Annotated in this window: 80 protein-coding genes and 2 riboswitches; of the genes, 48 read left to right on the forward strand and 32 right to left on the reverse strand. The window is 71.5% G+C overall.

The features are described from left to right. Positions 1-27 precede the first annotated feature (27 nt). Entirely contained in the window at positions 28-480 is a 453-nt protein-coding gene (locus tag AB0F81_RS10415; protein WP_360194145.1) for a DUF3592 domain-containing protein, read from the reverse strand. Between the two features lie 81 nt (positions 481-561). Between AB0F81_RS10415 and AB0F81_RS10420 the strand changes: the two genes are divergently transcribed. Both AB0F81_RS10420 and AB0F81_RS10425 read left to right on the forward strand, forming a co-directional pair. Then, entirely contained in the window at positions 562-1,206 is a 645-nt protein-coding gene (locus tag AB0F81_RS10420; protein ID WP_360194147.1) for a helix-turn-helix domain-containing protein, read from the forward strand. Next, complete coding sequence (locus AB0F81_RS10425) at positions 1,203-2,336, forward strand: serine hydrolase (protein WP_360194150.1); 1,134 nt, start codon at positions 1,203-1,205, stop codon at positions 2,334-2,336. The genes AB0F81_RS10420 and AB0F81_RS10425 overlap by 4 nt, the downstream gene beginning before the upstream one ends. A gap of 4 nt (positions 2,337-2,340) precedes the next feature. Here AB0F81_RS10425 and AB0F81_RS10430 read toward each other — a convergent pair whose 3' ends face one another. After that, the gene (locus AB0F81_RS10430; protein WP_360194153.1) at positions 2,341-3,210 is read right to left on the reverse strand and encodes an AraC family transcriptional regulator; all 870 of its coding nucleotides are present in this window, start codon (positions 3,208-3,210) and stop codon (positions 2,341-2,343) included. 98 nt (positions 3,211-3,308) lie between these two features. Between AB0F81_RS10430 and AB0F81_RS10435 the strand changes: the two genes are divergently transcribed. From AB0F81_RS10435 to AB0F81_RS10445, 3 genes are all read left to right on the forward strand, one after another. Next, entirely contained in the window at positions 3,309-4,085 is a 777-nt protein-coding gene (locus AB0F81_RS10435; protein ID WP_360194156.1) for a (2Fe-2S)-binding protein, read from the forward strand. Between the two features lie 49 nt (positions 4,086-4,134). After that, a riboswitch (cobalamin riboswitch) is annotated at positions 4,135-4,349 on the forward strand. Positions 4,350-4,472: 123 nt separating this feature from the next. Continuing rightward, positions 4,473-6,827: a ribonucleoside-diphosphate reductase subunit alpha gene (locus AB0F81_RS10440; protein WP_360194159.1), complete on the forward strand. Its 2,355-nt coding sequence runs from the start codon at positions 4,473-4,475 to the stop codon at positions 6,825-6,827. Further along, complete coding sequence (locus tag AB0F81_RS10445; RefSeq protein WP_360194162.1) at positions 6,827-7,822, forward strand: ribonucleotide-diphosphate reductase subunit beta; 996 nt, start codon at positions 6,827-6,829, stop codon at positions 7,820-7,822. Before AB0F81_RS10440 ends, AB0F81_RS10445 begins: the two co-directional genes overlap by 1 nt. Positions 7,823-7,862: 40 nt before the next feature. On the opposite strand, the gene AB0F81_RS10450 is transcribed toward AB0F81_RS10445, so the two are convergent. After that, positions 7,863-8,588, reverse strand: a complete 726-nt coding sequence (locus AB0F81_RS10450; protein ID WP_360194165.1) for a CbtA family protein — start codon at positions 8,586-8,588, stop codon at positions 7,863-7,865. Between the two features lie 58 nt (positions 8,589-8,646). Further along, positions 8,647-8,718, reverse strand: a riboswitch (cobalamin riboswitch). Between the two features lie 171 nt (positions 8,719-8,889). On the opposite strand from AB0F81_RS10450, the gene AB0F81_RS10455 reads away from it, so the two are divergent. Together AB0F81_RS10455 and AB0F81_RS10460 are read left to right on the forward strand one after the other, a co-directional pair. Continuing rightward, the gene (locus AB0F81_RS10455; protein ID WP_360194168.1) at positions 8,890-9,600 is read left to right on the forward strand and encodes an energy-coupling factor ABC transporter permease; all 711 of its coding nucleotides are present in this window, start codon (positions 8,890-8,892) and stop codon (positions 9,598-9,600) included. Then, positions 9,597-9,941 carry a PDGLE domain-containing protein gene (locus AB0F81_RS10460; RefSeq protein WP_360194171.1) on the forward strand — a complete coding sequence of 115 codons (345 nt, stop codon included), beginning with the start codon at positions 9,597-9,599 and terminating at the stop codon, positions 9,939-9,941. The genes AB0F81_RS10455 and AB0F81_RS10460 overlap by 4 nt, the downstream gene beginning before the upstream one ends. A 135-nt stretch (positions 9,942-10,076) precedes the next feature. Here AB0F81_RS10460 and AB0F81_RS10465 read toward each other — a convergent pair whose 3' ends face one another. Then, positions 10,077-10,517: a transcriptional repressor gene (locus tag AB0F81_RS10465; RefSeq protein ID WP_360194174.1), complete on the reverse strand. Its 441-nt coding sequence runs from the start codon at positions 10,515-10,517 to the stop codon at positions 10,077-10,079. 199 nt (positions 10,518-10,716) lie between these two features. Here AB0F81_RS10465 and AB0F81_RS10470 point away from each other — a divergent pair, with 199 nt between their 5' ends. After that, positions 10,717-11,064, forward strand: a complete 348-nt coding sequence (locus AB0F81_RS10470; protein ID WP_360194177.1) for a hypothetical protein — start codon at positions 10,717-10,719, stop codon at positions 11,062-11,064. Here AB0F81_RS10470 and AB0F81_RS10475 read toward each other — a convergent pair. The 6 genes from AB0F81_RS10475 to AB0F81_RS10500 form a co-directional block, all read right to left on the reverse strand. Next, positions 11,051-11,611, reverse strand: a complete 561-nt coding sequence (locus AB0F81_RS10475; protein WP_360194180.1) for a sigma-70 family RNA polymerase sigma factor — start codon at positions 11,609-11,611, stop codon at positions 11,051-11,053. The two genes, AB0F81_RS10470 and AB0F81_RS10475, sit on opposite strands and share 14 nt — an antisense overlap. A gap of 100 nt (positions 11,612-11,711) precedes the next feature. After that, the gene (locus tag AB0F81_RS10480; RefSeq protein ID WP_360194183.1) at positions 11,712-12,407 is read right to left on the reverse strand and encodes a methyltransferase domain-containing protein; all 696 of its coding nucleotides are present in this window, start codon (positions 12,405-12,407) and stop codon (positions 11,712-11,714) included. Beyond that, a complete protein-coding gene (locus AB0F81_RS10485; RefSeq protein WP_360194185.1) occupies positions 12,404-13,177 on the reverse strand; it encodes an ABC transporter ATP-binding protein in 774 nt (257 codons plus the stop codon). The genes AB0F81_RS10480 and AB0F81_RS10485 overlap by 4 nt, the downstream gene beginning before the upstream one ends. Further along, positions 13,174-14,127, reverse strand: coding sequence for an ABC transporter substrate-binding protein (locus AB0F81_RS10490; RefSeq protein ID WP_360194188.1), 954 nt, complete (start codon positions 14,125-14,127; stop codon positions 13,174-13,176). The genes AB0F81_RS10485 and AB0F81_RS10490 overlap by 4 nt, the downstream gene beginning before the upstream one ends. Continuing rightward, positions 14,127-15,221 carry an iron ABC transporter permease gene (locus tag AB0F81_RS10495; RefSeq protein WP_360194191.1) on the reverse strand — a complete coding sequence of 365 codons (1,095 nt, stop codon included), beginning with the start codon at positions 15,219-15,221 and terminating at the stop codon, positions 14,127-14,129. Before AB0F81_RS10495 ends, AB0F81_RS10490 begins: the two co-directional genes overlap by 1 nt. A gap of 148 nt (positions 15,222-15,369) precedes the next feature. Continuing rightward, a complete protein-coding gene (locus tag AB0F81_RS10500) occupies positions 15,370-16,287 on the reverse strand; it encodes a manganese catalase family protein (protein WP_360194194.1) in 918 nt (305 codons plus the stop codon). A gap of 111 nt (positions 16,288-16,398) precedes the next feature. Between AB0F81_RS10500 and AB0F81_RS10505 the strand changes: the two genes are divergently transcribed. Beyond that, on the forward strand, positions 16,399-17,640 hold the full coding sequence (locus AB0F81_RS10505) for an Nramp family divalent metal transporter (RefSeq protein ID WP_360194197.1): 1,242 nt from the start codon (positions 16,399-16,401) through the stop codon (positions 17,638-17,640). Between the two features lie 38 nt (positions 17,641-17,678). Here the strand turns inward: AB0F81_RS10505 and AB0F81_RS10510 are convergent, their stop codons facing one another. Next, a complete protein-coding gene (locus AB0F81_RS10510) occupies positions 17,679-18,323 on the reverse strand; it encodes a response regulator transcription factor (protein ID WP_360194200.1) in 645 nt (214 codons plus the stop codon). A 30-nt stretch (positions 18,324-18,353) separates the two neighbouring features. Between AB0F81_RS10510 and AB0F81_RS10515 the strand changes: the two genes are divergently transcribed. Both AB0F81_RS10515 and AB0F81_RS10520 read left to right on the forward strand, forming a co-directional pair. Next, on the forward strand, positions 18,354-19,004 hold the full coding sequence (locus AB0F81_RS10515; protein WP_360194203.1) for a HAMP domain-containing sensor histidine kinase: 651 nt from the start codon (positions 18,354-18,356) through the stop codon (positions 19,002-19,004). Between the two features lie 57 nt (positions 19,005-19,061). Further along, the gene (locus AB0F81_RS10520) at positions 19,062-19,226 is read left to right on the forward strand and encodes a hypothetical protein (protein ID WP_360194206.1); all 165 of its coding nucleotides are present in this window, start codon (positions 19,062-19,064) and stop codon (positions 19,224-19,226) included. Between the two features lie 9 nt (positions 19,227-19,235). Here the strand turns inward: AB0F81_RS10520 and AB0F81_RS10525 are convergent, their stop codons facing one another. After that, positions 19,236-19,607 (reverse strand): STAS domain-containing protein, encoded by a 372-nt coding sequence (locus AB0F81_RS10525; protein WP_360194208.1) that lies wholly within the window; start codon positions 19,605-19,607, stop codon positions 19,236-19,238. Between the two features lie 143 nt (positions 19,608-19,750). Between AB0F81_RS10525 and AB0F81_RS10530 the strand changes: the two genes are divergently transcribed. From AB0F81_RS10530 to AB0F81_RS10545, 4 genes are all read left to right on the forward strand, one after another. Next, positions 19,751-20,293 (forward strand): hypothetical protein, encoded by a 543-nt coding sequence (locus AB0F81_RS10530; RefSeq protein WP_360194211.1) that lies wholly within the window; start codon positions 19,751-19,753, stop codon positions 20,291-20,293. 47 nt (positions 20,294-20,340) lie between these two features. Beyond that, a complete protein-coding gene (locus AB0F81_RS10535) occupies positions 20,341-21,066 on the forward strand; it encodes an L-type lectin-domain containing protein (protein ID WP_360194213.1) in 726 nt (241 codons plus the stop codon). Between the two features lie 127 nt (positions 21,067-21,193). Beyond that, complete coding sequence (locus tag AB0F81_RS10540) at positions 21,194-22,225, forward strand: chemotaxis protein CheB (RefSeq protein WP_360194216.1); 1,032 nt, start codon at positions 21,194-21,196, stop codon at positions 22,223-22,225. Positions 22,226-22,295: 70 nt separating this feature from the next. Further along, positions 22,296-23,450: a sigma-70 family RNA polymerase sigma factor gene (locus tag AB0F81_RS10545; RefSeq protein ID WP_360194219.1), complete on the forward strand. Its 1,155-nt coding sequence runs from the start codon at positions 22,296-22,298 to the stop codon at positions 23,448-23,450. 49 nt (positions 23,451-23,499) lie between these two features. Here AB0F81_RS10545 and AB0F81_RS10550 read toward each other — a convergent pair whose 3' ends face one another. Beyond that, positions 23,500-24,513: an aldo/keto reductase gene (locus AB0F81_RS10550; protein ID WP_360194222.1), complete on the reverse strand. Its 1,014-nt coding sequence runs from the start codon at positions 24,511-24,513 to the stop codon at positions 23,500-23,502. A 73-nt stretch (positions 24,514-24,586) separates the two neighbouring features. After that, positions 24,587-24,763 carry a hypothetical protein gene (locus AB0F81_RS10555; protein ID WP_360194225.1) on the reverse strand — a complete coding sequence of 59 codons (177 nt, stop codon included), beginning with the start codon at positions 24,761-24,763 and terminating at the stop codon, positions 24,587-24,589. Positions 24,764-25,016: 253 nt separating this feature from the next. Between AB0F81_RS10555 and fxsT (AB0F81_RS10560) the strand changes: the two genes are divergently transcribed. From fxsT (AB0F81_RS10560) to AB0F81_RS10575, 4 genes are all read left to right on the forward strand, one after another. Beyond that, the gene (gene fxsT, locus AB0F81_RS10560) at positions 25,017-27,941 is read left to right on the forward strand and encodes an FxSxx-COOH system tetratricopeptide repeat protein (RefSeq protein WP_360194228.1); all 2,925 of its coding nucleotides are present in this window, start codon (positions 25,017-25,019) and stop codon (positions 27,939-27,941) included. 198 nt (positions 27,942-28,139) lie between these two features. Next, a complete protein-coding gene (gene fxsA, locus AB0F81_RS10565; RefSeq protein ID WP_360194231.1) occupies positions 28,140-28,337 on the forward strand; it encodes an FxSxx-COOH cyclophane-containing RiPP peptide in 198 nt (65 codons plus the stop codon). Continuing rightward, positions 28,334-29,563 (forward strand): FxsB family cyclophane-forming radical SAM/SPASM peptide maturase, encoded by a 1,230-nt coding sequence (locus AB0F81_RS10570; RefSeq protein WP_360194233.1) that lies wholly within the window; start codon positions 28,334-28,336, stop codon positions 29,561-29,563. Before fxsA ends, AB0F81_RS10570 begins: the two co-directional genes overlap by 4 nt. An 11-nt stretch (positions 29,564-29,574) precedes the next feature. Beyond that, positions 29,575-30,879 carry an HEXXH motif domain-containing protein gene (locus AB0F81_RS10575; protein WP_360194236.1) on the forward strand — a complete coding sequence of 435 codons (1,305 nt, stop codon included), beginning with the start codon at positions 29,575-29,577 and terminating at the stop codon, positions 30,877-30,879. Here the strand turns inward: AB0F81_RS10575 and fxsT (AB0F81_RS10580) are convergent. Then, positions 30,876-34,034, reverse strand: a complete 3,159-nt coding sequence (fxsT, locus tag AB0F81_RS10580; RefSeq protein ID WP_360194239.1) for an FxSxx-COOH system tetratricopeptide repeat protein — start codon at positions 34,032-34,034, stop codon at positions 30,876-30,878. The genes AB0F81_RS10575 and fxsT (AB0F81_RS10580) overlap by 4 nt on opposite strands. 248 nt (positions 34,035-34,282) lie before the next feature. Here fxsT (AB0F81_RS10580) and poxB point away from each other — a divergent pair, with 248 nt between their 5' ends. Beyond that, positions 34,283-36,016 (forward strand): ubiquinone-dependent pyruvate dehydrogenase, encoded by a 1,734-nt coding sequence (gene poxB / locus AB0F81_RS10585; protein WP_360194242.1) that lies wholly within the window; start codon positions 34,283-34,285, stop codon positions 36,014-36,016. Between the two features lie 16 nt (positions 36,017-36,032). Here the strand turns inward: poxB and AB0F81_RS10590 are convergent, their stop codons facing one another. Both AB0F81_RS10590 and AB0F81_RS10595 read right to left on the reverse strand, forming a co-directional pair. Continuing rightward, the gene (locus AB0F81_RS10590; protein WP_360194244.1) at positions 36,033-36,494 is read right to left on the reverse strand and encodes a MarR family transcriptional regulator; all 462 of its coding nucleotides are present in this window, start codon (positions 36,492-36,494) and stop codon (positions 36,033-36,035) included. A 73-nt stretch (positions 36,495-36,567) separates the two neighbouring features. Beyond that, the gene (locus AB0F81_RS10595; RefSeq protein WP_360194247.1) at positions 36,568-37,119 is read right to left on the reverse strand and encodes a hypothetical protein; all 552 of its coding nucleotides are present in this window, start codon (positions 37,117-37,119) and stop codon (positions 36,568-36,570) included. 157 nt (positions 37,120-37,276) lie between these two features. On the opposite strand from AB0F81_RS10595, the gene AB0F81_RS10600 reads away from it, so the two are divergent. Next, positions 37,277-48,892 carry a ricin-type beta-trefoil lectin domain protein gene (locus AB0F81_RS10600; protein ID WP_360194250.1) on the forward strand — a complete coding sequence of 3,872 codons (11,616 nt, stop codon included), beginning with the start codon at positions 37,277-37,279 and terminating at the stop codon, positions 48,890-48,892. A gap of 15 nt (positions 48,893-48,907) precedes the next feature. Then, a complete protein-coding gene (locus AB0F81_RS10605; protein WP_360194253.1) occupies positions 48,908-49,468 on the forward strand; it encodes an SMI1/KNR4 family protein in 561 nt (186 codons plus the stop codon). A gap of 160 nt (positions 49,469-49,628) precedes the next feature. Here the strand turns inward: AB0F81_RS10605 and AB0F81_RS10610 are convergent, their stop codons facing one another. Continuing rightward, positions 49,629-50,633 (reverse strand): VanZ family protein, encoded by a 1,005-nt coding sequence (locus AB0F81_RS10610; RefSeq protein WP_360194256.1) that lies wholly within the window; start codon positions 50,631-50,633, stop codon positions 49,629-49,631. A gap of 109 nt (positions 50,634-50,742) precedes the next feature. On the opposite strand from AB0F81_RS10610, the gene AB0F81_RS10615 reads away from it, so the two are divergent. The 4 genes from AB0F81_RS10615 (at position 50,743) to AB0F81_RS10630 (ending at position 54,020) form a co-directional block, all read left to right on the forward strand. Beyond that, positions 50,743-51,735 carry a DUF389 domain-containing protein gene (locus tag AB0F81_RS10615; protein WP_360194259.1) on the forward strand — a complete coding sequence of 331 codons (993 nt, stop codon included), beginning with the start codon at positions 50,743-50,745 and terminating at the stop codon, positions 51,733-51,735. A 47-nt stretch (positions 51,736-51,782) separates the two neighbouring features. Beyond that, complete coding sequence (locus AB0F81_RS10620; protein ID WP_360194263.1) at positions 51,783-52,244, forward strand: hypothetical protein; 462 nt, start codon at positions 51,783-51,785, stop codon at positions 52,242-52,244. A 187-nt stretch (positions 52,245-52,431) separates the two neighbouring features. Next, on the forward strand, positions 52,432-53,739 hold the full coding sequence (locus AB0F81_RS10625; RefSeq protein ID WP_360194266.1) for a radical SAM protein: 1,308 nt from the start codon (positions 52,432-52,434) through the stop codon (positions 53,737-53,739). Positions 53,740-53,780: 41 nt separating this feature from the next. Beyond that, positions 53,781-54,020, forward strand: coding sequence for a hypothetical protein (locus AB0F81_RS10630; protein WP_360194269.1), 240 nt, complete (start codon positions 53,781-53,783; stop codon positions 54,018-54,020). A gap of 2 nt (positions 54,021-54,022) precedes the next feature. Here AB0F81_RS10630 and ileS read toward each other — a convergent pair whose 3' ends face one another. Next, positions 54,023-57,142: an isoleucine--tRNA ligase gene (gene ileS, locus AB0F81_RS10635; RefSeq protein WP_360194272.1), complete on the reverse strand. Its 3,120-nt coding sequence runs from the start codon at positions 57,140-57,142 to the stop codon at positions 54,023-54,025. An 87-nt stretch (positions 57,143-57,229) separates the two neighbouring features. Beyond that, on the reverse strand, positions 57,230-57,415 hold the full coding sequence (locus AB0F81_RS10640) for a hypothetical protein (RefSeq protein WP_360194274.1): 186 nt from the start codon (positions 57,413-57,415) through the stop codon (positions 57,230-57,232). Positions 57,416-57,636: 221 nt separating this feature from the next. Here AB0F81_RS10640 and AB0F81_RS10645 point away from each other — a divergent pair, with 221 nt between their 5' ends. Together AB0F81_RS10645 and AB0F81_RS10650 are read left to right on the forward strand one after the other, a co-directional pair. Next, positions 57,637-58,353 carry a hypothetical protein gene (locus AB0F81_RS10645; protein WP_360194277.1) on the forward strand — a complete coding sequence of 239 codons (717 nt, stop codon included), beginning with the start codon at positions 57,637-57,639 and terminating at the stop codon, positions 58,351-58,353. Beyond that, positions 58,346-59,371 carry an ATP-binding protein gene (locus AB0F81_RS10650; RefSeq protein ID WP_360194280.1) on the forward strand — a complete coding sequence of 342 codons (1,026 nt, stop codon included), beginning with the start codon at positions 58,346-58,348 and terminating at the stop codon, positions 59,369-59,371. Before AB0F81_RS10645 ends, AB0F81_RS10650 begins: the two co-directional genes overlap by 8 nt. On the opposite strand, the gene AB0F81_RS10655 is transcribed toward AB0F81_RS10650, so the two are convergent. Then, positions 59,364-59,900, reverse strand: coding sequence for a TOPRIM nucleotidyl transferase/hydrolase domain-containing protein (locus AB0F81_RS10655; protein WP_360194283.1), 537 nt, complete (start codon positions 59,898-59,900; stop codon positions 59,364-59,366). The two genes, AB0F81_RS10650 and AB0F81_RS10655, sit on opposite strands and share 8 nt — an antisense overlap. Before the next feature lie 67 nt (positions 59,901-59,967). Between AB0F81_RS10655 and AB0F81_RS10660 the strand changes: the two genes are divergently transcribed. Continuing rightward, entirely contained in the window at positions 59,968-60,519 is a 552-nt protein-coding gene (locus AB0F81_RS10660; RefSeq protein WP_360194286.1) for a thymidine kinase, read from the forward strand. Positions 60,520-60,527: 8 nt separating this feature from the next. On the opposite strand, the gene AB0F81_RS10665 is transcribed toward AB0F81_RS10660, so the two are convergent. The 4 genes from AB0F81_RS10665 to AB0F81_RS10680 are packed head-to-tail and all read right to left on the reverse strand — an operon-like array spanning position 60,528 to position 65,995. Beyond that, on the reverse strand, positions 60,528-62,408 hold the full coding sequence (locus AB0F81_RS10665; protein ID WP_360194289.1) for a hypothetical protein: 1,881 nt from the start codon (positions 62,406-62,408) through the stop codon (positions 60,528-60,530). A 40-nt stretch (positions 62,409-62,448) separates the two neighbouring features. Then, on the reverse strand, positions 62,449-64,521 hold the full coding sequence (locus AB0F81_RS10670) for a xanthine dehydrogenase family protein molybdopterin-binding subunit (RefSeq protein ID WP_360194292.1): 2,073 nt from the start codon (positions 64,519-64,521) through the stop codon (positions 62,449-62,451). Beyond that, a complete protein-coding gene (locus AB0F81_RS10675) occupies positions 64,518-65,501 on the reverse strand; it encodes a xanthine dehydrogenase family protein subunit M (RefSeq protein WP_360194294.1) in 984 nt (327 codons plus the stop codon). The genes AB0F81_RS10670 and AB0F81_RS10675 overlap by 4 nt, the downstream gene beginning before the upstream one ends. Further along, positions 65,498-65,995 carry a 2Fe-2S iron-sulfur cluster-binding protein gene (locus AB0F81_RS10680; protein WP_360194297.1) on the reverse strand — a complete coding sequence of 166 codons (498 nt, stop codon included), beginning with the start codon at positions 65,993-65,995 and terminating at the stop codon, positions 65,498-65,500. Before AB0F81_RS10680 ends, AB0F81_RS10675 begins: the two co-directional genes overlap by 4 nt. A gap of 88 nt (positions 65,996-66,083) precedes the next feature. On the opposite strand from AB0F81_RS10680, the gene AB0F81_RS10685 reads away from it, so the two are divergent. Together AB0F81_RS10685 and AB0F81_RS10690 are read left to right on the forward strand one after the other, a co-directional pair. Further along, the gene (locus AB0F81_RS10685; RefSeq protein WP_360194300.1) at positions 66,084-67,832 is read left to right on the forward strand and encodes an ABC transporter ATP-binding protein; all 1,749 of its coding nucleotides are present in this window, start codon (positions 66,084-66,086) and stop codon (positions 67,830-67,832) included. Then, positions 67,829-69,601: an ABC transporter ATP-binding protein gene (locus tag AB0F81_RS10690; protein WP_360194303.1), complete on the forward strand. Its 1,773-nt coding sequence runs from the start codon at positions 67,829-67,831 to the stop codon at positions 69,599-69,601. The genes AB0F81_RS10685 and AB0F81_RS10690 overlap by 4 nt, the downstream gene beginning before the upstream one ends. Here AB0F81_RS10690 and tsaA read toward each other — a convergent pair. After that, positions 69,598-69,999, reverse strand: a complete 402-nt coding sequence (gene tsaA / locus AB0F81_RS10695) for a tRNA (N6-threonylcarbamoyladenosine(37)-N6)-methyltransferase TrmO (RefSeq protein WP_360194306.1) — start codon at positions 69,997-69,999, stop codon at positions 69,598-69,600. The genes AB0F81_RS10690 and tsaA overlap by 4 nt on opposite strands. Positions 70,000-70,298: 299 nt before the next feature. Between tsaA and AB0F81_RS10700 the strand changes: the two genes are divergently transcribed. After that, on the forward strand, positions 70,299-71,498 hold the full coding sequence (locus tag AB0F81_RS10700) for an MFS transporter (protein ID WP_360194309.1): 1,200 nt from the start codon (positions 70,299-70,301) through the stop codon (positions 71,496-71,498). On the opposite strand, the gene AB0F81_RS10705 is transcribed toward AB0F81_RS10700, so the two are convergent. Beyond that, positions 71,467-72,135 carry a DNA alkylation repair protein gene (locus tag AB0F81_RS10705; protein ID WP_360194312.1) on the reverse strand — a complete coding sequence of 223 codons (669 nt, stop codon included), beginning with the start codon at positions 72,133-72,135 and terminating at the stop codon, positions 71,467-71,469. The genes AB0F81_RS10700 and AB0F81_RS10705 overlap by 32 nt on opposite strands. A 9-nt stretch (positions 72,136-72,144) precedes the next feature. Continuing rightward, positions 72,145-72,747 carry a dihydrofolate reductase family protein gene (locus AB0F81_RS10710; RefSeq protein WP_360194316.1) on the reverse strand — a complete coding sequence of 201 codons (603 nt, stop codon included), beginning with the start codon at positions 72,745-72,747 and terminating at the stop codon, positions 72,145-72,147. Between the two features lie 151 nt (positions 72,748-72,898). Here AB0F81_RS10710 and AB0F81_RS10715 point away from each other — a divergent pair, with 151 nt between their 5' ends. Beyond that, entirely contained in the window at positions 72,899-73,399 is a 501-nt protein-coding gene (locus AB0F81_RS10715) for a DUF4142 domain-containing protein (protein ID WP_360194320.1), read from the forward strand. On the opposite strand, the gene AB0F81_RS10720 is transcribed toward AB0F81_RS10715, so the two are convergent. Next, entirely contained in the window at positions 73,396-74,241 is an 846-nt protein-coding gene (locus tag AB0F81_RS10720) for a PaaX family transcriptional regulator C-terminal domain-containing protein (RefSeq protein WP_360194323.1), read from the reverse strand. The two genes, AB0F81_RS10715 and AB0F81_RS10720, sit on opposite strands and share 4 nt — an antisense overlap. 85 nt (positions 74,242-74,326) lie before the next feature. On the opposite strand from AB0F81_RS10720, the gene AB0F81_RS10725 reads away from it, so the two are divergent. The 12 genes from AB0F81_RS10725 to AB0F81_RS10780 all read left to right on the forward strand — a co-directional run bounded on the left by AB0F81_RS10725 (position 74,327) and on the right by AB0F81_RS10780 (position 85,357). Then, entirely contained in the window at positions 74,327-75,499 is a 1,173-nt protein-coding gene (locus AB0F81_RS10725) for an ABC transporter substrate-binding protein (RefSeq protein WP_360194326.1), read from the forward strand. Next, positions 75,496-76,461 (forward strand): ATP-binding cassette domain-containing protein, encoded by a 966-nt coding sequence (locus AB0F81_RS10730; protein WP_360194328.1) that lies wholly within the window; start codon positions 75,496-75,498, stop codon positions 76,459-76,461. The genes AB0F81_RS10725 and AB0F81_RS10730 overlap by 4 nt, the downstream gene beginning before the upstream one ends. Next, positions 76,458-77,150: an ABC transporter ATP-binding protein gene (locus tag AB0F81_RS10735; protein WP_360194331.1), complete on the forward strand. Its 693-nt coding sequence runs from the start codon at positions 76,458-76,460 to the stop codon at positions 77,148-77,150. The genes AB0F81_RS10730 and AB0F81_RS10735 overlap by 4 nt, the downstream gene beginning before the upstream one ends. A 97-nt stretch (positions 77,151-77,247) precedes the next feature. Further along, on the forward strand, positions 77,248-78,108 hold the full coding sequence (locus tag AB0F81_RS10740) for a branched-chain amino acid ABC transporter permease (RefSeq protein WP_360194333.1): 861 nt from the start codon (positions 77,248-77,250) through the stop codon (positions 78,106-78,108). Further along, on the forward strand, positions 78,105-79,127 hold the full coding sequence (locus AB0F81_RS10745; protein WP_360194336.1) for a branched-chain amino acid ABC transporter permease: 1,023 nt from the start codon (positions 78,105-78,107) through the stop codon (positions 79,125-79,127). Before AB0F81_RS10740 ends, AB0F81_RS10745 begins: the two co-directional genes overlap by 4 nt. A gap of 14 nt (positions 79,128-79,141) precedes the next feature. Next, positions 79,142-80,215 (forward strand): maleylacetate reductase, encoded by a 1,074-nt coding sequence (locus AB0F81_RS10750; RefSeq protein WP_360194339.1) that lies wholly within the window; start codon positions 79,142-79,144, stop codon positions 80,213-80,215. Then, positions 80,212-81,099 carry a dioxygenase gene (locus AB0F81_RS10755; RefSeq protein WP_360194342.1) on the forward strand — a complete coding sequence of 296 codons (888 nt, stop codon included), beginning with the start codon at positions 80,212-80,214 and terminating at the stop codon, positions 81,097-81,099. The genes AB0F81_RS10750 and AB0F81_RS10755 overlap by 4 nt, the downstream gene beginning before the upstream one ends. A gap of 51 nt (positions 81,100-81,150) precedes the next feature. Next, a complete protein-coding gene (locus AB0F81_RS10760) occupies positions 81,151-82,191 on the forward strand; it encodes a hypothetical protein (RefSeq protein WP_360194345.1) in 1,041 nt (346 codons plus the stop codon). Further along, complete coding sequence (locus tag AB0F81_RS10765) at positions 82,188-83,081, forward strand: hypothetical protein (RefSeq protein WP_360194348.1); 894 nt, start codon at positions 82,188-82,190, stop codon at positions 83,079-83,081. Before AB0F81_RS10760 ends, AB0F81_RS10765 begins: the two co-directional genes overlap by 4 nt. Before the next feature lie 61 nt (positions 83,082-83,142). Then, the gene (locus tag AB0F81_RS10770) at positions 83,143-84,348 is read left to right on the forward strand and encodes a hypothetical protein (protein ID WP_360194351.1); all 1,206 of its coding nucleotides are present in this window, start codon (positions 83,143-83,145) and stop codon (positions 84,346-84,348) included. A gap of 66 nt (positions 84,349-84,414) precedes the next feature. Next, positions 84,415-84,807, forward strand: coding sequence for a nuclear transport factor 2 family protein (locus AB0F81_RS10775; protein WP_360194354.1), 393 nt, complete (start codon positions 84,415-84,417; stop codon positions 84,805-84,807). After that, positions 84,800-85,357 carry an AAA family ATPase gene (locus AB0F81_RS10780; protein ID WP_360194357.1) on the forward strand — a complete coding sequence of 186 codons (558 nt, stop codon included), beginning with the start codon at positions 84,800-84,802 and terminating at the stop codon, positions 85,355-85,357. Before AB0F81_RS10775 ends, AB0F81_RS10780 begins: the two co-directional genes overlap by 8 nt. Positions 85,358-85,762: 405 nt before the next feature. Here AB0F81_RS10780 and AB0F81_RS10785 read toward each other — a convergent pair whose 3' ends face one another. Next, on the reverse strand, positions 85,763-86,425 hold the full coding sequence (locus AB0F81_RS10785; RefSeq protein ID WP_360194360.1) for a Type 1 glutamine amidotransferase-like domain-containing protein: 663 nt from the start codon (positions 86,423-86,425) through the stop codon (positions 85,763-85,765). 83 nt (positions 86,426-86,508) lie between these two features. Between AB0F81_RS10785 and AB0F81_RS10790 the strand changes: the two genes are divergently transcribed. Beyond that, the gene (locus AB0F81_RS10790) at positions 86,509-86,970 is read left to right on the forward strand and encodes a DUF427 domain-containing protein (protein ID WP_360194363.1); all 462 of its coding nucleotides are present in this window, start codon (positions 86,509-86,511) and stop codon (positions 86,968-86,970) included. Between the two features lie 2 nt (positions 86,971-86,972). Here AB0F81_RS10790 and AB0F81_RS10795 read toward each other — a convergent pair whose 3' ends face one another. Continuing rightward, positions 86,973-87,179 carry a hypothetical protein gene (locus AB0F81_RS10795; protein WP_360194366.1) on the reverse strand — a complete coding sequence of 69 codons (207 nt, stop codon included), beginning with the start codon at positions 87,177-87,179 and terminating at the stop codon, positions 86,973-86,975. Positions 87,180-87,268: 89 nt separating this feature from the next. Here AB0F81_RS10795 and AB0F81_RS10800 point away from each other — a divergent pair, with 89 nt between their 5' ends. Both AB0F81_RS10800 and AB0F81_RS10805 read left to right on the forward strand, forming a co-directional pair. Beyond that, positions 87,269-87,838, forward strand: coding sequence for a helix-turn-helix domain-containing protein (locus AB0F81_RS10800; protein WP_360194369.1), 570 nt, complete (start codon positions 87,269-87,271; stop codon positions 87,836-87,838). Then, complete coding sequence (locus tag AB0F81_RS10805; protein WP_360194372.1) at positions 87,835-89,076, forward strand: MFS transporter; 1,242 nt, start codon at positions 87,835-87,837, stop codon at positions 89,074-89,076. The genes AB0F81_RS10800 and AB0F81_RS10805 overlap by 4 nt, the downstream gene beginning before the upstream one ends. Positions 89,077-89,085: 9 nt before the next feature. On the opposite strand, the gene AB0F81_RS10810 is transcribed toward AB0F81_RS10805, so the two are convergent. Then, a partial coding sequence (locus tag AB0F81_RS10810; protein WP_360194374.1) for a hypothetical protein occupies positions 89,086-89,359 on the reverse strand: 274 nt, incomplete at its 5' end.

The following is an 89,359-nucleotide window of genomic DNA, read 5'->3' on the forward strand; positions in this document are numbered from 1 at the left end:
GCCGCGCGCCACGCGCGCGGCCGCGGATCAGATCGATGCGTGCCGGCGCCGGCGATGCTCCACGGCCAGGCGCCAGGACGCGATCGGTACGGCGACCAGCGCGAAGACCGTCATCCCGAGGGAGAAGTACGTGAGCCGGTTCGTCGCCGGCACGCGGGTGTCGCGCACGTCGCCGGCCGGGTCCCGCGGGTCGTAGACGATCGGGATCTCGTCGCCCACCTTCGTCCCGTCCGCCTCAGCGCCCTGCTTGACCAGCGATTCCACCCGCTGCCCGTCATCGGTGGCGTACTCCACGTGGACCCGGCCCTTGCTGCCGACCTCGGTGACCCGGGCGGAGGTCTCCACCCCGCGCTCGCGCAGCGCGACGTCGTTGTTCCACGTCTGGAACGTGATCAGGGCGAGGACGCCGATCACGATCACGCCGAGCCCGGCGAACAGCCAGGTCGGCGGCAGGAAGCGGGTCGGGGTTCGCAGGGCCATGCGTCCACAGTGCCCCGTCGGGGATGCTTGTACTCCTCCATCATCTGTGGTGTCATCACTGATGACACCGAGGGGGATGCCGTGGCGGGGAAGCGATTGTCGCCGGAGCTGATCGTCGACGCGGCTGTGCGGATCGCGGCGCGCGCCGAGCCCGACGGCCTGACCGGCCGGGCCCTCGGCGCCGAGCTCGGCGCCGACCGCTCAGCCGTCTGGCGGCACTTCCCCGACCGTGACGCGCTGCTGCTGGCGGTCGGCGACCGGTTGCTGGAGCTCGCCACCGACCGGGTGCGGCCCGGGCTCGGCCCGCGCGAGCGCCTGCAGGCACTGGCCCGCAGCGTCGTCGAGGTCTACGTGGCCCATCCCTATGTCGGGGCGGCGGTCGCCTGCCGCACGACGCGGGGGCCGGGCGAGTTCGCGGTGGTCGAGATGATGCTCGCCGCGCTGCACGAGGTCGGGCTGCGCGGCGAGTCCGTCGCCCGCCACCAGCGCATGCTCGCCGACGCGATCCTGTCCTACGCGGGCATGCGAGCCGGCTGGGCGGTGCTGCCCGAGCGGGTGCGCCGCGGCGACGAGCAGGCGTGGGCGGGCGCCTACGCCACCCTGCCGGCCGACCGCTACCCGGCGATCGCCGAGCATCTGCCGCACCTGGCCGGCCAGGGCGACGACCAGGTCCTCGGCGCTCTGCTGCACGCCCTGTGGCTGTCGGTCGCGGCGGCGGTCCAGTGAAGCGGCGGGCGCTGATCGCGGTGCCGGCGCTCCTGGCTGTCCTGGCCGGCACCGCCTACGCCGGCACCGCGATCATGGACGTGCCGCCGCCGCACACCCTCTACCGGGTGCAGACCACCGAGCCGTCCCGGTGGGGTGACCTCTTCCCGGCCCGTGCCGTCGCCGCTCCCGCGCGGGCCACGCCGCTGGCCGCCGCCGCGGCGCCCCGGGTGCCCGCCACGGTCCCGTGGAAGGGCGCGCGGATCCCGTTCACCGAGTTCCTCGACACCACCCACACCAACGCCTTCCTGGTCCTGCGCGACGGCGCGATCGAGTACGAGTGGTACCGCGCCGGCATCACCCCCGGCACCCGGCTCTCCTCGTGGTCGATGGCCAAGTCGGTGGTGTCGCTGCTGGTCGGCCAGGCCGTCGCCCGCGGTGAGCTGGCCGAGGATGACCGGCTCGTCGACCTGCTGCCCGAGCTGCGCACCGGCGGCGACTACGACCGGATCACCGTGCGCGACCTGCTCGACATGGCCTCCGGTGTGGACGTCCCGGAGAACTACCGGGCGTACTGGCCGTTCACCGGCACCGCCCGGATGTACCTAACTCACGACCTGCCCGGCTTCGTCGCCGGCCACCGCGAGGTCACCTACCCGCCCGGCAGCCGGGCGAGCTACCGCAGCGTCGACACCCAGATCCTCGGGCTCGTGCTCACCAGGGTGACCGGCCGGCCCTTGGCGGACCTGCTCGCCGAGCGGATCTGGCAGCCGATGGGCGCCGAGCAGTCCGCCACCTGGAACCTCGACCGGCCCGGCGGCACCGAGAAGGCCTACTGCTGCCTGAACGCCACGGCCCGCGACTACGCCCGCCTCGGCCAGGTGGTGCTGGACGGCGGCCGCGAGATCGTCCCCGCCGAGTGGATCAAGCGGATCGCCACGCCGGCGCCGCACGACCTCAGCGGCTGGGGTTACTCCGCCCAGTGGTGGCACCCGTTCGACTCCGGTGGTGACTATTCCGCGCTGGGCATCCACGGTCAGTACCTCTATGTCAGCCCGGCCCGCCGTACGGTCGTGGTGAAGCTCAGCGACCACGGCACCGAGCAGGACGAGCAGGAGACCTTCGAGGTCCTGCGCGCCCTGCCCGGTTAGGGGGTCAGGCCGGCTCGATCGGCAGCCACAGCTCGCAGGTGGCGGTGCTGAAGTCCTCGGCGCGGTCGAGCACGGCCACCATCGACGGGCCCGGCCGCAGCCGCCAGCGGTTCGACGGGAACCACTCGGTGGCGGTCGCCGCCCAGGTCTGCTGCAGCGCGTCCGGGTACGCCCCGGAGCTGCGGAAGACCGCCCAGGTGCCGGCCGGCACCTCGATGGCGTCGAGGTCGTCGGCCGGTGCGGTGCCGTCGGTGACCGCGACCCCGTGCAGATAGGTCAGCTCGCTGCCCTCCGTACGGTCCTCGTCCAGGTCGTCGGTGACCTGCAGGAGGCCGGCCGGCTCGGTGTTGCTCAGGGCTTTCAGCCGCAGGTGCTCCTCCATCGGCAGCGCGGCGATGTGCTGCTGGATGTGCGGGTTGACGCCGTGGTGGATCAGCGGAACCCGGGTGGCGTGCCCGACGAGGCGGAACGCGGGGTGCTCGACGATGCGGGTGTCCATGGGGGTGCTCCCTTCGACGGTCAGGCGGAACCTGAGTTGTGGTTGGCTGCGAAGGGGGCCACCGTCCCGGCGTACCTCACCGGGCCCGGCGCCGTGCACGGCCCGGAACGCGCGCCCGAACGCCTCTGTCGAGCCGTACCCGTGCCGGACCGCGATGCTCAGCAGATCCCCGGTGCCGCTGATGACGTCGGCGGCCGCGACCGTCATCCGGCGCCGCCGCACGTACTCCGACAGCGGCATGCCGGCCAGCGACGAGAACATCCGCCGCAGGTGGTACGCGGTCGTGCCGAGGTCGCGAGCCACGGCGCCGAGGTCGAACTCCTCGGTGAGGTGCTGCTCCACGTGGTCGACGAGCCGGTTCAGATCCGAGATCATGAGGCCTCCTTCCGCCACCAACTCTGGCCGCCGCCACCCGCGCGGCGCCCGACCGTTCCGGTTCGATCCGATCATCCGCCGCGAGCGATAGTTACCGGATGAGCAGATCTGATTCCGCCCTGCGCGCCGCCGCGCGGATCGGCCCCTACTTCGTGTGGGAGCCCTGGGACGGCACGCCCGGCTGGCGGCCGCTGGCGGATCTGCTGGATCCCGGTGTGGTCACCGATCGGGTCGATGTCGCCCGGCGGAGCCTGGCCCGGATGGGCGGTCTGGAACCCGACGACATCGCCGAGCGGGTGGTCGCCTCCATCGTGTTCCTCGGCCTCGCCTCGCGGCTGCTCTCGCCGCCGCTCGCCGCCGCTGTGGCCGGTGACGCCCTGCCGGGCGCGCGGGCCGACCGGATGTTCTGGCGGCCGGTCGACGGCGGCCCGATGCCGATCGCCTACCGCGATCTAACCGCCGAGACCTGCGCCGGCCAGGATCCCGCGACCGTCGCGGCCGTCCTGACCGGCACCGTCGTGCGAGGACTTGCCGAGCCGATCCTTGAAGTGTTCCGGGACCGCTTCACCCTGTCGCCGCAGGTGTTGTGGGGCAATGTGGCCTCCGCCCTGGGCGGCGCCACCGGCATGATCACCGACGCTGAGCCGGCCCTCGCCGCGCGCACCGCGGCCGTCGTCGGCGCGATGCTGGAGCTGCCTCCGCTGCGCGGCACCGCCACCCTGAACCGGCCCGACCCGGCCCGCGACCGCTGGTTCCTGGTCCGCCGCAACTGCTGCCTCTACTACCGCATCCCGGGCGGCGGCACCTGCGGCGACTGCGTCCTGACCCCCGAGGAGACCCGGCGGCGGCACTGGCGATCGATCTTGGCACGGTGACGCAGCCGACACACCATGTGGGGCTGTGACTTTCGGCAGCCGCCCATATATGGTGTCTCCCGCAGCTGGTTCGGGCAGGCAGTCGAAGCCTGTCCGAGGCAACAGGGAACCCGGTGGGAAACCGGGACTGCCCCGCAGCGGTGAGTGGGAACGACCGCCGTCATGAAGCACTGGGTCCGCGAGGGCCTGGGAAGCGACGGCCAGTAGGCGACCGTACGGTCATGCCCGCGAGTCCGAAGACCTGCCAGCGCGCCGCCCGCCGCCTGGCGTGCGGCGGTCGAAGGTCGCGTGGGACGACCGACGCCAGAACGCCGGCTGCTGCTTGCGGTCCGGTGGCGTCCTCCCGCGTGCCCGACGGCCTTGTCGAGAGGGCGCGAGGAGAGGGCCATGACGGCCACATCGGAGAAGACCGTGGTGCCGGAGCAACGCCGGCACGCGATGCAGGTGCGCAAACGCAACGGCGACCTGGAGACCGTCGACGTCAACAAGATCGTCAAGGCGGTGGAGCGCTGGGTCGCCGACCTCGGCGAGGTCGAGCCGCTGCGTGTCGCCACCAAGACCATCAGTGGTCTCTACGACGGCGCCACCACCGCCGAGCTGGACAAACTGTCCATTCAGACGGCCGCCGAGCTGATCGGCGAGGAGCCGCAGTATTCCAAGCTCGCCGCCCGGCTGCTCGCCGCGTTCGTGGACAAGGAGGTCCGCGGACAGCAGGTGGCGAGTTTCAGCCAGTCCATCCGGTACGCGCACACGCTCGGCCTGATCGGCGACGAGACGGCCGCGTTCGTGGCGAGCAACGCCCGCAAGCTGGACGACGCCGTCGACCCGGCCGGTGACCTGCGTTTCGAGTACTTCGGCCTGCGGACCGTCGCCGACCGCTACCTGCTGCGCCACCCGCAGACCCGGCAGGTCGTGGAGACCCCGCAGTACTGGCTGCTGCGCGTCGCCTGCGGCCTGTCGCAGACCGCCACCGAGGCGATCGGCTTCTACCGGCTGATGTCGTCGCTGGCCTACCTGCCCAGCTCACCGACGCTGTTCAACTCGGGCACCCGGCACACCCAGATGTCGTCGTGCTTCCTGGTCGACTCGCCGAAGGACGAGCTGGACTCGATCTACGAGCGGTACCACCAGGTCGCGAAGCTGTCGAAGTTCTCCGGCGGGATCGGCATCTCCTGGTCGCGGATCCGCGGCCGGGGCGCCCTGATCCGCGGCACCAACGGGAAGTCCAACGGCATCGTCCCGTTCCTCAAGACGCTCGACGCCGGTGTCGCCGCGGTCAACCAGGGCGGCCGGCGCAAGGGTGCGGCCTGCGTCTACCTGGAGCCGTGGCACCCGGACGTCGAGGAGTTCCTGGAGCTGCGCGACAACACCGGTGAGGAGTCGCGCCGCACCCACAACCTCAACCTGGCGAACTGGATCCCGGACGAGTTCATGCGCCGGGTCGAGGCCGACGGCGACTGGTCGCTGATCGACCCGTCGGACGCCCCAACGCTGCCGGACCTGTTCGGCGACGAGTTCACCGAGGCCTACCGGGCAGCGGAGAAGAAGGCGGTCAAGACCGTCAAGGCCCGCGACCTGTACGGCCGGATGATGCGCACCCTGGCACAGACCGGCAACGGCTGGATGACCTTCAAGGACCGCTCCAACAGCCTGTCGAACCAGACCGGCGCCCCCGGCAACGTCATCCACCTGTCGAACCTGTGCACCGAGATCCTCGAGGTCAACAACGACGACGAGACGGCCGTCTGCAACCTCGGCTCGATCAACCTGGGCGCGCACACCAGCGCCGAGGGAGTCGACTGGGAGAGGCTGCGCGAGACGGTTCGCACCGCGGTCGTCTACCTGGACCGGGTCATCGACATCAACTACTACCCGTCGCCGCAGGCCGCGGCGTCGAACCCGCGCTGGCGCCCGGTCGGCCTGGGCCTGATGGGCCTGCAGGACGCGTTCTTCACGCTGCGGCTGCCGTTCGACTCGGCCGAGGCCCGGGAGCTGTCCACCCGGGTCCAGGAGGAGATCTTCCTGACCGCGCTGGAGTCCTCGGCCGAGCTGGCCTCCCGCTTCGGCGCTCATCCCGCCTATCCGGAGACCCGCGCGGCCCGGGGCGACCTGCACCCCGACCTGTGGGGCGCCGCGGTGTCGCAGACCGAGCGCTGGGACGCGCTGCGCGCGTCGATCGCCGAGCACGGCCTGCGCAACTCGCTGCTCATCGCGATCGCGCCCACGGCGACGATCGCCTCGATCGCCGGCTGCTACGAATGCATCGAGCCGCAGGTCAGCAACCTCTTCAAGCGCGAGACCATGTCCGGCGAGTTCCTGCAGATCAACACCTATCTGGTACGGGAGCTGAAGGCCCGCGGCCTGTGGACCGCCGCGATCCGTGAGCAGATCAAGCGCGCCGAGGGCTCGGTGCAGGCGATCGCCGAGATGCCCGCCGACGTGCGCGAGCTCTTCCGCACCGCGTGGGAACTGCCGCAGAAGGCGCTGATCGACCTGGCCGCCGCCCGTGCCCCGTTCATCGACCAGTCGCAGTCGCTGAACCTGTTCCTGGCCGCGCCGACCATCAACAAGCTCTCGTCGATGTATCTCTACGCCTGGAAAGCCGGCCTGAAGACGAGTTACTACCTGCGGTCGCGTCCCGCGACCCGGATTCAGCAGGCCACCGTGTCGGTGATCCCCGCGCTGACCCCCGCCGAAGTCTGCTCCCTGGAAAACCCCGAGTCGTGTGAGGCCTGCCAGTAATGCTCTTGGACCCCGGAATGGACCTGACCCTGCGGCCGATGAAGTACCCGCACTTCTTCGACCGTTTCAAGGACGCGATCAAGAACACCTGGACCGTCGAGGAGGTCGATCTGCACTCCGACCTCGCCGACCTGGCCCAGCTGTCGCCGGCGGAGAAACACCTGGTGAGCCGCCTAGTGGCGTTCTTCGCCACCGGCGACACCATCGTGGCGAACAACCTGGTGCTCAACCTCTACCAGCACGTCAACTCCCCGGAGGGCCGGCTCTACCTGTCCCGGCAGCTGTTCGAGGAGGCCGTGCACGTCCAGTTCTATCTGAACCTGCTGGACACCTACGTGCCCGACGAGCAGGAGCGCTTCGAGGCGTTCGCGGCCGTCGAGAACATCCCGTCGATCGCCCGCAAGGCCGAGTTCTGCTTCAAGTGGATCGACTCGGTCTTCGAGCTGCGCGAGCTCAGGACGAAGGAGGACCGGCGGGCGTTCCTGCTCAACGTGATCTGCTTCGCCGCCTGCATCGAGGGCCTGTTCTTCTACGGCGCCTTCGCCTACGTCTACTTCCTGCGCTCGCGTGGCGTCCTGCAGGGGCTGGCGTCCGGCACCAACTGGGTGTTCCGCGACGAGAGCATGCACATGGCGTTCGCCTTCGACGTGGTCGACCAGGTCCGCGCCGAGGAGCCGGACCTGTTCGACAGCGCGATGGAGCAGCAGGTCCGCGACATGCTGGCCGAGGCCGTCGAGTGCGAGGTGCAGTTCGCCGCCGACCTGCTCGAACAGGGCGTCAGCGGGATGTCGCTCGGTGACATGCGGGAGTACCTGCAGCACGTCGCCGACCGGCGGCTGCAGGCGCTCGGCATCGAGCCGGTCTACGGCAGCAAGAACCCGTTCGCGTTCATGGAGCTGCAGGACGTGCAGGAGCTGTCGAACTTCTTCGAGCGGCGGGTGTCGGCCTACCAGGTCGGCGTGAGCGGCTCGGTCAGCTTCGACGACGACTTCTGACCGTGCGGCCCCGGGAGCGCCCGCTCCCGGGGCCCCGCCGTCATCCGACCAGCGCCGGCTTGCGCTCGCGGGTGCTCACCAGCGCGGCGAAGGCCAGCCCGAGCGCCGACCACAGCACCACCTGCGTGCCGAGCGACGTGATCCGGAAGTCCCAGAGCAGGGTCGCCGGGAACGTCTCCGGCACCTCCGTGATCGTCGGCAACAGCAGGTAGGCGACCGTCACCACGACCAGGAAGCCGATCACCGCGGCCACCGCACGCCGCCACTCCACCCGCTGGGTACGCGCGGCCAGCACCGCGGTCCAGACCGCGACCAGGCCGAGCACCAGCACCGCCAGGTAACTCCAGGTGCGCTGGTTGATCGTGGCCGGGTCACCGACGGCCGGCGGGTTCGGCGGGTACTTCAGGAACGGCACCAGCACCGCGCCCACCAGGGCGGCGCCGGCCAGTTGCAGCGCCGCGCGGCTGTCGCTGCCGGTGTGCAGCCGGCGGCGCAGCAGCGTGTAGGCGATCGCGATCAGGCCGCCCATCGCGATGCCGTAGAACGAGGTGGCCAGCACCAGGCCGGCCTTCTGACCGTCCCGGCTGACCAGGGCCTCCTCGCCGTGGTGACCGGCGTCGCCGGAGGCGTGCGCGGCGGCCTCCTCGATCGCGATGGCCGCGTCGATGTGCGGCTCACCGAAGACGAAGGCGAAGCCGCCGGCCACCAGGCCGGCGATCAGCCCGGCCAGCAGGCCGCGCAGCAACAGGGGAAGGAAACCGGGCATGAGTGATCGAACCTCCTACGGGATGACGCGTCCCGTTCGTGGGGCCTGCGGCGGGCGAGTCTCCTGACTCCCGGCCTGCGAACAGGGCCGGTCACAGTGGCGCGACCGTTCCGGACTCTCACCGGCTTCCCTCGCGTCGCCGCAGATGGCGTCCTCAACCTAGTGGCGCGCCGATCAGCGGCACAACTCGATGCGAGGTGCGCTGCAGCGCACAGTTGCAAGAGCTTGGCAACAACCTGATTGCTTCAATATGCTGCCGCTGAGTGAGCCCTGGTGGCTCGGCATGCCTGGGAGGGCGCCAATGAACGCAGTGGCGATGCACATCGCCAACGGGATCATCGACGGTCCCGTCTCGGTGATGTTCATGGTGATAGCCCTGGCGGGGCTGGCGGTCTGCGTCTGGCGTGCCAAGGCCGACCTGGACGACCGGCTGGCGCCGATGGCGGGCCTGGTCGCGGCGTTCATCTTCGCCGTGCAGATGCTCAACTTCCAGGTGCTGCCCGGTGTTTCCGGTCACCTGCTCGGCGGCACCCTCGCGGTCATCCTGGTCGGCCCCTGGGTCGGCGCGCTCTGTGTCGCGACCGTGCTGATCGTGCAGTGCCTGCTGTTCGCCGACGGCGGCCTCACCGCGATCGGGCTGAACATCTTCAACATGGCGATCCTCGGCACCGCGGTCGCCTACCTGCTGGTCGCCGCCCTGCTGCGGTTCCTGCCGAAGACGCCCGGCGGGCTGGGCGCCACCGCCTTCATCGCCTCGATCATCGGCGTGGTGGTCGCCTCGATGGGCTTCGTGGTGCAGTACGCACTGGGTGGCACCGCCGAGCTGTCCCTGGCCGGGATCGCCGGCACGATGGCCGGCGTGCACGTGCTGATCGGCATCGGTGAGGGCCTGATCGCCGCCACCACCGTGGTGACCGTCGCGCGGGTGCGCCCCGACCTGGTCTACGCGCTGCGCCGTTACCGCACCCTGAAGGTCCCCACCACGACGACGAAGGCGGGAGCCCCGGCATGACCAAGAAATTCGGCTGGTTCCTCGCCGGCGGTCTCCTCGTCGCCCTGCTGCTGGCCGGCGTGGTCAGCAACTTCGCCTCCGGCAGCCCGGACGGCCTCGACCACGCCGCCCGTGAGGGCTGCACCTTCAACGCCGACGACGAGATCACCGGCGGCACCTGCATGGCCCAGCAGGAGACCGAGCACCAGCTCGCGGACAGCCCGCTCGCCGACTACGCGATCCGCGGCATCGACAACGAGTTCCTCGCCACCGGCCTGTCCGGCGTCCTCGGCGTGCTCATCACCTTCGCCGTCGGCGGGGGACTGTTCTGGCTGGTGCGCCGGCGCGGCGAAAAGGTCTGACGGACGGCCTTGTTGCAAAGGGCTGGCAGTTACTAGATGATGGCGTATGGAGCGGGTGTTGCTTGGCCGTGACCCGTCGTTCCGAAGCAGAAGGGCGTTCCGGCACGCGATGATCCAGCATCGCCGGAACGCCCTTTAGCTCGTCGCCCCGCAGCCGCCGCACAGCCCGGTCAGCGTGATGCCGCCGTCCTCGAAACTGAACCCGGTCGCCGTCGCGGCGGCCGCCAGCGCCGGCGAGATCACCGAGGCGGGGATCTCCGCCTCCTGCCCGCAGCGTGCGCAGACCGCGTGGTGGTGCGGCCGGTCGGCCATCCCGTAACGGGCCTCGCCCTGCCGGCCCAGCACGTGCACGACGTGCTCGTCGGCGAGGGTGAGCAGGACGCGGTGCACCGTCGAGCGGTCGATCTGCGGGAACCGCTCGATCACCCGGTCGTGCACCTGCTGCGCCGACAGGTGACCCTCGGTGCCGATCAGCGCCTCCACGACGGCGCCCTTGGCGATCGTCCAGCGCCGCCCACCCGCCCGAACCTGATCCCGGACCGCCTCCAGCCTGGTGCGCTGCTGTGTCCGCGTCACAACCCGCCCTCTCGCCTCGTCCGGCCGACTCCGGCACTCACGGTAGCGGGCCGTGGACGATTCCGATGCCCGGCCGGTGGCGGTCGCTGTCTCTTTCGCCGGATTTTCCCGGCCGGCGGGAACCGATCGCGCGGAGATCACGACTGGGACGGGTGGCGCCGGAACCGGCGCCGCCATCTCGCAGCGACAAGGAACGACGGTGTCCCTTCCTGACCTGACCACCTACGCCCCGCACCGGTCGACGCCGGACGCGGACTTCGAGGGCACCGCGGTGCCCGGCCTGCGCGCCGACTTCTACCGCCGGCCCGACGGCGATCGGATCGCCTCGGTCGGCCGGTACTCCTACGACGGCCGGGAGGTGCTGATGGCCTGGGGATACGTCGACGAGCAGCACTGCCGCCGGCACGCCGTGCACGACCCCGCCGGCGGCTGGCAGGCGGTCGTCGAGGGCTGCCCGGACGTCCGGTTCGTGCGGTCCGGCGGCGAGGTGGTGGGCCTGGAGCTGCGCACCCCGGCGGGCGGCTGGCTGCGCCTCAGACGGCCGTGACGCCGGTCCCGTCCGGCCGGCTCAGGGCCAGCACCAGGTCCTCACGCGCCCGGGCGACCCGGGAGCGGATCGTGCCGACCGGGCAGTCGCACACCTCGGCCGCCTCGGCGTAGGACAGCCCGAGCACCTGGGTCGCCACGAACGCCTCCCGCCGCTCGCCGGTCAGGCCGGCGAGCAGGCCGTTCAGCGCGTGCTGCTCCTCGAAGCGGGGCCGGCCGTGCGGGTCGGCGGCGTCGGCCCTGCCCACCCAGTCGGCCACCGCCGCGACCCGCGGCCGCCGGGTGACGCGCCGGACATGGTCGGCGGCGGTGCGCCGGGCGATGGCGAACAGCCAGGTCCGCACCGAGGACCGGCCGGCGAACTCGGGCAGCGCGCGGAACGCCCGCAGGAACGTCTCCTGCGCCAGGTCCTCCACGTCGGCCTCGCCGGCGAGCGACCGCAGGAACCGGGTGACCTCGAACTGGGTCGCCCGGATCAGGTCGGCGGCCGCGTCCCGGTCGCCGCGTCCCGCGGCGAAGGCCAGGGCGGTCAGATCGGCGTCGGCCATGCGGTGGTCCTTCCGGTCACGCTGGGGTACGGCTGACGAAGGCGCCCGATTCACGTCCGGGTGGTCGCTCCCCGGTGCGGAAAAGTTCCCGCCCGGGGCCTCAGGCCTTTCCGGTGATCAGGAACTGCATCTGCACCTCGTGGTTCGCGGCGACGCCGTACCGCTGGTCCAGGTCGTAGATCGTGGTGAGCGGGGTGGCCGTGACGTCGGTGAGCCCGGCGTTGGCGAGCAGCAGCACGGTCTCGTCGATCGACTTGGCGGCGGCCAGCGGCAGGGCTTCGCGCACCTCGGCGTCGTAGAAGCCGGCAAAATTCTCCGAGGCGTTCTCCAGGCCGTTCGGGAACCAGGTGCTGTCGACCATGGCGACGACGCCACCGGGGCGCAGCAGCCGGATCCAGTTCGCCACCGCGGTCCGCGGCTCGCGCAGCGTCCACATCACGTACCGGCCGGTGATCGCGTCGAAGCTACGGTCCGGGAAATCGGGGTCGACGGCGTCACCGGGCCGGAACTCCGGGCCGTCGGCGAGGGTGGCGGCGTGCGCGCGGGCGCGTTCCAGCATGCCGTCGGACAGGTCGATGCCGGTGACCCGGTGGCCGAGCCGGGCGAGGGTCATCGCGACCTGCCCGCTGCCGGTGCCGACGTCGAGCACGTCGAGCGGACCGGCGGGCAGCGCCTCGGCCCACACCCCGGCCCAGGCCTGCTCGTCGGCGGCCAGCCGCTCGGGCCGCTGCTGGTAGTCGTCGTAGGCGGGCGCGCGGCCGGTCCAGTAGGCGTTGATGCGGTCCTGTGCGCTCACGGGATGATCTCCTCGTCGGTGGGGTGGAACAGCAGGTGCAGCTCGCCGTCGACGTCGAGCCGGCGGATCCCGATGCCGTAGACCGGCTCGAGGACCTTCGGCTCCAGCACGTCGGCGACCGGCCCGGCGGCGACGACCCCGCCGTCGCCGAGCAGGACCAGGTCGTCGCAGTAGCGGGCGGCCAGGTTGAGATCGTGCAGGACGACCACCGAGCAGGTGCCGAGCCCGCGGACCAGGCGCAGGATCTCGTGCTGGTATCGGATGTCCAGGTGGTTGGTGGGCTCGTCGAGCAGCAGGTGGGTGGCCTGCTGGGCGAGCGCGCGGGCGATCAGCACCCGCTGCCGCTCGCCGCCGGAGAGCCCGGCGAACGAGCGGGCGGCCAGGTGCGTGGCGCCGACCCGCCGCAGGCACTGCGCGGCGACCTCGTGGTCGGCCGGGCCGGTGCGCTGGAAGGTGGACAGGTGCGGCCCGCGGCCGAGCAGCACCATCTCGGCCACGGTCAGCGCGGTCTCGCCGCCGGTCTCCTGCACGACGACGGCCATCCGCCGGGCCGCCTCCCGGGGCGACAGCGTGCCGAGCGGGTCGCCGTCGACGGTGACCGTCCCGGTCGGGCTGCGCAGCGCACCGTAGAGCAGCCGCAGCAGCGTCGTCTTGCCGCTGCCGTTGGGCCCGATCAGGCCGAGCACCCGGCCCGGGCGGGCGGTGACGTCGACACCGTCGATGACCGGGTTGGCGCCGTACCGCCAGGAGACCCGGGCGGCCGCTATCACGCGCCCGCCGGGAAGCGGGCGACGATCCGCTCCAGGCCGTCGATCGACAGCGGCGACGGCGGCTCGGTGAAGTTGAACAGCTGCGGCATGACGTTGCCGCTGCTGACGGCCTTCAGCTTGGCGGCGCCCGGCAGCCCGGTGATCGCGGCCTGGACGGCCTTCGGGTCGCCGTCGCTGTGGAGCAGGATCAGCACGTCGGGGTTGCGCCCGAGCAACTCCTCCAGGGTGACCTCGAAGACGCGCTCCTTGCTGTCGCCGAAGACGTTGGTGAACCCGGCCGCCTCCAGTTGCGGGTGCGCCATGCTGGCCGCGCCGTACGCGTACGTCACACCCCCGCCGACCGTGGGGTAGAGCACCGCGGCCGTACGCTTCTCGGTGGGTTTCCTGATGCCCGCCATGCGGGCCTTGAGCGCCTCGACCGCCTTGCCGGCCTCGGCGGTGCGCCCGAAGACCTTGCCGTAGGTCTCCATCTGGGCGTAGATGTCGTCGAACGTCGGCACCGCGGTCGCGTTCGGGCACATCGCCGGCTCCTCCAGCAGCGGGATGTCCACGGCGGAGAGGGTTTCCCGGGAGAGGTTGTCGACCTCGCCGAGCACCAGGTCCGGCTGCTGGCTGATCACCACCTCCTTGGAGATCTGCAGGTGGCCGCTGGTGTCGGTCTTGTCGGTCAGCAGCGGGATCCGGTCCAGCTGGGCGAGCGTCGCGGCGTCGTAGTACTCCTTCGGGTACTGCCCGGCCCGGGCGGTGACCCGGTCCAGCACGCCGAGCGACTGCAGGTAGGGCACGGCGGCGCTCTTGAGCAGCACGACCCGCTCCGGCGCCTTCGCGAAGGTGACCTCGGCGCCGCAGTTGACGACGGTGACCGCGGCGGTCTCCTCCGCGGTGGCCGCGCCGCAGCCGGCGGCGAGGACGACCGTGGCGCAGGCGGCGAGCAGGCGGGATGCCTTCATCAGATTCCCTTCGTGACGTGCAGGCGGCGGATCAGGACCAGCAGGAACGGGGTGCCGATCAGGGCGGTGACGATGCCGATCGGGATCTCCTGCGGTGCCAGCAGGACGCGCGCGATCAGGTCGGCCAGGACCAGCAGGATCGCGCCGAGCAGCGCGGCGACCGGCACCACCCGCACGTGCGGGGAGCCGACGGCGCGGCGGGCCAGGTGCGGCACCACCAGGCCGACGAAGCCGATGCTGCCGGAGGCGGAGACCAGCACGCCGATGCAGAGCGAGACCACCACGAGCAGCCACAGCCGGAACCGGTCGGGGGAGACGCCGAGGGTGTGCGCGGTCTCGTCGCCGACGGCGAGGGCGTCCAGCCTGCGCCCGGTGACGGTGAGGTAGGCGACGGTGCCGCCGATGACGATCGCGGCGACCGCGAGCAGCGCGTCCCAGCGGGCCAGGCCGAGCGAGCCGAGCAGCCAGAACATCACCGAGCGGGCGCCCTCGGCGGAGTTCGACGCGAAGATCAGGAAGCTGGTGGCCGCGGACAGCGCGTAACCGACGGCGACGCCGGCGAGCAGCAGCCGGGTCGAGGTGACCCGGCCACCGCTGCGGGCGATCAGGAAGACCAGCAGGGAGGCCGCCAGCGCCCCGAGGAACGCGCTGGTGGAAAGGGCGTACTGTCCGAATCCCGCCCCCGCACCGAACAGGATCGCCGCGGCGGCGCCACTGGAGGCGCCGGAGTTGATGCCCAGCAGGTACGGGTCGGCGAGCAGGTTGCGGACCATCGCCTGCAGGGCGACGCCGCAGACCGCGAGCCCGGCGCCGACCAGCATGCCGAGCAGCACCCGGGGCAGCCGGACCTGCCAGACGATCGCCTCCTGCGGCGGCGTCCAGGCCACCTCACCGATGCCGAGCAGCTGGTGGGCGATGATCCGGGCCACGGTGGCCGGGCTGATCGCGATCGCACCGGTGCCGACGGCGACCAGGCCGGTGCCGAGCAGCCCGGCGATCAGCGCCAGCAGCCAGAGGGTGGTGCGGCGTCGCTGCGCGCCGATCCCGAGCACGTCCTGCTGCGGGTCGGCCGACAGCGCGGTGACCACCAACATCCTCCATGACCGTGGCAATTGCAAAAGATGTGCAAGAACCTAACATCATGATCATTGCGCGGTGAAGGATGTGCCGCCGACTGTGTTCCTCGTCTATCCCGGACGCGGATGAGCCGGGCCGCGCCGGGCCCGGCTCATCCGCGTGCCTCTAGTCCAGGGCACCCTTGATCTTGTTGACGACGTTGGCGACGCCCTGCGTGTGCGCGCCGGCGCCGGTGCCCGGCTTGCCCTTGCCCATCGAGCCGTCGTAGGTGACGAACAGCCGGGGGTCCGGCGCCGGGCCCAGCGGCCGGTCGTCGGTGAGCGGCTGCGCGTCCGGGACGTAGACGATGTCGTCCCTGCCGTTGAGCGCCGGACCGCGCGCCCACCGCCCCTCGCCGGCGGTGCTCTCCGGGTCGAAGCTGTAGAAGGTGTGGTTCGCCTCCGGGTGCTCGTGCTCGGCGTTGGAGTCCTCGATGCCGTTCTCGGTGAAGCCGTCCTCGATGAGCTGCTCGATGCCGAGCAGCCACTGCTGCTGGTGGTAGGTGTCACGGGCCAGGTTGAACTGCAGCATGTCCTTGATCCCACGATCGTCGGTCATGTTGTAGATCCGGCTGGTCTGGAGCCGGCTCTGCGCCTCGGCGGCCACGTTGGAACGGAAGTCGGCGAGCAGGTTGCCACTGGCCACGATGTAGCCGGCGTTCCACGGCACACCCTGACTGTTCGTCGGCATCGGGCCGCCGCCGGTGACGATCGCGTGCTGCGGGTTCTGCCCGCCGAGCACCGCGGCGAGCAGCGGGTTGGCCGCGGCGGCCTTCTCGGTGGCCTCCGCGGGAGCGCCTTCCAGCAGCCGGGCCAGCATGGTCGTGAGCATCTCGACGTGACCGATCTCCTCGGTCGCGATGTCCATGATCATGTCCTTGTGCTTGCCGGGCACCCGGCACGACCAGCCCTGCCACAGGTACTGCATCATCACGGTCATCTCGCCGAACTGACCGCCCACCAGCTCCTGCAGTTTCGCGGCGAAGAACGCGTCCGGCTTCTCCGGCTTGGCCTGGAACTGCAGGTAGTCGACGTGCTTGAACATCAGGTGCTCCTCTCGAAGTGGTCCTGCACGCTGATTCGGCTACCCGAGCAGGTGGCCCGCCGAGGTCGTCCGCGGCCCGAGCGGGCCGCAGGTCCGGGGCACACCGGCGGCATGGTGGTTCTCGACCTCGCTGTGCCGCTGAAGAACCGGGTGATCCGGGTGGCCCCGTGGTTCGGTCCGGCTTTCGTGGCCGCGATCGCCTACGCCGACCCGGGGAACTTCGCCACCAACTTCACCGCCGGCGCGACCTACGGGTACCTGCTGGTCTGGGTGATCGTGGCGGCCAACCTGATGGCCATGCTGATCCAGTCGTTGTCGGCGAAACTGGGCCTGGTCACCGGGGGCGACCTGCCCGAGCTGTGCCGCGAGCACCTGCCCCGGCCGGTGGCCCGCGGGCTGTGGGTGCAGGCCGAACTGGTGGCGATGGCCACCGACCTCGCCGAGATCGTCGGCGGCGCCCTCGCGCTGTACCTGCTGTTCGGCATGCCGCTGCCGCTGGGCGGCCTGATCACCTGTGTCGTGGCGTTCGGGCTGCTGGAGCTGCACCGGCGCGGGATCCGCCGGTTCGAGGCGGTGATCGGCGCCCTGCTCGGCGTGATCCTGCTCGGCTTCCTCTACAACGCGCTGCGCGCCGGCGGTGACGGCGCCGCGTTCGCCGGCGGCCTGCTGCCGTCGTTCGCCGGCACGGACAGCCTGCTGCTGGCCACCGGCATCCTCGGCGCCACCGTGATGCCGCACGTGATCTATCTGCACTCGTCGCTGAGCAAGTCGCGGGCGGTGGCCGCCGCCGACCCTGCCCGGCGCAGCGAGGCGCTGCGCTGCCAGCGTGCCGACACGATGATCGCGCTCGGCGCGGCCGGGCTGGTCAACCTGGCCATGCTGGTGATCGCGGCGCAGCTCTTCTTCGGCTCCTCGATCGGCGGGACCGACACGCTGGAGGGCATCCACGCGGGACTCGGGACGGTGCTGGACGGGCATGCCGCGCTGGCGTTCGCCGTCGCCCTGCTCGCCTCGGGTCTCGCGTCGTCGGGCGTGGGCACCTACGCCGGTCAGGTGGTGATGCAGGGATTCATCGGCCGCAGCATCCCGTTGCTCGCCCGCAGGCTGATCACGATGGCCCCGGCGATGGCCGTGCTGCTGATCGGCGTCGACCCCACCAGCGCGCTGGTCTGGTCGCAGGTGGTCCTCTCGTTCGGTGTGCCGTTCGCCCTGGTCCCGCTGATCTGGCTGACCCGGCGGCGCGACGTGCTGGGTGACCAGGTCAACCGCCCGATCACCACGGTGACCGCATCCGCCGCGGCCGCGCTGATCATCGTCCTGAACGCGTTCCTGCTGGTGCGAATGCTTGGTTGAGCGTCGCCGATCGGGGAAACCGGCCGCATGCCGACCGACTACAGCAGACCGGCCACGCCCGCCAGCGCGGCGGCCTCGGCGCGGCTGGAGACGTGCAGTTTGCGCAGCAGCGTCGCGGTCTGCCGCTTGACGGTGCGTTCCGAGACATGGGTCCGCGCCGCGATCTCCAGCGTCGACGATCCGGCGGCGATCAGCTGCAGCAGCCGGCGCTCCGGCGCGGACAGTGACTCGGCCGCCGGGTGCGCCACCCGGTGGCGGTCGCGGCTCAGCAGCTCGGCGAGCAGGCGGTCGGGCAGCACCACCCAGCCACCGATCGCGGCGAGCAGTGGCTGGAGAAGGTCAGCGGCGTCGCTGGTCTTCGGCAGGAATCCGGCGGCTCCGGCGCGCAGCGCCTCCAGCGCCACCGCCGGGTCGTCGTCGCCGGACATCGCCAGCACGCGCGCCCGCGGCGCGGCTCTGCGGACCGCGCCGATCGCCCGCAGGCCGCCCGGCGGCGGCATGTGCAGATCGACCAGAGCGAGATCGGGTACGGCGTGGCGCACCACACTCGCCGCGTACGCCGCGTCGCCGGTCGCCGCCACGACAGTGGCCCGGCCGTCGCTCACCTCCGGCAGCAACAGTTCCAGTCCCCTCACGAAGAGGTCGTGATCATCGATGATCGCCACTCGAATTCCCGTGTGCATGGCGGCCGGTTCCCACGCCGGGAGCGAGTTATGCGACTGAGCCGGCACCGCACGCCCGTCGATCCCGGTCTGCTGCTGGTCCGCAGTGTCTGCCACGAACTGCGGCCGCCGATGGCCACGCTGGCCGGCCTGCTGCGGGCACTGGAGAACGCGCCGGCCGAGCCACGCCGCACCGAACTGGCCCGTCTGGCGGCGGCACACGTGGCGTACGCCGAAGCGGTCCTCGGTGAGGTCGCGCAGACCGTGGCGGGCCGTGCCGACCGCAGCGTCGCGCCGGTGCCGCTCGGCCGGCTGCTGCCGGCGGTGGTGAGCACGGTGCCAGCCGGGACGCTGGCGGTCTCGGCCGGCCGTGCCGCTCTGCGCTGGCCGGTGCATCCGCAGCACACCCAGCAGATTCTGATCAACCTGGTGGGCAACGCGGCGCGGCACGCGCCCGGTCCGGTCCGGCTGGCCGCCGGGGTGAGGGCGCGGCGCGTCCGGATCGCGGTCATCGACCACGGTGGTCCTACGCCGGCGCTGCGCGCGGCCCTGCAGCGGCGGACCCCACCCCCGGACGATCACGGTCTTGGCCTGTGGGTGGTGCGGGAGTTGCTCGACGCCCTCGGCGGCACCGTGCGCGCGCGGCCGCTGGCGCCCACCGGCCTCGCGATGGAGGTCGCCCTGCCGCGCTATCGCCGGTGACCCGTGCGGGTCGCCGATCGGCCCCGCCGGGCCGTCGGGGCGGGGAATGGGAGCGGCATGAAGCCGGAGCTCACCCTACGGACACTCGTCGTCGCCCCCTGGCTCGTGGCACTGCTCTACGCCGGGCCGGGCGTTGACACCGGCCTGCTGGCGCTAGCGATCCTGCTGGTCTGGGCCGCGCCGCTGGTCCGCGACCGGCGGCCCGGCCCCCGGTCCCGCTGAGCAGCCGGGTCAGCGTGGCACGGCCTGCGCTTGACACGATGCCGGGTGGGCCGGGAACCCCAGTGCGGGGGAGAGGTCGCCGGCCACGCCGGCGGCGGTCAGCGCGTCCGCGACGCTGCCCCGCGCGTTGACGACGTGGTAGGAGCAGTGGTGCCGCAGCGCCGCCAGGTGACCGTCCAGCAGGCTCCGGATGCCGGCCGCCGCCAGGAACGTGACGCCGTCCAAGTCGATGATCAGGGCGGTGATGCCGCTCTGCACGGCTGCGTTCACGATGATCAGACTGAGCGCTTCGTCGCTGTCGTTGTCGATCTCGCCGTGCACGGCTATCCGGACCGCGCCGTCGCCCTCGTCGTACTTGTGCACCGTGAACGGGCCCTTCATCGTCTGTCCTCTCCTGAGCCCGCCGCCGGTCCGGTCCCTCACGATTGTGCGGTACCCGCGGGTCGGACGTGATAGCAGTCTTCCGAAGGACTGAGGCATTCTTCGGTATTCCGCGTCCATTCCTCACAGATATGGCCGATCAGATGTCCCGGAACGTGTGGCGAGGTCAGCGGGATGCCCGGGTGGTGACCCGTGCGGATCTGGGCGCCTGGCTGCTGAAGGGCAATGCCGACCTGACCGGTCTGCTCGGCCGCTTCGCTGACGAGCCGCACGTGCGGCGATGGTGTGTGCAGCGCAGTTACCGGCTGGAGCTGATGGAGGCGGGCCAGCCGGTGCTGTTCTGGGCCAGCGGCAGCCGCCGCCGCGACCTCGCCTACGGGATCTGGGGATGCGGGCGGCTGCTGGGGCCGCCCCGTCCGGAGGCCGACGGCCCCGGCTGGTGGGTGCCGCTGGACCTGACGATCGCGCCGCCGTCCGCCTGGATCGGCCGGGACGTGCTGCGCGTCCACCGCGAGCTGGCCGATCTCGAGGTGTTGCGGCAGCCGCAGGCGGCGAACCCCTCGTTCGTGACCGTGCGCCAGTGGGAGGCGATCCGCCGCGATTTCGCCCTGGCCGCCGGCGCCGGTGAGGGGCCGCCGGGGACAACTAACCCGGACCAGGTCACTCCGCGGCACGAATTGCCCTAGCTTAGGCCTCGTCATCTTCGGGCGAGTCTATTGAAATGGGGCATATCGTGCTTGTCTCCCGGACGTCCGTACACCTCCGAGCCGGCCTGGTGGCGGCTCTCGCCGCAACGCTGGCGTCGCCGGCCGCGGCTCTCGGCGCGCCGGTCACCGACGGGCCCGGCGCCTACGCCCTCAACGGGACGGCCCGGGTCACCGGCGCCGATCCGTCGGTCATCCAGTTGACCGGTGGCGGGTTCAAGCAGGCCGGTTCGGTGTGGGCCGGCGGGACGGTCGATCCGGCCGGTACGTTCGAGGTCGAGTTCACCGCCCACCTGCGCGGCGCCGAGCGGGGCGCCGACGGCATCGCGCTCGTGGTGCAGGGTCAGGGCCCGCGGGCGCTCGGCGGCTGGGGCGGCGGCCTCGGCTACCGCGGTGTCCGGCAGAGCGTCGCGGTCGAGTTCGACACCCACCGCAACGCCTCGGATCCGGACGGGAATCATCTCGCCGTGACTCTCGGCGGAAACCCGGACCGCCAGCAGGCCGTGACCGACCCGGGGATCGCCCTGTCCGGCCAGCCGTTCCGCGTGCGGGTCCGGTACGAGGCCGGGCGCGAGCTGCGGGTCTACCTCGGCGCCGACCTCTCGGCCCCCGCGCAGCGGCTGGTTCTCAGCCAGCCCGTCGATCTCGCGGGCGCGGTCGGCGGACCGGTGGCCTGGGTCGGCTTCACCGGTTCGACCGGGCTGGTCACCTCCGAGCAGCACGTCTACGACTGGACGATCGGCGTCACCGGCTGAGTCCTACCCCGTGCGGATGCCGGCCGCGACGTTTCGTCCCCGCCGAGGTGGGGAAGACGGCGGCGATACGTCCGGCCGCCGATCGCGCTGCGTGGTGCCGGGCGCCGACGTGAGGGGTGGAACACCGATGGCGCGACGCGACCTGATCGTGGTCGGTGGCTCGGCCGGCGCTCATGCGGCGCTGCGCAGCATCCTGGCCCGCCTGCCGGTGGATCTGCCGGCCGCGGTGCTGGTGGTGACCCACCTGGCGCCCGGCCCGCGCAGCGCGCTGGCCGACATGCTGGCCACGAGCTCGGCGCTGCCCGTGGTCACGGCCGTCGACGGCGAACGGGTGCGGCCGGGCCGGGTCTACGTGGCGATCCCGGACCGTCACCTGCTGATCGGCGCCGGCGATGTCATGCGGTTCAGCGCCGGCCCACGGGAGAACCGGGTACGCCCCGCGGTGGACACGCTGTTCCGCGCGGCGGCACGATGGGCTGGTCCACGGGTCATCGGGGTGGTCCTGTCCGGAAGCCTGGACGACGGTGCCGCGGGGCTGGCCGCGGTGGTCGAGCAGGGCGGCGCGGCGCTGATCCAGGACCCGCGGGAGGCGCGTTTCCCGGGCATGCCCGCGGCGGCGCTGGCAGCGGTGCCGTCAGCCGCGGTGGCGCCGGCCACGGACCTGGCGCGGCTCATCACGCAGTGCGCCGGACAGCCGGCAGCGGAAGCCGGCGAAGCGGACGAAGCGCTGATCTGGGAGACGGACATGATCGCCGACGGGCGCACCGACGCCGGCCAACCGCAGGAGCCGATCGCCCTGGGCTGCCCCGAGTGCCGCGGCGGCATGTACGAGGTGCGCACCGGCCGGGCCGTCCACTACGTGTGCCACGTCGGTCATTCCTGGTCGCCGGAGTCGTTCGTCGCGGCCAGCGACGACGGCATCGAGGAGGCGCTGTGGACGGCCGTCAGCGCGATGCAGGAGAAGATCACCGTGCTGCGCGGGCTGGCCGCGCACGCCGAACGGACCGGTGATCATGACCGGCACCGGATCTACCGGTCGGAGGCGGAACGCGTCCACCGGGACTCGGAGCTGGTGCGCCGCCGGGTGCTCGGCGCCGGCCGCCATGGGCAGGAGACCGGACGGGCGCCGGCCGACCGGTCGGTCCTCGATCCCGATTGACGAACACTGTTTGAACCGTCCCGGCCAGGGCACGATCCGCGTGCATCGGATCGAGCAGGGTGGAGGCGGCATGCCGGTCGAGCCACAGACGGCGGTGAGCCGGGCGGACACGGCGCGGGAGGACTTCGACGAGGTCGCCGAGCGCTACGCCCGCGAGCGAGGAGCCGGAGACGCCGTACGGGACCGCCGGCTGCGCGACGAGATGATCTGTGCCGTGCTGCCGATGGCGGAACGGCTGGCCGCGAAGTACCGGGGCCGCTCGGAACCGCTGGCCGACCTCGAGCAGGTGGCCCGGCTGGGCCTGGTGAAAGCCGTCGACCGGTACGACCCGCTACGAGGCTCGTTCACGGCGTACGCGGTGCAGACGATCGTCGGCGAGCTGAAGCGTCACCTGCGCGATCACGCCTGGGCGGTGCACGTGCCGCGCCGGATGCAGGAGATGGCGCTGGCGGTCACGCACCACGAGGCCGAACTGACGCGGGAACTGGGCCGCGAACCGACCGAGGCCGAGGTGGCGGCGAAGGCCGGGCTCGCCGCGGACGAGCTGAAGCGCGCGCGGCTGTCCACGGCCGGGTACCGTTCGCTCTCCTTGAACACGCCGATCGGTGACGGATCAGCCCAGGTCGGTGACCTCTTCGGGGATCTCGACGGCGCCCTGGAGAAGGTGGCCGACCAGCTCACGGTCGCCGAGATGATGGCCCGTCTGCCGGAGCGGGAGCGGCACATCGTGGTGTCGACGTTCTACGGCGGGCGTACGCAGTCCGACATCGCGGCGCAGCTGGGCGTCTCGCAGATGCACGTGTCGCGGATGCTGTCCCGGGTGCTGAGCTGGATGCGCGCTGGCCTGCTCACCGACCGCATCCCGCGGTGGCCGGCCGCGGACGATCCGGCGCTGACGCCGTTCGAGGTCGAGTTCCGGCTGGTGTCCGGCGTTCTGGAGATCGCTGTCGGGGGCGAGGTGGACCGCGACAACGCCGATCGGTTGCGGACGGCACTGCTGGACCTGGTCTGCCGGCAGCCGTCCGGTCAGCGGGTGGTGCTCCGGCTCGACCGGGTGCCGCTGCTGGACGCGGCCGGCGTACGGGTGCTGCTGAACGTCTACGAGGCGGCGCAGGCCCGTGGCGTGACGGTGACCGCGGCCGGGTTGTCCCCGATGGTTCGCAAGATCGCCACCGTGGCCGGGCTGACGTCGATGCTGGCCGCGGCGGAGGGCGCGCCGGAGTGAGCCGGACCGTGGGAGCACGGCCGGCGTCGCTCCGATCGTCACGCGCCGGTCAGCGGTCGATCATCCGCTGCATGTTCTCGGGGTAACGGTCGCCCTCCACCGTGATCTTCGCGGCCGCCTCGTTGATCTCGGCGAGGTCGTCGGCGGTCAGCTCCAGATCGGCGGCCGCGACGTTCTCGGCGAGGCGCTGGACGTTGCGGGTGCCGGGGATCGGGACGATCCAGGGCTTCTGCGCCAGCAGCCAGGCGAGGGCCACCTGGGCCGGCGTGGCGCCCTTGCCGGCGGCCACCGTGGCGAGCAGGTCCACCAGGGCCCGGTTGGCCCGCAGCGCCTCGGCGCTGAACCGGGGGAGACCGCCGCGGATGTCGCCGTCGGCGAACGTCGCGCTCTGGTCGATCTTGCCGGTGAGAAAACCCCGGCCGAGAGGGCTGAACGGCACGAAACCGATGCCGAGCTCCTCCAGGACGGGCAGGATCTCCGTCTCCGGCTCGCGCCACCACAGCGAGTACTCACTCTGCAGGGCGGTGACCGGCTGCACGGCGTGGGCCCGGCGGATGGTCCGCGCACCGGCCTCGGACAGGCCGAAGTGCTTGACCTTGCCGGCCTCGATGAGCTCCTTGACCGTGCCGGCGACGTCCTCGATCGGTACGTCCGGGTCGACCCGGTGCTGGTAGAACAGGTCGATAGTCTCGACGCCGAGCCGGCGCAGGGAGGCGTCGGCGACCTGGCGGATGTGCTCGGGGCGGCTGTCCAGGCCGGTCTGCCGGGCGCCGGAGCCGAAGGCGAACCCGAACTTGGTGGCGATGGCGACCTGGCCGCGGAACGGGGCGAGGGCCTCGCCGACGACCTCTTCGTTGACGAACGGGCCGTAGACCTCGGCGGTGTCGAAGAAGGTGACACCCGCCTCGACAGCGGCGCGGATGACCGCGATGCCGTCGGCACGGTCGCTGGCCGGCCCGTAACCGTGGCTGATGCCCATGCAGCCCAGCCCGACGGCGGAAACCTCGAGGGCGCTGCCCAGGGTGCGGTGGTGCACTGTCGACTCCCGTCTGCTCTCGATCATGTGCGACCTCGACGCTACGTCGCCCGATTCCGCGACGGGAGGTTCTGTCAGTACCTGGGAATGGTTTCCCGGCTCATTCCGCATTGGTCTGCGGCGGCGCCAGAAGTCTGAGAAGCCGCCGCGCCTCAGCGCGGCGGCCGGGTTTTCGGGAGAACAGATTGACGGCGGCCGCGCCCATGAAGACCAGGGACTTGGTGGCGGGCCAGAGGAACAGAACGGCAGGAATCAGAGCGGGTTCGAGGTTTGGCATCGCGGGGTCTCCTCAATGAGTTCGGCGCTACTCCTTGAGCGTGAACCCGGAACCGGTGGAGGCGCTCGTGCGCTGACTCAACACCGACGCAGCTTTACAATTTTCCCGATGAAGCGCTTTCCACCGGGCGGCTCCGGAGAGGACGGACGGGTGCGCGCGGTGCCCGCCGGCGGTTGTTCGACCATCGTGGACCGTGGGATCCTGTGTGTCTGACATAACTTGACGAGTCCTTGCGCGGTTCGGAGCGTGCTGCGTGGCCATCGCACTCCCGGGTCGGGATCGCCTTCCCCCGGGGCCGAAACGCGACTTCGTCACGGCGATCCACGCCCTCTACGACCTCGCCGGCCAGCCCGCCGCACGGCAGATCAGCCGGGCGATCTTCAAGACCTCCGCTGCGGAGACCGTCTCGCACGAGACAGTGAGTGCCGTCCTGCGCGGCGACGTCATCCCGACCTGGGGCAAGGTGCAGTCGATCGTCACCGTGCTCGTCCGGATGTCGATCCGCAGACAGGATCTCGACGTCGTGCTGGACGACATCCAGGGGCTCTGGATCCGGGCCAAGCAGGCCGTTCCGCGTGAGCCGGCCGTTCAGCAGGCGCCCGTGGGACCCCCGTCGCACCCGCCGTCACCGCACCCACCGCCGCCGGTGCCGCCGTCGCCGCAGCCGGAGGTGGTCGCCGGCGAGCCGGCCGTCGCGGCCGAGGATCCGGTCATCGGCAGCCTGCCGGAGCGCAATCCCCATTTCACCGGCCGTGAGCTGCTGCTGGACAGCATGCATCACCACCACCTGAGCAATCCGCACGCGCCCCTGGTGCTGTACGGGCTGGGCGGCGTCGGCAAGACGCAGCTGGCCCGGGAGTACGTGCACCGGTTCGCCGGTCAGTACTCGGTGCTGTGGTGGGTGCCGTCCGACCGGCCCGAACAGGCGCGGGCGTCGCTGGTCAGCCTGGCGGAGCGGCTCGGCCTGCCGTTGCGGGACAACGCGGAGCAGACGATCACCGGGCTGTTGAGCCGGCTGGAGTCGCAACAGGTCAGCTATCTGATCGTCTTCGACGGGGCCGAGGGCGACGACATCCGCGATTTCCTGCCGTCGGTGGGCGGCAACGTCATCGTGACCACCCGCGATCCGGCCTGGGCGCACGGCAGCGGCAACCTGGACCTGGAGGTGCCGGACTTCGACCGGGCCGAGGCCATCCAGTTCCTGCGCAAACGGGATCGTCAGATGACCGGTCAGCAGGCCGATGAGGTGACCCAGCGGCTGGGGCGGCTGCCGCTGGCCCTGGAGGGCTTCGCCGCGCTGCGGCTGGCCACCGAGCAGTCCTGGGAGGAGTTGCTGGCGCGGCTGGACGACCCGGCGCCGCCGTCGGTCGCGACCGCCGAGGCGGAACCGGCCCACTATCCGCACACGGTGGCGGCCGCCCTCCAACTCGCCCTGGACCGGCTGGGCGTCGCCAACCCGGTGGCGGTGCTGGTCTTCGAACTGTTCGCGTGGTTCGGCTCCGAGCCGGTCTCCATCCCCCTGCTGCGGTCCGGGTCGAGAGGCATCGAGGATCCGCGGCTGCGCCGGGCGCTGGGCAATCCGATCGCGTTGCGGCGCGCCGTTCAGGACATCAACAAGTTCGGTCTCGGCCGGCTGCACACCGAGGACCAGCGGATCGAGGTGCAGCCGCTGATGCGCCTGGCGCTGCGGGACGCCCTTTCCCGTACGGATCGCGAGCGCGCCCGCCGGAACGTGCACGGCATCCTGACCACGGTCGACCCGGGCTGGCCGGACAAGCTCGTCCTGTGGGACATGCACCGGGCGATGGCGCCGCACGTGCTGCCGGCCGGCCTCATCCACTCGCGCAACGTCGCGACACTGCAGACGGTCCACCACCAGATCCGCTACCGCTACCTGATCGGCGACTACGAGGACGCCCGGCGGCTCGGCGAGGCGGCGGTGCGGACGTGGCGAGCGCCGGACTTCCTCGGTCCCGATCACGGCTTCGTGCTGATGGTCACCCGGGAGTGGGCGAACGCGCTGCGGGCGCTGGGCCAGTACCCCCGGGCCCGGGAGCTGACAGCCGATGCGATGGAGCGGCTTCGCGCCAATCCCCGCTACGGCGAGAACCATCAGTACTTCCTCGACATGGCCCGCAGCCACGCGGCCGACCTGCGGATCGCCGGTGAGTTCCAGGCGGCGCTCACCCTGGACCAGACCAGCTGCGCGGGCCACGAGCGCCAGTTCGGCAGGGACGACGACCGTACGATCGCCAGCCGGCACAACCTGGCGGTGACTCTGCGCCTGCTCGGCGACTTCGCCGCGGCCGAAGGGGTGGACCGGCAGGAGGTGGCTCACCATCTCGCCTCCCGGGGCGAGGCGGATCGCCTCACCCTGCTGGCGGTCAACGCGCTCGCCGAGGATCTCTACGGGCTCGGCCGGTATCGCGAGGTCATCGAGCTGCAGGCACAGGCCCTGGAGACCGCCCAGGGTGTGCTGCGCCCGGGTGACCACGGCATCCTGCACGCCCGCCGGACGATCGCGATCGCGCACCGCCGGCTGGGTGCGGTGGACGCCGCCGTGGAGCTGCTGCGCGAAACCTACGACGAGCTCGTCGCGTCCTTCGGCGCGGATCATGAGTACACGCTGGCGACGGTGATGAGCTATGCGAACGCGCTGCGCGACCGCCGGCGGCCGGGCGAGGCCTACGCGTACGCCATGGACGCGGTGAACGCCTATGAGCAGGCGTTCGGTCAGTCGAATCCGCTGACCCTGGCGGCCCAGGTGAATCTGGCGGTCATCCTGCGCTCGCGCGGGGATCGGTTCCAGGCGCGGCGTGCCGACGAGGCGGCCTATCGGGGCCTGGCCGCCGGGGTCGGCGAGCGTCATCCGTTCACGGTCGTCGCCATGATCAATCTGGCGACCGACATGGCGCTGGCGGAGGAGTGGGAGGCGGCGCGGTCATTGTCCGAGAAGGCGTGGAGCCTCTCGAAAGACGTACGCGGACCGTTTCATTCGGACACGCTGGCGGCCGCGGCGAACTTGACGATCGATCGGGGCGATCGGGGTAACGGTGAGCCATCCCTCGATCACATTCTCGCGGAGATGCGGCGTACGCTGGGACGAGAGCATTCCACCGTGGCCGATGTTGCCGCTGGGATTCGGGTCGAGTGCGATATCGAGCCGCCGTCAACGTGACGCGCCGAGGCTGGAAAAACTTGACAAACCCGATCTGACATCTCTTGACAAGACGCGATCGCTATTTGCCGTTAGCCTCCCCACGGGGTAGTGCATGCTGTGTGACCTACACCATTTGCATATTTGGGTTAAGTCGGACAAATTGACGTCGCGTCTACGGTCGTCCCGCCGGCGGGAGCGCGGCGGGAAGGATACTTCGTGGACACCGCATCCCTCCCCGACCAGGGCGCTGATCCTTTGTCGATCCCACTGATCGACGTTTCCGAGCTGCCCCTCGCCGCGATCAACGCGGCCGCCTCCGACGTCCTGGCCCGCTCCCTGCGTCAAGTGATCGCCAGCATCGACGACCCCAACGGCGTGATCTCAGCATTCCAGTCGGTCGTCGCGGACGGATGACTTCTGACACGGTGCGCGCCGCTCAACGGGCGGCGGCACCCTGGCCGTACGCCACGCTTGACGTCGCGGCGCTGCGCGCCGCCGGCTGGCAGCCCACCGCGCTGCGTGAGGTGGTCCTGAAGGTCCATCAGCGCTGCAACCTCGCCTGCGACTACTGCTACGTGTACGAGCTGGCGGACCAGAGCTGGAAGACCCGGCCCGCCGCCATGCCGGATCAGGTGTGGCGGCTCGCGCTCGACCGCCTCGCCGAGCACGCCCGCCGCCACGAGCTGCGCAGCGTGCGGGTCGTCCTGCACGGCGGCGAACCGCTGCTGTTCGGCCGGGAGCGGCTCGCCGAGCTGGCCGCCGCCGTGCACACCACGCTGCCGGACACCTGCCGGGCCGACATCGTGATGCAGACCAACGGCGTACGGCTCGACCTGCCCACGATCGACATGCTGCACCGGCACCGCATCCGGGTCGGTGTCAGCGTCGACGGGGTGCAGGCCGACCACGACCGGCACCGGCGCACCCGCAGCGGCCGCGGCAGTTTCGCCGCCGTGGCCGCCGCGCTGGAGCTGCTGGGCCGGCCGGAGAACCGGCGGGTCTACGGCGGCATCCTGTGCACCGTCGCCCCCGGCACCGACCCGATCGCCTGTTACGAGCAGCTGCTCAAGTTCGAGCCGCCGGCCATCGACTTCCTGCTGCCGCACGCGAACTGGGACCAGCCGCCGGCCCGGCCCGGGGGCAACGAGACGGCCTACGCCGACTGGCTCATCGCGGTGTTCGACCACTGGTACACCGCCGACCCCGCGCCGGACGTGCAGATCCGCCTCTTCGAGGACGTCATGCGGCTGGTGTTCGGCGCCGGCAGCAGCAGCGAGCAGGTCGGGCTCAGCCCGTCCGGGATGCTCGTGGTCGAGTCGGACGGCAGCTACGAGCAGGTCGACGCCCTCAAGTCGGCGTACGAGGGCGCCTGCGCCACCGGCCTGGACGTGTGGCACGACGACTTCGACGCCGTCCTGGCCGACCCCGGCATGATCGCCCGGCAGATCGGGGTGCGCGCCCTGTCGCCGACCTGCCTGCGGTGCCCGCTGCACCAGGTCTGCGGCGCCGGCCACTACGCCCACCGATACCGCCGCGGCGAGGGCTTCCACAACCCCTCGGTCTACTGCGCCGACCTGGCGAAACTCATCAACCACGTGCACACCCGCCTGGCGGCCGACGTCCGCCGGCTGGTGTCCTGACCGGGAGCGACATGACCAGCTACCACAGCCTCCCGCCGGCGCTGTTCACCGCGCTGGCGACCGGCGGCGGCGGGCCCGAGGCCATCGAGGCGCTCCGGGCCGCCCAGGTCAGCAAGCACCTGCTGCTCATCGGGCACCTGCTGGACAGCTGGCCGGCCGGCCTGCCCGGGCGCGAGGAGACCACCCGCGCCCTGGAGCGGGCGCGCCAGGCCGCGCCGGAGCGGTTCCGCGACGTGATCGGCGCGCCGCTGGTCGGTTCCTGGTCCGGCATCGCCACCCGGGCGGTCGAGCACGGTGGGGCGGCGCCGGCCGAGTTCCTGCACCTGGGCGCCCTCGCCGTGGTGGCCTGCGCGGCGGCCGGCCTGGACGCGGCCGCCGACGTGCCGGTGCACGACGGGAAGATCGTCCTGCCGGGCCTGGGCGCGATCGAGGCGCCGGAGGCCACCGCGGCGCGGGCCTTCGCCGAAGCGGGACACATTCGGGTACGCATGCGCACGCCGCACGGCGAGCGGGCGACCGTGGTGCCCGGCGACGGTGCGGGCTGGCAGCCGGTGCGAATCCTGCGCGGCGACGCGGCCGGGCTGAGCATCGACCTCGGGCTCGACGACGTGCACCCGTACCGGCACGGGCACCACGCCCCGCCCGCCAACCGGCTGCCCGACGGCGAGGTGGCGCTCTGGCAGGACGAGTTCGCCGAGGCCTGGGCACTGCTCGCGGACCTGGCCCCGGAGCGGGCGGCCGAACTCGGTGCCGGGCTGCGGACGCTCGTTCCCCTCGTACAGGAAAATGCCCGGACCGCTCGCAGCGCGACCATCAGGCACGCCTTCGGCGTGTTCGGCCTGACCCGGCCGCCGTCGGCGGCGGAGTTCGCGGTGACGCTCGTCCACGAGTTCCAGCACTCCAAGCTGAGCGCGCTGCTCGATCTCACCGCGCTGACCGACCCGCGCGACGAGGGCCGCTACTTCGCGCCGTGGCGCCTCGACCCGCGGCCGCTGGCCGGGCTGATGCAGGGCGTCTACGCCTTCGTGGGCGTCACCGACACCTGGCGCGCGCTGCGTGCCGCACCGGGCCTGGAAACCCTCGCCGAGCGCAAGTTCGTGGAGTCCCGCCTGCAGGTCGACCGCGGCCTGACCTCGATCGAGGAGTCCGGCGCGCTGACCGCCGACGGCGTACGGCTGGTCGCCGAGCTGCGCCGCACCACCGACGCGCTGCTCGCCGAACCGGCCGCGCCCGGCGTCGTGCGCGCCGCCGAGGACGAGCTGCGGCACATCCACCAGGGCTGGCTGGACCGCAACCGGGCGGGCGCGGCGGTCTAGGTGGGGGGCGGCTCGATGTCGCCCTCCAGCCGGTGGCCCTGCTCGGCCAGCACCACCTCGGGGTGGCCGCTGCCGAGCGCCCGGCGCAGGCTGGCCAGCGAGTTCTGCAGCAGCGACTCGGCCGCCTCGGCCGAGCCCGTCGCGCGCAGGTCGTGCGACAGGTTGACCGCCCGCATCAGCACGTAGGGATGCTCGGCGCCGTCGCGGGCCGCGGTGGCGCCCCGGTCGGCCTCGCGGCTGAGCTCCAGCATCGCCCGGGACAGCTGCAGCGCCCGCTCGTGCTCGCCGGCCCGGGCGTGGTCGGTGGCGAGCGAGACCCCGGCGCAGATCGTGTACGGATGGTCCGCGCCGAGCACCTGCCCCAGCTGCTCGAAGCTGTCGGTGTCGAGCCGGCGTGCCTCGCTGAGCTGGCCCAGCGCCCGGCGGGTGATCGCCTCGTTGACGTGGGCGACCAGGGTCAGCGGGTGGGCGTCGCCGAAGTTGTTCCGGTAGCGGCCGAGCGCGTCGATGATGTGGCGCAGCGCCTCCTCCGCCTCGCCGACCTCCCGCAGCACGTTCGCGTAGCTCATCGTCGCCGCCACCGCGAACTCGTGGTCCGGGGTGAACCGTTTCTCGGTGCGGTCGCGGATCTCGCGCATCACCTCGGCCGCCTCGGCCAGCCGGCCGGCCTTGCGCAGGGTGATCGCGTACGTCCGGCCGGCCAGCAGCACCTGGCTGTGGCCGGGACCCTGCAGCTCCTGCAGCACCGAGCGCCAGTTCTCCATCCGGTCCAGCGCCGCGGTGTAGGCGCCCAGGCCGTACTCACTGCGGGCCAGGTTCATGTAGGCGTACAGCGCGCGGGGGTCGGTGGCGCCGACGTCCGCCCAGTGCGCGGCGATCTGCTGGTCCAGGGCCTGGGCTTCGAGGAAACGCCCGATCATCCGGTAGTCGACCGCCAGATTGGCCTCGGCGCGCAACGTATAGGTCTCGCCCGCGCCGAAAACCTGCCGGTGCAGTTCGACGTTCTCCATGTCGAACTCGAATGCTTCCTGATAGCGCCCGGCGATGCGCAGATCCAGGCCGACCTGATTGCCGGTGATCAATGTGAACTCGTGCCGGGGACCGAGCAGCGGATTGGTGCGGAACCGCGGATAGGTCTCGTCCATCAGTTTCTTGGCGGCGCGGCTGTCGCCGAGGGTACGGGTGGCGTTGGCGAGCTGGGCCTGCGCCATCAGCGTCTGCTCGCCGTCCGGGCCGAGGTGGTCGTCGCCGGTGACCGCGGCCCAGTGCTGTGCGGCCAGCTCGGCCAGGTAACGGCTGTTCTCGTAGTCGCCGCTGAGGTACAGGTAGCGGGAGTGGTCCAGCACGGCCTGCCGGGACGCGTACGTCCGGGAGTCGATCAGCCGGGCCGGCTCGATGTGCGGGCCCATGTCGCGCTGGCGTTCCCACTCGCCGTGCTCGTCCGGGTCGCCGGGGTTGGCGGCGGCGAGCAGATGCTGCACGTTGAGCAGCGTCTCCGCGCTCTGCTCCGGGCTCAGCGTGTCCCGCAGCACCCGCTGGACGAGCCGGTGCACCTGGATGCGCTGCAGCGGGTCGACCTTGGCCAGGCCGTAGCGGCTCAGGTCGCGCACCGTCCGGTTCATCGGGATGGAGGCGGCCAGGATGCTGCGCAGCGGTTCGGTGACCGCGGCCTTGCTGCCGTGCCGCAGCAGCGACAGTGGGATCGGCTCGCCGCCGAGGTAGGCGAAGAGCGCGAACAGCTGCGCGGTCGCCTCGGCCGAGGCCCGCAGTTTCTCCACGGCCAGCGCCACGAACGCGGCCACCGTGAACGGGTAGTTGGCGGGTTTGCCCTCGTCGAGCAGTTCCCGGGTGTGGCTGTCGAGCAGGTCGATGTACTCCCGGACCGGCATCGCGGTCGCCAGGTACCACGCGACGGCCTGCTCCAGCGCCAGCGGCAGGTCGCCGAGCCGCTCGGCCAGCTCGTCCGCCTCCTGCGCGGAGATCCGCGGGTTGCCGTGCACGTCCTTGCTGCGGTTGGCGAGCAGCTCGATGCTCTCCTCGCGCTTGAAGACGTCCACCTCGATCGCGGCGCCGACCTTGCTCCACTCCTGGATCCGGGTGGTCACGATGACGTGGCCGCCGGTGGAGGGCACCAGGTGCTGCAGGGTCGCCGGGTCGTCGGCGTTGTCGTAGACGAGCAGCCAGTCCAGGTCGCTGCCGGCCAGCGTGTCCAGCACGGCCCGGGCGGTCTCCTGCCGGTCCTCGGTGGACGGCACCCCGAGCCGCTCGGCCAGCTGCGCGAGGGAGGTGAGCACGGCGGCGGTCTGCTCGGCCGGGATCCACCAGACCAGATCGTATTGATCCAGGTGGCGGTAGACGAACTCGATGACCAGCTGGGTCTTGCCGACACCGCCGAGGCCCTGCAACGTCTGCGGCAGCACGGACGTGGTGGAACTGGTCCGCAACGCCTCGGCGAGCCGGTCCAGCAGCGCCACCCGGCCGGTGAAGTTGCGGTTGCGGATCGGCACGCCGCTCCAGATCAGGCCCTGCTCGTCGGCCCGCCGCCCGCGGATCCGGCCGGCGCCGACGGTGAACGGCACCACCCGGGCCGGCCGGCTGCTGCCGATGACGATGCCGCCGGAGACCGTGGACATCCAGTCGCGCAGCAGGTTCTGCTCCGGGCCGGTCTCGATCTCGGCCAGCCGGTCCACGAAGGCGAGCAGCGGCGGCGTGCCGGCCTCGGACAGCGGCAGCCGCTCCATCGCCCGGATCGCTGCCGGGATGTCCCGCCAGATCTGCAGGGTGCGCAGCTCGGGCACGTCGCCGACGACGTTGACCGCGTCGGCGATGTCCACGATCGAGATCTCGGTGAGGATGTCGCGCAGCCGGTCCCGGTCCGGCTGGGCGAGCAGGACCGGGCCGACGACGTCGTCGGCCAGCTCCACGAACCGCGACGACGCCTCGCCCGGATGGTGCTGGTGGACCACCCGCGCCAGCGTGCGCAGCCCACCCGAGACGGCGGCCGAGGCGGTGACGATCGCGGCCAGGTCGCCGTTGACGGCGTCGTGCCGGGGTGGATCGAAGGGGCGCTTGAGGGCGCCGCGCAGCTCGCGCACCCGGGCGTCCCGCGCGGTGCGGTCGGCCAGGCCGGGAACCTGGAGCAGCGAATCGATCAAACCGTCGAGCTGGCTTTGACTAAATCGCGCTTCTGACACGGTTATCCATTCCGACGCGCGGCAGCACCCTGAAAGGGAAGGATATCCAAGCAGCCTACGGGCCGGAATCGCCGGAATCGCTGGATGGCGAAGGTGGCACGCCGGTATTCGCACCGGTGTGACCCCGGTGCCCGGTGCCCGTGTGTTCCACGGGCGCGGTGCCGCGCCCAGGCGCGCGACGGTGATCTCACATTCAGAAGGGACATGTGATGATGACCGTCGCTGACGTCATGGTCGCCACGCTGAAGGCCTCCGGCGTCCGCCGGGTCCACGGTCTGCCCGGTGACTCGCTCAACGGCCTGACCGACGCGCTGCGCCGCGACGGTGAGGTGAGCTGGCAGCACGTGCGGCACGAGGAGGCGGCGGCGTTCGCCGCGGCCGGTGAGGCCGCCGTCACCGGGGAGCTGGCGGTGTGTGCCGCCAGCTGCGGGCCGGGCAATCTGCACCTGATCAACGGCCTGTTCGACGCCCAGCGCAGCGGGGTGCCGGTGCTGGCGATCGCCGCGCACATCCCGCGCGCGGAGATCGGCACCGGCTACTTCCAGGAGACCCACCCGCAGGACCTGTTCCGTGAGTGCAGTGTCTACAGCGAACTGGTCAGCACCGCCGAGCAGCTGCCCCGGGTGCTGGAGATCGCCATGCGCAGCGCGATCGAGCGCCGCGGCGTCGCCGTGATCGTCGTCCCGGGCGAGCTGTTCCGGGACCGGGCGCCGTCCGGGACCCGGGTGCACGCCATCCGGCCCGCGGTGTCGGCACGGGTGCCGGGCGACGCCGACCTGGCGGCCGCCGCCGAGATCCTCAACGGCGCCGGGCGCGTCACCATCCTGGCCGGCGCCGGCTGCGAGGGCGCGCACGACGAGCTGCTGGCGATCGCGGAACGGCTCCGGGCGCCGGTCGTGCACGCGCTGCGCGGCAAGGAGTTCGTCGAGTACGACAACCCGTACGACGTCGGGATGACCGGACTGCTCGGTTTCCCGTCCGGATACCGGGCGATGGAGCACTGCGACGCGCTGCTGATGCTCGGCACCGACTTCCCGTACCGGGCCTTCTACCCGGAGCGGGCCAGGGTCGTGCAGGTCGACATCCGCGGCGAGCGCATCGGCCGGCGGGTCCCGGTGGACGCCCCGCTGGTCGGCGGGGTGAGGGAGACCGTGACCGCGCTGCTGCCCCGGCTCACCGGTGGCCGGGGTGACGAGCACCTGAGCACGATGCGGGCGCACTACCGGCGTACCCGGGCCCGGTTCGACTCGCTGGCCCGGGCCGGCCACGGCCACGGGGCGGTGCATCCGCAGGCCGTGGCCGCCGCGGTCGACCGGCTCGCCGCCCGCGACGCCGTCTTCCTGCCGGACGTCGGCACACCCACCCTGTGGGCGGCCCGCTACCTGTCGATGAACGGCAGCCGCCGGCTGATCGGCTCGTTCAACCACGGGACGATGGCGAACGCGCTGCCGCAGGCCATCGGCGTGCAGGCGGCACAGCCGCGGCGACAGGTGGTCACCCTCTCCGGCGACGGCGGCCTGGCGATGCTGCTCGGTGAGCTGCTCACCCTGCGCCAGCAGCGGCTGCCGGTGAAGGTCGTGGTGCTCAACAACGACGCGCTCGCCTTCGTCGAGCTCGAGATGAAGGCCGACGGCTTCGTCAACTACGGCACCGAGCTGACCAACCCCGACTTCGCCGAGGTCGCCCGGGCGGTCGGCCTCTTCGGGGTACGGGTGGAGCACGCGGGCGAACTCGACGCGGCCCTGGAGAAGGCGTTCGCCCACGACGGCCCGGCCGTGGTCGACGTCGTCACCGTCCGGCACGAGCTGGCGATCCCGCCGCGGGTCAGCCTGGAGCAGGTGAAGGGCTTCACGCTGTGGGGCACCCGGTCGGTCCTGGGCGGCGCCGGCGACGACGTGATCGACGTGGCCGGCGCCAACCTGCGTCAGCTGGCCCTGGAGTAGGCCTTGCCGGATCCGCTCACCGGTCCGGCAGATGTGCCCGCAGGGCCGCGGCGATCTCCCCGGCGGCGGTCAGCTGCTCCGGGGTGAGCGCGTCGACGAACAGCTCCCGGATGGCACGCAGGTGCGGGACGGTCGCCGCCCGGAAGGCCTCGGCGCCGGTCTCGCTCAGCACGACCTCGGCGCCCCGGTTGTCGGTGGCGCACTCCTCGCGCCGGATGAGCTGCCGGCGCTCCATCCGGGCGAGGTGGTGGGACAGCCGGCTGCGCTCCCAGCCGATGAGCGTGGCCAGCTCGGACGAGCGCAACCGGGTGCCGGGGGCCTCGCTGAGGGCGAGAAGCACGGCGTAGTCGCCGGGGGACAGCCCGGTGTCCCTCTGCAGGCGTGCGGTGAGATGGCCGCGCAGCGCCTCGGTGGTCTCCACGAACTCGCGCCAGGTGCGCAGTTCGTCACGGGTGGGGAGGTTCCGCTGGCCGGCCATGGTGGCCACCTCCTATGGCTGACATGTCAATGACATGATGCCACGAACGGCCGGGGAACTCCGCGGGTCGCGGTCAGGACGCGTCGTCGGCGAGGGCGTCGAGCCGGTCCTCCAGGGCGGGCTTGAGCGCGCCGGCCGAAGAGTCGATCACCTGCACGTTGGCGGCGGCCGACCCGCCGCCGACGGTCAGGAACTGCACGCCCGGATAGGTGGCGGCGTTCTTGGCGACCGAGGCGATCTGGGCCTCGCCGACGGCGATCACCACGTTGCACCGGCTGTTGGCCAGCGAGGCCAGATAGGTCGTGGCGTTCTCGGCCGTCTGCGGGCCGTCGACCTGCAGGTGCTGCACCTTCACCAGGCTGGTCACCGAGGCGTCCTGCATCGCCGTCCACACCGGCTTCGCGGGGTCGGCGGCGATCCCCTTCTCGTCGGTGAGCAGGCAGGCGGTGGCGTCGAGATACTCCCGCTGGCGCGGCGGCTCCGGCCACAGCGCCCACGTGACCACACCCGCGACGACGAGTGCCGCGCCGGCGCCGGCGCCGATGACGAGCCGCCGGGACGGCCGGAACCCGGGCTGCTGCACGGGTGCTCGCCGGATGGGACGCGAGCGCACCTGTTGGGACATCGGGGCAGGCTATGTGGACACCGGCAAGAAAATCAAGATCTTGCGTATATCGATGATCTTCCCGCATGCTTCCCGGCGCTGTGTATTTGCTGAGAGCGGGGGCTCGCCCATGAGGCGCCGGTTTGCGTTCGTCACTGCTGTCGCCGTGGCGTTGTCGGTGGGAATTCCACCAGGAGCGGTGCCGGAGGGCGGCGGCTGGCCGATCTCCGGCCTGTTCTCGGTGTTCCGGCAGGTGCCGGCGCTGGCCGAGGTGAGCGGTCTGCTGCCCAAGCAGCAGCAGGGCGGCGACCCGGGCGACGAGCACTACGTCGCGCCTGGTGAGACGCAGGCCAACGGTGGTGCCGGCAAGGCGCCGGGCCGTGGCGTCGGCGCCGTGGACGGTGAGATCACCAAGCCCGCGCCGCCGAAGGGCTTCCAGGCGCCGAAGGAGTCCGGCGAGGACAGCTTCGACGAGAAGACGAGCAAGCGGCTGCCGGAGAAGGCGACCACGACGATCGACGAGTTCCGGAACGCGGACGGCTCGATCACCCGGCGCATCCACAAGTCGCGGATCAACTACCGGGCGGCGGACGGCACCTACCAGCCGATCGACACCGACCTGGTCCGCGACGGCGACCGGCTGGAGATGGGCCCCAACTCCATCGACGTGGAGCTGGGTGCCCGCGGCACCGGTGACGAGAAGGCAGCGGCCACCCCCGCGACCGCTGCCCCGTCCGCGTCGGCGTCCGCCTCGCCTTCGGCATCGCCGTCCACCTCGGCTTCGCCGTCCACCTCGGCTTCGCCGTCCACCTCGCCCTCGGCTTCGCCGTCGGCCAGCGCTTCGCCGTCGGCTTCCACTCCGGCGCCGAAGGTCACCGGCGCCAAGCGGCTGAAGTCCGCCGACGAGGCTTTGGCCTCGCTCACCACGGCGTCCGGCCACACCATGGCGTACGACCTGGTCGGCGCCGCGGACGTGCCGGCGGCGGTGAAGGGCAACGTCGCGACGTACACCGAGATCCTGCCGGGCACCGACCTGGAGCTGCGCACGCTCTCGAACGGCCTCAAGGAGACCCTGATCCTGAAGTCGCCGGCCGCGGCGAACCAGTGGGTGTTCCCGCTGCGGCTGGAGGGCCTGACCCCGAAGCTGCAGGCCGACGGCTCGCTGAACCTCTACGACGCCAAGGGCGACGTGGCGCTGCGCATCCCGCGCGGCTACATGTGGGACTCGAAGATCAACCCGCAGTCGGGTGCGCCGGCCGAGTCGTCGAACATCACCTACGAGCTGATCACCGTCGACGGTGGGCCGGCGCTGCGGATGACCGCCGACCGGGCGTGGCTCAACGACCCGGCCCGGCAGTACCCGGTGCGGGTCGACCCGACACTGGAGACCTACGACACCGGTGACGTGTTCCTCGACGACAGCCGGTCCACCACGAACCACGACGGTGACAACCTGCCGGTCGGCACCTGGGACGCCGGCACCACCCGGTCCCGGTCGCTGATCCACTTCAACGACTTCGGCAAGGACGTCGGCGGCGACCAGATCACCGCCGCCAAGCTGTTCCTGTTCCACACCTGGTCCTACAACTGCACGAGCCACAAGCCGGTGTACGTGCGCCGGATCAACTCGGCGTGGACTGTGGCCCAGTTCCGCAACGACGGCCTGTTCGCCGATATGCCGTCGTACTCGGAGCCGATCGGCACGATGAACATCACGGACAACTACCCGGCGTGCCAGAACACCGGGGGTAGCCGGACGACCGGCGAGTACCGCTCGGTGTCGCTGGACACCGCGACGTTCAACGCCTGGTCGACCGGCAGCCTGCCGAACCACGGTCTGATGCTGACCGCCTCGGAGACCGACTCCACCGCGTTCAAGCGGTTCAACTCGGCCGAGACCGACTACGACCCGTACATCGAGATCACCTACAAGGTGAACGAGACGCCGCAGCTCAACGAGCAGTACCCGGGTTACGGCTACGCGGCGCCGACGTTGACGCCGGAGCTGATCGCGGACGCGCACGACGCGGACAACTGGCCGAAGTCGCTGACCTACGAGTTCCTGATCTACGGCAAGGACGCCAAGACCCAGATCGCCACCTCGACGCCGATCACCAAGAAGTCCTGGGTGGTTCCGCCGGGCACGCTGAAGTGGGGCGAGACCTACTACTGGGCGGTCAAGGTCTCCGACAGCCTGCTGCACAACGGCGCCTATCTGACGAAACATCTGCTGGTCACCCCGGTGCCGCAGCCGTCGATCACGTCCGGTTTGTCGCAGAACTCCGACCAGGGCTTCGACCCGGCGATCGGCAACTACACGACGGCCAGCCGGGACGCGATGGTCAACACGGTGGGTCCGCCGCTGGAGATCAGCCGGTCGTACAACAGCATCGACCCGCGGGCCGACCGGGCGTTCGGCGCGGGCTGGTCCAGCATCGCCGACGCCAAGGCCGTGGAGCGGTACACCACGGTGAATGGTGCAAGCGTCGTCAACACCGTGGTGGTGACCTACCCCAACGGTCGTGAGCTGGCGTTCGGCCGCAACAACGACAACACGTACTCGTCGCCGGCCGGTCGTTCCTCGAGCTTCTACCCGCTGACCGGTGGTGGGTACCGGCTGGTGGAGAAGGACGGCACCACCTACGAGTTCGGGCACAAGCTTGCGGACGGGCGGTTCGCGCTGTCGGCGGTCAAGGACCTCGGCGGGCGGACCCAGACGTTCACCTACACGAACAACCTGCTGACTCAGATCACCGCGGCGTCCGGACGGTCGCTGAAGCTGCACTGGTCCTCGACGACGCCCGCGCACGTGGAGTATGTGGCGACCGACCCGGTCACCCCCGGCGACTGGGATTCGGCGAACACCTGGTTCTACGAGTACTCCGGCAACACGCTGACGAAGGTGTGCCCGCCGACCAACTGGGGCGAGTGCCACACCTACCAGTACACGACCGGCCCGATCTATCAGACCGCCGTGGCGAACAGCCGGCCGCACTCGTACTGGCGGCTCAACGAGACCGCCGGCGGCACCGCCACCAGCTCGGTCCTGGAGAACGCGTACACCGACAACGGTTTCTACAGCAACGTGACGCTGGGCCAGCCGGGCCCGCTCACCGGCTCCACCTCGACCGCGACCGGGTTCACCGGCGCCACGGCGAACTCGCAGGTACGCGTGCCGGCGAACCTGGACAGCGACGCCAGCAACCAGGCGATCAGCATGTGGTTCAAGGCGCCCACCGGCAGCGGTGACGGTGTCCTGTACGGCTCGTCCTGGGAAGCGACGACCTCGACCGCGGCGACGACGATCGGCGCGTACAACCCGACGCTGTACATCGGCGCCAACGGCAAGCTGATGGGTACCTTCCCGAAGGCGCCGAAGCCGAACACCACCACGGTGCTCGGCACGCTGATGGCGACCGGTAACTCCGGTCAGTGCCTCTCCGTGCCGGGCAACTCGTCGGAGAACAGCGTCCGGCTGGCGCTGGCGCCCTGTTCGACGGCGGCGAACCAGCAGTGGACCTACACCTCCACCCGTGAGCTGCGGGTGACCACCGGTGGCGTGGTCAAGTGCATGGACGCCCAGGGCGACGGTTACAAGAACGGCGTCGACATCATCACCTACACCTGCAACGGCCAGACGAACCAGAAGTGGGACATCCGGGCCGACGGCAAGATCGTGGGGGAGAGCGCGGGCCTCTGCCTGGACTCGGTGGGCACCGGTCTGGCCACCGAGACCGGCGCGGAGATGCAGATCTGGGCCTGCGGCGCGGTACGCAAGGCGGACCAGTCGTTCGTGCCCCGCAACTACTCGGCGATGGAGTCGCCGACGGTCGTGGCCGACGGCAACTGGCACCACGTGGTGCTGTCCTCCAACGGCAACACGCAGGAGATGTACCTCGACGGCAAGCGGGTCGTCTCCGAGTCCGGCGTGACCGTGCAGGACATGACCGCGGTCACCTCGTACATCGGCAACGGCTACCTCGGTGGCGGCTGGCCGAACCAGTCGACCGGCAACACCACCCGTAACCAGGGCACGAAGAACGGCTTCACCGGCTCGATCGCCGAGGTCGCCTACTACGACACCGCCATCGGTCAGCAGGTGGTGGACGACGTCTGGGCCGCCCGCGAGCCGATCAGCCAGCTCACCCGCGTGGTGCGGCCGTCGACGAAGGCCACCGCGGTGGTCACGTACGACACCGCGACCGGCCGGGTCAAGCAGCTGACCGACGGCAACGGCACTGTGTGGAACCCGGCGGCGCCGGCGATCACCAAGACCACGAAGGTGCACGAGAGCGCGGTCCTGAGCGGGGCGCCGTCCAACTACTGGCGGATGGCCGAGACCGGCGCCATCTCGGCGGTGAACCAGGTCAACGGCAACACCGCCACCTACAGCAACGTCGGGCTCGGCACCCTGGCCGGCCCGTTCGGGGGCGGCACGACAGCGGGGTCCTTCGACGGCACCTCGTCGTACGTGACGCTGCCTCCGGAGGCGACACCCGCCGGCAACGGCTCGGTCTCGCTGTGGTTCAACACCACGACCGACGGCATCATCCTCGGTGAGAAGCCGGGTACCGGCAGCACCGGCCGGCCGATCCTGCCGACCATGTGGATCGGCGACGGCAAGCTGCAGGCGCTGACCCCGTCGACCATCCCGAACGGCACGTTCACCTGGCGCAACTTCGGCGGCAAGTGCCTCGACGTGCAGGGCAGCGCCACGGCCGACGGCACGCCCATCCAGGCGTGGACCTGCAACGGCACCGCCGCGCAGAACTGGACCGTCTACAAGAACACCGACAACACCAGCACTGTCCGGGCCTTCGGCAAGTGCCTGGACGTCAACGGCAGTGGCACCGCGCAGAAGACCAAGATCCAGCTGTGGACGTGCAACAACGGCGCGGCGCAGAAGTGGCAGCTGGGCAGCGGCGGCCTCTTCAAGAACCCGAACTCCAACCTGTGCCTCACCCCGTCGGCCATGAAGGAGACCCGGGAGCCGGTCGACGGCGCCGACGTGGTGCTCGGCACGTGCTCCGCGGTCCCGGACCGGATGTTGTCGCTGGGCCTGTCCAGCGCCAAGCCGGTGAACGACGGCAAGTGGCACAACGCCGTGCTCACCACGTCCGGCAGCACCCAGACGCTGTACGTCGACGGCGTGAAGGTCTCGTCGACCGGCTCGATCGCCCCGACGCTGCCGGCCGTCAAGCCGGAGTACCGCCTCGGCGGCGGAGCCATGTTCACCAAGACCTCCGACCCGATCTCGTCGAACACGACGACCGGGTTCTTCAAGGGCGGCATCGCCGAGGTCGCGTTCTACACCACGGTCCTCGACGCGAACCAGGCGGCGTACCAGTTCAAGTCCCGCGACGCCGCCCGGGCGGAGTCGGCCGGCGAGATCAAGTACGTGGTCAACGGCCCGCACAAGACCGAGACGTTCTACGACCTGATGTACGGCCGGAAGGTCGCTGACGTCGACCCGCGGGGTAAGACGACGCGGTACGGCTACAGCAGTAAGGGCTATCTGCGTACGGTCACTGACCCGCTGGGCAACATGGTGATCAACGAGCATGACGTGCGGGGCAACGTCGTGTCGATCACGAACTGTCAGGATCGGTCGGCGAACCTGTGCTCGACCAGCTATTCGAGCTACTTCCCGGACGCGACCAGCGAGAATCCGGCGTACAGCCCGAAGAACGACCGGTTGATGACGCAGCGGGGGCCGGGTTCGTCGTCGGCTTCGGATAACACGTACCTGACGACGTACACGTACGACGATCTGGGGAACCGGACCAGCGCGACCGATCCGCTGGGCCGGGTGACGACGATCGCGTACACCACCGGCAGTGCGCAGGGTGGGTATGCCGGTGCGACGCCGCCGGCGGGGTTGCCGTGGCGGGTGGTCAAGCCGGGTGGTGGGGTGCAGACGATTCTGTACAACGCCAGCGGTGACATCGCCGAGGTGACCGACCCGGCCGGGATGGTGACCCGGTACGAGTACGACGGCCTGGGGCGGACCACCAAGGAGATCGAGGTGGTCAACGGTCAGCCGGCCGCGACCACGTCGTTCACCCACGACCGCCTGGACCGGGTCGTGACGGTGACGGACCCGGCGGTGACGAACGCGGTCACGGGCGCGGTGCACACCCCGGTGACGACCCTGTCGTACAACGTGGATGGCCAGCTGACCTCGGAGTCGGTGTCGGACGCGACCGGTGGCGACGCGAGCCGGGCGGTGTCGTACGAGTACGACGACTTCGGCCGCCGTAAGTTCGAGATCGATCAGCTGGGTAACCGGACGGAGTACGAGTACGACGCGTATGGCCGGGTGAGCCGGGAGATTCACCCGGATGGCACGGCGGTGCGCACCGAGTACGACGGCCTGGGCAACGAGCTGGCGACGTATGCGGAGAAGACTCGCGGTGACGCGAACGCGGTGCGGGTGCAGTCGATGGCGTACGACGACGCGGGCCGGTTGGCGTCGACGACCGATGCGATGGGGTGGACGACCGAGTACACGTACACGGACAACAATCTGCTGTCGACGGTGACGCGTCTGGACGGCAAGGGCCAGTCGTTCGTGATGGAGAAGAATCAGTACGACGCGGCCGGTAATCAGACGATTCAGTGGACGAACAACAACGGGGCGATCACCACTCGCAACTATGACAATGCCGGGCGGAACACGTCGGCGACGTTTGATCCGTCGAACCCGTATTGGACGGGGGAGAGCCCGCGGACGACGGATTACAGCTATTCGGTCAATGACGAGGTGCTGTCCACGACGGTGCGGCAGGCGTCGACGCAGTACGGGTTCTCGGAGACGATGTACGACCGGCTCGGGCGGGCGTTGGCGCAGACGACGTACAACTCGGCCGGGTTGACGCCGGTGTTGCGCTGGCGGATGGACCAGAGTTCGGGCACCAAGACCGTGGACGCGGCTGGTAACGGTCCGGGCGCGGTGGCGGGTCCGGTGACGTGGTCGACCGAGCGTGGCGGTGCGGCGTCGTTCAACGGCACGGCCGGTTCGATTGCGACCAACCTTCCGGTGGTGGACAGCAGCCGCCCGTACACGCTGGCCGCGTGGGCGAAGCTGGACAACAAGGACGCTGACCGGTTCGTGGCGTCGATGTCGGGTGACATCGGCAGTTCGGCGCTGAAGTTGCTGTACCACAAGGCTTCTGATGCGTGGCAGGCGACGCTGGCGGTGCGTAACCCGGACGGGACCGTGTCGTGGGAGTCGGCGACGACCACGGTGAAGGCGACGGCGGGGGTGTGGACGCACCTGGCGGTCACGGTGGATCCGGGCAGCCGGGCGGTGAAGATTTACGTCGGCGGCAGCGAGTCGGCGTCGGTGACGGGGACGCGGCCGTTCAACAACCTGGCGACCGGGCTGTTGGTCGGTGCGCAGAACGTCGACAGCGGGTTCTTCTCCGGTCAGATCGATGACGTGCAGGCGTACCAGAAGGTGCTCTCCAGCGCGGAGATCGGGCAGGTGCTCTCGGGTGCGGCGCCGGCGGCGACCGCGACGGTGACCCGGACCAGCTACACCCTCACGAAGGACGGTTCGGTCACTTCGGTGACGGACCCGAACGGCAACACCACGACGGTGGCGAACGATGAGGTCGGCCGGGCGGTGCGGACCACGTCGCCGGCGGTGAACACCGTGGTTGGTGAGGGCAACCCGGTCAGTGCGGTGTCGGTGTCGCGGGTGGGTTACAACACCTTCGGCGAGGCGACGCATCAGCAGGATCCGAACGGCAACACGACGATCGCCCGCTACGACGCGGTCGGTCAGATCGTGCAGACCGAGCTGCCCAAGTACACCCCGCCGGGATCGGACACGGCGATCACGCCGGTCACGATCGCGGAGTACAACGCGGTGGGCCAGGTCAAGTCGACCACCGACCCGCTGAACAAGAAGACGTCGTACGAGTACGACCTGTTCGGCCGCACCACCAAGGTGATCGCGCCGGACACCGGGATCACGCAGTACGAGTACAACGCGAACGGTGAGTTGCTCAAGCACACTGACCCGAACGGGGCGGTGGCGAGCGCGACCTACGACTACCTGGGCCGGACGCTGACCACGTCGCAGGCGGTGCGGCAGACGAGCCAGGTGCACACCACCGAGTACACGTACGGGACCAACGGGGCGAGCCCGTGGCCGACGCAGGTGAAGTCGGCGGCTGGGGTGGTTACCCGGTTCGGCTACAACCGGGCCGGCGAGCAGACCACCGTCACGGACGCGAACAACAAGACCAGCACGACGACGTATGACCCGCTCGGCCGCCCGATCAAGGCCACCGCGCCGGACGGTTCGTACTCCACGGTGACCTACGACTTCGCCGGTCGCACGGTTGGCTCGGCCGACTATTCGGCGGCGGGCGTGCTGCTGCGGTCGAGTTCGCAGGAGTACGACCGGGCGGGTAACCCGATCTCATCGACGGATGCCCGTGGGGTGAAGCGGGAATTCGCCTTCGACGCTCTGGGTCAGTTGGTGTCGCAGAAGGAGCCGATCAGCGGCTCGGACGCGATCGTCACGTCCTTCGGGTACGACTTGGCGGGTCAGCAGACCCGGTTCACCGATGGTCGGGGCAACAAGTTCATCACTACCTACAACCCGTGGGGCCTGGTCGCCTCGCAGATCGAACCGGCGACCACCAAGACCCCGGCGCTGGCGGACCGCACGTTCTCCATGTCCTATGACGCGGGTGGCCGGATGGTCCGGATGGATTCGCCGGGCGGGGTGTCGGTCAGCTCGGAGTACGACGAGATGGGCCGGCTGACCAAGAGTTCCGGTACGGGTGCGCAGGCGGTCACCAAGGACCGGTTGTTCGACTACGACTTGACCGGGCGGATCACCTCGTTCACCGGCGCCGCGGGTGAGAACACGGTGACCTACGACGACCGTGGTCTGGTCACCGCGATCGCCGGTGTCTCGGGCAACTCGTCGTACAAGTACAACGCCGACGGCGCGCTCACGGAGCGCACCGACGCGGCGGGGGCGACGGCCTACACCTACGACGGTCTGGGCCGGCTGTCGACGCTGATCAACACGGACGCGGGGACGAACCTGTCCTACGGTTATGACGACCTGTCGCGGGTCAAGACGATCTCGTATGCCGGTGGGAACAAGCGGACCTTCGGCTTTAACGATCTGAGCCAGTTGACCAGCGACGAGATGACCACGTCGGCTGGTGCGAGCGTGGCGAAGATTGCGTATGAGTGGGATCTGACCGACAACCTGACGAAGAAGACCACCACGGGCTTCAACGGGGCGTCGACCAACTCCTACACGTACGACTTCGCCGGTCGCCTGACCGGCTGGGACAACGGCGTCACGCCGGTGGTGTACGCCTACGACAAGTCCGGCAACCGGGTCCAGGCCGGCTCGAAGACGTTCACGTACGACGAACGCAATCAGCTGCTGTCGGATTCGGCCGGCACGTCGTATCAGTACTCCGCGCGCGGCACCCTGGTGTCTAGCACGACGAACGGGGTCACGACCAACACGGTCACCGACGCGTTCAACCAGGTCATCTCGCAGGGCACCAAGACCGGTACGCAGTCGAACTACAGCTACGACGGCCTGGGCCGGGTCATCCAGTCCGGCTTCGCCTACACGGGTCTCGGTAACGACCTGGCCGCCGACGGCACCAACACCTACGTCCGCGACATCACCAATGATCTGGTCGGGGTGAAGTCGGGTGCCAACCAGCGGCTGGCGTGGACCGACATCCACACCGACGTGGTCGGCGAGTTCACGGCGACCGGGACGACGTTGACCGGGTCGGTGTCCTACGACCCGTGGGGCAAGATCCTCGCCAGTGGCGGCATGGTCGGCAAGCTGGGTTACCAGCAGGAGTGGACCGACCAGGGCACCGGCAAGGTCAACATGTGGTCGCGCTGGTACGACCCGGAGACCGGCGCCTTCGACACCCGAGACACCGCGACCAACAGCCCCACCCCGGCATCCGGCGCGGCCAACCGGTTCGCCTACGCCGAGGGTGACCCGCTGGGCAACACCGACACCACCGGTAACGCGGTGGACGGGAAGTGCGGCGAGTACGACTACGCGTGCGCGCTGAAGAAGTACCAGGCGGCGTTGTCGCAGTACAACCAGGCGATGGAGGCCCGCGAACGCGGGATGCAGGCCGCTAGCGCCGAGATCGCCCGTCAGGAGGCCGAGTTCGCGCGGGCCGAGCGGGAGAGCCAGACGTCGCTGTACGACATCCTGCTGCAGGTTGGTGTCAGCCTGCTGCTGGACCTGATCGGTTACACGGCGCTGGTGGGTTGTATCGGCGGCAGCCTGATGGACTGTGCGGATCTGGCCAGTAGTGCGGTCGGTTTCGTCAAGGCCATCAAGATGGGCAAGCAGATCTGGAACGCCGTCCAGAACGCCTTCGCCGGCTATCGGATGTGGCAACGGATCGTCGACGGCGCGCGCACGGCGATGCGCACGGCGCAGAACATGATTCAGCAGGCGCGTAAGCACCTGACGGATCTGATGCAGAAGAAGCCGAAGAAGCCCAAGCCGCCGAAAAAGAAGAAGAAGCCGCCGACAAAGAAGAAGCCCAAGCCCAAGGCGAAGCCGCAGCCGAAGCCGAAGCCGTCCAAGCCGGCGCAGAAGCCGAAGGCGAACCCGAAGCCGAAGCAGCAGGAGAAGCCGAAGGACACCAAGCCGTCCAAGCAGAAGGAAGAGCGGAAGGACCGTAAGGAGCGGGAGGAGAACCGCGAGCGCGACACCGACCAACGCCCCGAACCTGAGGGCGAAGGGTCGTGCCCGTACACGCCGCCGCTGTCAATGACTGGGAAGAAGCACAGCTTCGACCCGTCGACGCGGGTGCTGATGGCCGACGGCACCACCCGGCCGATCTCCGAGATCAACCTCGGCGACGAGGTCATGGCCAAGGACCCGGTCACCGGCGAGCAGGGCGCGCGGCAGGTCACCCTGCTCCACTCCAACCGCGACCTCGAACTGACCGACGTCACCGTCTCGAACAAGCCGGCCGACGAGGCCAAGCGAACCGTCAACGAGGGCAAGGGCGACCGCAGTACCCGCGGACCGACCGAGTCGTCGGTTCTCGAGACCACGGCACACCACCCCTTCTGGGACGCCACCACCGGCGAATGGGTCAACGCAGCCGACCTCAAGCCAGGCATCTCAACCCTGGTGGGGCCGGACGGACAGCTCCAGTACGTCACCGCTGTCCGCAACTTCGCCGGGGCGGAGGTGATGCGTGACCTCACGGTCGCCGACATCCACACCTACTTCGTCATCGCCGGCAACGAACCGGTTCTCGTTCACAACTGTGGCGAGGATCAGTACGACCACGAGGTGTCGACGCCCGACGGCACCGGGTGGACAACGCGCTATGGCGCTTTGGACGACCAGGGCCGTGCGACATTCGCGTCGACGACGCTGCACCCCGGCAGTATCCCGAAGGGCACCCCGGCTGCACGAGACTGGGAACCGCCGGGATGGAGTGGAAACGGAAGGGACCACAACGAGGCTCGTGGTCACCTCCTAGGCAACAAACTCGGTGGCGTGGGAACGGGGCACGCAAAGAGGCATAACATTGTTACGCTCCAGCAAAAGCCTCTGAATAGCCCGTTCATGCGGGACCAGATCGAGAAGATGATCTATGACCATGTCAACGCGGAGAAGGAGATAGTCCAGTACACTGTCACGGCGATATACACACCAGGTAAGAAAGCGCCGCGCGGGCTCCGTGTTCAGGCGTATGGGAACAAGGGGTTCGAGCTGGATGTGAGCCTGGTCAATCCTGGTGGAAAGTGACGAGCGAGTTGGGGCGTGAGTTGGTTGAACGAGTTCGTTGAGCGGCTGGTGGCGCTTGTTCCGCCTCCGCCCCCACGTTCACAAGTAGACTTGCCGGATTGGGACGAGGTCGAGCGCACTCTCGGATTTCCTCTTCCCGAGGACTACAAGGAGCTGGTCAACTTATATGGGCCAGGAACCTTTGATGACTTCCTTGTGGTGTTTCAGCCCAATTCTTCGTCTCAGTACTCGGAGCTGACACACGCTATTGCCGAAGGTGCGGATTCGTTGCGGAGTTATGCGGATAGCGGTGAAGCGCTGCCTGTGCCGATCGATCAGCTGCTGGCGATAGCCGGTACTGACAATGGCGACACGGTGTACTGGGTGCGTGAACCCGGGGCCTCCCCGGATCGATGGCGAATTGGCGTTAATGGTGCTAGAGACTTCGACGAATGGTACCTGTACGAAAGTGGGCTGGCTCAATTCCTTGTCTCTGTGCTGAGTCGTGAGTGGGTCGTTCCTGCTTTTCCCGAAGATTTCCCTTACCCCGATAGGGCGCCTGTTTTCAACTCGCGCCTTCCCGAACAGGAGTCCTGACCGGCTCCGGGATCGGTTCTCTTGCGATTGCGGCCTGCTTGCTGTCCGCTGAGCAGGTCCGTGAGGCGGCGGCACCGCATGTGGTCGTGGTGACCACATGCGGTGGTGGCGTCGAGCCTCCCCGGTCGGCCCCGTTGCGCGGACGCATGAGGGCCGGCGTTCAGGGAACCCTGGCGGCTGTTTGGACGCAGCGGCTGATCGTGCTGCTACCGGCGGCGCGGTCGAGCAGCGTGCGCCGGTCTTGGCGCAAGCGCGCGGACAGCCCGAGGATGATCGCGGCCAGCAAGACCAAGCTGGTGTAGCCGGTGTTCTGGAGGATCGACACCGGGAGCCACCAGAGCAGGTAGCGCAGCCACACCGCTCGCGCTGGGCTGGGGGAGGACAGCGTCAGGTAGAACGTGGCCTGGCCGAGTGTGGCGTGGTCGGCCCGGTAGAGCGGGACGGCCAGCGTGCTGACCGCGTAGACCAGCACGGAGACCACGAACCTCATCGGGCCGGCCTGCAACCCGGCCAGCAGCAGGACCACGAGCACGGCGGTGCTGAACAGGTAGGCGATCAGGAAGTCGGCCAGCACGGCGAATGCCCGGCGGGGCAGCCCGGCCGGGTCCGGGTGGGTCAGGGGGACCGGCTCGGGGGCCGGGAGCAGGCGGGCGGTTGCGGCCGCGAGGAGCCAGCCGGCGACCGTACCGAAAGTGTTGGTGATGAGGTCGCCGGTGTCGGCGACGCGGTAGGGGCAGGGGTAGATGCCGAAGATGGCGGTGCCCTGGGTGGTCTCGATGAGCAGGGAGACAGCCAGGCCTATCGCCGTCGAGACCAGCAGGGTGCGGCGGAAGCGGTAGCGCAGCAGGTAGCCCAGCGGCATGAACAGCAGGACGTTCAGCGCAACCTGCAGGATCGCGGAGCGGCTGGCGGCCAGGTCGTTCAGCGGGTTCAGGTTGTGGCGGGCGCAGACTTCGACGATGTCGGAGGGCAGCGGGAACAGGGTGTAGGCCACCAAACCGCACAGGTAGAGGACCTCCAGCGCGGCCAGGACCGCGGACCAGCCGCGCAGCCGGCCGAACCGGCGGTATTGATGATGGATCCACGGCAGGGCCAGCAGCGGCACCAGCGAGGCGAAGAAGAGAACGGCGATGAGGGCGTCGGTGATCTCGCTGCCGGGCGTCATGCGGATCCTGTTGCCCGTCCGCAACGGGGAAACAACGGCTAGTGATCGACGTCGCGTCATTCGCGGCGGATGAGGACAGCGCGGCCGGGGCCGGGGGACGCTCGCAGCCATGGTGGGGGCAAGCGCGAGCGTGACCGAGTCCGACCTGGACCGGATGGTCGGGCGGCTCTTCCTCGACACGCCCCGGCAGCGGTCGGCGTTCTGGGTGCTGCTCGTGCTTGCGGCGGTCATCGCCACCGCGGGTGTGGTGGCGGACTCCGACGCGACCGTGATCGGCGCGATGATCGTCGCGCCGTTGATGACGCCGATCCTGGGTACCGCGTATGGGCTGGTGCTTGCGGATCGCCGGCATGTGGTGGCGAGCACGCTGCTGGTCGTTGCCGGTGCGGCGCTCGTGGTGGGGATCGGCTATCTGGTGGGACTGCTCGTCCCGGGGCCGATCGTGGCGGACACCAACTCGCAGGTGGCGTCGCGGGTGGATCCCGAGCTCATCGACCTGGTGTCGGCGCTCGCGACCGGGGCGGTCGGCGCCTTCGCCCTGGTGCGGTCAGATGTCTCCGACACGCTGCCGGGGGTGGCGATCGCGATCTCGCTGGTGCCGCCGCTGGCCGTGGTCGGGCTGACCCTGGAGTCGGGGGCGCCGGGTCAGGCGGCGGGGGCGTTTCTGCTGTTCGCCACGAACGTCGCTGCGATCGTCGCGACGTCGACCGGGGTGCTGCTGGGCTACCGGGTACGGGCGGCAGCCGTCGCCGTCGGCCGGCCGGTCGGGCAGCTGCGCGCCCGTACCGTGATCGTCGTCGGGGTGGCCGTGGTCCTGGTGGCCGTGCCGCTGACGATCGGCAGTGTCCAGGCGTTCCGGGCGCAGGCGGCCGTCTCGGCCGCCCGGCCGGTGACGGAAAGCTGGGCCCAGGCGCAGGCCTGGAGCGTCGTCGACGTCAGCGTCCAGCAGGGAATTCTGCAGGTGGTGGCGGCCGGGCCGCCGCCGGCGGCCGACAGCACGACATTGCGCCAGGAGCTGGACCAGGCGGGCGTGACCATGCCGGTGCGGCTGTCACTGATCCTCGGCGGCACGCGAGACCTGCCGCAGGTACAGCCGGGCTAAGGCCGGCCCGGCGGGAACCTGGCCCGCCCCGGCGGTGTCGAAAGAGCATGAGGAGGCCCACCGCCATCGTCGCTGCCCTGCTGCTCGCCGGATGCACCGCGACCGACGGCCAACCGGACCCGGTGGCCTCGGCCCCGCCCTGCGGCTCGCCGGTCAGCACCGGCCCGCTGCCGGAATGGGCGCGGGCCGGCTTCTCCGGGGACGGCGCGGGCATCGAGCACGTGCTCGGCGACCGCGGTGAGATCGCCGCCATCCTGTTCGGCGCGCCGCTGAGCAGCCCGCCGGCCGAGGGCCGCAACAACAAGATCCTCTGGGTGTCCCGGCAGCCGGTCGACACCCCCGCCCAGCTGGAGATCGCCGGCGTGCTGGACGGCACCGACGTCCGGGCTGCGCGGACCGTGCCGGGCGGGCCGGGCCCGTCGATCGTCGACCTGCCCCGCGCGGGCTGCTGGCGGCTCACCCTGACCTGGTCCGGCCGCACCGACTCGATGGATCTGATCTACGAGTAGGAGCGGGCGGGCACGCCGGCCTGGCGGCACCGGACACGCGGCGCACCCTATTCCCGGCCGGAAGAGCTCGAGGTTGTCGCGAACGTCTCTCGCCCGGAGCCCGGTGACGGCGCGCTGATGTGATGGCATGGGATGGGTATGACGTACCAGGCGGCCACCGCCCGGTGAGCAGCTGACAGGAGGACGCATGGAGTCGCGTACCGATCTCGTCGAAGACCTGATGGCCCGCTTCCCGCACGTGCCGCGCGAGGCGGTCATCAAGGAGGACCTGCTGCGGGGCGGGCTCGCCTTCGACGACGCGGCACTGACCGACAACGAGAACGGCGAGGTCAAGCCGAAGTCGTACTTCATCTTCTCGTTCGACCACCGGACGCTGCCGGAGCTCGGCGCCGCCGCGCTGCGGCGGCCGCCGGAGGAGATCGTGCTCACCGGCGGGCCCTACGACCTGCGGCGTACGGTCGTGTCGGTGCGCACCAACCCGGACTCGCCGTACCGGGTGAAGCCGGACGCGGACGGGCGGCTGATGCTCTTCCTCGACGGCCGGGCCATCGCCGAGGTGGGGCTGCCGCCGATGCCGGACTACTACCGGCACACCCTCGCCAACGGCAAGCAGGTGATGGAGGTCGCCCCGACGATCCAGTGGGGCTACCTCGTCTACCTGACCGTCTTCCGGGTCTGCCAGTACTTCGGCGCCAAGGAGGAGTGCCAGTACTGCGACATCAACCACAACTGGCGCCAGCACAAGGCGGCCGGCCGGCCGTACACCGGGGTGAAGCCGATCGACGAGGTCCTGGAAGCCCTCGCGATCATCGACAAGCACGACACGCTCCAGGCGTCGAAGGCGTACACGCTGACCGGCGGCAGCGTCACCTCGCACGTCGGCGGGAAGGCCGAGGCCGACTTCTACGGCCAGTACGCGCAGGCGATCGAGGAGCGGTTCCCGGGCCGGTGGATCGGCAAGGTGGTCGCCCAGGCGCTGCCCCGGGCCGACGTGCAGCGGTTCCACGACTACGGGATCCGGATCTACCACCCCAACTACGAGGTGTGGGACAAGCGGCTCTTCGAGCTGTACTGCCCGGGCAAGGAGCGCTATGTGGGCCGCGAGGAGTGGCACCGCCGCATCCTCGACTCCGCGGAGATCTTCGGGCCGCGCAACGTGATCCCCAACTTCGTCGCCGGCATCGAGATGGCCGAACCGTTCGGGTTCCGCACCGTGGACGAGGCCATCGACTCGACCGCCGAGGGTCTGCACTACTTCATGTCGCGCGGCATCACCCCGCGGTTCACCACGTGGTGCCCGGAGCCGACGACGCCGCTGGGCCGGACCAACCCGAACGGCGCGCCGCTGGAGTACCACATCCGCCTGCTGGAGACGTACCGGGCGACCATGGACGAGTACGGCCTGTCCAGCCCGCCCGGTTACGGCCCGGCCGGTCCCGGCAACGCGGTCTTCTCGGTCAGCTCGTTCATGGACAGCCTGCCCGCCGAATCGTGACCATGATCGACTTCGGTGTCGAACATGCGTACGATCGCGGCATGGGCACCACCAGGCCGGAACGTGAAGAACCGTTGGCGCGGGCGGCGTATGTTGCCGCCGCGCGCCGTTTCGTCCAGGCGGTCTCCGCCCTGCTCGCCCGCGGCGTGCCGATCGACCCGGGCGCGCCGGGCCAGGTCCGGGACTGGACCGCGGCCGACGTCGCCGTGCTGCAGGAGCTCTACGGGTCGCTCGGCGAGATGATCCGTGCCCGCCGTTTCTGGGACGGGTTGCGGCGCTGAGCTCACTCCGCCTTGCGTAGCCAGAAGGTGAGGCTCAGCCCGGCGTCCTCGTGTGCCGGCGAGGTCCAGTCCGGCTCCCCGGCCGCGAAGTCGGTCGCCAGGACCTCGTCGGCCACCAGGTCGGCGTGCTCGGCGAGGGCGGCCGTGACCTCGCCGTCCGCCGACCGGTAACGCAGCGCCACCCGGTCGGACACCTCCAGACCGCTGGCCTTGCGGGCCTCCTGGATCAGCCGGATCGCCTCCCGGGCCAGCCCGGCCCGCCGCAGCTGTGGCGTCAGGTGCAGGTCGAGCGCCAGGCTCGCCCCGGCCTCCGACGCGACCGCCCAGCCCTGCCGCGGCGTCTCGGTGATCACCACCTCGTCGGCGGTCAGGCTGATCGGCTCACCGTCGACGGTCACCACGGCCGACCCCGCGGCCAGGTCGCGCTTGAGCGCGGCGGCGTCCGCGGCCGCGATCGCCCTGGCCACCGCCTGCACCTGCTTGCCGAAGCGTTTGCCCAGCGTACGGAAGTTGGCCTTGGCGGTGGTGTCGACCAGTGACTCGTCGGACTCGCTGACCGGCAGCACCGCGGCGACGTTCAGCTCGGCCGCGATCTCGGCGACCAGTTGCGGGTCCAGGTCGGCGAAACCGTGCGCCGAGGCGAGCGACCGGGACAGCGGCTGACGGATCTTGACGCCGGACTCGGCGCGCGCGGTGCGGCCCAGCTCGACCAGCCGCCGGGTCAGCTCCACCTGGGCGCCCAGACCGGAATCGATCAGCGACTCGTCCACCTGCGGATAGCCGGCCAGGTGCACCGACGGCGCGGCCGCCGGGTCGACCGCGACGACCAGGTCCTGCCACACCCGCTCGGTGACGAACGGGATGATCGGCGCCAGCAGCAGGGTGACCGTGCGCAGCGCCTCGTGCAGGGTGGCCAGCGCGGCCGGGTCACCACGCCAGAACCGGCGGCGGCTGCGGCGCACGTACCAATTGGAAAGATCGTCGATGAAGGCGGCGAGCTGCCGGCCGGCCTCCTGCGTGTCGAACGCGGCCATGGCCGCGTCGACCCGCCCGATCAGCAGGTTGAGCTCGGAGAGCACCCAGCGGTCCAGCACCGGCCGGTCGGCCGGCGCCGGGTCCGACGCCGACGGCGCCCAATTTCCGGTACGGCCGTAGAGCGCCTGGAAAGCGACGGTGTTCCAGTACGTCAGCAGGGTCTTGCGGACCACCTCCTGCAGGGTGGCGTGCCCGACCCGCCGCGCTGACCAGGGCGACCCGGCCGCGGCCATGTACCAGCGCACCGCGTCGGCGCCGTGCTGCTCCAGCAGCGGGATCGGCTCCAGGATGTTGCCCAGGTGCTTGGACATCTTGCGGCCGTCCTCGGCCAGGATGTGACCGAGACAGACCACGTTCTCGTACGCCGAGCGGCCGAACACCAGCGTGCCGACCGTCATCAGGGTGTAGAACCAGCCGCGGGTCTGGTCGATCGCCTCGCAGATGAACTGGGCCGGATAGCTGCGCTCGAACAGTTCCCTGTTGCGGTGCGGGTAGCCGAACTGGGCGAACGGCATGGCGCCGGAGTCGTACCAGGCGTCGATGACCTCGGGGACCCGGTGCGCGGTCGCGCCGCAGTGGCAGGTCAGCGTGACGTCGTCGACGAACGGGCGGTGCGGGTCCAGCGCGGACAGGTCCCGCCCGGCCAGCTCGCCCAGCTCGGCCAGGGAACCGACGCAGGTCAGGTGGTTCTCCGGGCAGCGCCAGATCGGCAGCGGGGTGCCCCAGTAACGCGACCGCGACAGCGCCCAGTCGACGTTGTTGACCAGCCAGTCGCCGTACCGGCCGTGCTTGATCGTCTCGGGCTGCCAGTTGGTGCGCTCGTTCTCGCGCAGCAGCTCGTCGCGGATCGCGGTGGTCCGCACGTACCAGGACGGCTGGGCGTAGTAGATCAGCGGCGTGTGGCAGCGCCAGCAGTGCGGGTAGCTGTGCTCGTACGCCCGCTCGCGCAGCAGCAGGCCGCGCTCACGCAGGTCGGCCACCAGGGTGGCGTCGGCGTCCTTGAAGAACTTCCCGCCGACCAGGCCGACCTCCGGCGCGAACGTGCCGTCCGGCCGGATCGGGTTGACCATCGGCAGACCGTACGCGCGGCAGCTGGCCAGGTCGTCGGCGCCGAACGCGGGCGACTGGTGCACCAGGCCCGTGCCGCTGTCGGTGGTGACGTAACCGGCCAGGATGACGATGTGCGCGCCCGGCACCTCGACCAGCTCGAACGGCGGCCGGTACGCCCAGCGCTCCAGCTGTTTGCCGGTGAAGGCGTGCCCGGTCGGCGTCCAGCCCTCGCCGAGCGCCTGCTCCACCAGCGCCTCGGCGACCACCAGCTGCTCGGTGCCGTCGGTCGCCACCACGTAGGTGACGTCGGGGTGCACGGCCACCGCGGTGTTCGACACCAGCGTCCACGGCGTGGTCGTCCACACCAGCAGCGACGCCTGCCCGGCGAGCGGGCCGGAGACCAGCGGGAGCCGCACGTACACCGACGGGTCGGTGTCGTTCTCGTAGCCCTGCGCCAGCTCGTGGTCCGACAGGGCGGTCTGGTCCCGCGGGCACCACGGCGCCACCCGGAAGTCCTCGACCAGCAGGCCCTTGTCGAAGATCTGCTTCAGCGACCACCAGACCGACTCGACGTACGCCGGGTCCATGGTCCGGTAGGCGTCGTCCATGTCGACCCAGTAGCCCATGCGCTCGGTCAGCTGGGCGAACGCGTCGGTGTGCCGGGTCACCGACTCACGGCACTTCGCGTTGAAGGCCGCTATCCCGTACGCCTCGATGTCCTGTTTTCCGGCGAAGCCGAGCTCTTTCTCCACCGCCAGCTCGACCGGCAGACCGTGACAGTCCCACCCGGCCTTCCGCGGCACGTGGAAGCCCTTCATCGTCTGATAGCGCGGGAAGACGTCCTTGAAGACGCGCGCCTCGATGTGGTGGGTGCCCGGCATGCCGTTCGCCGTGGGCGGCCCCTCATAGAAGATCCAGTCGGGGCGGCCCTCGGTCTGTTCGAGGCTGCGGGCGAACACGTCGTTCGCCTGCCAGAAACGCAGCACCTCGTGGTCGAGGGCGGGCAGGTCGACCTGCGCGGGCACGGGCCGGTACATCGGGTCGTCTCCTTCGTCGGGCGTTCGCCGGTACTCGGCCCCATCGACATTTTCTGCGCGCCCGATCGTACAGCGTGCCGGCGTGCTTCATCGCGCAGCGATGAGCGTGTGGAACAGCATGAGAGCGGCGCCGGCCGCGCCGCCGCCCCACAGCACCGCCGCCGGCACCGAGCCGTCGGTCAGGTAGGAGAGCGCGCCGGCGAGCACCCCGACGACCAGCGCCAGCAGCAGAACGACAGCGGTACGCACCGTCAGTAGCGGATCCGGTTTCATGGGCGACCTCCGTGTGGCGTCGTGAACGGACACCGCTCCTAGGTGGGCCGCGGAGGTGGACCCCACGTCCGTCACCACGTTCGGGGGAACCCGGATCCTGAGCCGTGGGGCGGGCCCGGGGCGAGCACCTAGGAGGCTGCCGTAAGACGGACACGACGACCCCGGGAAGGGCGGCGGTGATGGTGGGCGAAGGGCCTACGGGCTCGGCGCACGCGGCTGCGGTGCAACCCGGACCGGTCGGGTTGGACGAGACGCGACTACGCCGGGAAGCCGACCGGCTGCTGTTGGCCGAACTCGCCAAGGTGAACTTCACCGGCCGGCTCTATCAGCGGTTCGAGGAGGAGATCGCGGGATACGGCCTCTCGGTGCTCCGGGGCTGGCTGCACTCCGGGTTCATCTTCAAGCTGACCGCGGCACGGGGGTTCCCGCTGAACCCCTCCGCCGCCGAGCTGGAAGAGCTGCACCGTGACCCGGGCGCCCGCGACGAGCTCGCCGTCATGACCGTGGCGCTGGCGTTGCCGCGCTTCCGGGAGGACGCGCTGGTCGGTGGGGGATGGCGCGTCGAGCAGGGCGCGAGCCTCGCCACCTATTTCATGGGGACCTGCGTGTCCGTCTTCCCGAACGAGATGCGCAAACGGCGCGCCCAGGCCAGACGATGGCGTCTCCAGGACGACGGCGATCCGCAGATCACCGCGCCGGTGGACGACCGGGGCGACGATCCCTGCCTGATCACCGTGGGAAACCAGCAGGTACGCGAAGACCTGCGCCGCGTCGACGCCCGCACCCGGGCGATCGTCGCGCTGTTGATCGACGGCTACAGCCACGAGGAGATCGTCGAGCTGCTGGGGGAGACCTCGGTGCGCGCGGTGGAGGGTGTGCTGCACCGGTGGCGCACCAAAGAGCGATCTCAGCGGCGAGGGGGTGCGTCCGGTGAATGACGGTGATGAGGAGCTGGAACGCTTCGAGGCGTTGCTGAAACGTTCGTCCCTGGCGGCACGAGGGCATACTCCGCGGGTGCAGGCGGAGGCGGCGCAGCGGATCGCGCACCTCCAGGAGCGGTTGGCGCACGCGCGCGGCGACGACGCCGTGGTGGCGGCGACCGAACTGGTCGCCTGCCTGCGACGGCTCGGCTATCAGGGCCGGGCTGAGGAGATCGAACGCGGATGGCTCAGCCGGCCGGCCGAGATCGCGGTCGTGCCCGCCCCACGCATGGCTCGCCATCGAGTCCGCGCCGGTCAGGGAGGCTGTGTTCGCCTCGCCCTGGACGTGGAGACGTCGGCGCTCACCCTGTCGGTGCACGGCACCTGGAATCGGCAACTGAACCAGGTCACGGCCAGCGCGGTGCACCAGGGCCTGAACCAGCATCCCCCGGCCCTGATTCTCGACCTGACGGACCTGGCCGATCGGCATGCCGCCAGCGTGCCGATCTGGCTGACGGCGGCGGCGGCGGGCCGGAGGATGGATCCATCGGTCCGGGTCATGGCGTGCGTCGCGCCGGACACCGGCCTCGCGGACCGGCTCGGGGCGAGGAAGAACCTGCAGGCCTTCTCCAGCCTGGCGCAGGCATACCGGGCGGCGACGGAGAACCCGCCGTCCGGCGACCGCTTCCAGCTGGACCTCATCCCGGACGGGACCGCGGCGCCGTTCGCCCGCGCCATGGTCACCGAAGCCTGCTCCAGCTGGGGTATGCCCGACCTGTGGGACCGGGGGCTGCTGGTCATCACCGAGCTCGTCGTCAACGCCGTCGTGCACGCCGGCACCGCGATCAGAGCCGTCGTCAGCTGCCGCCGCGCCGCCCTGCACATCTCCGTCTATGACCGCGACCCGCGGTTGCCCCGGACCGGCGACGCGCGGACCGGCCCTCGGCAAGGGCTGCGGGTGGTCGATGCCGCCGCATCCGCGTGGGGTGCGCTGCCGACCGAGGACGGCAAGGTGGTCTGGGCGATCGTCAGGTGACGGGCCCGCCGGCCCAGGCGAGCAGGTCGTCCAGCGGGCGCGGCAGGGTGGCTGCGGTCTCGACCAGCAGGCGGGCGTAGCGCAGGTTGCGGCGGGAGCTGCTGCGGACGAAACGGTAGATCTGGGCTTCGAGGTCGCGGCCGCGCCAGGCCGGCTGGCTCTGGAAGAGGTGGAACAGGCGCAGGTCGCCCTCCGCTGCGAAGAGCGCCTCGATCGCCGCCGGGCCGGCGGCGCGGATCAGTTCCTCCTCGAGGTCGTTGACGCAGACGGTGAGGAAGAAGTCGCGCCGGAAGATCCGCTCCTCGCGCAGGTCGCACATGCCGGCCAGGCGCACCCGGCCGGCCACCGGGCCCAGCTCGGCCAGAGAACGCGTGATCGCGTGCGCGCCGCCGATCGGCAGGATCACCACCCGTTCGGCCGCCAGATCGCGTCCCTGGCGCACGGCGGCCGTTTCCAGGGCGATCCGGTCGCTGATGCCCTCGACGAGCACCACGGCGGCGGCCGTCCGGACGGTTTCGGTGAGATCCATGTGGCAGTTGTCTCCGGATGGGTGGGGTGCCGGTGACCGGCCCGGTGATCAGTGGCACGGTCTGCGTATGGACCTGACCGTGATCCTCGGCCCGATGAAGGGCGGCAAGTCGCTGGAGATGATCAGCCTGCTGTCTCCGCTGCAGCACGCCGGCATCCCGCACCGCGTCTACCAGTCCGCCCGCCACGGCCGGGACACCGCGGTGACGTCGCGGTCCGGCGGCAGCCTGGAGACGGTGAAGGTTACCTCGCTGGCCGGCGCCGCCGACGGTGACGTCGAGGTGATCGGTGTCGATGAGATCCACATGTTCACGGTCGACGACATCGCGGTGCTCGGCGCGGCGGTCCGGACCGGGATCAAGGTGGTCGTGGCCGGCATCGACCTGGACCACCGGGGGCAGCTGTTCGCCCCGGTGCGGGCGCTGTTCGAGCTGGCGCCGGAGAAGGTGATCTACCGGCGGGCGGTCTGCGACGTGTGCCGCTGCCTGGACGCGACCCACACCCAGGTCCTGGAGCACGGCAAGCCGATGATCCGCGAGCTCGCGCCGTCGACCGCGCTGCCGGACGACGGCACCTACACCTACGAGGCCCGCTGCCGCCGCTGCGTGGTGCTGCCTTAGCCGAGAGCCTAGGGGCAAGGGCCGCCGCCGCAGACGTCGATGACCTTGCCGGTGAGCAGGAACGTCGCCTTCTGCAGCTGGGCGCTCGCCTGGGCGCGCGGGAACTCGTGCGGGTCCGGCCCGTACTGCGGGCCGTCCGGCGCCAGGTTGGTGGGCGGCGGCGCGAACGCCTCGCCGCTGTTCCACACCACCAGGGCGGAGCCGCGGTACGGGTACCACGGGATCGGCCGGATGCCCCAGAACGGCACCACCTCGTCGGACCAGCCGGGCGCCAGCGCGGGCCGGTGGATGCGGGCGCCGATGGTCCGCGCCTGCACCTGCGCGGCGGCCGGGGAGACCTGCTGGTCGCCGAAGGCGACGTGCATCAGCACCCGGTGCGCCGGCGTGCGCGGCAGCGGCCGGCTGGTCAGGTGCTGGGCGTAACCGTTGGCCTCGCCGCGGTCCCACAGCATCTGGATCAGCGCGAAGATCAGCTGCTGGTCGGCCCGGTCCGGGTACGACTGGTTCATCAGCTGCTGGAACGGCGCGAAGGCGGTGCTGCGCTGCAGCAGCGTGCTGTAGTTCATCCCCGGCACGCCGAGCACCGACCGGGTCCAGTCCTGCGCGATCGCGGTGAGCGCGCCGCCGTTGATGCCGCCCTGGCTGTTGCCGTCGTAGTGCAGCCCGCCGGCCCGGTCGAGCAGGCTGCGGCCCGCGGCGTCCTGGAACGCGGGATGTGCGGCGAACCCGCCGGCCGCGATCATCGCGCGGCCCAGGAACAAAAAGTTCAGGAAGCTCTGCTGCAGCCGGTCCGGCACGGCCGGGAAGGTGCTCAGATCGCTCCAGGTCTGCACGACGAACGGGATGTCACCGGAGGACAGGCCGATCCAGCTGGTCGCGCAGAACATGAAGCCGTGCGTCTGCGACATCTGCTTCACGTTGCCGGCGTTGATCTCGGTGGGTGATCCGAGCAGCCCGTGGCCGTAGAGCGACAGGTGGGCCGGCCGGGCGGCGCTCGCGCTGCGCGGGATGTTGCACACGAAGTCGGCGGCGACCGTCTGGCCCGAGGCGGCCGGCAGCGCATCGGGCGCGGGCGAGGCGTAGTGCAGCCGGGAGCCGGGCCCGCCCGTACCGGTCAGGTAGCTGGGGACCGCGACCGTGCCGCGCACCTGGCGCGCGATCCGGGCGTCCTGCTCGGCGGTGTAGTCGGTGACCTGGGTGACCGTGAAGCCCGGCGCGCGGCGGCCGAGGGCGCCGAAGGCGTCGTCGCGCATCCGCAGCACCCGCCCGGTCAGGCTGTGTGTGCTCGCGACGGTGAAGTCCCAGGCGCGGTACAGGTGGGGCGGTGTGATCCCGGCGCGCCTCAGGTCCGGCCGGGAGACCCGTTCCGGCGCGGGGATCAGCGCTCCGGTGCGGTCGCGCAGCCCGCGCAGCACCACGACGTACCGGGTCGCCTCCCGCAGCGCCACCGCCGGCCGGATGATGAGCAGCCCGCTGCCGTGCGCGTCGAGTTCCGCCCAGTGCGGGGTGCGCTGCCAGGTGCGCGTGTTCAGCAGCAGGATCGGCGCGTCCGGGGCCAGCGAGCGCCCGATGTCGGTGACCGGTGCGATGCCGCTGGCCGCCGGGTCGAGGCCGGGGACGTCGACGAGGATCGGCGTGCCCGGGCTGAAGCCGTCCTGCCGGTTCCACTCGGCTGGGTCGATGTGCCTGCCGGCCACGTTCGCCGGCAGTGCATCCGCCGCGAAGTTCACCCGCAGCCCGGTGGGGCTGGTCCGGTCCGGCACGGTGAACCGGTCGCTGGGGAACGGCAGCAGACCGGACCGCGGCGGGGGATCGGCGGCGACGGCGGCACCGGACGGTGCGACGGTGACCAGCACGGCGGTGGCCAGGAGCAGGAGCCGGCGCATCATCGAGCGCTCCCCTCGAAGCGGCAACGGTGGCGATCTATGTCTACGCCGCTTCGTCCCGACCGGCAACCAGCAGCTTGTCCAAGCGGACGGGCAGGTCGCGGATCCGCACACCGGTGGCGTGCCAGACGGCGTTGACGATCGCGGCCGGGGAGCCGACGATGCCGATCTCGCCGATGCCCTTGCTGCCCATCGGGTTGATCCGGTCGTCGACCTCGTCGAGCCACTCCGCGTCGATCTGCTCCACGTCGGCGTGCGCGGGGATGTGGTACTCGGCCAGGTCGTGGTTGACCCAGGCGCCGGCGGCCGGGTCGAGGACACCCTCCTCGTGCAGGGCCATGCCCATCCCCATGATCATGCCGCCGAGGAACTGGCTGCGGGCGGTGCGCGCGTTCAGGATGCGGCCGGCCGCGTACATGCCGAACAGCCGGGACACCCGGACCTCGCCGGTGACCGCGTCGACGCGTACCTCGGCGAAGTGGGCGCCGAAGGCGTGCCGCCCCTCCTTCTCCTGCTGCTGCACCAGCTCGGTGCTGTCGAAGGTGGCCTCGTCGGCGCCGGACGCGAGCAGCTCGCGGCAGGCGCCGGTGACCGCCCAGCCCCACGAGGCGCTGCCGGAGGAGCCGCCGGCCACCGACGCTTTCGGCAAAGTGCTGTCGCCGATCCGGATCCGGATCCGGTCGGCCGGCACCGCGAGGGAGTCCGCGGCGATCTGGGTGAGCACGGTCCGGGCGCCGGTGCCCAGGTCGGTGGCGCCGATCGCCACCTCGAACGTGCCGTCGGCGAGGGACCGCACCCGCGCGGTGGAGGGCTGCGCCATCGCCGGATAGGTGGCGCCGGCGACCCCGGTGCCGATCCACCAGTCGCCCTCGCGCCGCTGCCGGGGCCGCGGGTCCCGCCCGGCCCAGCCGAACCGCTCGGCGCCCCGGCGCAGGCACTCGACGTAGTTGCGGGTGGTGAACGCGGTCCCGGTCTCCGGCTCGGCGGTGGGCTCGTTGCGGATCCGCAGCTCGACCGGGTCCATGCCGAGCCTCTCGGCGAGCTCGTCGATCGCGCACTCCAGGCCGAGCATGCCGGGCGCCTCGCCCGGCGCCCGCATCCAGCGCGGGGTCGGCATGTCGAGACGCAGCAACCGGTGACCGGTACGCCGGTTCGCCGCCGCGTACATGTGCCGGGTCGTCACCGCGGTCTGCTCGGCGAACTCGTAGATCCGGCTGGTCTGCGAGTACGCCACGTGCTCGATCGCGGTCAGCCGCCCGTCCGGCTCCGCGCCGAGCCGCAGCCGCTGCACGGTCGGGGTGCGGTGCCCCACCATGCTGAACATCGCCTGCCGGGGGAGGACCACCTTCACCGGGCGGCCCACCACCCGCGCGGCGAGCGCGGCCAGCACGGCGTTCGGCCGCGCCGTACCCTTCGATCCGAAGCCGCCGCCGACGTGCTCGGTGATGACGTGCACCTGATCGGCCGGCAGGCCGAAGACCTCGCCGACGGTCGCCGCGACGCCCGACGGATGCTGGTTGGAGTCGTGCAGCACCAGCGAGTCGCCGTCCCACCGGGCGATCGTGGCATGCGGCTCCATCGGGTTGTTGTGCAGCGCCGGCGTGGAATAGGTGACGTCCACGGTGACCGGCGCCGCGGCGAGAGCCGCCTCGACGTCACCGAGCACCGACTCGGCCGGGAAGCCGGGGTTGACCGTCTCCGGCGTGTAGAGCCCGGGATGGTCGGTGCGCAGCACGGTGTCGTGCTCCTCGGCCTCGATCTCGAGCCGCAGCACCTGCGCGGCGTGGCGGGCCTGCTCCAGGGTGTCGGCCACCACCAGGGCCAGCACCTGACCGCGGTAGCTGATCCGGTCGGACTGCAGCACGGCCAGCTCGGGATCCTCGACCTCGGCCAGCCGCGGAGCGTTGCCGTGCCAGAGCACGGCGACCGACTCCACGGTCGGGTCGGCGAGCACGGCGGTCAGCCGGCCGCGGGGGACCGGTGACTGCACGATCCAGCCGTAGGCCACGTCGTCCTGCGGGTACTCGGCCGCGTACCGGGCGGCGCCGGTGACCTTCTGCGGCCCCTCCAGGCGCGCCAGCGGCGCGCCGAGCGCGCTGCGTGTCGTCGCGGTCATCGTGCCTCCTCGCTGAGCCGCGCGAGGACCGCGGCGGTCAGGTTCCGCAACAGATCAATCTTGTACGTGTTGTCGCGCAACGGTTCTGCCGAGGCGAGTTCCGCGTCCGCCGCCGCCAGGAACGTCTCGCGGGTGGCGGGCCGGCCGCGCAGCTGTTCCTCGGCGGTCCAGGCGCGCCACGGTTTCGGCGCCACCGCGCCGAAGGCCAGGCGTACGTCCCGTACCACGCCGTCGGCCACGTCCAGGGCGGCCGCCACCGAGCCGACCGCGAACGCGTACGAGGCGCGGTCGCGCGCCTTGCGATAGCCGGACCGGACCGCGTACGGCAGCGCCGGAACCTCCACCGCGGTGATCAGCTCACCGTGTTCCAGCACGGTGTCGCGTTCCGGGGTGGCGCCGGGCAGCCGGTGCAGATCGGTGACCGGGATGCCGCGCGTGCCGCCTGGCCCGTCCACTTGCACGACGGCGCCGAGCGCGGCGAGCGCGGCGAGCGCGACCGCCATGTCCGACGGGTGGGTGGCGACGCACGCCGGCGAGCCGCCGAGGATCGCCAGGTTGCGGTGGTCGCCGTCGCGGGCCGGGCAGCCCGAGCCCGGGGCGCGCTTGTTGCACGGCCCGCTCGCGTCCATGAAGTACCGGCAGCGGGTGCGCTGCAGCAGGTTCCCGCCGGTGGTGGCCAGGTTGCGCAGCTGGCCGGAGGCCCCGGCGAGCAGCGCCTGGCTGAGCACCGGGAACCCGGCGCGGACCCGCGGGTCGGCGGCCAGGTCGCTGTTGCGGACGGTCGCGCCGATCACCAGGCCGCCGTCGGGCCGCTCGGTGATCCCGTTCAGCGGCAGCCGGTTGACGTCGACGAGCGCGTCCGGGGTGGCCACGCCCAGTTTCATCAGGTCGACCAGGTTGGTGCCGCCGGCCAGGAAGACGGCGCCCGGCTCCAGCCCGTCGGTGAGGCCGGCGGCCGTACGGTAGTCGAAGGTCTTCATCGGCCCGCCGCCTGCCGGATCGCCGGCACCATGTTGGGGTAGGCGCCGCACCGGCACAGGTTGCCGCTCATCCGCTCGCGGATCTCCGCGTCGCTGAGCAGGTCCGCCTCGCCCGCGCCGGGCTGGGTGGCCGCGCTCGGCCAGCCGCGGGCCACCTCGTCGAGCATGCCGACCGCCGAGCAGATCTGCCCCGGCGTGCAGTAACCGCACTGGAAGCCGTCGTGGTCGAGGAAGCCGCGCTGCACCGGATGCGGTTCGGCCTCGGACCCGAGGCCCTCGATCGTGGTGATCTCGGTGTCCTGCTGCGCGACGGCCAGCACCAGGCAGCTGTTGACCCGGCGCCCGTCGAGCAGGACCGTGCAGGCGCCGCACTGGCCGTGGTCGCAGCCCTTCTTGGCGCCGGTCAGGCCCAGGTGCTCGCGCAGCGCGTCCAGCACGGTGGTACGCGGATCGAGGTCGAGGTCGTGCTCGACGCCGTTGACGGTGAGACGCATGTGCGGCCGGTACCCGTGGTGCTGCCGCTCAACCCCGTCCGCCGGATCTTGTGCAAGGATCGATGACGGTTCACCTGACGGGGGTTTCGTGATCCGCGACCGCTTGCGCCTGTTGCGCCTGTTGCCGGCCGCCGGCGGCGGCACGGCCGCCGTGCTCGTCCTCCTGCAGCTTCTGCAGGCCCTGGTGCCGACCGCGATGGCATGGGCGGTGGGCCGGCTGGTCACCGCGCTCACCGCCGGGCAGCCTCCGCTGCCCCCGATCCTGCTGGTGGTCGCGCTCCTGCTCGCCGGCCAGGTGGGCTGGTTGTTGCTGGAGCCCACCAACGCGTACGCGGCTCGCCGTGTCGACGGGGTGATCCGCACCCGGGTGCGGGCCGTCGCGGCCGCCCTGCCCGGTCTCGACGTGCTGGAGAGCCCGGCCTTCCAGGACCGGGCCGCCCGCGCGGTCGACCCCGGCATGGGCGTGGCCCGGGAGCGCTCGGCCGGCAACGCCGTCACCGGGCAGGTCACGCTGATCTTCCGGATGGTGTCGGCTCTGACCGCCGCCGCGCTGCTGGCCACGTTCTCGCCGCTGCTGGCCGTGGCGCTGCTGACCGTGTCGCTGGCGGTGCGGGCGGTGCTGCGCCGGCAGTGGATGGCGATCATCGACCGGCTGGACGCGGACACCGCCGGCCAGCGGTACGAGTTCTACGTCGCCACGCAGGCGGTGATGGGCGCGGCCAAGGACGTGCGGCTGTTCGGGCTCAGCGACTTCTTCGGCGGGCGGTTCCGGGCGGCGGCGGTGCGCACGTACGGGCCGGTCTGGCGCTCCCTGCTGAGCGTGCTGCGCCGCCAGTGGTGGGTCGGCGCGGTGGTCACCCTGTGCGCGGCCGCCGCCCTGGGTTTCCCGGCCGTGGCCGTGCTGCGCGGAGGGCTCGGGCCCGGCGACCTGATCATGGTCGTGCTGGCCGGTGTCGGCGTGCTGAGCATCAGCCAGATGGGCCTGGAGGCCTACGACATCGAGTACGGCCTGCGTGGCCTGCACGCCGCCGGCGAACTCGCCGCGCTGAGCCCGCCCGCCGCCCGCCCGGCGCCCGCCGAACCGGCCCGGCACGCGCCCGAGGTGTGTTTCACCGACGTCGTGTTCACCTATCCCGGCGGCGACCGGCCGGTCCTCGCCGGGCTCTCGCTGACCCTGCGGCCCGGCCAGACCGTCGCGATCGTCGGCGAGAACGGCGCCGGCAAGACCACCCTGGTCAAGCTGCTCGCCGGCCTCTACGCGCCGGACTCCGGCACGGTCACCGTCGACGGTTCCGGGCCCCGCGTGCGGCGACCCCCGGTGACCGTCCTCTTCCAGGACTTCGTCCGCTACCCGGCGAGCGTGCGGGACAACGTGACCGCCGCCGTCCCACCTCCGCACGACGACGCGGCCGTGCGCGACGCGCTGGTCCGGGCGGGCGCGAGCGGGCTCCCCGGTGACCTGGACGCGTCACTGTGGAACGAGGGCGCCGACGGCACCGACCTGTCCGGCGGCCAGTGGCAGCGGGTCGCTCTGGCCCGTGCCCTCTACGCCGCCGGGCGCGGGCGGCGGCTGCTCGTGCTGGACGAACCCACCGCCAACCTCGACGTGCACGCCGAGGCCGCGTTTCACGAGCAGGTCGTGGCCGGGGTCCGGGACACCACGACCGTGCTGATCTCGCACCGGCTGGCCACGGTGCGCACGGCCGACCGGATCATCCTGCTGCGCGACGGGCGCGTCGCCGAGGACGGCACGCACGACGAGCTCCTGGCCTACGGCGGCGACTACGCGAGGTTCTTCACCACCCAGGCGGCAGCTTTCCACGGGGGCGCGCGATGAGGGACTGGTCGCGGCTGCTGGTGGAGATCACCAGGCTGACGGTACGGACGGACCGCCGCGCCGCCGCCCTGCTCGCGCTGATCACGATCGGGCAGACGGCCGTGATCGCGGCGATCGGCATCGCCCAGAGCATGCTCGTCGACGGGGGCGCCGGTGGGCGTACCGATGTGGTGGCCGGGGCCGTGGTGCTCGGCGCGCTCGCCTACGGCGTGTCGCTGAGCGTCGGCCGAATCCGCGGCAACCTCCTGATCTTCCTGGTCAGCCGGGTGCGCGGCCAGTTCAACGAGCGGGTCCAGCGGGACGTGTCGGCGATCCCGACGCTCACCCACCTGGAGCACGGGCCGTACATCGACCGCTGGGACCGGCTGTTCCGCGACTCCCAGGCGATCGCTGCGATGCCGTGGTCCACGCTGGACGCCCTGGTCGCCGTGGCCGGCCTGGCCGTCACCGTCGGGCTGCTGGCCATGGTCAGCCCCGCGCTGTGCCTGCTCGCGGTGCTCGGCCTCGCCGTGTACGCGGCGAGCCGCCGCGCCGACTCGCTGCTGCGTGCCGCCCGAGACGAGGTGACCGAGCCGCTGCGCCGGGAACGCCGCCTGCACGAACTGTGCATCACCCCGGAACCGGCCAAGGAGGTGCTGCTCGGCGACGGCGCCGCCACCCTCGGCCGGGACGCGGAAGCGCTGTGGGAGGCGGCCGCCCGCCGGGAGACCGGCGCCCGGCTGCGCGGCGCCGCCTGGCAGATGCTGGCCTGGCTGCTCTATGCGGCCGGGTTCGCCGCCGCGCTGCTCGTGGTGGCGCGCCTGATCGGCGAGGGCCGGGCCACCACCGGCGAGGCCGTCCTGGTCGTATCGCTCGCCACCCAGCTCGGCTGGCAGCTGCGGATGGTGCTGCTCAGTCTGACCACGGCGGCCGAGGCCGGCCGGTCGGTCTCGCATCACTGGTGGCTGCGCCGCTACCGGGCGGAGGCCGACCGGCCCGGCGCGGAGCCGCCCGACCGGCTCACCACCGGCATCGAGCTGCATGACGTACGGTTCCGCTACCCTTCCGCCGACCACGACGTGCTGCACGGGATCAGCCTGCACCTGCCGGCCGGCGGCACGGTCGCGCTGGTCGGCGAGAACGGCGCCGGCAAGTCGACCCTGGTCAAGCTGCTGATCGGTCTCTACGAGCCGAGCGGCGGGACGATCACCGTGGATGGCCGGCCGCTCGCCGAGTTGGCCGGCGAGAGCTGGCGGTCGCGGCTGTCCGGCGTGTTCCAGGACTTCGCTCAGTTGCGCCTGCCGGTGCGCGAGACGGTCGGCGTCGGGCAGGTCCGCCACATCCGCGACCGGGCCGCGGTCGCCGAGGCTGTGCGGCTCGCCGGCGCGCCCTACGGCGACGACCTCGACCGCCGGCTGGGCGCGGCGTTCGGTGGTGTGGAACCGTCCCTGGGCCAGTGGCAGCGGCTCGCGCTGGCCCGGTCGCTGATGCGCACGGTCACCGGCACCCGCCGGCCGCTGTGCGTGCTCCTCGACGAGCCGAGCGCCGCCCTCGATCCGCTCGCCGAGCACGAGCTGTTCCGCCGGTTCGCCGAGGAGGCGGCTGCCGCCCGGGGCGAGGGCGCGGTCACGGTGCTGGTGTCGCACCGGTACACGACCGTACGGATGGCGGACCTGATCGTCGTGCTGCACGACGGGCGGATCACCGAGCAGGGCACCCACGAGGAGCTGATGGCCCGGGACGGCGCGTACGCCCGGGCCTACCGTCTGCAGGAGCGTGCCTACCGTTAGCGGGTGGCGTCCAGGACGGGTTTGACGTCCACGATCGGGGTGCCGTCGACGGCCTCCAGGTCGGACACCCGCACCCGCAGCCCGTCGATCTGCTGGACCCGGACCCGGTGCAGGCCGATCGGGTTGGGCCGGTCCGCGGAGCGGGTGCTGAAGACGCCGGTCAGCGGAGTGCTCGGGTCGTCGCGCGGGTGGACGGCGAGCACTTCGCGGTCGGCTAGGTGCAGCCAGGTCAGGACGAAGATGTCGTCGCCGGGCGCGAGGTCGCGGATGCCGTCGGCCGTCGCGGGACCGAAGCTCAGCCACGCTTCGGGGGCGCCCTCGACGCCCTGCTTGGGAGCGGCGGCGCGGTCGGTCAGCGACGACTCGACGATCCCGATGGGCCGCAGTTCGTAGGTCATGCCCTCTGGCGTACCTCCGCCGGCGCGGCTGCGCCAGAGGGCGTACCCCCGGCCGGGTCGAAGCCCGGCCGGGACACGTGTGGTCAGCTCATGACCCGTTCGCAGTTGGTCAGGAAGTCGTCCCCGCCCCACAGGCAGAAGTCGCCCGTGAATGGATCTGCGGGGCGGAATGCAAAAACCCGCTGTCGACAGCCCGACGAAACGGAAACGGTTTGACGGCACCGATAATCTGATCCTCCTTGCTTTCGGCGGTCCGTGAGTGAGAGGGGGCCCTGTCCCCTCTCCGCTCAGGAGCCGTGATGCGACGGGCACCCGCCCTCTCCTTCCTGCTGGTCACCGTTTTTCTCGACATGCTCGGGCTCGGCCTGATCGTGCCGATCGTGCCGGCACTCATGACAGCCGTGACCCGGGACGCCGCCGACGCGGTGTTCTGGTCCGGTGTGCTCGGTTCCACCTACGGCGTGCTGCAGTTCGCCGTCTCGCCGCTGCTCGGCCGGCTCTCCGACCGGTACGGCCGCCGTCCCGTCCTGCTCGCCTCGCTGGCCTGCCTCGGCGTCGACTGGCTGGCCCACGCCACCGCGGACGGCCCGTGGACGCTGCTGGCGTTCCACGCCCTCGCCGGGGCGTGTGCGGGCACGAACACCGTGGTCAACGCCTACATCGCGGACGTCACGGCACCCTCGCGCCGGGCCCGCGCCTACGGGCTGGTCGGCTCGGCGTTCGGGCTCGGCTTCGTGGCCGGCCCGGTGGTCGGCGGGCTGCTCGGCGCGGTCGACGTCCGCCTGCCGTTCCTGGCTGCGGCCGCGCTGTCGTTCGCGAACGTCGCCTACGGCTGGTTCGTGCTGCCCGAGTCGCGGCCCGGCGACCGGAGCACCCCGCTGACCCTGCGGACGGCCGGCCCGGTCGGGGCGATCACCGCGGTGCTGCGCCGGCCGGTGCTCGGGCGGCTCGCGTACGCCCGCTTCTGCGCCGACGTCGCCCGGATGATCCACCAGTCGGTGTGGACGTTCTACCTCGCGTACCAGTTCGCGCTCAGCACCGCGTACGTCGGTGTGGTGATGGCCGCGAGCGGCCTCGCCGGAGCGATCTTCCAGGCCCGGGCCGTGGGCCCGGTCGTGCGCCGGCTCGGCGACAAGCGCGCCGCGGTGGCCGGCAGCCTGCTCAACGTCGCGGCCCTGACCGGTACGGCGTTCGCCGCCGGGCCGTGGATGCTCTCCGCCGCGCTGGCGCTCGGCGTGCTCGCCTCTATCGCCGGCGCCGCCGCCCAATCCTGGCTGTCCCGCGGCACCGGCGACGACGAGCAGGGCACCGTGCAGGGCGCCCTGACCGGCCTGGGCGCGGTCGCCGAGGCGGCCGTGCCGGTAGCCGCCGGGGTGGCGTTCGGGTGGTCCCTCACCCACGCCTCCCCGGGCCTGGTCTACCTCGCCGCCGCAGCTTTCGCGGCCGTCTCAGCCCTGCTGCTGGCGGTCACGCCTGCTGCCGGCTCACCATCTCGGTGATCCAGATCGGGGCGTACGGCGACGTGCAGTTCGGCGGCGTCGGGTAGTCCTTGAGCACCTCCAGGCGCTCGCCGATCTGCAGGGCGCGGGCCCGGTGCGCCGGGTGGTCGATCCCGATCTGCGCCAGGCAGTGGTTCATCGCCCACTGCAGGCGGTCCGGGGCGTCCTTCATCCGGGCCTCGATGACGTCGAGCAGCTGCTCGAGGTCGAGACCGCCGGGTTTCTTCGCCACCCGCTCGGTGGTCAGCGCCCAGCCGGCGCTGGCCACCACCGGGTCCGGGTCGGCGAACCAGGCCAGGCGCAGCTCCTCGGCCGCCGGGTTCTTCTTCACCACGTAGTTGACCAGCCAGTCGTGCACCTTGGGAACGCGTGCCTCCCGCAGCATCGCGTCCAGCTCGTCGCGCTCGAACGCCTTCGGGCGGCAGATCAACAGAGCCAGGAGCCGCGCGGCGGTGTCGCCGGTCGCCCAGAGCTCGCGGGCGAGGTCCTGCTGGGTCTTCAGCTGTTTCGCCAGCGCGCGCAGCTTGCCGAGGTTGACCCCGTGATCGTCGCCGTGTCTCTCGTTCACGGCGCGTGCCTTCGGGTCCTCCAGCGCGGCCAATTCGGCCAGCACCCCGGCCACCGTCGTCTCCGTCACATGCTGAGCCTACGAGTCGCCACGCCGGCGCGTGTAGGTGAGGAACAGCGCGCCGCTGTCCAGCACGGTGTGCCCGGTCAGCTCCCAGGTGCGGGGCTCGAACGCCGCGTCGCGGCCGAACAGCGGGATGCCGGCGCCGATGGTCAGTGGGGCGAGCTTGACGACGAGCTGATCGATCTCGGTGGCCAGGGCGCCGGCCAGGGTGCCGCCGCCGATCACCCAGATGTCCTTGCCGTCCTGCTGTTTGAGCTCGCGCACCGCCGCAACCGGGTCGCCGGAGAGCACCGTGACGTTGGGGTCGGGGCTCCCGCCGAGAGTCCGGGAGAACACCACGTGACGCAGGTGCGGGTAGGCGTCGGGGATCCCCACCTTCAGGCCGAGCTCGTACGAGTGGCGGCCCTCCAGCACGGTGTCGAACCGCGTGCCCTCGGCGGTGACCCCGAGCGCCTCGCGGGCCGGGCCCGGCAGGGTCTCCGGATATTCGGCGATCAGATGCCGCAGGTAGTCCTCCGGGATCGGCCAGAACCCGCCCGGGCCGGTCGGGTCGGCGCCGTCCGGGCCGGCGATGAAGCCGTCGATGGTGGCCGCGATGTAGTACACGAGCTTGCGCACGTTCTGTCTCCTCGTCCGTCGGTCGCGGACCATCTTTCGCGGCGCCGCGGCCGGGAACAACGCCCAAGATCGAATCGAACGATAAGTGGAAAGCTGAAACGCACTCGCTTGCGCGGATAGGGTGAAATTCCGACGTAAGGAGACAAAGAACATGATTTTGCGAAGCACCGTCAGCAGTGTCGTCGCCGCCGGCCTGCTGGCTCTTCCGGCCACCGCCGCCCAGGCCGCGCCCTCCGCGCAGGACGCCGAGTTCCTCCGCTCCGCGCACCAGATCAACCTGGCGGAGATCGCCGGCGGCCGGATCGCCTGGCAGAAAAGCTCCGACGAGGGCGTGAAGGAGCTGGCCGCGACGCTGATGCGCAACCACATCCGGCTCGACGCCCAGGTCACCCAGGCGGCCCGCACGCTGCGGGTCGCCCTGCCGGCCGTGCCGACGGCCGCCCAGCAGGCGCTGACCGCCCGCTACCAGGCGGCGCCCGCGGGCACGTTCGACGACCTCTTCGTCGCCACCCAGCAGCAGGCCCACCGCGACGCCCTGCGCCTGGTCGAGGAGCAGGTGGCGAAGGGTTCCGACCCGGTGGCGACGAAGGTCGCCCAGGCCGCCGCGCCGATCATCGCCGGGCACCACCGGCAGCTCGCCGCCGCCGATTAGCCGGCCCGGCCGGCCTGCTCGTCGGGTTGCAGATCGAGCAGGCCGGCCGCCACCGCGCGGGCCGGCTCCAGATAGGCGGCCTCCAGCTCGCGGAAGAGCCGCTGGGCGCGCGCCGCGGGCCAGCCCGGTGGCAGGTGCTCGACCGGCAGGCGGGGGTCGCGCCGGATGGCGCCGAGCCACTCGGCGATCAGGCTGAGGCGGGCCGCGAGCGGGTCGGCCAGCGGGGCCGGCCCGTCCCAGCGGTTCAGGAACTCCTGGTAGCGGGCGGCGAGGCCGTCCAGGTCGTAGGCGTCGCGCACCATGCCCCCGATGTCGGTGAGCTCGTCGGCGCGGGCCCGGAAGACCCGGGTGTGCGCCTCCAGCCCCAGCCCGGTGACGATCTCCTGGGCCGGCACCGAGCCCGGCGCGATCCACAGGCCGCCCTGGATCGGCCCGAACCCGGCCCACGCCAGCTGGGAACGCAGGTCGTGACGTTGCCGCTGCCAGGACTCCGGCAGCGAGAAGCAGAGCAGCGTCCAGCTGCCGTCCCACCGGTCGTTGACCGCCCCGGTCCGCCAGATGCGCGCCCGGCCGTCGTGCAGGATCGCCGTGGACCGGGCGGTGAGCCCGAAATACATCCGCCGGCCGTGGCGCTGCCGGCGCAGCAGGCCGCGGTTGACCATGCGGGCCAGCGTCGAGCGGGTCGCGTGCGAGGAGATGCCGAGCCGGGCGAACGCGTCGATCACGCTGCCGGAGAAGACGCAGACGCCGCGGTCCAGCACGAAGTCGCCGAACAGCATCAGCATCAGCGTCTGCGGCCGCACCGCACCTTCGACGGCGGGGCTCTCGGCGCTGAGCGTCATGAGGAAGATGTTAGGCAATTCGTTGACGGCCGTGTAGAGAAAGCCTAACTTCGATGGCTAGCCATACCTCATCGAGGAGGTCGTCGTGCGCAGAAAGACGCTCAGCCTCGCTCTACTCACTCTTCTTCTGGCCGCGGCCGGCTGCGGTGGCGACGAGACCGGCGGCGGCGGTGACGGGCCGATCCGGGTCGGTCAGATCGTCTCGCTCACCGGCAACTACTCCCCGCTCGGCACCGAGAACCAGAAATCGGTCGCGCTCGCGGTCGACCGGATCAATGCGGCGGGCGGCGTCGGCGGCCGCCGGATCGAGCTGACCGTCCGCGACGACAAGAGCCTTCCCGACCAGGCCGTTCTCGCCTTCAACGAGCTGAAGGACGGCTCCGACGCGATCATCGGCTCGCCGTTCAGCAACTCCGCGCTCGCCACCATCCCGCTGGTGGACCGGGAGGAGATCCCCTACATCTCGCTCACCCCGGCGGACGAGCAGATCAACCCGGTGCATCCCTACGTCTTCGTGGTTCCGGCGACCTCGGCCACCTACGCCGAGGCCGCGCTGCAGTACTTCCAGGCGGGCAAGCTGTCCCGGGTCGCCCTGGCCTTCGACACCAAGAGCAGTTACGCGGTGGCCGGCGCCAAGGGCCTGCAGGCCAAGGCCGGGCAGTACGGGGTGACGGTCGGCCCGATCGAGGAGTTCCAGACCACCGCCACCGAGTTCGGGGCGATCTTCACGCACGTCCGCTCGTCCGACGCGCAGGCATTGATGGTGTGGGCCACCGGCGCGCCCGCGGTCGCCCTCACCAAGCAGTACGCGGCCTCCGGCCTGAAGATCCCGCTAGTGCTCACCGGCGCCCAGGCGAGCAAGCTGTTCCTGGACCCGGCCGGGCCGGCCGCCGAGGGCGTGGTCATCGCCAGCTCGGTCGGCGTGGTCGGCGAGCACCTGCCGGCCGGTGAGCTCAAGACCGCGGTCGACGAGCTGACCACCGCGTTCAGCGGTAAGTACGGCTACCCGCCGCCGCAGTTCGCGCAGGACGGCTACAGCGGCGTCAAGCTGCTCGCCGCCGCCGTCGAGAAGGCCGGCGGCACCGACCGGGCGAAGGTCCGCGACGCCCTGGAGGGCCTGAGCCTGACCACGCCGAACGGCACCTACGCCTATTCGGCGACCGACCACGGCGGGCTGACCACCGACTTCATCTCGATCAACACGGTGCAGGACGGCACATTCGTCCCGACCGACTTCTCCCGGGAAAAGCTGAAGTGACGGCCGGCGCGCAGCTCACGGTCACCGGTGTGGACCGGGCGTTCGGCGGCGTCTACGCCGTCCGCGACGTCAGCCTCACCGTGGCGCCCGGCGAGCTGCGCGCCGTCATCGGGCCGAACGGCGCCGGCAAGTCGACCCTGTTCGCGCTGATCGGCGGCCAGCTGGCGCCGCAGGCGGGCGAGGTCCGGCTCGACGGCGACCGCATCGACCGGCTCGCCGCGCACCGCCGGGCCCGGCTCGGCGTCGGCGTGGTCTTCCAGGCGGCCCGGATCTTCCACGGGATGACCGCGCTGGAGAACGTCATGGTCGGAGCGCACGCGACCACCCGCTCCGGGTTCCTGGCCGGGGCGCTGCGCCTGCCCGTATACCATCGGGAGGAACGCCTGATCCGCGAACGCGCGCTGGAGTGCCTGACCCGCTCCGGTCTCGCGGAGTGGGCCGACCGGCCCGCCGAGGAGTTGCCGCTCGGCCAGCAGCGCGCCCTTCAGCTGGCTCGCGCGCTCTGCGCGCGGCCGCGACTGCTGCTGCTCGACGAGCCGGCGTCGGGCCTGCGCGCCGGCGAGCGCGAGCGGCTGGCCGCGCTGATCGGCGAGCTGCGCGCCGAGGGCCTGACGATGCTGCTGGTCGAGCACGACGTGGCGTTCGTGATGCGCCTGGCCGACCGGGTCACCGTGCTGGACCTGGGCCGGGTGATCGCCGAGGGCACCGCCGCCGAGGTCCGCGCCGACCCGCGCGTGATCGCGGCCTACCTGGGAACCGCGACCGATCAACAGCGCGAGCCGGGCACGGCGGCCGAGGCCGCACCCGAGACCGCGACCGACCCGGAGCGCGAGCCGGGCACGGCGGCCGAGGCCGCACCCGGGACCGCGACCGACCCGGAGCCCGAGCCGGGCACGGCGGCCGAGGCCGCCGGCGATCAAGACCGGACAACCGCAGACGTACGGAAGGGCACGGTCCCGTGACTCCGGCGGGGGTGTGGGTCACCGGGCTGACGGTGCGCTACTCCGGCGCCACCGCCCTCGACGGCGTCGACCTGACCGTCGGCGCGGGGGAACTGGTCGCCCTCATCGGCGCCAACGGCGCCGGCAAGTCCACCCTCGTCAAAGCCCTGTCCGGGCTGATCCGCCCGGACGGCGGGACGATCACCGTGCGCGGCCGGCTGGCGCAGGTCCCGGAGGGCCGGGAGATGTTCGGCGACCTCACCGTCGACGACAACCTGCGGCTCGGCGGCTGGCGCAACCCGCAGGGCCGGCGCGGCCGCGACACCGGACCGATCTACGAGCTGCTGCCCGACCTGGCCGGCCTGCGGCGGCGCCGGGCCGGGTCGCTCTCCGGCGGGCAGCAGCAGATGGTCGCGATCGGCCGGGCGCTGATGGCCCGGCCCGACATCCTCGTCGTCGATGAGCTCAGCCTCGGCCTCGCCCCGCTGGTCGTGGCCACACTGGTCGGGCACCTGCGCACGCTCAACTCCGAGCGCGGGCTCGCGGTGCTGCTCATCGAACAGAACGCCCGGCTGGCCCTCGACATGTGCACCCGCGCGTACGTGCTGGAGGCCGGCCGGGTCTGTCTGCACGGCGCCGCCGCCGACCTGGCCCGCGATCCACGGGTGACCGCGGCCTACCTCGGCGGACACGTGGAGGCCGGCCGATGAGCGGCGCGGGCGGGCATGTGGGGCGGCCGGTGAGCGGCGCGGGCGGGCATGTGGGGCGGCCGGTGAGCGGCGCGAGCGGGCACGTGGAGGCGGGCCGATGAGCGACCTGATCGGCTACCTGATCACCGGGCTCGGCATCGGTGCCGGATTCGCGCTGGTCGCCAGCGGCCTGGTCGCGATCTACCGGGTCACCCGCGTGGTCAACTTCGCGCAGGGCGCGTTCGCGGTGCTGGCCGCCATGCTCACCACCTCGCTGCTCGGGGCCGGGATACCGCACGGCGCCGCGGAACTCGGCGGGGTGGTCCTCGGCGCGGTCGCCGGCCTTCTGGTCGGGGTGGTGGCGATCGGTCGCCCGGGCACCAGTCCCGGCACCTCACTGATCGTCACGCTCGGGCTCGGCGTCCTGGCGTACGCGATCGAGATCCTGATCTGGGGTGACCAGCCACGCTCGTTCCCGGGCGTGCCCAGGGTGGCCGAGGTGGGTGGCGCCCGCCTGCAGGCGCACTACCTGCTGATCATCGCGGTGACCGGCCCGGTGTTCGCCGTGATGGCGTGGTTCTTCGCCCGCACCGACCTGGGCAAGGCGCTCTCCGCGTGCGCCTCGAACCGCTACGCCGCGCAGGTCGTCGGCATCGACGTGCGCCGGATGGGCCTGCTCGCGTTCGCGATCGGCGGCGCGCTCGGCGGCCTCGCCGGGGTCCTCACCACCCCGGTGCAGCAGGTGACGTTCGACAGCGACGTCGCCCTGATCGTGAACGGTTTCGCCGCGGCGGTCCTCGGCGGTCTCACCCGGCCCGGCGTCGCGCTCGCCGGCGGGCTGCTGCTGGGGGTCGCGCAGACCCTGGTCGCCGGTTACGGCGGCGGTGCCTACCAGGTGGAGGTCGCGCTGGTGCTGATGCTCACCGTGATGATCGTCCAGGCCGCCCGCACCGGCCCGGTCGCGGAGGTGGCGCGATGAGCTCCGGCGCGATGAGTTCCGGCGCCATGAGTTCCGGCCCGATGAGACGGTGGGGGCTCATCGGGCTGGTCGCGCTGCTGCTCGTCCTGCCGCCGTTCCTGCCGGAACGGCATCTCGCGACGTTCGTGCTGCTCACCCTGGCCGCGGCGGTCACCGTCGGGGTTTCCCTGCTGATGGGGTACGCGGGGCAGGTCTCGCTCGGGCAGGCCTCCTTCTACGCGATCGGGGCGTACGCGGCGGGCCTGCTGGCGGTGCACGGCGTCCCGCCCCTGCTCGGCCTGCTCGCCGCCCCGGTGATCGCGGCGCTGGCGGCGGTCCTGCTCGGCGCGCCGCTGCTCCGGCTCCGCGGCCACCACCTGGCCTTCGCCACCCTCGCCGTGCAGCTGATCCTGCTGTCGCTGCTGGCCCAGGCCGACTGGGCGGGCGGCGCGATCGGCCTGCAGGGGATTCCCCGGTTCGCCATCGGTGGCGCCGAGCTGCGCGACGACCTCGGTTACGCGTACCTGGCCTGTGGTGTTCTTCTGATCGCCCTGCTCATCTCGCGCAACGTGGTCTCGTCCCGCGCCGGTCGCGGCCTGCGCGCCGCCGCGACCAGCGAGATCGCGGCCGCCGCGAGCGGCGTCGCGGTCGGCGGCTACCGGCTGGCCGTCTTCGCGCTCTCCGCCGGCTTCGCCGGCCTGGCCGGCGGCGTCTACGCCTTCTACCTGGGCTATCTCGCGCCGGGCTCGTTCCCGGTGCTGCTCTCCATCGAGTACGTGGTGATGGCCGTGGTCGGCGGTCTCGGCACGGTGGCCGGCCCGGTCGTCGGGGCGACCGTGATCGTGCTGCTGGTCCAGCTGCTGAACACGCTCGGCACCCAGCCCGGCATGCCGGACTACGCGCCGACCGTGCTGAACTACGCGGTCTACGCGGTGCTGCTGGTGGTCTGCGTGCTCTTCCTGCCGAAGGGGCTGGTCCCCGCGTTGCGCTCCGGGCTCTTCCGTGGCCGGCCGCTGAAGGTGTCGGATGGGGGTACCTGACTCCGGAGGCCACCATGCCACTTGACCCCTTCGTCCACGACACGCTCGGCCAGCGGGTGATCCTGGAGGCCGGCGGTGCCGCGAAGCACCTGGCCGCCGAGGTGTCCCGGCTCGGCGCGGACCGCGTCATGCTGATCGCCGCCGAGGCCGAGTCGCACCTCGCCGACCGGGTCACCGCCGGGCTGCCGGTCGCGCTGCGCTGGACCGAGGTGGCCCAGCACGTGCCGGTCGAGCTGGCCGAACGGGCCCGGGAAGCGGCCGCCTCCGCTGCCGTCGACCTGCTGGTGGCGGTGGGCGGCGGGTCGACCGTCGGGCTGGCGAAGGCGATCGCGTTGACCGCGCGGGTGCCGATCGTCGCGGTGCCGACCACCTACGCCGGGAGCGAGGCGACCGCGGTCTGGGGGCTCACCGAGGGGCGGGAGAAGACGACCGGGACGCACCCGTCGGTGCTGCCGGTGACGGTCGTCTACGACGCCACGCTGACCGTGTCGCTGCCGGTCGGGCTCTCCGTGGCGTCCGGGTTCAACGCGCTGGCGCACTGCGTCGACTCGATGTGGGCGCCCGGCAGCGACCCGATCAACCGGGCGCTCGCCGTGGAGGGCATCCGGGTGTTCGCCTCCGGCCTGCCGAAGGTGGTCGCCGACCCGGCCGGGCTGGAGGGACGCGACGAGTGCCTCTACGGGGCGTACCTGTCGGCGGTGTCGTTCGCGTCCGCCGGGTCCGGGCTGCACCACAAGATCTGTCACGTCCTCGGGGGCGCGTACCGGCTTCCGCATGCCGAGACGCACGCCATCGTCCTGCCCCACGTGCTGGCGCTGAACGCTCCGGCCGTACCGGATCGGGGCCGGCGCATCGCCGAGGCCTTCGGCGGTGGTGAGCCGCTCGCCGCGCTGGAGCGGCTGCGGGCCGCGGTGGCCGCGCCGCGCGCGCTGAAAGATGTCGGCTTCGACGAGGCCGCGGTGGGGGAGGCGGCCGCGCGCATTCTCCCGGGTGTGCCACCGTCCAATCCCGCGCCGGTCGACCGGCGCGTCCTGGAGACCCTGCTGCGCGCGGCCTGGGCGGGCGACACGCCGGGTGGTGCCGCATGACCGGCGAACCGGGCGCCCGGGAGGAGGCGCTGGTCCAGCGGGTCGTGGCGTCCTTCACCGGCGCCTCGTCACCCCGGCTCGAGGAACTGCTCACCTCGCTCACCCGGCACCTGCACGCCTTCGTCCGGGAGACCCGGCTGACCGAGGCGGAATGGGCGGCGGCGATCCGGTTCCTCACCCGGTGCGGCGAGGTCACCGACGCCAACCGGCAGGAGTTCATCCTGCTCAGCGACGTGCTCGGGATCTCCATGCAGACCATCACGGTCAACGACGCGGCGGCCGGGGACGCCACCGAGGCGACCGTGGTCGGGCCGTTCTTCACCGAGGGGTCGCCGCGGGTGCCGATCGGCGGGGACATCGCCGGCGGGGCGCCGGGCCGGCCGTGCTGGGTGGAGGGCACGGTCACCGACACCGGCGGGAAACCGGTGGCCGGGGCGCGGATCGAGGTCTGGGAGGCCGACGACGACGGGTTCTACGACGTCCAGTACGGCGACGGGCGGGTCGCCGCCCGGGCCCACCTGTTCAGCGACGAGAACGGGCGGTACGCGTTCTGGGGGATCACGCCGGTGCCGTACCCGATCCCCGACGACGGGCCGGTCGGTGAGCTGCTCGCCGCGGCCGGGCGGTCGCCGATGCGGGCGTCGCACCTGCACTTCATGGTCACCGCGCCGGGACTGCGGACCCTGGTCACGCACATCTTCGTCCGCGGCTGCGAATACCTGGACCGGGACAGTGTGTTCGGGGTGAAGGAGTCGCTGATCAAGGATTTCGCGGTGCAGCCGGCCGGTGCGGCCACCCCGGACGGGCGGGTGGTCGACGGGGAGTGGACGCGCGCCCGGTTCGACATCGTCCTCGCCGTTGACCAGGTGGATCGATGCATGTAACCGCGACGATGTAGGTTACCGTTTCGCCGGATCGATCACGAAGGGGGAAACGTGACGACATTGGTGGAACGGACCCGGACCGAGTCGTTCACCGCACGGGAGCGGTGGGTGCTGCTGGTCGCGGCTGCCTGGCTGGTGATCGGGCTGCAGCTGGATGCCTACGCCCACGCCACCACGCCGGAGCTGGAGACCTTCTGGACGCCGTGGCACGGCGTGCTCTACTCCGGTATCGCCGCCTCCGGCTTCACGCTGCTCTGGATCATGCGGTCGCGGCTGCCGGGCGTGCCGACGTACCGGTCGTTGCTGGCCTTGCCGAACGCGCTGCGCATCCCGCTCGCCGGCATGGCGTTCCTGCTCGTCGGCGGTGGGGTGGACACCCTCTGGCACAACCTGTTCGGCATCGAGCGGGACATGGAGATCTTCGTCAGCCCGAGCCACGAGTTCATCATCCTCGGCATGGCGATGGTCGCCATGGGCCCGGCGCTGATGCTGGCCGCCGGCCCGCAGGCGCGGCTGAGCGCGGGTGGCGCCGCCCTGGTCGGAGTCTCCACGCTCTTCTCGGTGCTGCCGGTGCACATCTACTCGCTGCACGCGTCGGCGATCGGTTTCCGGCACCTCGGCAGCGACCTCGACCCGGTGCCGATCTACTCGCCGGACGCCCAGCTGATCCACGGGTACGTGTTCAGCACCATCCTCCTGCTGCTGCCCTTCGTGGTGATCGGCCGGCGCTGGCCGCTGCCGATCGGCCTGCCCAGCGCGCTGGTCGCGGTCATCGCGGTGCTCATGCACCTGATGTTCGACTCCGAGGACGACTGGTGGCCGGCCCTCACCGTGGCCGGCGCGGCCCTCGTCGTCGAGGCCGTGCTGCGGATCGTCACGCCGCTGGTCAGGGCGAACGCCAACGTCCGCTGGGTCCTGCTCGGCCTGGTCGCCCCGCCCGCCGTGTGGGGCGCCGTGCTGCTGGTCGGCAAGATCGAGACGGGCAGCACCGGGTTCAACATCCACATGGTCACCGGTCTGCTCACGCTGACCGCGCTGACCGGCGTGGCGACCGTGCTCGTCGCCCGCAGCGTCCAGCACCTCCCGGAGTGAGGCTGCTCCAGCGACTCGTCCTGCTCGCGGCGATCGTCGGTGGGACCCTGCTGTCCAGCGGCGCGCCCGCGTCCGCGCACGCCGGTGGGCTCACCGCGACCGACTCGCGCGGGCGGGTCGTGGCGGTGAGCCCGGCGGTACCCGGCCTCGACGTGGTGGCGATCGAGAACGGGGCCCGGCTCCGGCTGCGCAACGGCACCGGCGGGCCGGTCACGGTCGGCGCCGGGGGAGGGGCGGCGACGCCGGCGGTGGTCGCGCCCGGTGCCGAGCTGACCTGGATCGACGAGCGGGCCACCCCGGACGGCCGGGACGTCGCGGCCGGCGAGACCGTGCCGTGGACGGTGCCGCTCGACGTGAACGGCACACCGGTCATGATCACCGGCGAACTCGCCGGCGAACAACCACCGGTCCCGGCCGCGTGGTGGGCGGCGACCGCGCTCACCGGCCTGGCGCTGGTCCTGCTGGCGCGGCGGGTGCGCCGCGCCGACCTGCTGCTCGCCGCCGCCGGGAGCGTCGCGGCGGCCGCCTCCGTCTGGCACGTCGCCGGATCCACCCTGGCCGTGGAGTCGGCGCCACTGGCCGGCACGTTTCTCAGCGCCGCCGGCATCAACCTGCTGGCCTGGCCCCTGATCATTGGCGGGGCGGTGACCGCACTGCGCGGCCGGGCGGCCGGCGTTCTGGCGGTCTGCGGCGGCGCGGCATTGACGGCGGTCTTTGTCCTGCCGGATGTCACCTCCTTCCACCGGGCGGTGCTGCCCTTCGCCGGGCCGCCGGTCGTCGAGCGCGTCCTGGTGCTGCTCGCCCTGGCCCTCGGCGCCGGCGTCGCGGTGGCCGGCGCTGGTGTGCTGCGCGGCCTCGCCCGCGAAGCGGTACCCGAGGAGCAGGCATGACCCTCAGCGGGACGCGCGGCAACAACCCGGATCGCCGGGCCGCGTGCGTGTTCGGGGACCGGTGACAACGCTGACGCTCCTCGCTCACGGAGTCGGCGAGTCGGCGGATCTGCCGCTGCCGCTCGACCTTGTGCTGCAAGCCGGGGCCGCCACTGTCGTGCTGTCGTTCCTGATCAGTGCGTTCTGGTGGCGACGGCCGAAGCTGATCGCCGCCGAGCCGCGCCCGTTGCGGGTGCCCGCCGCGCTGCGCTACCTGGTGCTCGCCCTGGCGATCTACGTGGCCGGCAACGCGGTGCTCGGCCCGCGCGGCCCGGAGAACCCGGCGGCGCACGCCCTCTTCGTCTGGCTCTGGGTCGGCCTGATCCCGCTCAGCGTCGTTCTCGGCCCGGTGTGGCGCGCGGTCAACCCGCTGCGCACGATCTTCACCCTGCTCCGGCTGCCGGCGCGCGGGCTGCGCCCGCTGCCGCCGGAGCGCACCGCCGGCACCTGGCCGGCCGCCGCCTTCCTGCTGGGCTTCGTCTGGTTCGAGCTGGCGGCGCCCCAGCACGGCGATCCGGTCGCGGTCGGCGTCTTCCTCACCTGGTACGCCCTCGCGCAACTGGCCCTGGCGACGTGGCGCGGGGAGGACTGGTTCGCGCGGGGCGACTGCTTCGAGGTGTACTCCGAGCTCGCCGGCCGGCTCAGCCCGCTGCACTGGCGTACCCCGCTGTCCGGCCTCGTCGCGCCGCTGCCGGCCGGCGCCGGCGTGGCGGCCTTCATCGCTGTCTGGTGGGGTTCGACGGTCTTCGACAGCGCGTCGGCCTCCCCGGTGTGGGCGGACGTCGTGCGGTGGGCCGGCTCCCCGGTGCTGTCGGCCACCGCCGGCCTGGTCGTGCTCTGCGCGCTGGTGTTCCTCGCGGTCCGCTGGACGGCCGGCCGCCTGGACGTGACCGCCTCGCTGATCCCGATCGCCGTCGGGTACACGCTCGCCCACTACCTCTCGCTCCTGCTGGTGGAGGGCCCGCGTGGCGTGCTGCTGCTCGTCCAGCAGTGGGGGATCGGGGCCGGCGCGAGCTGGGACCCGGCGCTCGACCCGCAAGTGATCGCCGGGGCCCAGATCGCGCTGATCCTGATCGGACATGTGCTCGGTGTGGTCGTCGCGCACGACCGGGCCCTGGCCGCTGATCCGGACCGGCCGCCGCCGGCGGTCCTCGCCGACGAACTCCCGCTCGTGCTGTTCATGATCGGATGCACGTGGGCCGGGCTGTTCCTGCTCTTCGTCCGCTGACGCCGGCGCGATTGTCCTGCGATGGAACGTGTTCTATTCTCGGCGGCGATCCGGAGGAGGCGCGCGTTGACCATCCGTGACTTGGCGCGGCGATCGCAGGCGGCGGCCGGCGCGAAGGACCGCGAGAGCTGGCTCGGGCTGTTCGCCGACGATGCCGTGGTGGAGGACCCGGTCGGTCCGTCGCCGCTCTGCCCGGACGGTCGCGGGCATCGCGGCGCCGCGGCCATCGCCCGGTTCTACGACACCGTGATCGGGCGCACCGAGGGGCTGCGCTTCGAGATCGAGCGGTCCTACCTGTGCGGCGACGAGGTCGCCGACGTCGGCAGCATCCACATCGCCCTGCCGGGTGGGCATTCCACCCAGGTCCGTGGCGTCTTCACCTACCGGAGCGACGGCGCGGGCCGGATCGCCGCGCTGCGGGCGTACTGGGAGTTCGGCGGGGGCGAGGGAAATGCCTAGCCGCGGGGTCGTCGTGCTCTCCGGCCCGCCGTGCTCGGGCAAGAGCACCGCCGGGAAGATCCTGGCCGCCGCCGGTCACGGCCGGATCCACCTGCAGGTGGACGCCCTGTTCGACCTCCTGTTCCCGGACTCCGACCGGTCCCGCGACGACCGCATGCGCGCGTACGACGCCGCGCACCTCCTCACCCGGATGTTCACCGACCGCGGCGAGACCGTGGTGCTGGAGTGCACCTACGCCCGCCGTGACCAGCGCGCCAGTCTGGCGGCGGCGCTGGCGGGTTCGGCGGCGCCGCTGCTGGTCGTCGAGTTCTTCGTGACTCCCGGCGAGGCCGTGCACCGATTCCGGCAGCGCGACCAGGCCACGGACCTCGACGAGGCGTTGGTACGCGAGCGCGCGGAGGCGTTCCCCTACTGCGCCGAGGCTCTGCGCGTGGACTCGGCGGCGGGGACACCCGAGGAACACGCGAAAAGCGTCATCGCCTGGCTGGAGCAGGACCCGCAGCCGGTGGACCCGCAGGCGTGGACCCGGGCCGGCAGGGGCTGGAACTGATCTCAGGCCACCTCGTAACAGCGGCGCACCCGGTCGAGCCGGCCCTCACGCAGGTCGGCGCCGGGAATCCAGAGGGAGACGTTGACGATCTCGCCCCACGCCGTGCCCGGGCCGGCCTCCACCTGCAGAAGCGGCCGGTGCCCCGGCGGCCGGCTCGTGTCGGTGTCGCAGTAGCCGAGCAGTCGATGCCGGGGCTCGGGCAGCAGCGGCCGCAGCTCGTCCCACAGGTAGCAGCCGCATCGGCGCTTCCTGGTGGACGGGTGGGGCCGTCGGCGCGCCGCCGACCAGGTTGCCGGTGAAGCCGACCGACGGCCGCGCCAGGGCGAGGAAGCTGTCGGCGACCTCGGGTGCCAGACGGCGCCTGACCACGGCCTGGACATCAGGGGAGAGATCCATCGCGGGAGCCTACGACCCGAGCTTCGTCCAGTTTCCTTCGGAGAGGACCTCGACGGTGCCGTCGACGACCTGGATGGCCGTCTGCTCGTCGATGGCGTAGGCCGGGACGCCGAGGTCGGCGGCCCACCGCTCCGCGTGCGCCAGGGTGTTGGTGGGGAACGCGTCCAGGTGCGGGAAGATCGAGAAGTCGACGACTCCCAGGGTGCGGTCGTCCGGCGCGCCGGCCCACTCGACGAAGTAGTTGCCGATCCGCGGCGTCAGCACCATGCTGCCGGCGCTCACACCCACCCAGACCTTGCCGGCCAGCGACGGCAGCAGATCGGCCAGCCCGGACTCGCGCATCCAGTGACACAGGTACGTGGCGTCGCCGCCGTCGACCAGGAGCACGTCGGCGTCCTCGACCCAGGGGACCCACCGCTGCGCGCCGATGCTGGGCAGGGCGGTCAGCTCCAGGACGCCGAGCGACCCCCAGCCCAGGCCGGAGAAGTGCCGCCACAGCGGCTCGGCGGCCACCAGACCGCGCACCGAGGCCGGGCCGCACATCGGGTGTCCCCACTGCGCGGTCGGGATGAGCAGGGCGGAACACTCGGCGACCGGCTTGCCGAGAAGCCGCTCCAGCGCCGCATGGATGCTCGGGTTCGTGACGCCGCCTGAGGTGAGCAAGAGCTTCACAGTGCCTCCGGTCTCGCGCGGACGGTGCATGCCGGGCCACATCGTAGCCAGCGGCGCGACCGCCGGGCTGGCAAGCTGAGCCGATGGAGTCGGTCTGGGACTACCCGCGTCCGCCGCGCTGTGAGCGCTCCGGTGCCCGGGTGACGGTGGTGCACGCGGGGCGGGTGATCGTCGACAGCGACCGCTGCTGGCGCGTTCTGGAGACCTCGCATCCGCCGGTCTACTACGTGCCTCGCGACGACATCGCCGACGGCGTGCTGGAGCCCGGCGAGGGCCGGTCCTACTGCGAGTTCAAAGGCGTGGCCGGCTACTGGGACCTGGTTGTCGGCGACACCCGGGTGCGGCAGGCCGGCTGGTCCTACGAACGGCCCTCACCCGCGTACGCGGAGATCGCCGGAGCCGTCGCCTTCTATCCGAGCCGGGTGGACGAATGCCGGGTGGCCGGCGAGCTGGTCCGCCCGCAGGAGGGCGACTTCTACGGCGGCTGGATCACCGCCGGCATCACCGGCCCGTTCAAGGGCGGCCCCGGCACGAGCGGCTGGTGACGTCACTCCACCCCCCACCAGCCGTCGCCCACCTCCCGTTGCGGGTGTCCGAAGTCGCCTGAGGCGGTGGTGATTCGCGTCCCCGCGGCAGGTGGGCCGGCGAAATAGGCGAGACCGGTTCCGGACTCGGCCCGCCAGTTCTGCCACGTCTGCACGAACAGGACCGTGCGGTCGGCGTAGGCGAACCCGGACGGCGACAGGGAGCGCACGCCGGCCGGCAGGGGACTAGCGGCCGCTGGCGGGCCTACGCGGTCGACGGCGTATTGAGAAGAAGTCTTTGCATTGATATCTTCTCATCATGCCGGAGATGCAGCCCCGCCTCCTGACCGATGTGGACGCGCTCAAAGCGCTCGCCCACCCCCTGCGCCAGCAGATGCTGAGCCGCCTGCAGCGGCATGGTTCGGCGACCTCCGCCGAGCTGGCCGAGATCTATCGCGCCGACCGCGGCGCGACCAGCTATCACCTGCGCCAGCTCGCCCGATACGGCTTCATCGAGGAGGACCGGGAGCGCTCGGCGGGGCGCCGGAAATACTGGAAGGCGGTGGCTCAGGATCTGCGCCTGCCGCGGGGATCGGCCGACCCGGAGATCGCCGCGGCGGCCGAGGAGATCGGCAAGCAGTGGTTCGAGCGGTCGCAGAGTGACCTCATCGGCTACCTGACCGACCGGGACGCGCACGGGGAGTTCGCCGCCGCGGCCATGCACTCGTTCGGCAGCACGGTGCTGAGCGCTGAGGAGCTGGCGCGGTTCGGCGAGGAATACATGGCGCTGCTGAAACGGTGGAACCGCGCACCCGCCGAGGCGGCCGAGGGCAGCCGGCACATCACGGTGCTCTTCCACGCCTTCCCGACCTCGGGGGAGCAGGCGTGACCGCCGTCGCCGAGCGGGCCTCGCTCTGGCGCAACCGGGACTTCACGCTGCTCTGGAGCGGCCAGGTCGTCTCCAACCTGGGCGCGGCGGTCAGCGGCACCGCGATGCCGCTGCTGGTTCTCGCCATGACCGGGTCGGCGGCCGACGCGGGGCTGGTGGGCGCGGCCGGGACGCTGCCGCATTTGATCGCCAACCTGCCGGCCGGCCCGCTCGTCGACCGGTGGAACCGCCGCCGGATCATGGTCGTCGCCGAGATCGTCGCCGGCCTGACGCTGCTCGCCGTGCCGTTGGCGCTCTGGACGGGTCTGCTCGGGCCGGGGGCGTGGAGCATCGGGCTGCTCTGCGCGGTCGCCTTCGTCCAGGGGCTCTGTTTCGTGTTCTTCGGGCTGGCCGAGCGGGCCGCGCTCCCGGTGATCGTGCCGGCCGCCGACCTGGCCACCGCGATCGCGCACAACGAGGCCCGCGGCCGGGGCGCCGCGCTGGCCGGCCCACCGCTCGGTGGCCTGCTCTTCGGGCTCGACCGGGCGCTGCCGTTCCTGGCCGACGGGCTCTCCTATCTGGCCGCGGCCGGTGCGCTGGTCTTCCTGCGCAAGGACCTGCGGACCGGGGCGGCGCAGGCCGCCGAGCCGCTGTGGCGGTCGGCGGGCGCCGGGCTGCGCTACGTCTGGCGGCATCCGCTGATCCGCGCGGCGATCCTGCTGATCGCGGTCAGCAACCTGGTCTTCCAGGCGCTGGTGCTGGTGATCGTGGTGCTGGCCCGGCAGCAGGGTGCGAGCGCCGGCACGGTCGGGTTCATGCTCGGTCTCTACAGCGTGGGTGGCCTGCTCGGGGCGCTGGCGGCCGGGCGGTTCCACCGGCACTTCGCGCCGCGCACGGTGATCGTCGGGATCAACTGGGTGTGGGCGGCGCTGCTGCCCCTGATGATCCTCACCAGCCATCCGCTGCAGATCGGCGCGATCGGTGCGGCGTGCGCGTTCGTCGGACCGCTCTGGAACGTCGTGATCCACACCTACGCGAGCGTCCTGGTGCCGAACGAGTTGCTGGGCCGGGTGACCAGCGCCGCCATGACCGTCTCCTGGGGCGTCATGCCGATCGCGTCCCTCGGCGCCGGGTTCCTCCTCACGGCCATCGGGCCGATCGGCTCGCTCGGGGTGCTGGCCGGCATCATGCTGGCCGCCGCGATCGCCGGGGCGCTCAGTCCCGCCGTTCGCCACGCGCCGCCACTGCCCGCGGCGTGAGAGCGCGGGTCAGACGATGGCCGGGCCGAAGGTGTCGGCCATCGCGGCCACCCCGACGGTGAGCAGCGGACCGGGGTATCCGCCGTACCCGCAGGCGTCGACGTCGACCAGGTCGTGCCACTGGCGGATCACCGGGTCGGGGGAGTGGCGGTGCAGTGACCGTACGCCCGGGTGCGGCACCTGGTGGCCGGCGGCGCGCAGCATGGCGGCCAGATCGTCCTGCTGGCGCCGCACGGCGGCGGCGACGGCGGTGGCCGCCGCCCGCGACGCGCACGGCACCGTG

The sequence above is a fragment of the Actinoplanes sp. NPDC024001 genome (assembly GCF_040638955.1).
Taxonomy (GTDB): Bacteria; Actinomycetota; Actinomycetes; order Mycobacteriales; family Micromonosporaceae; genus Actinoplanes.

Excerpts from the sequence above, each read along its gene's own strand:
- AB0F81_RS10415 (WP_360194145.1), bottom strand. The coding sequence starts at position 480 with ATGGCCCTGCGAACCCCGACCCGCTTCCTGCCGCCGACCTGGCTGTTC.
- AB0F81_RS10430 (WP_360194153.1), bottom strand. The coding sequence starts at position 3,210 with ATGATCTCGGATCTGAACCGGCTCGTCGACCACGTGGAGCAGCACCTC.
- AB0F81_RS10435 (WP_360194156.1), top strand. The coding sequence starts at position 3,309 with ATGAGCAGATCTGATTCCGCCCTGCGCGCCGCCGCGCGGATCGGCCCC.
- AB0F81_RS10440 (WP_360194159.1), top strand. The coding sequence starts at position 4,473 with ATGACGGCCACATCGGAGAAGACCGTGGTGCCGGAGCAACGCCGGCAC.
- AB0F81_RS10445 (WP_360194162.1), top strand. The coding sequence starts at position 6,827 with ATGCTCTTGGACCCCGGAATGGACCTGACCCTGCGGCCGATGAAGTAC.
- AB0F81_RS10450 (WP_360194165.1), bottom strand. The coding sequence starts at position 8,588 with ATGCCCGGTTTCCTTCCCCTGTTGCTGCGCGGCCTGCTGGCCGGGCTG.
- AB0F81_RS10455 (WP_360194168.1), top strand. The coding sequence starts at position 8,890 with ATGAACGCAGTGGCGATGCACATCGCCAACGGGATCATCGACGGTCCC.
- AB0F81_RS10460 (WP_360194171.1), top strand. The coding sequence starts at position 9,597 with ATGACCAAGAAATTCGGCTGGTTCCTCGCCGGCGGTCTCCTCGTCGCC.
- AB0F81_RS10475 (WP_360194180.1), bottom strand. The coding sequence starts at position 11,611 with ATGGCCGACGCCGATCTGACCGCCCTGGCCTTCGCCGCGGGACGCGGC.
- AB0F81_RS10490 (WP_360194188.1), bottom strand. The coding sequence starts at position 14,127 with ATGAAGGCATCCCGCCTGCTCGCCGCCTGCGCCACGGTCGTCCTCGCC.
- AB0F81_RS10495 (WP_360194191.1), bottom strand. The coding sequence starts at position 15,221 with ATGTTGGTGGTCACCGCGCTGTCGGCCGACCCGCAGCAGGACGTGCTC.
- AB0F81_RS10500 (WP_360194194.1), bottom strand. The coding sequence starts at position 16,287 with ATGTTCAAGCACGTCGACTACCTGCAGTTCCAGGCCAAGCCGGAGAAG.
- AB0F81_RS10505 (WP_360194197.1), top strand. The coding sequence starts at position 16,399 with ATGGTGGTTCTCGACCTCGCTGTGCCGCTGAAGAACCGGGTGATCCGG.
- AB0F81_RS10510 (WP_360194200.1), bottom strand. The coding sequence starts at position 18,323 with ATGCACACGGGAATTCGAGTGGCGATCATCGATGATCACGACCTCTTC.
- AB0F81_RS10515 (WP_360194203.1), top strand. The coding sequence starts at position 18,354 with ATGCGACTGAGCCGGCACCGCACGCCCGTCGATCCCGGTCTGCTGCTG.
- AB0F81_RS10520 (WP_360194206.1), top strand. The coding sequence starts at position 19,062 with ATGAAGCCGGAGCTCACCCTACGGACACTCGTCGTCGCCCCCTGGCTC.
- AB0F81_RS10525 (WP_360194208.1), bottom strand. The coding sequence starts at position 19,607 with ATGAAGGGCCCGTTCACGGTGCACAAGTACGACGAGGGCGACGGCGCG.
- AB0F81_RS10530 (WP_360194211.1), top strand. The coding sequence starts at position 19,751 with ATGTCCCGGAACGTGTGGCGAGGTCAGCGGGATGCCCGGGTGGTGACC.
- AB0F81_RS10540 (WP_360194216.1), top strand. The coding sequence starts at position 21,194 with ATGGCGCGACGCGACCTGATCGTGGTCGGTGGCTCGGCCGGCGCTCAT.
- AB0F81_RS10545 (WP_360194219.1), top strand. The coding sequence starts at position 22,296 with ATGCCGGTCGAGCCACAGACGGCGGTGAGCCGGGCGGACACGGCGCGG.
- AB0F81_RS10550 (WP_360194222.1), bottom strand. The coding sequence starts at position 24,513 with ATGATCGAGAGCAGACGGGAGTCGACAGTGCACCACCGCACCCTGGGC.
- AB0F81_RS10555 (WP_360194225.1), bottom strand. The coding sequence starts at position 24,763 with ATGCCAAACCTCGAACCCGCTCTGATTCCTGCCGTTCTGTTCCTCTGG.
- AB0F81_RS10570 (WP_360194233.1), top strand. The coding sequence starts at position 28,334 with ATGACTTCTGACACGGTGCGCGCCGCTCAACGGGCGGCGGCACCCTGG.
- AB0F81_RS10575 (WP_360194236.1), top strand. The coding sequence starts at position 29,575 with ATGACCAGCTACCACAGCCTCCCGCCGGCGCTGTTCACCGCGCTGGCG.
- poxB (WP_360194242.1), top strand. The coding sequence starts at position 34,283 with ATGATGACCGTCGCTGACGTCATGGTCGCCACGCTGAAGGCCTCCGGC.
- AB0F81_RS10590 (WP_360194244.1), bottom strand. The coding sequence starts at position 36,494 with ATGGCCGGCCAGCGGAACCTCCCCACCCGTGACGAACTGCGCACCTGG.
- AB0F81_RS10595 (WP_360194247.1), bottom strand. The coding sequence starts at position 37,119 with ATGTCCCAACAGGTGCGCTCGCGTCCCATCCGGCGAGCACCCGTGCAG.
- AB0F81_RS10610 (WP_360194256.1), bottom strand. The coding sequence starts at position 50,633 with ATGACGCCCGGCAGCGAGATCACCGACGCCCTCATCGCCGTTCTCTTC.
- AB0F81_RS10615 (WP_360194259.1), top strand. The coding sequence starts at position 50,743 with ATGGTGGGGGCAAGCGCGAGCGTGACCGAGTCCGACCTGGACCGGATG.
- AB0F81_RS10620 (WP_360194263.1), top strand. The coding sequence starts at position 51,783 with ATGAGGAGGCCCACCGCCATCGTCGCTGCCCTGCTGCTCGCCGGATGC.
- AB0F81_RS10625 (WP_360194266.1), top strand. The coding sequence starts at position 52,432 with ATGGAGTCGCGTACCGATCTCGTCGAAGACCTGATGGCCCGCTTCCCG.
- AB0F81_RS10630 (WP_360194269.1), top strand. The coding sequence starts at position 53,781 with ATGGGCACCACCAGGCCGGAACGTGAAGAACCGTTGGCGCGGGCGGCG.
- ileS (WP_360194272.1), bottom strand. The coding sequence starts at position 57,142 with ATGTACCGGCCCGTGCCCGCGCAGGTCGACCTGCCCGCCCTCGACCAC.
- AB0F81_RS10640 (WP_360194274.1), bottom strand. The coding sequence starts at position 57,415 with ATGAAACCGGATCCGCTACTGACGGTGCGTACCGCTGTCGTTCTGCTG.
- AB0F81_RS10655 (WP_360194283.1), bottom strand. The coding sequence starts at position 59,900 with ATGGATCTCACCGAAACCGTCCGGACGGCCGCCGCCGTGGTGCTCGTC.
- AB0F81_RS10660 (WP_360194286.1), top strand. The coding sequence starts at position 59,968 with ATGGACCTGACCGTGATCCTCGGCCCGATGAAGGGCGGCAAGTCGCTG.
- AB0F81_RS10665 (WP_360194289.1), bottom strand. The coding sequence starts at position 62,408 with ATGATGCGCCGGCTCCTGCTCCTGGCCACCGCCGTGCTGGTCACCGTC.
- AB0F81_RS10670 (WP_360194292.1), bottom strand. The coding sequence starts at position 64,521 with ATGACCGCGACGACACGCAGCGCGCTCGGCGCGCCGCTGGCGCGCCTG.
- AB0F81_RS10675 (WP_360194294.1), bottom strand. The coding sequence starts at position 65,501 with ATGAAGACCTTCGACTACCGTACGGCCGCCGGCCTCACCGACGGGCTG.
- AB0F81_RS10680 (WP_360194297.1), bottom strand. The coding sequence starts at position 65,995 with ATGCGTCTCACCGTCAACGGCGTCGAGCACGACCTCGACCTCGATCCG.
- AB0F81_RS10690 (WP_360194303.1), top strand. The coding sequence starts at position 67,829 with ATGAGGGACTGGTCGCGGCTGCTGGTGGAGATCACCAGGCTGACGGTA.
- tsaA (WP_360194306.1), bottom strand. The coding sequence starts at position 69,999 with ATGACCTACGAACTGCGGCCCATCGGGATCGTCGAGTCGTCGCTGACC.
- AB0F81_RS10700 (WP_360194309.1), top strand. The coding sequence starts at position 70,299 with ATGCGACGGGCACCCGCCCTCTCCTTCCTGCTGGTCACCGTTTTTCTC.
- AB0F81_RS10715 (WP_360194320.1), top strand. The coding sequence starts at position 72,899 with ATGATTTTGCGAAGCACCGTCAGCAGTGTCGTCGCCGCCGGCCTGCTG.
- AB0F81_RS10720 (WP_360194323.1), bottom strand. The coding sequence starts at position 74,241 with ATGACGCTCAGCGCCGAGAGCCCCGCCGTCGAAGGTGCGGTGCGGCCG.
- AB0F81_RS10740 (WP_360194333.1), top strand. The coding sequence starts at position 77,248 with ATGAGCGACCTGATCGGCTACCTGATCACCGGGCTCGGCATCGGTGCC.
- AB0F81_RS10745 (WP_360194336.1), top strand. The coding sequence starts at position 78,105 with ATGAGCTCCGGCGCGATGAGTTCCGGCGCCATGAGTTCCGGCCCGATG.
- AB0F81_RS10750 (WP_360194339.1), top strand. The coding sequence starts at position 79,142 with ATGCCACTTGACCCCTTCGTCCACGACACGCTCGGCCAGCGGGTGATC.
- AB0F81_RS10755 (WP_360194342.1), top strand. The coding sequence starts at position 80,212 with ATGACCGGCGAACCGGGCGCCCGGGAGGAGGCGCTGGTCCAGCGGGTC.
- AB0F81_RS10780 (WP_360194357.1), top strand. The coding sequence starts at position 84,800 with ATGCCTAGCCGCGGGGTCGTCGTGCTCTCCGGCCCGCCGTGCTCGGGC.
- AB0F81_RS10790 (WP_360194363.1), top strand. The coding sequence starts at position 86,509 with ATGGAGTCGGTCTGGGACTACCCGCGTCCGCCGCGCTGTGAGCGCTCC.
- AB0F81_RS10800 (WP_360194369.1), top strand. The coding sequence starts at position 87,269 with ATGCCGGAGATGCAGCCCCGCCTCCTGACCGATGTGGACGCGCTCAAA.